This is a genomic window from Nocardia sp. NPDC050712, from assembly GCF_040654295.1.
In the GTDB taxonomy this organism is placed as follows: Bacteria; Actinomycetota; Actinomycetes; order Mycobacteriales; family Mycobacteriaceae; genus Nocardia.
The window spans coordinates 507,314-622,656 of record NZ_JBFAHT010000003.1; the positions used below are offsets into that span (position 1 = coordinate 507,314).

The following is a 115,343-nucleotide window of genomic DNA, read 5'->3' on the forward strand; positions in this document are numbered from 1 at the left end:
AGCACCACGATGAGCGGGCACATGAAGGTCCCGACCAGGGCGGTGATGCCCAATGCCATGGCGGTGGTCGCCTGTGGATGCTGCGGAGGCGGCGGGGCATAAGGTGGGTAACCGTAATACGGCCCCGGATACGGGTTCACCTCTTCGATCGTACGAGGTGTAGCTGGCACCACCATGGTTTCGGCGGACAGCTCCCTCGATACCCGGGCCCGCACCGACCAGCATGGAAAGCATGATCGAGACACAGGCCGAAGCACTCCTCGCGCCGGCGCCGCAGCCCGCGCAGCCGCTGTGGCACACCCTGCTCAGCGCACCGTTCCAGGCCCGGACCTGGAAGGAATTCGCCTATCTGCTGGCGGTTTTCGTGCTCGGCCTGGTGGCCGTCACCTATCTGTTCTTCGGCGTCGGCGGCGGCCTGTTCGTTTCGCTGACCATCATCGGCATTCCGCTGCTGGCGTTGGTCCTGCTGGGCGGGCGCCCCTGGGCCTGGGTCTACCGGCAGCTGTGCCGGACCCTGCTCGACACCCCCGTGGAATCGCCGCCGCCGTTCGTCCGGCAACCCGGGGCCTTCGGCTTCCTGAAGAGCGCGTTCACCGATCGGCCGAGCTGGCGGGCGATGGCGTTCCTGGTGGTCCAGGTGCCGCTCGGCATCGCGGTCGGTTACCTCGCGCTGGTGGTCGTGGCGATGACCGTGTTCGTCGCGATCTCCCCGATCATCTGGGGCGTGTTCCAGCCCGTGAACGCCGACGAGAACGGCGTCGAGCGCCACTCGATGATGCAGTTCGGCTCGTACTACATCGATACCTGGCCGCGGGTGCTCGGTGTCGGCGCGATCGGCGTGCTGCTGTGCTTCGCGCTGCCGTGGCTGCTGCGCGGGCTCTGCCTGGTGCACCGGGCGCTGACGGTCACCCTGCTCTCGGCCACCATGCGGGACAAGCAGCTGGCGGGGTTGCGGGAGAGCCGCCGGGCCGCGGTCGACGACGCGACCGCCACCCTCGGCCGGGTCGAGCGTGACCTGCACGACGGCACCCAGGCCCGGCTGGTCACCATCGCCATGGCCCTTGGCCGCGCCGAGGAGCGCCTGGCCAACGGCGGCAACCCGGGTGACCTGATCGCCGACGCGCACGCCAGCTCCAAGGAGGCGCTGGTCGAGCTGCGCGAGCTGGTACGCGGAATCCACCCGCCCGCACTGGAATTGGGCTTGGAAGCGGCACTGGAAACGCTGACCTCGCGCTGCGCGGTGCCGGTCGACCTGCGCGTGACGCTGCCGCAGCGCCCCAGCCCGGCCATCGAGGCCATCGCCTACTTCTCGGTCGCCGAACTGCTCACCAATGTCGTCAAGCACGCGGGCGCCAACCGGGCCTGGGTGACGGTGGTCCCGCACGACCGCCGCACCCTCGCGGTCACGGTGCGCGACAACGGTATCGGCGGCGTGCTGCCGCCCGGCACCGCCGGGGGCAGCGGACTCGCCGGACTGGCGGCGCGGGCACGGACGGTCGAGGGCACCCTCACCGTCGACAGCCCGATCGGCGGCCCGACCGTGGTGACCATGCTGCTGCCCAAGGTCGGCCTGTGATGGGCGCGCCGCTGCGCATCGTCATCGCCGAGGACAGCGCCATCCTGCGCGACGGCCTGGCCGGACTGCTCACCGAGCACGGGCACCAGGTGGTCGCGATGGTCGGGGACGCGAGCACGCTCAGTGCCGTTGTCGAGCAGCACAATCCGGACGTCGCCGTGGTCGATGTGCGGATGCCGCCGTCCTTCACCGACGAGGGTCTGCTCGCCGCCATCGAACTGCGCCGCAAGTATCCGATGACCGGCGTGCTGGTGTTCTCGCAATGGATCGAAACCCGCTATGCCACCGAGCTGCTCGCGGGCGGCGCGAGCGGGGTCGGCTACCTGCTCAAGGACCGGGTGGCCGACGTGCGCGAGTTCGTCGACGCGTTGCAGCGGGTCGCCACCGGCGGTACCGCGCTGGATCCGGAAGTGGTGAGTCAGCTGATGGGTGCTTCCCGGCAACAGGATTCGCTGACCCGGCTCACCCCGCGCGAACGCGAAGTCCTCGAACTCATGGCACAGGGCCTGTCCAACAACGCGATCGCCGAGGCGCTCACCGTCACCGAGCGCGCGGTGGAGAAGCACATCGGCAATATCTTCGTGAAACTCGATCTGCCCGTGTCGGATACGCACCACCGGCGGGTGCTGGCGGTGCTGCGGCTCAAGGGCTGAATTCGGTCAAGGCCGGTTCACGGGCCGCCCCGTCGACCTATCCTGGAGGTGCAGGGTTTCCGGGGTGAAGGCTTGGCATGGATCATGCGCGCATTCTCCGTACGGTGCTCGGCGTCGTCGCCGGGTACCTGATCCTGCTCGGCCTCTGGCTGGGCTGGCTGGTCCATCACATGCCGCCCGGCACCGTGCCCTATCAGATCGTCGGCATGGTCGGCCTGTTCGGTTCGGCCGTCGGCCTGGCCATGCTGCTGGCCACCCGCCCGTCCCGCGCCGACCGCCGGCTCTGGCAGCACGGCCTGGAAGGGTGGGCCACCATCCGCGGCCGGCACGCGCTGCACCGGACCGACCGGCACACCGAATTGACCCAGCTGGACCTGGAACTCACCATCCCGGGCGCCGAAACCTACAGCGGCTCGATCACCTTCGACGTGCAACCCGCCGACAGCGCGAAACTCGAGGTCGGGGCGACGGTGTCGATCCGGGTGGACCCGGCCAACCGGGACCGCATCATCCTGGTGCTGTGAATCCGCCTACCGCGGCGGCTTTTTCGCGTGCGCCCGCGGATCGGCGAGCAGGTATTGCGCGGCGGCGTAGGTGCTCAGGATGACGCCCTCGGTCAGGTGCCGGGACCGGGTGCTGCGCGCGAAGAGCCGGCGCAGCACGATCAGCCCGTCGGAGACCGTGAACAGCAGCGCGCCCAGGCCCAGGCGGCTGCGCGGATCGGCATCGGGCAGGTTCAGGCCCGCCACGTTCTTCGCGCCGGGAGCCAGGCCCGGATCCGAGGCCAGCACGGCCGCGGTGCCCAGCGTCAGCCCGTAGACGCTCAAAGGTGTTGCGACCGTGCGGGCTCGGGCCCGCAGCAGCGTGCTCGCGCCGAGCCAGGCCGCCACCCGCGGCACCGCGATCGCGGGCAGCGGCCGGGCGCCCTTGCGCAGCCACAGCGCCGCGTACCCGGTCTGCATCAGCGCGAACGAGGACGCGCCCGCGATCAGCCGGCGATCGTTGTCCGGGTCGATCAGCAGGATGTCACCGACCGTGGCCGCGCCGAGCGCGGCGAGCAGCACCTTGCGATCGGCGGGATCGAGCTCCGCCGGGCTGGTCGCGACGTCCGCCGCCAGCAGCGGCATCAGCAATGGCTTGGCGACCCACTGCAGGGTGTCGCGGCCGGTGACCGCCCCGACGACGGTGACCGCGGCGGCCGCGAGATAGCCGGCCCGAAAAGCACGCATCGAAACCTCAGAAACTCGGGTCCGCCGGGGCGGGCGGCAGGGTGACGACCTGGCCCGCGTAGCTCAGGCCCGCGCCGAAGCCGAGCAGCAGCGCCGTCTGCCCGCCCTTGGCCTTCCCGCTGACCAGCATCTCCTCCATCGCCAGCGGAATGGAGGCGGCGGAGGTGTTGCCGGTGTTCTCGATGTCGTTGGCCATCGGGATGTCCTCGGCCAGGCCCAGGTTCTTGCGCATCAGCTCGTTGATCCGGGCATTGGCCTGGTGCGGGATGAAGACCTCGATGTCCTCCTTGGCGACGCCGGACATCTCCAGCGCCGAGGCCAGCGCGCGCGGCAGGGTGACCGCGGCCCAGCGGAAGACGCTCGGCCCCTGCATGCGCAGCGACATCCGGCCGATCGCCTCGACCTCGGGGTCGATGCCCTGCATGGCCTGGGCCTTGTTCATGTACGCCAGGAAGTCGACGTCCTGGGCGATGGCTTCGGCGTGCTCGCCGTCGCTGCCCCAGACCGTCGGGGAAATGCCGTTCTCCTCGGCCGGGCCGACCACGACCGCGCCCGCGCCGTCACCGAAGATCATCGCGGTGCCGCGGTCGGTCGGATCGAGCCCGACGGTCATCGTTTCCGCGCCGATCACCAGCACGTATTCGGCGGAACCCGCGCGGATCAGGTCGGCCGCAACGCCGAGGCCGTACCCGAAACCGCCACAACCGGAGGTCAGGTCGAACGCGGGAACACCGTTGATGCCCAGGTCGTGGGCGATGGTGGGGGCGCCGTGCGGAGTGAGCTTGAGCCAGCTCGAGGTACACAGGATCACCGCGCTGATCTTCCACCGGTCCAGACCGGTGTTGCTCAGCGCGCGCTCACCGGCCGCGGCGGCCATCGAACGCAGCGTCTCGTCGCCGCTGATCCAGCGGCGATTGCGGATACCGGTGCGCTCGAAGATCCACTCGGGAGTGGAATCCAGGACCGCACACACCTCGTCGTTGCTGACGATGCGCTGCGGACGGTAGGCCCCGATTCCGAGCATCGCAACATTCTCGCGATTTTTGTTGACAGCAATGCTCACCATGGGTGACTCACACGACCCTTCACCGGACAACCCTACAAAACGAGGCCCAGGCTAACCCAGGGCAAGGTCTTTGAGACCGAGGATGGATCGATATTCCAGACCCTCGGCCGCGATCACCTGATCGGCTCCGGTCTCCCGGTCCACGACGGTGGCCACACCGACGACGGTAGCGCCCGCGTCCCGCAGCGCACGCACCGCGGTCAGTGGGGAGTTGCCGGTGGTGGTGGTGTCCTCGACCACGAGCACGCGCTTGCCGACGATGTCGGGGCCCTCGATCTGGCGCTGCATGCCGTGGGTCTTGGCGGCCTTGCGCACCACGAAGGCGTCGATCGGGCGGCCCGGCGCGTGCATGACCGCCAGCGCCACCGGGTCGGCGCCCATGGTCAGGCCGCCGACGGAGTCGAAGTCCCAGTCCGCGACCAGCTCGCGCAGCAATCTTCCGATCAGGGGGCCGGCCGCGTGGTGCAGCGTGGCGCGGCGCAGGTCGACGTAGTAATCGGCCTCGTTGCCCGAGGACAACGTGACCTTGCCGTGCACTACCGCCAGCTCGCGCACCAGCGCCGCCAGTTTGTCGCGATCGAGCAGCGAATGGTGCTGCCCGAGCTCATCGTCGAGGGGTGACGCCTCGCTCATGTCTTGTTATGTCCTTCCGCGTGAATTGAACAGGCCGCGACTCATGCGCACCTGCAGGGCTCGCGGAATCATGCCAGCCGCCGTGGTGAGCACCTTGTACTGCACTCCGGGCACGCACACCACCCGGTTCTTCTCCAGATCACTCAGCGAACCGCCGACCACCTGATCGACCGTCAGCCACATCGCGCGCGGCGTCGAGGACATCTCGATACCGGCGCGCGCATGGAACTCGGTACGCACGAATCCGGGGCACAGCGCCTGGATCCGGACGCCGGTGCCGGCGAGACCGCCCGCCAAGCCCTCGGTGAAGGATACGACGTAGGCCTTGGACGCCGAATAGGTCGAGCCCCGTCCGGGTACCAGGCCCGCCACGCTGGCCACATTCACGATGGATCCCTTGGCCGCGGCGATCATCGCCGGCAGGGCGGCGTGGGTCAGCTGCAGCACCGCGGTGACGTTCACGTCGAGCTGAGCTTGCAGCTGCGGGTAGGGCAGCGTCCAGAATTCGCCGCTGTGCGCGAATCCGGCGTTGTTGACCAGGAATTCGATGCCTTCGGCGACGCGGGCCGCGACCCGCTCGCGGTCTTCGGCCACGGCCAGGTCGGCGGTGAGCACCTCCGAGCGGGTACCGAATTCACGTTCCAGTTCGCCCGATAGCGCGGTCAGCTTTTCGGTGTCGCGGGCCACCAGGACCAGGTCGTAGCCGAGTGCCGCGAGCCGGATGGCGTAGCCGTGGCCGATGCCGGAGGTCGGCCCGGTGACCAGCGCGACCGGACGGGTGGCGCCGGGCAGGCGCGCGGAAGCAGCACTTTCGGTCATGGCGACCACATTCCAATCAGCGAATTATTTCGGGACCGGGCCCTGGTAGGGACGGAAACCGGGGTGGAACGGTCCGCCGGGCTGGGGCGCCTCGTCGCGCCCGTGCGGTTCATCGTCTTCCTCGGCGCGCTCCGGGCGCGGCCGGGAGCGCGCGTCCGGGACCACGGCCAGCGACGGCCGGCGCGGCGGTTCCGGGGAACGTGTTTCGGGTTCGTCGTCGTCGAGGTCGCCGAATTCCTCGTCGCCCCGGCGATCCCGCTCGTCGTAGTCCCAATCGTCCTCGCGCGCACGCGCGTCCGCCGGGCGTGACCGCGCGGGACCCTCGAACTCCGGATCCTCGTCCTCGTTCGGGCGGGGCCGCGGGCGCGGCTGCTCATGGCCGGTCGCGCCGGCGCGCGGATCGGCGACCGGGGGCAGCACGTGCAGCAGACCCGAGAGCCGCAGCACGGCATCGATCGCGGTCTCCCAGTCCTTGGCGGAGGTGCCGACCGACAGCATGCCGAGCGTCCAATTGCCTTCGGACCACAGCATTTGCACCGTATCCGGCAGACTCTCGATGAACGCGACCATGCGCTGATCGACTGCGTGCCGGGCGATTTCGGGGTTGGTCGCGAACACCACGCGGTCACCGATGGCGCCGAGCAGCTCCAGATCGGCGTCCTTCGGCGGCGAGGCCGTCTTCAGGCGCATGTCGACATCGATGTCGGAACCGATCTGGCGGCGCACCGCGACCAGGGTGGCCGCGTCCTCCAGATCGAACAGAACGAACTTCTCGCCCTTGCGAATTCCGGACACCACGTCCACGGCGGAGAGGTAGCCGAGCTTGGCCAGCGCCCCGCGCCGCCAGGTGGAGGGCAGCGCCGGTTCCACCGATACATACGTGTAGCCCTGGGCTTTCGCCCAGACCTGACGTGCGTGACCGGTCCGCTGCCGCTGGACCCGATCGAAATACAGCAGCACGACCGCACCTATCAGTGCGATCGCCGCCAACCCGAACCACAATGCCGTCATCGCCGTCTACCTTAATGGGCGCAGCCCGGCAGAGTTCGTCATTGTGGGCGCGCCGAGCCGAACTGACCCTTATCGAGGCCCGCCTGGCAGCGCGGTACTGATGATGAACTTGGCCAAGATGGACCCGTCCGGATTCTTGTCACCCTGCACCATCACTATGTCACCGACGGGCAGGTCCGACACCTTCGCGCCGGACAGTGAAATGACCTGTGTCATGTCATTGGTGAGCACGGTGACGCTACCGCCGGAGGCGGAATCGAGGGTGAGCGTGCCCGCGTTGTTGGCGTTGATGGTGCCCATGGTCGCCCCGAGGTTCTCGAAACCGGGCACGCCGGGGAACTCGGGCGGGCTGCTCTGACCCGATTGCGGCGGCAGCACCGGCGCGGTGCGCACCGACGACGTGGTCGAGCGCGCGGCGCTGTCCGAGCCGGAATCCCGGCCGCCGAGCAGCGCGCCCGCGATCACACCGACCAGGGCGATCAGCGCGACAACACCCAATGACAGCGCGATCCAGAGCCCGGTGTTGCGCTTCGGCTTCTGCGGCGGGCCCGGCGGGGGCATTCCCCCCGGCGGTACGCCGCCCGGCGGCATCGCACCGGGCGGGACCGGCTGCTGCGCGGTCGGCGGCGGGTACTGATTGCCGTAGCCGCTTTCGTACGCGCCCCACTGATTTTCGGCCCGGGGCAGCTGCTGGGTCGGATTCGGCGGCGGGGGCGTCCACGCGTCGTACTGCTCGGTCGACGGATAGACCGACGGACCCTGGCCGTACTCGGGCGGTGTGCCTGACGGACCGAGGTGTTCGGTCGGTGCATCCTCCGGACGTTGCCCCCAGGGATCCTTCGGGTTCGTCATGTCTCCAGGGTAGGCGCGTGTGGTCGGTCCGGCCGTGAGGACGGACCGACCAGTTGCTTACTTGCCCACGATCAGGGTGTCGCGGTTCTGGTCCAGGTCGACCTTGACCGTGTCACCGTCCTGCACCTCACCGCCCAGCAGCTCCTTGGCGAGGGTGTCGCCGATGGCCTGCTGGATCAGCCGGCGCAGCGGCCGCGCACCGTAGACCGGGTCGTAACCGCGCATCGCCAGCCAGAGCTGGGCCGCCTCGCTGACCTCGAGCGTCAACCGGCGCTGGGCCAGCCGCTTCTGCAGCTGTTGCAGCTGGATGTCGACGATCGACCGCAGCTGATCCTCGTCCAGGTGGTGGAACATCACCACGTCGTCGAGGCGGTTCAGGAACTCCGGCTTGAAGGCGGCGCGCACCGCGTTCATGACCAGCTCCGGATCCGCGCCCGCACCGAGGTTCGAGGTGAGGATCAGGATGGTGTTCCGGAAATCGACCGTGCGGCCCTGTCCGTCGGTGAGCCGGCCCTCGTCGAGCACCTGCAACAGGATGTCGAAGACATCCGGATGCGCCTTCTCGATCTCGTCGAACAGGATCACCGAGTAGGGGCGGCGGCGCACCGACTCGGTCAGCTGACCGCCCTGGTCGTAGCCGACATAGCCGGGCGGCGCGCCGACCAGGCGAGCCACCGCGTGCTTCTCGCTGTACTCGCTCATGTCGATCCGGATCATGGCGCGCTCGTCATCGAACAGGAAGTCCGCCAGGGCCTTGGCCAGCTCGGTCTTGCCGACGCCGGTGGGGCCGACGAACAGGAACGAGCCGGTGGGCCGGTTCGGGTCGGCGACGCCGGCCCGGGCGCGGCGCACCGCGTCCGAGACCGCCTGCACGGCCTCGGCCTGGCCGACCACGCGGCGGCCCAGCTCGTCCTCCATGCGCAGCAGCTTCTGCGTCTCGCCCTCGAGCAGACGGCCGGTGGGCACGCCCGTCCACGCCGACACCACATCGGCGATGTCGTCGGGGCCGACCTCTTCCTTGAGCATGATCTCGCCGTCCGCGGCGGTGGCGGAGGCCTTTTCGGCCGCGGCGAACTTCTTCTCCAACTCCGGGATCTTGCCGTAGCGCAGCTCGGCGGCCTTGCCCAGATCGCCGTCGCGCTCGGCCCGCTCGGACTCGCCGCGCAGCGTCTCCAGCTCCTCCTTGAGCGTGCGCACCTGATCCAGCGCGCCCTTCTCGTTCTGCCAGCGGGTCATCAGCTGGTTCAGCTTCTCCTTGCCGTCGGCCAGCTCGGCGCGCAGCTTCTCCAGGCGGATCTTGGAGGCCTCGTCGGTCTCCTTGCTCAGCGCCATCTCCTCGATCTCCAACCGGCGCACCGAGCGCTCGATCTCGTCGATTTCGACCGGGCGCGAATCCATTTCCATGCGCAGCCGGGAGGCGGCCTCGTCGACCAGGTCGATCGCCTTGTCCGGCAGGAAGCGGGCGGTGATGTAGCGATCGGACAGGGTGGCCGCCGCGACCAGCGCCGAGTCGGTGATGCGCACGCCGTGGTGCACCTCGTAGCGCTCCTTGATGCCGCGCAGGATGCCGACGGTGTCCTCCACCGAGGGCTCACCCACCAGCACCTGCTGGAAGCGGCGCTCCAGGGCGGCGTCCTTCTCGATGTGCTGGCGGTACTCCTCCAGCGTGGTGGCGCCGACCAGGCGTAGCTCACCGCGGGCGAGCATCGGCTTGATCATGTTGCCGGCGTCCATCGCGGATTCGCCGGTGGCGCCCGCGCCGACGATGGTGTGCAGCTCGTCGATGAACGTGATGACCTGTCCGGCACTGTTCTTGATGTCCTCGAGCACGGCCTTGAGCCGCTCCTCGAATTCACCGCGGTACTTCGCGCCGGCCACCATCGCGCCCAGGTCGAGCGAGACGACGTTCTTGCCGCGCAACGACTCCGGGACGTCACCGGCCACGATGCGCTGCGCCAGGCCCTCGACGATGGCGGTCTTGCCGACGCCGGGCTCGCCGATCAGCACCGGGTTGTTCTTGGTGCGGCGGCTCAAAACCTGGATGACCCGGCGGATCTCGGAGTCGCGCCCGATGACCGGATCGAGTTTGCCCTCGCGGGCCAGGTCGGTCAGGTCGGTGGAGTACTTCTCCAGCGCCTGGTAACTGCCCTCGGGATCGGCGGTGGTGACTTTCGCGCTGCCGCGCACGGCGGTGAACGCCTCGCGCAGCGCCTCGGCGGTGGCGCCGTACTTCTTCAGCAGCATGGTGACATCGGAGTCGCCCGCGGCCAGGCCGACCATGACGTGCTCGGTGGAGACGTATTCGTCGCCCATCTCGGTGGCCAGGTGCTGGGCCGCGGTGATGGCGGCCAGGCTTTCCCGGCCGAGCTGCGGTTGGGTGGTCGCGCCGGACGCGCGCGGCAACCGGTCCACAATGTCCTGGGCCTCACGCCGGACCGTGCCCGGATCCACTCCGATTGCCTTGAGCAAGGGCGCGGCGATGCCGTCGGTTTGATCCAGCAACGCCACCAGCAAGTGCGCCGGACGAATCTCCGGGTTGCCCGCGGCGGAGGCCGCCTGCAGGGCTGCGGTCAGGGCCGCCTGGGTCTTGGTGGTGGGATTGAACGAGTCCACGGTCACCTTCCTACGAGTCGAATTGGTTACACCGTTCAACGCCGGCAAGGTTGAGTCTGTTCCGCTCAAGTTTGCAAATTTCCGGCTAACCAGCGAAGAGCCGACTGACCAGCACCAATCGTCCACGCTACGCCGCACCAGGGTCGAATGCGATGAATCGCCCCGCCGGTGGTGTAGGGATTCATAGGACGGATATCGATGTTGGTTGATAGGTCATATTCAGCTCGGAATCGAGGAGCGGAACGATGCGCGCGATCGTGGTACGAGAGTTCGGAGCAAATCCCGAAGCAGCCGATATGCCGATACCCGAACCAGGCCCGCGCGCGGTCCGCGTGCAGCTCGAGGCGGCCGGGGTCAACCCGTTCGACAGAAAGGTCGCCGAGGGCATCCTCGACGGCAAACTGCCGCACGACTTCCCGCTGATCCTCGGCGTGGACGGCGCGGGCACCATCGTCGAGACCGGCACCGAGGTCACCCGCTTCGCGGTCGGCGACCGGGTGGTCGGAAAATTCCTGGCCGGGCGCGCGGGCCACGGCTCGTTCGCCGAATACGGCGTGCTCCCCGAAGACGCCACCCTGGTCCGGATCCCCGAGGGCGTCCCGACCATGGCCACCGCCGCCGTGCCGACCGCGGGCGTCACCGCGCAGGATCTGGTGGACGCCGCCAAGATCGAACCCGATCAGACCGTGCTCATCGTCGGGGCCACCGGCGGCGTCGGCGTCTTCCTGGTGCAGCTGGCCAATCTGGCCGGCGCGCACGTCATCGCCACCGCCCGGGGCGCGGCGGCGGACCAGATGCAGCGGCTCGGCGCCGCCGAGACCATCGACTACACCCGGGGTTCGGTGGCCGAGCAGGTCGCCGCGCGGCATCCCGGCGGGGTGGACGTGCTGTTCGATCTGGTCAGCGCGCCCGAGGAGCTATCCGAGCTGACCGCGGTCGTCCGCGACGGCGGCAGCGCCTACTCCACCATCTTCGCCGCGAACACCGAGGCGCTGCGGGACCGCGGCATCGAGGGCGGTAACTTCGAATCGCACGGTGCCGCACCGGAACTGGCCCGCCTGCTGCGGCGGGTGGCCGAGGGTGACGTGGTGATACCGATCGAGGAAACGGTCGCGCTGGCCCAGGCCGCCACGGTGTTGGACAAGCCGGGCGCTCGAGGTAAAACGGTGCTGACCATCTGATCAGTAACTCGAGCGTTCACTTTCCTTGCGGACCCGCGTACGGCCCGGTTTGCCGACACATTACGGTTGGCCGCGGTCCTACTCGGTCATACTCTGACGACCTCCGGTTTTTACTGGATACTGATACCGACCAGCCGTAGTGACTGCTTGCAGGTCACTCGAAACGGTCGGCCGACGGGTATGTCCCTGGGCAAGACGAGGGAAAGGAAGCTCCACGTCGTGGATGCGCGTTCAGCAGCGCTGGTCCGCGCCAACTTCCGTTCGGTGACCGACGCACCGAACGGACCCGAGCGGTTGACCAGCACGTTCTACGGCTTTTTGTTCGCCGAGAACCCACAGCTCCGTGAGCTGTTCCCACCCGCGATGGAAATGCAGGCCAAGCGGGTGGTCACCGCGATCCAGTTCGTGATCGACCATCTCGAAGACTGGGAGCGAGCCCAGAAGTTCCTCGAGCAGCTCGCCCGCGACCATCGCAAATACGGCGTCTCGGCCACCCATTACGACATGGCCGGGCACGCGTTGCTGCAGGCGTTCCGGTCCTACAACGGGCCGGGCTGGAATCGGGAGTTGCACGAGGGCTGGCGCGACGTCACCATTCTGATCTCGGCCTCCATGGCCATCGGCGCGAACGCGGACAAGTCGCAACCGGTGTGGGAGGCGACCGTGGTCGGGCACCGGCGCGTGCTGGAGGATCTGGCGATCGTCCGGCTGCAATCCGACACCCCGGTCCCCTACCAGGCGGGCCAGTACGTGCCGATCACGGTGCCGCAGCGCCCGAAGATGTGGCGCTACCTCTCCCCCGCGATTCCGGCGAATCCGTACGGGGAGATCGAGTTCCACGTCCGCAAGATCCGCGGCGGGTGGGTCAGCCCGGCCATCGTCAACGAGACCCGGGTCGGGGACCGCTGGCAGATCGCGGCGCCGCTGGGCGGCCTGCACGTGGATCGTGACAGCGGCCGCGACGTGTTGCTGATCGGCGCCGGAACCGGCATCGCCCCGCTGCGCGCCCAGCTGATCGAGATGGGCCAGCGCGGGGTGAATCCGCGCGTGCACTTCTTCATCGGCGGCCGCTACCCCTGCGACCTGTACGACGTGGAGAACATGTGGCAGCTCTCGCAGAGCAACCCGTGGCTCACTATCGTCCCGGTCTGCGAGGAGAAGACCAATCCGTGGTGGTTCCCGGATCCGCCCGCCGAGGAGCCCTACGGCATGCACCGCCGGCTCACCGGCAATCTCGGCGCGGTGGTCGCGAGCTTCGGCGCCTGGGCGGATCGGCAGATCCAGATCGCCGGCTCGGCGCGCATGATCGCCGACACCCGGCGCGCCCTGATTTCCGTCGGCACCCCCGAGCACATCATCACCTCCGATCCTGTGTAAGCGAGACGACCTTGGCGATCGATCCCAGCCTCAGCGCGCCGCCGGAGTGGACGGCCACCGTTGTGGGGCATCACCGTCTGCGCCACGACTTGGCGGTCATCCGGCTGATCGGCGAGTTCGTGCCGTTCGCCGCGGGCCAGTCGGTGGAGGTGCGGGTGCCGCAGCAGCCCCAGGTGCGGCGGCGGCTCTCCCCCGCGCTGCCGCCCTCGCTGGACGGCAAGCTGGAATTCCACGTGCGCACGGTGCCGGGCGGCTGGCTCAGCGGCGCCCTCGTCGCGGAGACCAAGCTCGGCGACGAGTGGCGAATCACCGCGCCCGCGGGGCTGTTTCAGGTCGACCCGGACGGTGACGAGGTCGTGATGATCGCCGGCGGGACCGGGCTGGCCCCGATGCGCGCGCAGATCCTGGAGCTGTCCCGGCATGCCGAGCCGCCGCCCACCTACCTGTTCTTCGGCGGCCACAGCCCGCGCGATCTCTACGCCGCCGACATGCTCGCCCTGCTCGCGCAGGAACTGCCCTGGCTGACCGTGGTACCCGTGGTCGAGAGCCTGGCGGATCCGGGCTGGACCGACGACTGGTACGAGCACACCCGGGTCGATATCGGCTTCGGTCCCGAGGACCTGCTGCAGGGCACGCTGGCCGAGGTGATCGGGACGCACGGCGCGTTCGCCGCCCATCAGGTGCTGGTGTGCGGCTCGCCGGCGATGGTGCACGCGACCGTGAACACGCTGCTGGAAACGGGCACCCCGCCGGAGCGGATCCAGTTCGAGGGCCTGCAGTAAACAGGACCATTTGGTCTTTTCTATTACGAACCGGCCACATCGTGGCCGCGCCTCGCCGCGCTGACGACAATGGCGGAGGGCGTCTGACGCGATCCGGGAATAGTTCGCGCAGGCCGCCGGTTGAGCAGATCTAGATGTTGAGCGTGTGCGACTCAAGTCTCAGTTGACTCCCGGCCGAGCCGAGGGCAGTATTGAGCCGACCACGCTCAGCATTGCTGGGACCGTGCTCCGCGATAGGTGTCTGGAGCCGCCACACAGGCGCCCGGCACCCCCAAGAAATACGTCAACTAGGAGGAACCACCATGGCTCGTGCGGTCGGAATCGACCTCGGGACCACGAACTCGGTCGTCGCCGTTCTCGAAGGCGGCGAACCGGTTGTCGTCGCGAACTCCGAAGGATCGCGCACCACCCCGTCGGTCGTCGCATTCGCGAAGAACGGTGAGGTTCTGGTCGGTCAGCCCGCCAAGAACCAGGCGGTCACCAACGTCGACCGCACCATCCGCTCGGTCAAGCGCCACATCGGCACCGACTGGACCACCGAGATCGACGGCAAGAAGTACACGCCGCAGGAAATCTCCGCGCGCACGCTGATGAAGCTGAAGCGCGACGCCGAGGCCTACCTCGGTGAGGAGATCACCGACGCGGTCATCACCGTCCCCGCCTACTTCGAGGACGCGCAGCGCCAGGCCACCAAGGAAGCCGGCCAGATCGCCGGCCTGAACGTGCTCCGCATCGTCAACGAGCCGACCGCGGCCGCGCTGGCCTACGGCCTGGACAAGGGCGACAAGGAACAGACCATCCTGGTCTTCGACCTCGGTGGCGGCACCTTCGACGTCTCGCTGCTGGAAATCGGCGAGGGCGTCGTCGAGGTCCGCGCCACCTCCGGTGACAACCACCTCGGTGGCGACGACTGGGACGAGCGCGTCGTGACCTGGCTGGTCGACAAGTTCAAGGCCTCGGCCGGTATCGACCTGACCAAGGACAAGATGGCCCTGCAGCGCCTGCGTGAGGCTGCGGAGAAGGCCAAGATCGAACTGTCGTCCTCGCAGTCGACCTCGATCAACCTGCCCTACATCACCGTCGACGCGGACAAGAACCCGCTCTTCCTCGACGAGCAGCTGACTCGCGCCGAGTTCCAGAAGATCACCTCCGATCTGCTGGATCGCACCCGCGCGCCGTTCCAGTCCGTCATCAAGGACGCGGGCGTCAGCGTCGCCGACATCGACCATGTCGTGCTCGTCGGTGGCTCCACCCGTATGCCCGCCGTCTCCGAGCTGGTCAAGGAACTGACCGGCGGCCGCGAGCCGAACAAGGGCGTGAACCCGGACGAGGTCGTCGCCGTCGGCGCCGCGCTGCAGGCCGGTGTGCTCAAGGGTGAGGTCAAGGACGTCCTGCTGCTCGATGTCACCCCGCTGTCGCTGGGCATCGAGACCAAGGGCGGCGTGATGACCAAGCTCATCGAGCGCAACACCACCATCCCGACCAAGCGCTCGGAGACCTTCACCACGGCCGATGACAATCAGCCCTCGGTGCAGATCCAGGTGTTCCAGGGTGAGCGCGAGATCGCCTCGCACAACAAGCTGCTCGGCTCGTTCGAGCTGACCGGCCTGCCGCCGGCCCCGCGTGGCGTGCCGCAGATCGAGGTCACCTTCGACATCGACGCCAACGGCATCGTGCACGTGACCGCCAAGGACAAGGGCACCGGCAAGGAAAACAAGATCAAGATCCAGGACGGCTCCGGCCTGTCCAAGGAGGAGATCGACCGGATGGTCAAGGACGCCGAGGCGCATGCCGCCGAGGACAAGTCCCGCCGCGAAGAGGCCGAGACCCGCAATCAGGCCGAGGGCCTGGTGCACCAGACCGAGAAGTTCATCAAGGACAACGAGGACAAGGTCCCGGCCGACGTCAAGTCCAAGGTGGAGGCGGCCATCGCCGAGGCGAACGAGGCGCTCAAGGGCACCGACATCGCCGCGGTGAAGACCGCGGTGGAGAAGCTGGCGACCGAGTCGCAGGCGCTGGGTCAGGCGATCTACGAATCGCAGGCCGCCGACGCCGCCGCCTCGGGCAACGGTTCCTCGGCCCAGGCCGATGACGACCAGGTCGTCGACGCCGAGGTCGTGGACGATCCGATCGACACGGAGAAGAAGTGAGCCAGGGTAACTCGGAGCAGGAGCCGGTCACCTTCGTGGACAAGCGCAAGATCGATCCGGAGACGGGTGACGTACGGGAACCGACCGCGGTGGAGGACATCGTGGTCGGGAACGGTGCCGAAGCCCCCGCCGCCGATCCGCTGGCCGACACGATCAGCGTGGAGCTCGCCGAGCGCACCGCCGATCTGCAGCGCCTGACCGCGGAGTACGCCAACTACCGGCGCCGCGTCGACCGCGACCGCAAGACCGCGATCGACGGCGCCAAGGCGTCCGTGGTCACCGAGTTGCTCGGTGTGCTCGACGATCTGGACCGGGCCCGCGCGCACGGCGATCTGGAGGGGCCGCTCAAGGCGGTCGCCGACAAGCTCGCCGGCGCCTTGCACAAGCAGGGCCTCGAGGAGTTCGGCGCGGAGGGTGAGCCCTTCGACCCGACCTTGCACGAGGCCGTGCAGCACGAGGGTTCCGGCCACGATCCGGTGATCGGGCTCGTCATGCGCAAGGGCTACCGCTTCGGCGACCGGGTGCTTCGGCACGCGCTGGTCGGGGTAACCGATCCGGTGACCGAGGCGGCCGAACCGGCAGCAGAGACAGAGGCATCGGATGCTGATGCCGAAACCAGTAACGACTAGTGCGAAAGGAGGAGATGCGCGGTGAGCCAACGGGAGTGGATCGAGAAGGACTTCTACAAGGAGCTGGGCGTCTCCTCCAACGCCACGCAGGACGAGATCAAGAAGGCTTATCGCAAGCTGGCTCGTGACCTGCACCCGGATGCCAACCCCGGCGACACCAAGGCCGAGGAGCGGTTCAAGACCGTCAGCGAGGCGCACGCCGTGCTGTCGGATCCGGCCAAGCGCAAGGAATACGACGAGACCCGCCGGCTGTTCGCGGGCGGCGGTTACGGTCGGGGCGGCGGGTTCAACCCCAATGCGGCGGGCGGCTTTTCGCAGGATTTCAACATCGGGGACATCTTCGGCGGCGCCGGTGGCGCCACGGCCGACAGCGGCCTCGGTGACCTGTTCGGCGGCCTGTTCAATCGGGGCGGCCAGCGCACCACCAGCCGGCCGCGCCGCGGGTCCGACGTGGAGACCGAGACGACCCTGGGTTTCCGCGAGGCGGCCCAGGGCGTCACCGTCCCGCTGCGGATGACCAGTCCGTCGCCGTGCACCACCTGCCACGGCAGTGGCGCGAAGCCGGGGACCAGTCCCCGGGTCTGCCCGAACTGCAACGGGACCGGCATCATCAGCCGCAACCAGGGCGCGTTCGGGTTCAGCGAGCCGTGCGACGACTGCCGGGGTTCCGGTTCGATCATCGACGACCCGTGCGTCGACTGCCACGGCAGCGGCATCCAGAATCGCACCCGCACCATCACCGTCCGGATTCCGCCGGGCGTCAGTGACGGGCAGAAGATTCGGCTGGCGGGCCAGGGCGAGGCGGGCCTGCGTGGCGCGCCCTCGGGTGATCTGTATGTGACGGTGCACGTCAGCCAGGACAAGGTCTTCGGCCGCAACGGCGACGACCTGACCCTGGTCCTGCCGGTCAGTTACAGTGAATTGGTGCTGGGCACAACGGTTTCCGTGCCCACGCTGGAGGGTCGCGTCGGCGTGAAGGTGCCGCCGGGCACCGTCGACGGGCGCATCCTGCGGGTGCGTGGCCGCGGTGTGCCCAAGCGCGGCGGCGCCGGGGCCGGCGCGGGTGATCTGCTGGTCACCGTCAAGGTCGCGGTGCCGCAGAAGCTGGACGACGAGGCCACCGAGGCGCTCAAGCGCTACCAGGAGGCCGAGAAGACCAGCGGTTTCGATCCCCGGGCAGGATGGGCAGGTTCGTAGCGATGTCCCACGATCCGAAGAACGCGCCGGGCTCGGGTTCCGGGGCGACGTCACGGACCGAGTTCTTCATGATCTCGGTGGCGGCCCAGCTGGCGGGCATGCACGCGCAGACACTGCGCACGTATGACCGCCTCGGGCTGGTGACGCCGCAACGCACTTCGGGCGGCGGCCGGCGCTATTCCTCCCGCGATGTCGAGCTGCTGCGCGAAGTGCAGCGGCTGTCTCAGGACGAGGGCGTCAACCTGGCCGGGATCAAGCGGATCATCGAATTGACCAACCAGGTCGAGGAGCTGCAGCAGCGGCTGGCCGAGCTGGCGGCCGAGCTGGAGCGGGTGCGCGCGGGGTATCGCCCCGATTTCGCGCCGCCGCAACGCAGTACGGCGCTGGTGGTCTGGAAACCACGGCATCAGCGCTAGCACCTGATCAGCAACCTTGCGGGCCTCGGGCCCGGTTCGCCCTGCGGCGGTCCGGAACCGGGGCCCGTTTTGGTTTGCCCGCAACCATTAGCCGACCGGACGCCAGGTTTGCTGGCGACCATGGAAGTTTGCTGGCGAATTCGGCTCGTCGGATCGTCCGGTGAATTCTCCCGCCGCCCAGGTCACTGGATGCGGATCGGTTGCCAGACAAGGTAACTGACCATCCGGTCACTGTTGCTACATGATCGCTCTCGGGCAGCGGTCCAGTCGAAACTCGCAAATCGAGTCACGCGAAATCGAGGAAAAACCGGCCGATTTGGGCCTGAAACGCTGAATACCAGTTGGTTTCCAAGGGTTTTCACAATGTGTACATTCGTTTTAGCGGAATTACACGCATGATGTTTAAACGAACGATTCCGTTGCTGGCAAACCTCCCCTACACTCCAATCATCGGCTGCTGTCGAGTGACCCGGAGGACTTTCACTCGCTGGCGCGAGCTGTGTTCGAGCGCGGAATGGGGTTGTGACGCATATGGATTCGCGGACTGTCGCTTTGATAAGAACCACGTTCAAGGCGGTTGCTGCCGAGGATTCCGGGCCGGAAAAACTAGCCCGGTCGTTCTATTCGATCTTGTTCACCGAGTATCCCCAAACTCGGGATTTCTTTCCCGCCGCAATGGATTCCCAGCGCGATCGCCTGGTCCGGGCAATCTCCTACACCCTGGACCGGCTCGAGGAACCGAACAAACTCCTGCCCTTCCTGGCCCAACTCGGGCGCGACCACCGCAAATACGGCGTGCAGGCCGAGCACTACCAGGCCGTGGCGCACTCGCTGAAAACGGCGATCAGCCGTTTCGCCGGCAACGAGATGTGGACCGACGAGGTGGACCGGGCCTGGGAAGAGGGCCTGACCCTGATCTGCGACACCATGATCGGCGCCGCCGAGAAGGAGACCAGCCCGCCGGTCTGGACCGGCACCGTGCTCGAACGCCGCATGGTGCTGCACAATCTGGCTGTGGTCCGGCTGCGCCTGGACCAGCCGATCCGATACGCCGCCGGGCAGTACATCAGTGTGCAGATCCCGGCGCGGCCGCGGATGTGGCGCTACCTCTCACCCGCGGTCCCCGCGAATGCCGCCGGTGAGATCGAGTTCCACATCCGCGGCGTCCTCGGCGGGTGGGTGAGCCCGGCCATGGTCAACCAGACGAACGTCGGTGATCAGTGGCTCCTCGGCTCGCCTCTCGGCGGGCTCGGCGTACCGCGAAACACCAAGCGCAAGATGCTGATGATCGGCTGCGGTACCGGCATCGCACCGCTGCGCGCCCAGCTGTTACAGATGGCGCAGCGCCGCACCAACCCGAAGGTGCACCTGTTCGTCGGCGGGCATCACCCCTGCGATCTCTACGACCTGGAGATGCTGAGCAAGCTCGCCACCGCGCACAAGTGGCTCACCGTCACCCCGGTCGCGGAGTACGAGGACAACCCGTGGTGGCACATCGATTCCGGCGAGCCGGCGCCCCAGCTACCCGGCCTCGAACCGCGCATGACCGGGCAGATCGGCAAGGTGGTCGCCAGCTTCGGTCCGTGGGCGGACCGCGATGTGCAGATCGTCGGCTCTCCGTCGATGGTGCAGACCACCAAGTTCCGCCTGATGGCGGCGGGTACGCAGACCAAGAACATCCGGCACGACCCACTGTTCTGAACAGCATCTTCTTCGCCCCGGACGGTGTCTCGCCGTCCCGGCGAAGGTCGGGATCCACGCGGGTGACGACTATCCGCAGGTTGGCGACTGGATCCCGGCCTTCGCCGGGTCTACGAAACACGGGCGGCTCGAATCGAGTTCACATTCCCGACCCCCGGTGTAATCATGTGGGCCTGAGACTGCACAGAAAAAAGGCCGGGCGGTCGGAATGTTTACTGATTTCACCCAGCGCCGCGTCGAAACATCGGGGACAATTGAATCGGCGTTTCGCGGTAACGGCGGTTTGCCAGCAACCGACACAGTGGGTGGGTCTTTCCGGCCCCGAATTCCGCGGCAGCGGATTGTCAAGACCAGCATTGCCGGGGCATCCGGTTTCGAACGAGGTTCACCAATGACACAGCGTCTGACGTCCGGCGGCACTGCCGCAGCGTCGAATTCGGTCGCTTCGGCGACGTGGGGGATTATCGGCGATACCGGGGCACGGTACTGCCCGGCGGCTCCGCCGCCGGGCGCCCCGGATCTGTTGCGCCACTGGGCAACCGGTGACAGAGTCGATTACGGGCCAGCAAGCAACGTGCTGGCAAACATGATCGGAGCTGCCCGTGCCTGACATCGCCTTCGACACGATGCCCTGCGCGCGAGATATCTTCCGGGAGCTGGATTCGGCTGCGGCACGCCGCAACACGCACGCTCCCGGCGTCTTTCTCATCCGCGGACGCTCCGGCACCGGAAAATCCACCCTGCTCGCGGCGGTCCGCACGCGACTGCGGGAACAGGGAATTCCGCTGTGCGACACCGTCGGCCATCCCTGCCCCGAGCCCGATCCGGCCGGCCCGAGCACCGCGCTGCTCATCGACAACGCGCACACGCTGAGCCCCGACGATCTCCAAACCCTGTGCGGAATAATCGAATCCGGGCGCGGCACCATCGTCGTGGCGGCGCAGCCGCGCCCGCACGACCCGCACCTGCGCGCCCTGACCGACGCGGTCGCGCGCCGCGGCCGGGTCCTGGACCTGCGCCCGCTCGGCGTCGCCGACATCGGCCCGTTCGCCCGCGAACTGGGTATGACGGTGCCGCGCCACGTCGCCCAGCACATCCATCAGCAGACCGGCGGTATCCGCGGCGGTGTGGTCACCGCGCTGGCCGCGGCCTGCTCGGCCCGGCTGGACGCCGCGATCCCGGTGGTCGATGTGGCGGTCACCGATTGGGCCCGCACCCTGCTCGACGATCTGGCGCCCGACCTGCTGGAAACCCTGTCCGTCGCCACCACCGGCACCGGCCTGGATTCCAGCGAGCTCACCGCGGTGCTCGGCGTCGGCACCGCCGCCGCACAGGGACTCATCGATCGGGCCCGGGCCACCGCCCTGGTCACCGACGCCGACCTGCTGCTGGCCCCGGCGATCGCGCCGCTACGCACGCTGCTCGGCGACCATCGCTATCTCGCCGTGCAGCGCCGGTTGTTCGGCGCGCGCCTGGCGGCCGGGCTACTACGCGACCACACCGCGCTGCTGTTAGCCGAGTCCGGTGTCCGAGATCCCCAGCTCGCCGAATTCCTCTGCACCGCAGCCGAACACGCGGGCCGCGAGGCGGTGCGCTACTACGCGGCGGCCGCGGCGGCGGGCGCCGATCCCGATCACATGGCGCTGCGCTGGGCCGAGGCGGCCGCGCAGACCGGCGACGGCGAGACCGCGATGCGCCTGGCCGAGCCGATGCTGGCGCGCTCCGGCATCACCGGCACCGACCTGGCCGACGCCGTGCGGATCTGCGCCGCCGTCCTGACTCGCCGCGGCCTGACCGGTCGCGCCGCCCAGCTCTACAGCTGGCTCGGCCCGGCCCGCACCGGCGCCGACTGGGCGGTCGGCGCGACCGTGCACTACCTGGCCGGCAATACCGCGACCGCGACCCGGCTGGCGGAATCGGCGCCGCAGTGGCCGCCGACCGAGGCCAGCACCCAGGCCCGGCTGATCGCCGTCGCCCTGGCCGGCACCCTCGCCGAGACCGACACCGAAACCCGGACCGCCGCGGCGATTTCCGCGCTCGCCCAGGCCGCCGACAGCGGGCCGGGCGCCGATGTCTTCCTGCCGTGCACCGCCGTCTCCATCGCGGCCCTGCTCTGCCTGAGCACCGGCGCGCCGCAGCGCGCGGCCGATGCCCTGCAACGCGCCACCGCGGGCGGCCTGCGCTGCCATCAACTCCAGGTGCTCTCGGCCTGGGCCGCTCTGCTGGACGGCGACGAGCAGGGCGCGGCCGCCATCGCCGGTGCCCTGAACTGGGAGCAGCTCGACATCCGGGACCGGCTGCTCGCGCACGGCGTCGTGGTCGGCCTGGCTCGCCGCGCCGGTGACCATCACGCCCTCACCCGGGCCTGGCACGCGGCCTATCCGCTGTTCGACGCGGTCGACGCCGACCTGCTCACGCTGCTGCCGATCGGTGAGCTCTGGACCGCGGGCGTGCTGCTGCACGAGGAGCGCCGCATCGCGCCGCTGGTGGAGGCCGCGCACGTGCTGCTGCGCCGGCTGCACCAGCCGCCCGGGTGGGCCAATATCTTCCACTGGTACGCGGTGCAGGCCGCGATCGCCGCGCACAACCCGGAGCGGCTGCTCGCGGCGACCCGCCCGCTGGATACCGCCGCCACCGCGGGTGACGCGCACGCGGGCGCGCTGGCACTGGCGGCGCGCGCCTGGATCTCGGTGCTGCGCAAGCAGATCGTGGCCACCCGGGTGGAGGCCGCGGTCGCCGGCCTGCGCGGGCTCGGCCTGGCCCGGGAGGCCGCGCAACTGGCCGCCGCCTCCGCCACGGCGGCCGCGGCGGATGCCGTCACCGCGGCCGCGCTCGGCGAACTCGCCCGCGCCGCCCGCTCGGCGCTGCGTCCACAACAGCTGCCGGTGCCCGCGCCGGTGGCCACCACCGGCACCGAGCTCGTGCCCGCCGCCGAGGCGGAGGCCGTGCTCAGCGAACGCGAACGGGAGGTCGCCGAGCTGGTCCTGCTGGGTCTGACCTACCGGGAGATCGGGGCACGGCTATACATTTCCGCGAAAACCGTGGAGCATCATGTCGCCCGGATCCGACGCCGGATCGGTGCTACGTCACGCTCGGAGTTATTGTCGATGCTTCGCGCCATGGGGTGTGCGGCTCACCAGCAGGGCTCGCTACCCGCGTAGTTCCGGCGCGGGTCGTCTAGATCGAAGCGAGGACATTGGAATGGCCACTGGGGTGGGCCTGCGGATCGCCGAGGACGAGAGTACGGCCGCGATAGTCACCGATACCGGTGAGCTGCGGTACATCGTCCGCGAGTCGATCCTGCATATGGCCGAGGACGGTGACACCGTGCTGGGTGGTCCGCCGCCCGCCGGGAACTCGCACTCCATCGCCGGTTTCATCGCCTCGGTCGGTGACCCGGCCGGGCTCCCGGTCGACGACGGCGAGGCCTACCGCGCCGAGGATCTGGTCGCCACCGCGCTGTTCTGCCTGATCAACCTGACCGCCGAACACCTGGCCGGCTCGGCCGAGTTCTACGCCACCCATCCCGCGCACTGGCTCACCCAGGACGTGCAGGCGCTGCGTGAAGCGCTGGATTACCTGGGCCTACGTTCGGTGGTGCTGGTCAGCGAGGCGGACCTGCCCGCGGTCGACACCGCCGAGCCGAACAAGTCCTTCGCCTACGACGCGGCCCGGGCCGCCCTGGCCGCGGTGCTCGCGACACCGGCGGGCGCGACGCCCCCGGATCCGCACAACGCCGAGAACTCGACCGTGGTCACCGATGTGATCCCGCAGGTGCCCGCGCCCGGCGCGACGGCACAGGCCTATTCGGCGGCGCTGCCCGTCGCCACCGTGCTGCCCGCTCCGACCCCGACCGAGGCGCTGCCCAATCCCGCGCCGGTCGCGCCCGCGCCACCCGAGCGGCGCGAGCGCCGCATCCCGCTGCTGATCGCGGGCGCCGCGCTGATCGGGTTGATCCTGGGCGGCATCGGGGTCGCGGTGCTGTTCCGCGGCGACGACACTCCCGAGGTGCCGCAGGTGCGCGACGCCAAATCCGATCAGGCCACGGTGACGCCGACGACCGCGCCGCCGCCCCAGCTCATCGCGCCGCCGACCACCGAGCCGCCGATCACGGTCACCACGACCGAGGAGCCGGCGCCTACCACCACGCCGCCGCCGACCACCACGGCCGAGCCGACCACCACCGAACCGCCGACCACCACGCCCACGACACCCCGGCGGACCACGACCACGCGACCCGGCTTCGGCAGCCCCCCGGCCTGGGAGCCACCCGAAAATGATTGGACGCCACCGACGATCATCATCCCGGTCCCGAACTGATCATTCGATTCACTAGAGACCAACCCGGGTTTGTGCCTTAAAGTGATCCGCTGACCGGTGTTGCCGGAAAAATAGCGGAACCTCGGTCCGTTGCTCGACAGCCTGCGCGCCAACGGATCTGGCGCACGGACGTAGCTGGCACAGCTGTGCCTACGAAGGGACTTCATGCGCAAGTTGGTGGCGCGTCGCGCCGCGGTCAAGGCAGCCTCGATCGGCGTCGCCGCGACCGTTCTCCTCGCTCCCGTCCTCGCCACCAACCCCGCTTCGGCGGAACCGGCGGAACCCGCGCAGTTGACCGCCGAGAACCTGCCGGCCGAACTCGTGCAGGCCATCGAGCGCGATCTGAAGATCTCCCCGGCGCAGTACCTGGAGCGCGCGGCCAAGGCACAGCAGCTCAGTGCCTACGCCCGCGATTTCCGGGCCGCCCAGCCCGACACCTACGCCGGCGCGTGGATCGGGCCCGACGGGAAACCCGTTGTCGCCGTGACCTCCCCCGACGCCGCGAAGATCGCCGCGAACGCCGGCTATCAGACGCACCTGGCGCCGGTCTCGGCCGCCAAGCTGGAAACCTCGCTGACCCAGGTCAACCAGTGGATCGGCACCCTGCCGGTGAGCCTGTCCGACGCGATCAACTCCGTCGCCATCGACTTCCTGAACAGCCAGCTGGTGCTCAGCGTCGCCAACACCACCGTCGGGCACGCGCTGAACCTGCCGACGCTGATCGCCAACGTGAAGGTCATCCTCTCCCCCGGCGGCGGCGGCCCGGTCGAGCGCCGGCCGATGGGCGGCGACACCTACATCAGCGCGCCGAAGGCGCTCTCCGACACCTCCCTCGAGGGCGTCGACGTCTGCTCGTTCGGCTTCAACAGCATCGACGCCGCCGGCAACGCGCTGAACATCAGTGCGGGCCACTGCGATCCGAACCTGGGCAAGCCCGACCAGACGGCCACCGTGTACTACCCGAACATCAAGGACATCACCAACAGCCCCGAACTGGGCACCTTCGTCGCGGCCAAGGTCGGCGGCGACAGCGGCCTGGACTACTCGGTGATCAAGCTGACCGAGCGCGCCGTGCGCTCGGGCATGGATCAGCCCTCGGTGCGCGGCGCCAACGGCACCACGCTGAGCATCACCGGCACCGCCGAGCCGATCACCGGCGCGCCGATCTGCAAGTCCGGCCAGTCCTCCACGTTCACCTGTGGCTTCGTCGTGGCCGACCGGGTGGAGACCCAGCTCTACACCGCCGACGGCGTGAGCCGGATCGTGCGCGGCTTCGCCGCCTCGGCCTGCACCCTGGGCGGTGACAGCGGCGGCGCGATCGTCTCCGGCACGCTGGCGCTGGGCATCACCAGCGGCTCCAACGCCGCCGACGCCCCGAACTGCACCGAGGCCAATACCGCCCTCGCGCCCTACGGCGGCACCGCCACGCTGGGCATTCCGATCCGCCCGATCCTGTCCGATATCGACGCCTCCGCGGGTGGCGGGCTCGGCAGCGGTATCACGGTGCGGACCCGACCGAACGCCGGATAACGGGCCGGGATCGGTAGTTCGGCGAAACAGCGTCTTTGGAGTAGTGATACCGGACGGGAGCCCATATAGTTTCGGCATGCGTCTGCCAAGCCTGGGATTGTTCCGTTCGAAATCCGCGATCGCCGCCTCGGCGGCGATTCTGCTGTTCGCGCCGACCGCAGCGACAGTGGCGAACGCCGAACCCGCACCGGCCCCGGCGCCCGCCCTGCCCGCGGACCTGGTCGCCGCGGTCACCCGTGATCTGAAGATCTCCCCCGAGGAGTACCTGCGCCGCGCCGATCTGTCGCAGCAGGTCGCCTCCTTCGCGACTGCCGCGCAGCGGCAGTACCCCTCCGCCTTCGGCGGCGCCTGGCTGAACGATGTCGGCCAGGCCGTCGTCGCCCTGGCCCAGGGCCCCGGCATCGACGAGGCCCGCAAGGCCGCGCAGGACGCCGGTTTCGAGGTCCGCAACGTCGCCAAGAGCGAGGTCGCGCTACGCGGCGAGAAGTCGGCGTTCGAGCGCTGGCTGGACGAGCAGCCCGAGCCGGTCGCCAAGCTGATCCGCGGCGTCGCGATCGACACCATGAACAACAGCATCGCGGTCCGCGTCGATCAGGCCGGCCTGCCGATGCCGAGCTTCGTCGACCCGTCCCGGGTGCTGGTGACGGCCCCGCCGATCGCCGCCGAGCAGCTGCCCGAGGCCGCCCCCATCGCGGGCGAGATCAACCGCGGCTCGCTGACCGGTGGCGACGGCTTCGCCTCGGTCGCCGGCCGCTCCTCGCTGCGCTGCTCCTTCGGGTTCAACGGCACCGATCGCTCGGGCAACACCGTCAACATCACCGCCGGCCACTGCAACCCGGCCCTGGATCAGCCCACCGCCGTGCACGAGCTGATCGGCGGCGACAAGCTGGGCAACCAGCTCGGCAGCTTCCAGAAGTCGGTGCTGGGCAGCCAGGATTACTCCATCGTGCGGATCGACAACCAGCACAAGGGCCGCTTCGACAACAGCGGCGTCCGCTCGCCCGGTGCGCCGATCGTGCTCACCGGTGTCGCGGTTCCCGTGGTCGGCGCCCCGGTCTGCAAGTCCGGTTCGCGGACCGGCTTCAGCTGCGGCGTGGTCAACGCCGTCGACCAGACCGTGCAGGTCGGCGAGCGGGAGCTCACCCAGAGCTTCTCGGCCAACATCTGCGCGCTGCCCGGCGACAGCGGCGGCCCGATCGTGACCGGCACCCAGGCCCTCGGCATCTCCAGCGCCTCGTCGGTCGCCGACTACCCGGTGTGTGAGATCCCGAACCTGATCGGCCTGCTCACCGGCAGCACCCCGCAGCTGTTCGCGCAGCCGCTGAACGTGGTGCTCTCCGACAACCCGGGTCTGCGGGTCAACACCAACTAATTGATCTGTGAAAAGGCCGACAGCCCTGGGCTGTCGGCCTTTTCTCTTTTGTGGGGCACGCTGAAGGTATGTGTTTGGTATTGCTCGGCTGGCGCGCGCATCCGGAGTACCGGCTGATCGTCGCGGCGAACCGGGACGAGTTCTATACCCGGCCCACCGAACCGATGCGCTGGTGGCCGGAGGCGCCCGGCGTGCTGGCCGGACGCGATCTCGGCGCGCGCGGCGCCGTCGGCACCTGGCTCGGGCTGGCCGCGGACGCGGGGCGCTTCGCGGCGGTGACGAATGTCCGCAATCCGCGCGACGAACGCCCGGACGCGCGCTCCCGGGGCGCCCTGCTGCTGGACTACCTCCGCGACCAAGATCGTGGCGCCCCCGGAAAGTACCTCCAGGACGTCGCTGCCGCACCGGACGACTACAACGGGTACCACGTGGTGGCCTCGGATCTGCGATCGCTCTGGTGGCATTCCAACCGCAGTGCCGCGCCGCCGCGCGAATTGGCGCCCGGCTTCCACGGCCTGTCCAATGGGCGCTACCTGGCCTCGGCCGAATCGAGCGCCCCGGAACCGATCTGGCCGAAGGTGCGCGACGGCGTCGACGGCTTGCGCAAAGTCGTCGAAACCGAGCCCGGCGCGGTGGACCGCTATTTCGAGGTGCTCGCCGACCGCACCGAGGCCCCGGACGACGAACTGCCCGACACCGGGATCGAGCCGGCCTTCGAGCGGGCGGTCTCGGCGCGGTTCGTCGCGCACCTGGTGCACGGGACCCGGGCGAGCACGGTGCTGCTGGTCCGCGAGGACGGCACGTTCGAGATGGCCGAGCGCTCGTTCGGCCGGTGCGGGCGGCGCACGGGCGCGGTGGCGTTCCGCGGCACCATCGACCTGCCGCACTGAATTTGCCTGCCGCGCACAGTCGCCCGCGACGCAAACTTGCCCGCAACGCACAAGTGGCCCGCCCCCATCGAGGGGCGGGCCACTTGTGTTCGGTGCGTGCTTACTTCGGCTTGTTGCCGTTCATGTTCTGATCGCTCCACTTGCTGGTGCCGGGCTCGGCCTGCATCGTGTTGAGCAGATCCATGCCGGCCAGGCCGAGCGCCGGGGCGCCGAAGGCGATGGTGCCCAGGACGCCGCCGATGCCGGCGAGCGCCGCGAAGGTCGGGATCGCCGCGATGCACAGCACGACGGTGGCGCACTGGATCGCACCGATCGCGATGCCGATGCCGCCGCCGATGATCGCGCCGACCGCGGTGCCGACGAAGCCGCCGACCGCCGTGGCCAGACCGAACTGGGTGGTGAATTCGTTCATCGCGCGCTGGTTCTCGATGGGCGAGGCCACCGGCTTGAGCGCGACCGAGTTGATCGGCTGGGCCTCGGGCAGGTTCGCCGGACGCTCCGGGACCAGCTCGAGGGTGGTGCCGTCTTCCTTCACGACCGGCTTGACCGGGATGTCGATACCCGCGACCGAGAACTTCATCGGCATCGTCATGACGACATTGCCGGCGCGGTCCTTGATGGTGGCGACCTCGGTGGTCGTGGGTTCTACAGCGCCGTCAGCGATTTCCTCCACCTTCGACAGGTCGAAGGTGCCGTTGAGGAGCTTGGTGACGACGGTGGTCTTGTCGACCATCTTCACCGAGTACTTGATGTCCTCGGCAGGGGCCGCCGCGGCCGGTTCGGCGTTAGTGGTTCCAGCCGCAATGGTCATCGCGCCGATGACCAACGCGGCTGCCGCGGTGGTTCTGCGGAAGTTCATTCAGTTTCCAATCCTTCATCAGGGTCGTTCGCGAGCCATGCCTTCATCACGCGAGATCGCTCTTCAATCCGAAAGGTGGTTGGGCCCTACCGGATTCTCCCCGAGCAGTGTGAAGACAGGCGCATGCAACAAGAACGGTCCGAGCGTAATCCAATCGAAGCAAAGATGCGAGATCCATTACGCGATCAGCACGTTTCAGCTACGAGTCGATACAACACCGAGTACTAAGCCTGGCCTTACCGCCAGGAGCGCGAGTGTCGACGTTTACGGTGGTGTTTCGCCCGGACTCACGAGGGATGGGTATCGGTCGAGTGAATTTGCTCACAAGCAATTTGCAGGTCAAGCCCCAGGAAGAGGGGGCTCTCCGCAACGGCCGATCCTACAATGAGTCGAGTAAGTTACCGGTGGGTAACTTACTGGCGGTTACGATACGAGCCAACCGGTGGTCGGTAGGTCACCACAACAGCTCGTGTTGCCTCTAGAGAAAGGTCGCGACATGAATGCCCTGACAGTGACGCTGGGCGTGATTGGGGCGGCGCTCACCCTCGTGTGCTGGGCGTCGTTCATCGGCGGCGTCCGCAAGATCGCTCGCACAGTCATGCTCGGGCAGAGTGCACCGGATCGGTGGCGGCCGTTCATTCCGCGCTTCAAGCAGATGATGGTGGAGTTCCTCGCGCATACGCGCATGAACAAATTCCGCACCGTCGGCTGGGCGCACTGGCTGGTCATGATCGGCTTTCTCGCCGGCTTCATCCTCTGGTTCGAGGCATACGGGCAGGTCGTCGACCCGCACTTCCACTGGCCGATCATCGGCAGCTGGGGCATCTACCACCTGGTGGACGAGATCCTCGGCATCGGAACGGTCGTCGGCATCGTCACGCTGATCATCATTCGCCAGCTGAACCATCCGCGCGTGCCCGAACGGCTGTCCCGCTTCAGCGGCTCCAAGTTCGGCCCCGCGTACGTGATCGAGTCCATCGTCCTCGTCGAGGGCCTGGGCATGATCTTCGTGAAGGCCGGCAAGATCGCGACCTACGGCGAATCCCACACCTGGTCCGACTTCTTCACCGAGCAGGTCGCCAAGCTGCTGCCCGCCAGCCCGGTCATGGTGTCGATCTTCGCGCTGATCAAGCTGCTCTCCGGCGCGCTGTTCCTGTTCCTGGTGGGCCGCAACATCACCTGGGGCGTGGCCTGGCACCGCTTCTCGGCCTTCCCCAACATCTACTTCAAGCGCGAGGACGACGGCGGCGTCGCGCTGGGCGCCGTCAAGCCGCTGACGATCGAGGGCAAGCCGGTCGACCTGGAAGCCGTCGAGGATCTCGGCGAGGACGCGGTCTTCGGCGCCGGCAAGTTCGAGGATTTCACCTGGAAGGGCATTCTCGACTTCACCACTTGTACCGAGTGTGGTCGCTGCCAGTCCCAGTGCCCCGCCTGGAACACCGGTAAGCCGCTCTCCCCCAAGCTGCTGATCATGTCGCTGCGCGACCACGGCTACGCCAAGGCCCCGTACCTGCTGGCCGGTGGCCGCAAGGACGCGGGCGGCGACGAGGTCGGCCTGGTCGACGCCGAGGGCAAGCCGGACGAGGCGAAGCTGGCCAAGATCTCGGCGGCCGCCAAGGCCGAGGCCGAGCGTCCGCTGGTCGGCGGCGAGGATGTGCACGGCATCATCGATCCCGAGGTGCTGTGGTCCTGCACCACCTGTGGCGCGTGCGTGGAGCAGTGCCCGGTCGATATCGAGCACGTCGATCACATCATCGATATGCGCCGCTACCAGGTGCTGATCGAGTCGGAGTTCCCCTCCGAGCTGGCGGGTCTGTTCAAGAACCTGGAGAACAAGGGCAACCCGTGGGGCCAGAACGCCAAGGACCGGCTCAACTGGATCAACGAGATGGACTTCCAGATCCCGGTCTACGGGCGTGACGCCGATTCCTTCGACGGGTACGAGTACCTGTTCTGGGTCGGTTGCGCCGGCGCGTATGAGGATCGGGCGAAGAAGACCACCAAGGCGGTCGCCGAGCTGCTGGCCACCTCGGGCACCAAGTTCATGGTGCTCGGCCAGGGTGAGACCTGCACCGGTGACTCGGCGCGGCGTGCGGGCAACGAGTTCTTGTTCCAGCAGTTGGCCCAGCAGAACATCGAGACCATCAACGAGGTCTTCGACGGTGTGGAGCAGGCCAAGAAGAAGATCGTGGTCACCTGCGCGCACTGCTTCAACGCGTTGAACAACGAGTACCCGCAGATCGGTGGCACCTACGAGGTGGTGCACCACACCCAGCTGCTCAATCGCCTGGTGCGGCAGAAGAAGCTGGTGCCGGTGGCCTCGGTGACCCAGAACGTCACCTATCACGATCCGTGCTACCTGGGCCGGCACAACAAGGTCTACAACGCGCCGCGTGAGCTGATGGAGGCCTCGGGCTCGACGTTGATCGAGATGCCGCGCCACGGGGAACGTTCCATGTGCTGTGGCGCCGGTGGCGCGCGGATGTGGATGGAAGAGCAGCTCGGTAAGCGGATCAACGTCGACCGGGTCGACGAGGCGCTGGCGACGATCGATTCCTCGCCGGGTGCGGGGACGAAGATCGCGACGGGTTGCCCGTTCTGCCGGGTCATGCTCTCCGATGGCGTGACCGCGCGTCAGGACGATATCGACGCGGCCGATCGGGTCGAGGTCGTCGATGTTTCGCAGTTGATGCTGGATGCGATCACCCGCGTGGATGCCAAGCAGCTGGGTGAGAACCTGGTGGTCATTCAGGAGCCCAAGCAGGTCGAGGCCGAACCCGAGCCGGAGCCGGAACCGGTTGTGGCCGAGGCGGAGGCTCCGGCCCCGGCGGCGGCCAAGCCGGCCGGTGGTGGCTTGGCGATGAAGGGCGGCAAGGCGCCCGGTGGCGGATTGGCCATGAAGGGTGCGAAAGCTCCCGGTGGCGGTCTGGGTATGAAGGGTGCCGCCAAGGCGCCCGGCGCCAAGGCCGAGGAACCCGCTGCCGACGAGAAGCCCGCGGCTCCGGTCAAGGGTCTCGCGATGAAGGGTCCGGCGAAAGCGCCGGGCGGTGGGCTCGGGATGAAGGGTGCCGCCAAGGCGCCCGGTGCGAAGGCTGCCGAACCGGCCGCCGACGAGAAGCCCGCGGCTCCGGTCAAGGGTCTGGCCATGAAGGGCCCGGCCAAGGCGCCCGGCAAGGGTCTGGCGATGAAGGGTGCGGCGAAAGCGCCCGGCGCCAAGGAGGAATCGGCGCCTGCCGAGGCTCCGGCCACGGAGGCTCCGGCCGCCGAGGCTCCGGCCGCTCCCCCGGTCAAGGGGCTCGGTATGAAGGGCAAGGCGAAGGCGCCCGGCGCGAAGGCTCCGGGGGCGAAGGCTCCGGCCGCCGCGCCGGCTGCTCCGGCGGAAACGCCCGCGGAAGCCCCTGTCGCCGAGGCGGTGCCGGCCCAGGCCGAAGAGATCAAGCCGACGGTCGCGGCCAAGGGCCTCGCCATGAAGTCCGGGTTCAAGCGACCCGGGCCGAAGGCTCCAGGCGCTGCGGCTCCCGCCGAAGCGGCTCCGGCAGCAACGGAGTCGGCAGAAGCGGAGTCGGCAGAGGCGGCTCCGGTCGGAACGGCCCCGGCGGACTCGGCTCCGGTCGAAGCGACTCCGGTCGAGGCAGCTTCAGCCGAAACGGCCCCGGCTGACTCGGCTCCCGCCGAAACGGCTCCGGCGGAGCCCACCCCGGCCGAGGAAGCACCGGCTACCGCTCCCGAGGAGCCGGCCGCCGAGGCGGATCAGCCGGCCAACGGCAACGGCAGCACCTCCGTGGCGCCGCCGACCGCCAAGCCCGGCGGCCTCGGATTCAAGTCCGGCGCCAAGGCGCCGGGCAGCCGCAAGAACTAGCGCAGAACAGTTCGGCCCCGGATCCCTTCCAGGATCCGGGGCCGAACTGTTTGCTGAGCCGGCAGTACTAAGAGGCCTTCGTCAACGCCGCGTACCGCGCGAGGTGCGCGTCACTGCTACCGAATTCGGATTCGATCGCCGTCAGCCGCTTGAAGTAGTGGCCGATCGCCAATTCCTCGGTCATGCCCATCGCACCGTGCAACTGCACCGCGTTCTGGCCGATGAACCGCGCGGCGCGGGCGATGGTGACCTTGGCCGCCGAGGTGGCCCGTCCGCGGGCCGCCGCGCTCCCACCGAGTGAGTAGATCGCCAGATAGGTGGCGGCGATGGCCTGTTCGAGCTCCATATACATATCGACCATGCGGTGCTGCAGCGCCTGGAAGCTGCTGATCGGCACGCCGAACTGCTGCCGCTGCTTGGCGTATTCGACGGTGTCGGCGAGCACCTTGCTCATCGCGCCGACGGCTTCGGCGCAGATCGCGGCGATGGCCTCGTCCACGGTCGCCTCGATCGCCGGCCACGCCGCACCCTCGGCGCCGAGCAGGGCCGTGGCGGGCAGCCGGAGCTCGGTGAACTCCAGGTCCGCGGCCAAGCGGTCGTCGATGGTCCGGTACGCGTGCACCGTGACACCCGCGGGCGGGGCGGCGGCGTCGAATTCGGCGAGGAACAGCGAGATTCCGTCCTTGTCCCGCCGTGCGCCGGCGGTGCGGGCCGCGACGATCAGGTGGGTGGACAGCGGCGCGCTGGTCACCACGACCTTGGTGCCGTCGAGCACCCACTCGTCACCGTCCCAGCGGGCGGTGGCCGAGACGTCGTGCAGGGTACTGCCGGAGGTCGGCTCCAACGCGCCGAACGCGATCCGGGCCTCCCCTGCGACGATCTGCCGCAGGACGTCTTCCGCCGCTTTGCCGCCGCCGCGGCGCAGCAGTCCCGCACCGATCACCACGGTGTCGACGAACGGTTCGACGACCAGCGCGCGTCCGAGTTCCTCGGCGATGACCATCAATTCGACCGGCCCGCCGCCCATCCCGTCCACGTCCTCGGGCAGTGTGGCGCCGAGAATGCCGAGCTCGTCGGCGAATCCGCGCCATACCTCGGGCTGCCAGCCCGCGCCGGTCTTCACCGCGGCGCGGCTGCGTTCCAAGTCGTAACGGGCGCTGAGGAATCCGGCGAGTGCCTGGCGCAGGAGTTCCTGCTCCTTACTGAGTGAGAAGTCCATCAGAGCCCCAATGCTGCTTTGGCGAGGATGTTTCGCTGAATTTCGTTGCTGCCCGCGTAGATCGAGCCCGCGCGGTCGTTGAAGTAGTGCAGCGGCGCGACCGCCTGCCAGTCCGCGCCGCTGACGTAACCGTCTGCGGGCGGGGTGTATTCGGCTACGGGCCCGCCCGGCTTGGTGGCGTGCGGCTGGTAGACCCGCCCGCGCGGACCCGCGGCTTCCAGCTTCAATTCGGTGAGCTGCTGGCTCAATTCGGTGCCGAGCACCTTGAGCATGGAGGACGCCGGGCCGGGATTCTTGCCCTGCGCCATCGCCGACAGCGTGCGGTACTCCAGGATCTCCAGCACTTCGGTGCGGATCCGGGCTTCGGCCAGCTTGCGCGCGAACGCCGGATCATCGATCAGCGCATTGCCGTCCGGGCCGGTCTGTTCCGCGGCGGCGGTCGCCACATCCTCGGCCAGGACCTGCAGCAGTGGCGAGAGCGCGCCGCCCCGCTCGTGGATGAGCAGGTATTTGGCGACGGTCCAGCCCTCGTCGATCCGGCCGAGCACGTTGGCCTTCGGGACCCGCACGTTGTCGAAGAAGACCTGGTTCTGCACCTCTTCGCCGGAAGACATGACCAGCGGGCGGATTTCGATGCCGGGTGTGGTCATGTCGATGAGCAGGAAGGTGATGCCCTGCTGCTTCTTGCCCGCGCGCGAGGTGCGCACCAGGCAGAAGATCCAGTTCGCCTCGGTCGCGTGCGTGGTCCAGATCTTGCTGCCGGTGCAGATCAGATCCTCGCCGTCTTCGACCGCGGCCATGCTCAGCGAGGCGAGGTCGGAGCCGGACTCCGGTTCCGAATAGCCTTGGCAGAAGAACACTTCCCCGGTCAGGATGCGCGGCAGGTAGTAGGCCTTCTGCTCCGCGGTCCCGAACGCGATGATCGCGTGCGCCACCATCCGGATGCCCATGGGCGAGAGCAGCGGGGCGCCGGCCAGTGTCAGTTCCCGCCCGAAGATGTAGTGCTGGGTCAGGCTCCAGGGCTGGCCGCCGAATTCGACCGGCCACGCGGGGGCGGCCCAGCCGCGCTCGTGCAGGATCTGCTGCCACCGCATGCTGTCCTCGTGGTCCGGGTACACGCTCGTCGCCAGCCGCCCGGCGCGGCGCAATTCCGGCGTCAGCCGCGCCTCGAGGAACGCCCGCACCTCATCCCGGAAGGCCAGATCATCCGCTGACCAGTCGTATTCCATCTGCTCTCCCAGAGGGGTTGCCACACTGCATTACCGCAGGCCAGAACCGGCCCACCTGTCGCCAATGTAAGCCCGCTCACCTCGGAAATCAAACTGATGCCACCCGCCCGCAGTTGACCAGGCGTTCTGGGTCCGCGCAGTTCAGCAGTCCTCGAGGGCGGCCTTCAGGTAGCCCGCGGATTGGTAGAGGTAGTCGTAGGCCCAGCGGACTACCGACAGGTGCGGGCGGGGGTCGACGAACAGCATGTCGCCGGCCCAGCATTTTCCGAGGATGTAGCGGGCGCGCGAGATGTGCGGAGTGAAGGTGACCACGATGACGCGCTGCCAGTCGTTGGCGCGGGCCAGACGGGCCAATTCCCGGCCTTCCCCGCGCGTGGTGCGGGGCGACGGATCGAAGCAGGAGACCCGGAAGCTGTAGCCGCCGTGGCAGATCCGATTGATCATCGCACTGTTGGTGTACGGATCGGAGAACACGACCCAGGGCGCGTAGCCTTCCCGCGCCAGGCGCAACCCGAGCTGTTCGCGACCGTCGTGCGCCCCACCCAGCACCAGGATCGCGTCGGCGGTCGCGGGCGGATCGGTGCGCGGACGCACATAGACCGGCCACAGCGCGGTCACCCCGATCGCCAGCGTGACGACGAAGCCGAGCAGGAGCACAGTCGTTCGTTTCCGGCGCACCGCCACGATGCTAGAGCCCATCCCGCCCCGCGGCGATCAAGCATCAGCGCAGGTCACCGCCCGCGCGGCACCTTGCACTCAGCTACACGAGTTCGGCTCGCCGATTTTGACCACCGACAGCACCGCGTCACCTTCGCCGATGAGCACCCCGGGTGCCGGCGCCTGCGAGACCACGATCCAGTTGCGGTCGGAAATCTGCATCCGGCCCTTGCCGGTGGCGTCGGTCGACCGGGAGTACCACACACCCGCGGCCTGAATAGCGTTCTGAGCGGCCTGCAAGTTCATGCAGACAACGCTCGGCATTGCCACCTGCGCCGCGGCCGGCGCGGCCGGCGCCACCGAAGTCGTCGAACGCGGGGCGACCGTGGGTACAACCGGTGGCGTGGCCGAGGTGATGGGCGCGACCAGGGCCGCACTCGGAGCCGCGGAGGCAGCCGCGGTAATCGGCGTCGCGTCTTTCTTACCGCCACCGACAGCGTTGCCGATGGTGCCGAGGACGAACAGCACACCGAACACAGCGACCACCCACACCCAGACAGGGGTGCGCTTTTTGGGCGGTTGTTGCGGAAAATTCATATCCCATACTCCTGGAACAATTGGCGATCGGGCCGCACCGTGAGCTCCCCCGACAGGAGTTGACGCGGTGCCAAGATGCTCCTCCGAAACGCTCAATAGTGTTGCGTTTCAACAATTCTCGAGAGCACTTCCCTAATCGCCCATAGGGGACAATCCGACTTCCGGTTTGCTCTGCGGGCCGCGGGAGCGCGCGTCATAGCCGTCGCGCACCGCCTGTACATCTGATGTTGCCGCGAGCCTTGCCTCGAGGTCGGGGGGTGGCCACTGTGGCGGATTACCAATCGATCATGCGCTGCACAGTCTTCGGAACCGGATACCTCGGGGCTACGCACGCGGCGTGCCTGGCCGAGCTCGGGCACGACGTGATCGGGGTGGATGTCGACCCGGGCAAGGTGGCGAAGCTGTCCGATGGGGTGGTGCCGTTCTACGAGCCGGGCTTGGAGGAGGTGTTGCGGCGCAACCTCGATGCGGGGCGGTTGCGGTTCACCACCTCCTATCCGGAGGCGGCCGCGCACGCGGAGGTGCATTTCCTGGGGGTCGGCACGCCGCAGAAGAAGGGTGAGTACGCGGCGGATCTGAAATATGTGCATGCCGTGGTGGATACGCTCGCGCCGCTGTTGGAGCGTCCGTCGGTGATCGTCGGGAAATCGACGGTGCCGGTGGGAACCGCTGCCGCGCTGGGCAATCGGGCTCGGGCGCTGACCACGACCGATGTCGAGGTGGCCTGGAATCCGGAGTTTCTGCGCGAGGGTTTCGCGGTCCAGGACACCTTGCGCCCGGACCGACTGGTGCTCGGCGTGGACCGCGAGCGCGAGAACTCCTCCTGGGTCGAGAAGCTCGTGCGCGAGGCCTACGCCGACCTGATCGAGCACGAGGTGCCCTTTCTGCTCACCGACCTGGCCACCGCCGAACTGGTCAAGGCCTCGGCCAATGCCTTTCTGGCGACGAAGATCTCGTTCATCAACGCGGTCTCGGAGGTGTGCGAGGCGACCGGGGCCGACGTCACCATGCTGGCCGACGCGCTCGGCTACGACGCCCGCATCGGCCGCCGATTCCTCAACGCGGGCCTGGGTTTCGGCGGCGGCTGCCTGCCCAAGGACATCCGCTCCTTCATGGCCCGCTCCGGTGAACTCGGCGCCGATCACGCCGTCGCGTTCCTGCGCGAGGTCGACAACATCAATATGCGCCGCCGCACCAAGGTGGTCGACATGGCGGCGCGCGCCTGTGGCGGCTCGCTGCTGGGCGCGAACGTGGCCGTGCTCGGCGCCGCGTTCAAACCCGAATCCGATGACGTGCGCGACTCCCCCGCGCTGAACGTGGCGGGCATGATCCAGTTGCACGGCGCGGTCGTCACCGTGTACGACCCGAAGGCCGTGGAGAATTCGCGCCGCGTCTTCCCGACCCTGAACTACGCCACCTCGGTGGCCGAGGCCTGCGATCGCGCCGACGTGGTGCTGGTGCTCACCGAGTGGGACGAATTCACCGCGCTGCGCCCCGCGGAACTGGACCGGGTGGTGCGGGCGCGGTCCATCATCGACGGTCGGAACTGTCTCAATCGTGCCACCTGGAGAGCAGCCGGATGGGTGTACGCGGGTCTCGGCACACCGTAAAGTTGCACCGATCGCTACGTGAATGAGGGCACGGGGCGCTTGAGCGGGATTGATCATCGCCGGTAAGGTCCCGTGCAGTCGCTGTTGGCTCACGCCGCGGTGACGCAGGCTCGCATGTCGGGAAGCGTGAAACAAGATGGGCAACTGATGAGTTCGGTACTGGGAGTCTCGGTGGGGGCCGGCGCTGTTCGGTTGGCGCGCCCACACGCCGCGAATCCCCACCAGCCCATCCATCCCCAGGGCTTCGACCTGCACACCATTGCGGTGCGCGATCATCGCGGCGAGGAGTTGGCCGCCGAGGCGGTCGGCGTCACCCTGGAGACCACCCCCGATATCCGTGCCACCGCCATCGCCTACCGCGGTGAGCAGCAGGCCCGCGCGGTCCGCGCCGCGATGGCCCGCCAGCAGCTCACCGACTACGAGCTGGTCCCGGAGCTGTTCGCGACCCTCGAATACGCCATGGCGGCAGGCGAAATCCGCGGCATCAACTGCCTGGTCGTCTACGATCTCGGCAGTTCCGGCCTGACGGTCAGCGTGGTCGACACCCACACCCGTGAGGTTCGTTACACCGAGCGCACCAGCGAGATCAGCGGCGATTACCTGGATTCGCTGATCCGGGAGCAGCAGATCGCCTCGGGCCGCATCGCGCATCCGCAGCATCCGGTCGGCCTGGCCGCGCTGGACGCGCTGTGCCGCGAAGCCAAGGAACAGCTTTCGTCCAACACCGCGGTCGCGCTGCCGAGCGAACAGGGCTTGGTCCTGCTCGCCCAGGAGAATTTCGAAGCGCTGATCGTGACGGCGGTCGAGTCGTCGGCCCGGATGACCCGTGATGTCGTCGCCCGCGCCCAACGCCCGGTGCAGGGCGTGCTCGCGATCGGCGGCTGCGCCCGGATCCCCTTGGTCGCCAAGGTGCTCGAGCATTGGATCGGCGTGCCGGTCATCGTCCCGGAGAATCCCGAGACGGTCACGGTCCGCGGCGCCGCACTTCTGGCCCGCCCGATCGCCCGCCCCGCCGTCGCGCCGGCGGCCGCACCGGCCCCCACACAGCAGCAGCCCTTCGACGACGAAGAACTCTCGCCCGCGTGGCTGTCCGCGCCACCGAAGAAGAGCAGGCGCAAGCGCAAGAACGATCTCGCCGACGACGATTGGCTGGGGAGCGACGAGCAGGGCGAGGATTGGGGTGCGGCCCCTGCGCCCCAGGCGCGCAGGCAGAACTACGACGATCTCCCGGACGCCCTGGCCGGCCGGCCGCGCCGCAAGCGCGAACTCAACGGCGCCGTACTCACGGTGACCGCCCTGGTGGTGATCGCCGCGATCGGCATCGGCCTCGGCTACGGCCAGCAGGTGCTGACCCGCGATTCGAACAGCAGCGAGGGCACCACGCCCGCGTCCACCTCCAGCGTGCCGCGCACCACCACCCTGGAACCGCAGATCGCGGTCGCGCCCGCGACCACCACCACCGAGACGGAGTCGGCGGTCGCGCCGCCCCCGCGTCGCACCACCACGACACCGCCGCCGCCCACGCCGGGCCCCAATACCTTTACGGTGCCGTTCCTTCCGCCCATCGTGGTGCCGACTATCCCGCCGGAGTTGTTCCCCGGTCCCCCGCCGGCGGGCTGAGACCGGACGGATCGATGACAAGCGCCCCTCCTGCCGAAGCAAGAGGGGCGCTGTGCTGTTCGCTCAGGTCCGGGCGTGCCGTGCGCGCCGCGGCGGTGCGGGCGCCGCGGGCCCGCGCCCGAACGGCCGCGCCAGCATCACGGCGATGGCCGTGGTCAAGGGCACCGACAGGGCGAGCGCGATACCGCCGACCGAGGAGCGCGCGATCTCGATGGCCACCGCGTCGCCGGTGAGCACGTCCCGGATGGAGCGACCCGCCACGCTGAACAGCAGCAGCAACGGCAGCGCGCCACCGGCGTAGGCGAGCACCAGGGTGTAGACGGTGCTGGCGATGTGGTCGCGCCCGACCCGCATGGCGGCGGCGAAGATCTCCCGGCGGCTGGCGCCCTGGTCCAGCGACGCCAGCTCGAACGCGGCCGAGGCCTGGGTGATGGTGACGTCGTTGAGCACTCCGAGCGAGCCGATGATGAATCCGGCCAGCAGCAGCCCGGTGATGCTGACGTGCCCGATGTAGGTGGCCACGTTGGTGTTCTGCTCTTCGGACAGGCCGGTCAGGTGCGTCATCTCGATCGCCACCCAGGACAGCACCGCCGCCAGCAGCATCGAGGCCAGCGTCCCGAGCAGCGCGGAGCTGGTGCGCAGCGAAACCCCGTGCGCCAGATAGAGGACCGCATACAAGATCGCCGCCCCCGCGACCAGCGCGACCGGAATCGCGGGCTTCCCGTCCAGGATCGCGGGCAGCATGAATCCGACCAGTACCGCGAAGGCGATCACCAGGCCGAGCAGCGCCCGGAAGCCGCGCCAGCGCGCCACCACGATGACCACCACCACGAAGATCAGGAAGATCAGCAGCAGCGGCAGCCCGCGCGAATAGTCCTCGAAGGAGTAGAGCGGGGTCCCGTTCGGATCGGCCTGCCGCACCAGCCGGATCTCGTCGCCGGCTTTCAGCTCGGGTTGGCCTGGCCCGGGCGCGATTTCGAGCAGTGTCTTGCTGCCCTCGTGCGGCCCGGAATCGATGCTGATGAGGCTGCGGCGGCAGTCGTAACCGGCACTGCGCGGCGCGTCGGGCTTGTCGGCGAACACCTTGCCGATCGAGGGACTGCCGCAGGCGCCGATGTCCTGGGCCAGCACGGTGCCCGCTTCGGTCTGCACCGCGCCGCCGCCCGCGTTCTGCATGGGCAGCGGAATGTCGATGTGCTGCTTGCTCGGCCAGAGCAGGAACGCGCCGGCTACGACAGCGATGCCGATGACGGTGAGTAGCCCGATGACCACCCGCGCCGCGGTGTCGCCGATCGCGATGGGTCCGGAATGGTCGTGGTGGTGATGATGGTGCTCCGTCACCAGCCGAGCTTAAAGGATTTCATTTTCAAACTCGCACCGGACGCTGCGCTGAACTGCGCGAAGAGGTTTCGGGAGGGGGCGGCGGAGAGCAGGGGGATGTCTCCGCCGCCCGCAGGCCGGCGCCCAGGGGGGTAGGCGGCCGAACCCGAGGGCCAGGTTGTCCAGGGGGGGTAGACAACCCGACCGGGCACTTGACGTGCCGAGAGCCACTGTACACAAAACTCGGACTTTTGCGCTAGTGAGTATTCAAAAGTGGCAGTTATCCATACTGGCGGTCTGTTTCGACCCGGATGTACGGGGCTACTGCCGGTAGCTGGCGAGGAAGTTGCCGAATCGTTCGATGGCCACCGCGAGGTCGCGGGCCCAGGGCAGCGTGACGATCCGCAGATGATCGTGATCGGGCCAATTGAAGCCCGTGCCCTGCACCATCAGGATTTTCTCCTGCAGGAGCAGATCCAGGATCAGCTTCGAATCGTCCCGGATCTCATGCACATTCGGGTCCAGCCGGGGGAAGGCGTAGAGCGCGCCCTTCGGCTTCACGCACGAGACGCCCGGGATCATATTGAGCTTCTCCCAGGCCACATCGCGCTGCTCCAATAGTCGGCCGCCGGGCAGGATCAGATCCTCGATGCTCTGGTGCCCGCCGAGCGCCACCTGAATGGCGTGCTGCGCGGGCACATTCGGGCACAGGCGGGTGGAGGCGAGCAGCGAGAGGCCCTCCAGGAAACCGGCGGCGTGATCCTTCGGGCCGGTGATGACCACCCAGCCGGAGCGGTAGCCCGCCACCCGGTAGGCCTTGGACAGGCCGTTGAAGGTCAGGCACAGCAGGTCGGGCGCGAGCGAGGCCAGCGAGATGTGCTTGGCGTCGTCGTAGAGGATCTTGTCGTAGATCTCATCGGCCAGCAGCAGCAGCTGATGCTTGCGCGCGATATCCACCAGCTGCTGCAGCACCTCGGCGGAGTACACCGCGCCGGTCGGATTGTTCGGGTTGATCACCAGCAGCGCTTTGGTCTTGTCGGTGATCTTGGACTCGATATCGGCGATATCGGGCTGCCAGCCGTTGGCCTCGTCACTGAGGTAGTGCACGGGGGTGCCGCCGGCCAGGCTGGTCATGGCCGTCCACAGCGGGTAGTCGGGCGCCGGGATCAGCACCTCGTCGCCGTTGTCCAGCAGCGCCTGCATGGTCATGGTGATCAGCTCGGAGACGCCGTTGCCCAGGTAGACGTCGTCGACGTCGAACTCCGGGAAGCCCGGGACCAGCTCGTAGCGGGTGACGATGGCGCGGCGGGCGGACAGGATGCCCTTGGACTCGGAGTAGCCCTGCGCGTAGGGCAGCGCGGCGATGATGTCGCGCATGATCACGTCGGGCGCCTCGAAACCGAACGGCGCCGGGTTGCCGATATTGAGCTTGAGGATCCGATGACCCTCGGCCTCCAACCGTGCCGCATGCGCGTGTACCGGCCCACGAATCTCGTAGAGAACGTTCTGCAGCTTCGTGGACTGCTCCAAAGCACGCGGCGGCTGATGCGGTAGATGACTCGGGCTCACCCGATCCATGGTGCCATCCTCGGCAAGGGATTAATCGATGGCCCGCATGCCTAATTACCTGGCGGTATGCCTTTCGCCGCCGTGACGCCGCAGAATTCCTCGATTCGCTCGTCCAGGAACCGCGCCTCGGACGCGTTGCGGAAGGTCGGCGCCGCCATCCGGCGCCGCACCCCGGTGAGCCGGGCCTCCAACTGCACGATCCGCTTGTCCTCGGCGAGCCCCAGCACCGGGTGCAGGGCCTCGGCCGCGCCGTCCAGGCTGCCGTTGATCAGGTGCGCGGCCGCGTTGTCCACCCGGGCCAGTGACTCGGCGCCGTAGGAGCGCTTCTCCGAGGGACCGGTCGCGTAGATCTCGATCGCGCGCCGGGTGGCGGCCAGGGCCGGCTCGGCCTCGCCGAGATGGATGTAGGTGGCGCCGGCGTAGTACTGCGCTTTCGCGTCCGGGAAGCCGAAGACCCCGCCGACCTCGTCGTGCAGATCGTCGGTGGCCGCCAGTTCGCGGGCGTCGTCGGCGGCGCGGATACAGCGGTCGGTATCGGACGGGCTGCCGATCTTCGACCAGATCCGGGCCTCGATGTTGAGCAGCCGCACCTTCGCCGTCGCCGAGTCGGCGAACTCGTGCCCGCTCTGCGCCAGCAGCACGCCGCGGCGCGGCCGCTCCGACCAGTACTCGATGAGCGCGTGCATGCCGCGCGTCCAGGCCCGCAAGCCGTTGTGCCCGCACAGTTCCGCGTACGCCCAGGACGCGCGGATCTGCTCGCCCGCGGCGTCGTAGTACCCCAAATCCGTACTGGCATTTGCCAGCAACCCCGACAGGGTGCCGGCCAGCAGGTAGAGATGCGAGGTGTCGGCAGGGCGCTGATGCCCTTCCAGCAACCGGTACACCCGGCGCCGCACCCGCAACATCTCGACCATCATCGGCACCGGTGGAATGTGCACATAGTCGTTCGCGATGCGCGTGACATCGGCGTCGAGCTGTTCCAAGGTGCTCGTACCCACGTTGGTGCTCTCGGCCTGGCCGGCGTGTTCGCTGGCCTCATGGGCAGCAGCCATGATCAGATCCCTCTCCGAAATCGCTGCTAACGCATCGCCTCTCATCGCACCGGCATCTATGAGAGCCAAAAGGTCCGCGTCGCTCGAATACGTCACGCCGGCCGGACCGGCCGCCGTCTGGAAACCGGGCGCGGCAGATCGATCGGCATCGGGCCCGGGAGTACCCGGATGCTCCATCAATTCCGCGAACCGGGCCCGCACCACATCATCGGACCGTGCCAGGGATGTATCGAGTGCGGCTTGATTGATAGGACGTGGGTGTACCCGGGCCGCGCCCGCTTCCCACTTGGACACCAGACGTTCGTGCACACCCAGGTGGGCGGCGAACTCCCGGATACTCATCCGCTTGGCATCGCGAAGGGCACGGGTCTCTCTTCCTGACCACTGCCTGACCACGATGTCATCCCTTCGACCGAACTCTTTCCCAGGGTACGAGTGCTTTGTGTCTACGGCCACAAACAATTCGATGTCGCTATGAATAGTCGGCGTGGCAACACCCGAGCCGACGAGCAGGGGCAGCGGAAGGGCAGCGGAATGCGGGCAGCAGGGCGTTACCGCAGCCACGTTCCGCAGGCGACCCTTGATGCAGGAGGCAAGGAGTTGGCCGTGAATGTGGACAAACTCAGGACAGTCGACGATTGGGTGGCCTTCTACCGGGACGAGTACGGGTTACCCGTGATCGAACGCGGTGGATTCGCGATGCTGCCCATCAGCGGCCGGGTCTGTGTCGTGCACTTACCCACGGCCCGCGCCGAAAAGGTCAGGGCGGCACTGGAACAGCAAGGGACGAGGGGTCCGATGCTGGCCCGTCAGATCCGCTGGAGCTTCCTCGCCGCGCCGGACAGCCGGCCGGGAACGCAGGTATTGGAGGTACTGAACCGACTCGATATCGGGATACCCGCGATCGGCAGTGCCGTGATGTTGCCGACCGGCCTCGGCCGGTGGACCCGGGAAGGGTGCTTCTGGGTCGGACCGCCGAGGCGCGGCGACACGCTTCCACCGCTGTCCGTCGTCATCACGACGGCCCTGGCGGTGGGAGCGGGCGGCGGGGATTGAAAATTGCGTCGTCGATCCCCGCCGCCGCCCCCGGGCTCCCCGCCTGCCCCGGGGGCGTTGCTATCCGGGCCGGGTCCGCCTCATTTCCACAGTCGACGAGGCGGACTCGGCCGCGGTAGCGCGATGTCCAGGTGTCAGCGGGTCGCTTCGACCGAACTGACCACGTCGGCCGACAGCGGGAAATTCAGGTAGGAGCGCGAAGGGGTGGGCCCGCGCTGGCCCTGGTACTTGGATCCGGCCTGGGCACTGCCGTAAGGGTGCTCGGCCGGGCTGCTCAGCCGGATCAGGCACAGCTGCCCGATTTTCATGCCCGGCCACAGCGTGATCGGCAGGTTCGCCACGTTCGACAGTTCCAGGGTGATGTGCCCGCTGAAACCCGGGTCGATGAAGCCTGCGGTCGAATGGGTCAGCAGACCCAGCCGGCCCAGGCTCGACTTGCCCTCCAGCCGCCCGGCCAGATCGTCGGGCAGCGTACAGATCTCGAGCGTGGACCCGAGCACGAACTCACCCGGGTGCAGCACGAACGGCTCCCCCTCGGCGGGTTCCACCAGGCTGGTCAGCTCATCTTGGCGCTGCGCCGGATCGATATGGGTGTAGCGGGAATTGTCGAAGACGCGGAACAGCCGGTCCAGCCGGACATCGATGCTCGACGGCTGGATCAGGTTCTCCAGCAACGGTTCGACGCCGAGCCGTCCAGCGGCGATCTCCGCCCGGATGTCACGATCGGAAAGCAGCACGCCCAGCAGCGTAGTGCCTGCTAGTTGGCGTGCGTGCCGGACCCCGGGTTCGGGAACCCGCCGTCGCCCGACGCGCCCGAATCGTCGGCACTGAACACCGGACGGTGATGCGGGCCGTTGTCCTCGGCGGCGGGGAACGCCGTCAACGGCGCGGTTTCATGACTGAACAATCCGGGCACATGCCCATCTTCCTGACTCATCAGTCGAGCCTCCTCCGATAGTGACCGAATAGCCAATCGACGGGCCCATCCACCCGAATCAGTTCGATGTTAGCCCTGTCACCGATCAGCCGGGCAGCGCCCGGGGTTTGACCTGCATAAGAGTGAAATCCATTGGCAAGGGGTGGGTTTCGAGCAGGTCGAGACCGGCGCCGGCGCACAGTTCGGCGTAGTGCGCGCGGGTGCGCTCCCGGCCGCCGACGTTGCAGAGCATGTGCACGTCCCAGGCCGGGGCCAGCGAGGGCGTGTTGTCGTCGGGCAGCAGCCGCTCGACGATGTAGAGGCGGCCGTGCGGGGGCAGCGCGGCGGCGCAGGTGGCCAGGATCTGCCGGCACCGGTCGTCGTCCCAGTCGTGCAGGACCCGGGAGAGCAGGTAGACGTCGCCGCCGCCGGGCACCGCGCGGGTGAAATCGCCGGGCACCAGCTCACAGCGGGACAGGCAACCCGCGCGCTCGAGCGCGATCCGCGCGGTCACCAGCGTGGGCGCGCGTTCGAACAGCACGCCGCGCAGGTGCGGCGCGGCGGTGAGCAGGCGGGCGAGCAGGGCGCCGTTGCCACCGGCCACGTCGACGACGGTGTGTGCCGCGTCCAGGTCGATCAGATCGGTCACGTGCCCGAAGATGCCGGCGCTGGCGGCCATCGCGGAGTCGAACAGCTCCGCGCCCTCCGGTGCGGCGGTGAAGTACTCGAAGTGGTGACTGCCGAAGTGGTGGTCGAAGCCGGGGCGGCCGGTGCGGACGGAGTGCTCGAGGTGCGCGAAGGACTGATAGAACGCGCCGCCGTAGAGCAGGGCCAGGGGATGCAGGGACTGCTCGGCCGTAGCGGCGAGCAGCGTTCCGGCCGCGGTGAGCGCGTACCCCGCGCCGCTGGGGCGCACGATGTCCAGATCGGCGAGGTATCGCAGCAATCGGCGCAGGCTGTCCGCGTCGGCGCCGGTGGCCGCCGCGAGTTCGGGCACCGGGCAGCCCGGTGCCGTGGCCAGCCGATCCGCGATCCCGAGGGTCGCGGTGACCGCGAGCGCCTGGGTGGCCCACGCGCCGGTGAGCAGGCGCAGCAGGCCGGTCTTCGGGTCGTCGAGGGCGGCCAGATGCGCCGCGAGCACCCCGGGATGATCGCCGGCGATGTGCAGTTCCAGCCGGTGGTAGGGCAGGCCGTCGGCGTCGGCGCGGAAATACAGCACCGTCAGGTTCTCGTGACCGTTGTAACCGCCACCGTCGCCGCGCATTCCGGCCCGCTGCGTCAGCAGCGCGCACAGCCCGGCGATCTCCACCTCGTCGCCGGTGCTGACGGCCAGGCCGAGGTGCTGTTCGTGCTCGGCGGCCCGCTCGGCGGCGGCGATCGCCCCGGCTTCGGTCTCGCCGGTGGGCAGGACCGCGAAAAGCTCGATGTCGCAGTGCTTCCCGTCGCGGCTGGGCAGCGCCGCGCGCACGATCCGCACGTCCAGCCGGCTCGCCGGTTGCCGGTGCCGCGCGGCGAGCCGGCGGCGGACGACCACGCTCGGCGTCGGCTCGCCCGCGGTCAGACCGCGCTCGCCCAGCGCCGCGGCCAGTTCGGCGAGGTCGCGCGGGAACACCAGTGCCGCCGTGTGGGAGAACTGACATCGCCCGGCGACCGCGGCCCGCTCCCCCGCGGTGAGCGTGGGTAACACAGCGGCCAGGACGGTGGCGGTATCGTGCGCGCGCACGAATTCCGCCGCCGCGTCGATCCGGGCCAGATCGGTCGCATCCATCCCGACCGGTGCTGCCAGAGCGCGAGTCACGCTTTCTCCCTTGTTGTTTCAGATACCGACGTAGTTGTCCGCGAAATAGTGCCGATGACTGGCGGAGGTGCTCAGGCTGTCCAACCGCGCCCGGCGCAGCACGCGCTGGTAGGCGGCTTCGGGGTCGTCCCCGGCCGGGGGATGCAGCAGATCGATCATCCAGTGCGAGAACTCCTGTGCCTGCCGGATCAACGGCAGGCAGCGCTCCGAATAGCTCCGCAGCCCGGCCTCGTCCCCGGTGCGCACGGCCGCGCCGAGCGCGTCCGCCAGGATCGCGGCCTCGGCGATGGCCAGGTTCGCGCCCTTGGCGGCCGAGGGGCTGATCGAGGTGGCGGCGTCGCCGGCCAGGAACAGCCGGCCGTGCTGGATCGGGTCCAGGATCTCCGAGCGCAGCCGCACCAGGCTGCGTTCGATGATCGGACCGCGGGCGGGCGCGCCGAATTGCCCGGCCAGCAGCCGTTCGTCGAGCGCGTTCCAGATCCGGTCCTCGTCCCACTCCTCCACGTCGGTCCCGGGATCGCACTGCAGGTAGTAGCGGGTGATGTCCGGGCTGCGCGGCATCTGCCCGGCGAACCCGGCACCGTGTACGCCGTAGACGACGCTGTCGGAGCAGGCGGGCGCCCGGGCCAGCAGGGCGAGCCAGGTGATGCCGTGATCGCGCACCGCGGGGACCACCGGCACGGCTGTGCGCGCGACGCCGCGCGCGCCGTCGCAGCCGGCGATATAGCGTGCCGCATAACGCTGTTCGCGCAGCACCGCGTCCTCGGCACGCACCCACGGGCGCGCGCTGTCCAGACCGCCGAGCGAGCGCACCGCGGTGTCGAACCGAATCTCCCCACCGCGGCGGCCCAGTTCGGCGATCAGATCGGTCACCAGCAGCTGCTGCGGATACACCGTGTGCGTCTTCCGGCTGCCGAGCTCGCTGTAGCGCAGTTCCAATCGACCTGCCGCGCTGCGGAACTCACACCGGTCGTGCCGCTTGCCCAGGCGGCTGAGCCCCTGGTCGAGACCGTGCTCACGCAGCAGGGCGACACTGCGCGGGCTCAGGAATCCGGCCCGGGCCCGCTGCTCGACATGGGCCCGGCTCCGGCGTTCCAGGACCACGCATTCGACGCCGGCGGCGCACAGCAGGTTGGCCAGCACCAGGCCGGCCGGACCCGCTCCGAGCACGAGAACCGCGGTGTCGGAAATAGTTGCTGGCTCAGGCACCGGCTCAACCTAGAGCACCCGACACCTACTCGGCCGCAACGAAATACCGCGTGTTTCCCGCGCCCTGAGCGCTATACGGTGCAGCGCCCGGACATTTGCCAGAAGATTGCCATCCGTCAGCCCGGGTGCATGGCGCGGATCAGACTATTCGGGCGCATATCGGTCCAGTTGCGTTCCACGTAGGTGAGACAGTCCTGACGCTCGCCCGCGTAGACGCCCTGCCAGCCATCGGGCACCTCCACGAAATCCGGCCACAGCGAATGCTGGCCCTCGGCGTTGACCAGAACCATGAACCGGCCGGCCTCGTTGTCGAACGGATTGGTCTCACTCATTGCCTATTCCTTTCTGCTCGGATACCAGCCGGGAGGACCTGCCCGCGGAAACGGCGGACTCGTCCAGGTGTTCGCGCAGGATCGGGCCGATGGCGTCCAGACCCTTGGGCGCACCCATGTCGACGTGGGTGCAGGCGATGGCGAAATCGCGCACCTTGCCCTGCACGAACAGCCGCCACGGATCCGCGCCGCTGATCGACAGCTCCGGATCGTTGTCCGCCGGATAGTCGTCCGCCGCCGTGAAATACAGCATGTCGCCCTGGTAGGCGGCGGGCCGGAAGCGATAGCCCATGGTGGTGCCGGCCAGGTAGCCCGCGTACAGCCGTTCCACGTGCGCGGCCTCCAGGGCGCCGAACGGCCCCTGCCGCTCGTGCAGCAGCTCCGCCGCGCGCTCGGCCGAGATGTCCTGCCCGGCCAGGCTGGCGTCACCGAGCAGCGCCGCCAGCAGTTCCCCGGCGCTGACGTCGGGTGACTCCGGTTCGTCGGCGAGGATCCGGCTGTCCAGCAGCGCCAGCAGATTCACCTGCTCACCGGCCGCCTCAAGCCGGGTCGCGATCTCGTAGGCGATCAAACCGCCCAGCGACCAGCCCAGCACGTGGTACGGGCCCTCGGGCTGGACCGCGCGCATCTCACCGATATAGCGCTGCGCGAGGTCCTCGATGGAATCGAGCCCGCACTCGTCCTCGGTCAGGTGCGGCAATTGCAGGCCGTAGACCGGCCGGTCCGGGCCGAGATGCGGCAGCAGCCCGGTGTAGCTCCAGGCCACGCCACTCACCGAGTGCACGCAGAACAGCGGCGCCAGCGTGCCGGCCGGCCGGATCGGCAGCAGCGGATCCAGCGCGGCGGCAATGGTATTCGCCGCCGTCTCGCCCGGAGCCGCGGCCCGGAAGGCGATACCGGCCGGGGTCGGATCCAGGAACAGCGCCTGCATCGGCACCTCCACGCCGTGCTGATCCCGCAGCGCCGCGACCAATTGGGTGGCCAGCAGGGAGTTTCCGCCGAGCTCGAAGAAATTGTCGTCCGCGCCCACCGATTCCAGGCCGAGCACCTCGGCGAAGGCCTGGCAGACCAGCGTCTCCAGGGCCGTGGCCGGGGCACGGTAGGCCGCGGCCGCCATCAGCACCGGTTCGGGCAGGGCGGACCGGTCCAGCTTGCCGGCCGGCGTCAGCGGCAACACGTCCAGGATCGTGATGGCCTGCGGCACCATGTAGACCGGTACCCGCGCCGCGACGTGCGCCCGCAGATCGGCCGCACTCGGCGCGGCGCCCGGTGCACAGCGCACGTAGGACGCCAGAATCGTGGCGCCGCTGGAGGTCTCGTGCCCGATGGTCGTCGACGCGACGACCTCCGGGTGCGCGACCAGCGCGGCGTCGATCTCACCGAACTCGATGCGGAAGCCGCGGACCTTCACCTGATCGTCGGAACGACCGAGGTATTCCAGTTCCAGCGGCTCCCCGCGCGCGGCCCAGCGGACCAGGTCACCGGTGCGGTACATGCGCTCGCCGGGTCCCCCGAACGGGTTGGCCACGAAGCGTTCCGCCGTGAGCCCGGGCTTGCGGTGGTACCCGCGCGCCAGCGCGGGCCCGGCCAGATACAGCTCACCGGGCACGCCCGCCGGTACCGGCCGCAGGCGGGAGTCGAGCACCGTGAGCTCGAACCCGCGCAGCGGGCCGCCGATCGTCACCGGCACGCCGACGCGCAGCGGCGAGCTGATCGAGGCCGCCACCGTGGCCTCGGAGGGGCCGTAGGCATTGAGCATCGTGCGCCGGGGCGCGCCCGCGGTCCAGCGCTGCACCAGCTCCGGCCCGGTGCGATCGCCGCCGACCATGATCATTTCCAGGTCCTCGAGCCCGTCCGGCTCGACGGTGGCCAGCGCCGCCGGGGTGATGAACGCGTGCGTGATCCGCTCCGCGCGCAACAACTCCCGCAGTTCGGCCCCGCCGTAGATCAGCGGGTCGGCCAGCACCAGCGTCACCGCCGAGCCGAGGGCCAGCAGCAACTCGAGAATGGCGGCGTCGAAACTCGGCGACGCGAAGTGCAGCACCCGCGACTGCGGCGCCACCCCACCGCGGCCGGCCAGTTCCGCGGCGAAGTCCGCGAGACCCGCGTGCGTGACGACCACGCCCTTGGGCAGACCGGTGGAGCCCGAGGTGTAGATCAGGTAGGCCGGATTGGCCAGCAGCGGGCCACCGCGTTCGAGAGCGGACAGCGGCGCGGCGGACTGCGCCCGCACCTCCGCGGCGAACTGCGGATCGTCCAGGACCAGCCAGGGCTGGCCGTCGGGCAGATCGCGGCGGCAGCGCGCGACCGTCAGGCCGAGCCGCGCACCCGAATCGGTGAGCATGTGCTGCTTGCGCGGCCCGGGATAGGCCGGGTCGACCGGCACGAACGCGGCGCCCGTCTTGATCACCGCGAGCATCGCCCGCACCGAGGCCACCGAACGCGGAATACCCAGCGCCACATAGGACTCCGGGCCGATACCGCGCGCGATAAGGGCCCGGGCCAGCCGGTTGGTGGCGCCGTCCAGCTGCGCGTAGCTCATCTGGACCTCGGTGTCGCACACCGCGACCGTGCCCGGCGCGGCCGCGACGGCCCGCGCGAACAGTTCCGGGAAGGTGCACGCGCCCACCGACTCCGCGCCGCGCGCCGGTGCGAGGCTGCGCGCCTCGGCCGGTTCGAGCAGCTCGAAATCGCCGACCGCCGTATCGGGTTCGCTGATCACCGCGGTCAGCACCCGGACGAACCGGCGCGCCAGCAGCTCGGCGCTCGCGGCGTCGAGCAGATCGGTCGCATAGGTCAGATCCAGCCGCATGCCGGCCGGAACTCCGTGTGCCGTATGGGATTCGGCCAGGGTGAACTGCAGGTCGAACTTGGCCACCTCGAAGCCCGGATCCTCGGCGAGCACCGTCACACCCGGCAGCGGCGGCAGCTCCGGGATCGAATTGTGCACCGACAGCATCACCTGGAACAGCGGGTGATGCGCGGCCGAGCGCACCGGCGCCAGCGCCTCCACCAGCCGCTCGAACGGAATGTCGGCGTGCGCGAAGGCATCCAGATCGGTCTCGCGCACGGTGTCGAGGAACTCGGTGAAGGTCCGGTCCCCGCGCACCGGCGTGCGCAGCACCAGCGTGCCGACGAACATACCGATCAGCGCGTCCAGCTGCGGGTCGACCCGGCCGCCGATCGGCGTGCCCACCACGACATCCCCGGTACCGCCCAGGCGGCCGAGCAGCACCGCGAGCGCGGCGTGCAGCACCATGAACAGGCTGACCCCGCGCCGGCGCGCCAGCTCGGTGAGCTCGTCGTGCAGCTCCGCGCTGATCGGCGCGCCGACCGTCGCCCCGAGCCGGGACGGCACCGCCGGGCGCGGCCGGTCATAGGGCAGGGTCAGGCAGTCCGGCGCGCCGGTCAGCTTGCCGGTCCAGTAGGCCAGCTGCCGGGCGGCCGGGCTGTCCGGATCCTGGTCCGCGCCCAGCGTCTCGTGCTGCCACAGGCTGAAATCGGCGTACTGCACCGGCAGCGCCGCCCACCGCGGCGCCGTGCCCGCGCACCGGGCCGCGTAGGCCGCGGCCAGGTCGCCGCCCAGCGGCGCGGCGGACCCGCCGTCGGCGGCGATGTGGTGCATCACCAGCACCAGCACATGCTCGGACGGATCCAGGCGCAACAGCCGCGCCCGCACCGGAATCTGCTGCGTCACATCGAAGCCCGCGCCGGTGAAGGACCGGATGAACGCCGGAACGCCGGCGGCCTCGATATCGAGCAGCGGCACCGGCAGCGCCGGATCGGCGAGCGGGACCACCACCTGGTGCGGCCCGTCCGCGTCCGCCGGGAACACGCTGTGCAGCACCTCGTGCCGGGTCACCACGTCGGCGACCGCCAGGCGCAGCGCGGCCGCGTCCAGCGCGCCGCGCAGGCGCAGCACGACCGGGATGTTGTAGCCGCCGGAGTCCGTATCGAACCGGTTGAGCAGCCACAACCGCTGCTGCGCGGGCGAGAGCGGCACCCGGTCCGGGCGCGGGCGGGCGGCCAGCGCGGTGCGATCGGCGTGTCCCGCGCGTACGGCGCGGTCGAGCACCGCGCCCAGCGCCTGCGGCGTCGGATGCTCGAACACGGCGCGCACCTCGAGCCGGCAGCCGGACGCCGCGGCGATCCGCGCGACCAGCTGGGTCGCCGACAGCGAGGTGCCGCCCAGCTCGAAGAAGCTGTGGTCGGCGCGAATTCCTTCCCGGCCCACCACCTCGGCCATCGCCGTGGCGACCAGGATCTCGCTGGGCGTGGCCGGTTCCCGGCCGCCGTCGGACAGCTCCCAGCTCGGTTCCGGCAGCGCGCGCCGATCCAGTTTGCCGTTGGGCGACAACGGAATCGAGTCCAGCACCAGGAACGCCGCGGGCACCATGTGCCCGGGGAGCAGCTGCGCGGCAGCCTTCGCGAGCTCCTGCGGTTGCAGCGTCCGCCCCTCGGCGGCCACGACGTAGCAGACGATCTGCGCCCGGCCGCTGTCGTCGTCGCGAACCTCGGTGTGCGCGAAGCGGACTCCGTCGTCGGCCGCCACCACCGCCGAGATCTCGCCCAGCTCGACGCGGAAGCCGCGCACCTTCACCTGGTCGTCGGCCCGGCCGACGAAGACCAGCTCGCCCTCGGCGTTCCAGCGCACCAGGTCACCGGTGCGGTAGACGCGCGACGCGCCGCCGTCGAACGGATTGGCCACGAAACGCAGCGCGGTCAGGGCCGGGCGGCGGTGATAGCCGCGCGCGACACCGATACCGCCGACGTACAACTCACCGACGACACCGGGCGGGACCGGTCGCAGCCGCGCGTCCAGCACCACCGTGGTCACACCGCGCATCGGGCGGCCGAGCGCGATGGCCCGATCCGGGTGCAGGGCCTCGGAGAAGGTGGTGGTGATGCTCGCCTCGGAGGGCCCGTAACCGTTGATCATGGCGCGGCTACGGCCCCACTGCTCGACCAGTTCCCGATCGAACGCCTCGCCGCCGACGATCAGCGCCCGCACCAGCGGCAGCGGGTGCCGATCGGCGTCGATGCTGGCCAGCGCGGCCGGGGTGATCACCATGTGGGTGACGCCCCGCGACTCGACCAGCTCGGCCAGCGGATCGCCGCCGTAGACATCGGTCGGGACGATCACCATCGTCGCGCCCGTGCCCCAGGCCAGCAGCAGTTCGAGCACCGCCACGTCGAAGCTCGGCGAGGCCAGATGCAGCGTGCGCGCCGCCCGGTCCACGCCGAAGCGAATCCGTTGCACCTCGGAGCAATTGAACAGGCCCCGGTGCGGGACGGCCACGCCCTTGGGCAGGCCGGTGGACCCGGAGGTGTAGATCACGTACGCGACGTCCTCGGCCCGGATCGGGCGCAGCGGCTCCACCCGCCCGGCGGGCCAATCCGCGGCGGCATCGATCGGCATCCACTCGACGCCGATATCGCCGGGCAGCGCGTCCGGACCGGCCACGCCGGTGAGTCCGAACCGCACCGCGGAATCGGTCAGCATGTGCCGGATGCGGTCCACGGGATGCCGCAGGTCGACCGCCAGGAAGGCCGCACCGGTCTTGGTGATCGCCAGCGAACCGGCGACCGACTCGACCGAGCGTGCCGAGCCGAGCGCGACCACGTCGCCGGGGCCGACACCGCGCGCGATGAGCTTGCGCGCCAACCGGTTCGTCCACTCGTCGAGCTCGTCGTAGGTGACCGTGCGGTCGCCGGCGACGATCGCCGGATGCCCGGCCTGCACCGCCCGGCCGAACATCGCCGGCAGCGTGATCGGCGCGGCGGCCCGCGCGCCGCGCGCGGGCACGAACACCGAGCGCTCCCACGCGCTGAGCAGGTCGACATCGCCGACCGCGGCCCCCGGTTCGGCCAGCACCGCCGCCAGCAGCCGGACGAACCGGCGGCTCATCCGGTCCGCGGTGGCGCTGTCGAACAGGTCCGTGGCGTAGGCCAGGGACAGCTCGACCCCGTCCGGATCGCCCGCGGCGGTGTGGGTTTCGTTGAAGGTGAACTGCAGATCGCACTTGGCGAAGCCCGGATCGACCGGCAGGCCCTCCACCGCCAGGTCGCGCAGCCGCACCGTGGGCACACCCATGTTGGTGAGCGACAGGCTGACCTGGAACAGCGGGTGGTGCGCGGTCGAGCGGACCGGGTTGAGCACCTCGACGAGCCGCTCGAACGGCAGCTCGGCGTGGGCGAAGGCGTCCAGATCGGTGTCGCGCACCGCCTCGAGCACCGTCGCGAACGAGGCGGTCGGCTCGACCCGGGTCCGCAGCACCAGGGTGCCGACGAACATGCCGATCAGGTGGTCGAGCGCGGCCTCACCGCGACCGGCGACCGCGGTGCCGATCGCGATGTCCTCGGTGCCGCTGGTGCGCGCGATCAGGACGGCCAGCGCGGCGTGCAGCACCATGAAGACGCTGACGTCGCTGGCCCGCGCCGCGTCCAGCAGGCGGGTGTGGGTCTGGGCATCGATGCGGGCCGCGACCGACGCGCCGCGGTGCGAGGCCACCGGCGGCCGGGGCCGGTCGGTGGGCAGCTCCAGGCACTCGGGCAGCCCGGCCAGGCGCTCGGTCCAGTACGCCAGCTGGCGCGCGGCCTCGCTGCCGGACTCGGTTTCCTCACCGAGCAGATCTCGTTGCCACACACTGAAATCCGCGTACTGCACCGGCAACGGCGCCCAGGCGGGCGTGGCGCCACCGCAGCGCGCCTCGTAGGCGGTGACCAGGTCGGTCGCCAGCGGAGTCAACGACCAGCCGTCCGCGGCGATGTGGTGGATCACCACGATCAGCACGTGCTCGTCCAGGCCGACCCGCAGCAGCGCCGCGCGGATCGGGAGCTCGACGGCGAGGTCGAACCCGGTGCGCGACAGGTCCATCGCGTCGGTGAGCAGGGCGTGCGCACTGGAGACGATGCGGCTGAACGGCACCGCCGCCTCAGCCGCCGGCACGACGACCTGATGCGGGCCCTGCGCGTCCTCGGGGAACATCGTCCGCAGGACCTCGTGCCGATCGACCACGTCCAGCAGCGCCTGCCGCAACGCCTCCACGTCCAGCGGGCCGGTCAGGCGCAGCGCGAGCGGGATGTTGTAGAGCGCCGAGCCCGGGTCGAAACGGTTCAGGAACCACAGGCGCTGCTGCGCCGCGGACAGCGGGACCCGCGCGGGCCGCTGTCCGGCCCGCAGCAGCGGCCGGGCCGGATGCTGCGCGCCCGCCGCATCGAGCAGCGCCGCGAGACCCTCGGGTGTCGGATGGTCGAAGATCGCGCGCACCGCGAGCTGCTGCCCGGACACCGCCGCGATCCGCGCGACCAGCTGCGTCGCCGAGAGCGAATTACCGCCCAGCTCGAAGAAGCCCTGATCGGCGCCGACCTCCTCGATGCCGAGCACCTCGGCCAGCACCCCGGCGACCAATCGCTCGTTCGGAGTACTCGGCGCCCGCCCGGTGGCGGCGGCGGCCCAGGTGGGCTGTGGCAGCGCCCGGCGATCGATCTTCCCGTTGGGCGACAACGGCATCGCGTCCAGCACCACGAAGGCCGAGGGCACCATGTGCACCGGCAGGCGTTCGGCGGTCGCGGTGTTCAGGACAGCGGGATCGACCGTCGCCCCCGCGTGCGGCACCACGTAGCAGACCACCGCCGGCCGGCCCGCGCCGTCCGCGCGGACCTCGGTGTGCGCGAGCCGGACGCCGTCGAGATCCGCGACGACCGCGGTGATCTCACCGAGTTCGATGCGGAAGCCGCGCAGCTTGACCTGATCGTCGCTGCGGCCGACGAACACCAATTCGTCGGCGGCGTTCCAGCGCACCACGTCGCCGGTCCGGTACATCCGCTCGCCCGGGTTCGTGGCGAACGGATTGGCCACGAACCGGTGTGCGGTCAGCCCGGGACGCAGATGGTAGCCGCGCGCCAAACCCGCACCCGCGATGTACAAGTCGCCGGACACCCCGGTCGGGACCGGTTGCAGCCGCTCGTCGAGCACCGAGACCGCGGTGCCGCGAATCGGGCGGCCGAGGATCACCGGCGTGGTCGCCGTGATCGGGTCCGAGATCGCGCTCATGATGGTCGTCTCGGTCGGGCCGTAACCGATGTAGAGGGCGCGGTCCGGCGCCCAGCGCGCCACCAGCTCCGTGCCCACCGCCTCGCCGCCGACCGCGAGGTGGCGCAGTGCCGGCAGCGGCCAGCGCTCCACATCGATGGTGGCCAGCGCGGCGGGGGTGATGAAGGCATGGCTCACCCGTTCCCGGGTCATCAGCTCGCCCAGTTCGTCGCCGCCGTACACCTCGGGCGCGGCGACGACGAGAGTGCCACCGCCACACCACGCCAGCAGCAATTCGAGCACCGCGGCGTCGAAGCTCGGCGACGCGAAATGCAGGGCCCGGCAACTGGAATCGATCTGATAGCGCACCCGCTGCTCGACCGCGAAGGGGGTCAGGCCGCGATGGGTGACGGCGACGCCCTTGGGGGTTCCGGTCGAGCCGGAGGTGTAGATGACATAGGCGATGTCGTCGATGACCGGTGTGCGCGGCCGCCCCGAGTCCGTGGCGGGCAGCGCGGCGCCGTTGCGCTCCAGGTCGGCCAGCGTCAGCCGGCCCATTTCCGGCGGCAGCGCGTCGGTCAGCCCGAGCGTGATCGCCACGCTGGCACCGGAATCGGTAACCATGTGCCGGATACGGTCGGCCGGATAGCGCAGATCGATCGGCACGAAGGCGGCGCCGGTCTTCACGACGGCCACGGTGGCCAGCACCGATTCCAGCGAGCGCGGCAAAGCCAGCGCGACGAAATCGCCGGGGCCAAGGCCCCGGGCGATCAGGGCGCGCGCCACCCGGTTCGAGCGCTCGTCGAGTTCGCCGTAGGTCAGGGTGCCGGTCGGCGCGACCACCGCGCGGCGGTCCCGCTCGGCCGCGGCGGCGGTGAACAATTCCGGCAGCGTCGCCGGAACCGGGCCGTCCACGCCGCGGGCCGGGGCCAGCGCGGCGCGTTCGCGCACCGAAAGCAGGTCGATATCGCCGATCGGCGCGTGCGGCCGGCTGCTCGCCGCGGCGAGCAACCGCACGAACCGGGCGCAGAGCCGCTCGGCGGTGCCGTGGTCGAACAGATCGGTCGCGTAGGTCAGGCAGATCTCGACGCCATCCGGATCACCCTGCGCGGTCTGGGATTCGGTGAAGGTGAACTGGAGATCGAACTTCGCCACGATCGTGGCGATCTCCTCGATGGTGACCTGGACGTCGTCCAGGCGCGGCGGCGCCGGCACGGTGTCGTGCACCGACAGCATCACCTGGAACAGCGGGTGGTGCGCGGTCGAGCGCGCCGGATCCAGCGCATCCACCAGGCGCTCGAATGGCAGGTCCGCGTGCGCGAAGGCGTCCAGGTCGTGCTCGCGCACCGCGGCAAGCAGATCGGTGAAGGAGTGGCCCCGGTCCAGCTGTGTGCGCAGCACCAGGGTGCCCGCGAACATGCCGATCAGCGGATGCAGCCGGGCGTCGGCCCGGCCCGAGATCGGCGTGCCGACCGCGATGTCGCCGGTACCGGTCACCCGGCCCAGCAGGGCGGCGAGCACGGCGTGCAACACCATGAACAGGCTCGCGTTGTGCTCGCGGGCGAGCCGGGTGAGCGCCACGTGCGAGCTGGCGTCCAGCCGGGCCGTCACCGCCGCGCCGCGCTGCGACGGCACCGCCGGGCGCGGGCGATCGGCGGGCAACTCCAAGCACTGCGGCAGATTCGCCAGGCGCGCGGTCCAGTACTGCAACTGCCGCGCGGCCAGGCTGCCCGGATCGGCCTCCTCGCCCAGCAGCTCCCGCTGCCAGACGCTGAAATCGGCGTACTGCACCGGCAATTCGGACCAGCGCGGCTCGTCGCCGTGCCGGCGCGCGGCGTAGGCCGCGGCCAGATCCGCGGCCAGCGGCGCGATGGACGCGCCGTCGGCGGCGATGTGGTGCAGCACCACGACCAGCACGTGCTGGTCCTCGGCGGTCCGCAGCAACTCCGCGCGCAGCGGCAGCGCCGTCGTCAGGTCGAACCCCGACGAGGCGAGCGTCCCTAGCCGAACGCTCGCCTCGTCCTCGGTCAGGTCGGTGACGGGCAGGGTGAACCGGGCCGACTCGCTCGGCAGCACGACCTGATGCGGTCCGGTGGCATCCTGCGGGAACAGCGTGCGCAGCACCTCGTGCCGCGCGACCACGTCGTGCAGCGCGGCGGTGAGCGCCGCGACGTCGAGGCCACCGGTCAGGCGCAGCGCGATCGGGATGTTGTACGCGCCGGAATCGGTGTCGAAGCGGTTGAGGAACCACAGCCGCTGCTGGGCCGGCGCGAGGGCGACCCGCTCCGGGCGGCGGCCCGCGGTCAACTCCGGACGGCCCGAATCCGCCTCCGCCAGCGCGGCATCCACGACCCGGGCCAGTTCTTCCGGCGTCGGGTGCTCGAAGACCGCGCGCACGGCGAGATAGCGGCCGGTCTGCGCGGCGAGTTCGGCCACCAGCCGGGTCGCCGAGAGCGAGGTGCCGCCGAGCTCGAAGAAGTCGTGATCGGCCGCGACCTGCTCGCGCCCCACGATGCCGGCCATGACGGTGGCGACCAGGATCTCGCTGGGCGTCTGCGGGGCGCGACCGGTGCGGGCGATGTCCCAGTCCGGCTCCGGCAGTGCCCGCCGGTCCAGCTTGCCGCTGGGCGTGAGCGGGATCTCGGCCACGACCACGACCGCCGAGGGCACCATGTAGCCCGGCAGCCGCGTGGCCAGCCGGGTCCGCACTTCATGCCGGTCCAGTTCCGCGGCGGGGCCGGTGGGAACCACGTAGCCGACGATGCGCGGTGTTCCGGCCTCGTCGCACCGGATCTCGGTGTGCGCGAATCGGATTCCATCCAGGTCCGCCGTGGCCGCGCTGATCTCGCCCAGCTCGATCCGGAAACCGCGAATCTTCACCTGGTCATCGCTGCGGCCGACGAACACCAGTTCGCCCGCGGCGTTCCACCGCACCACGTCACCGGTCCGGTACATCCGCTCCCCCGGCGTCGCGGCGAACGGATTCGCCACGAAACGCTCGGCGGTGAGCGCCATCCGATCGACGTAGCCGCGGGCCAGACCCGCGCCGGCCACATACAGCTCGCCCGCGACACCCACCGGAACCGGCCGCAGCCGGGCATCCAGCACGGTCACGGCGACCCCGCGGATCGGACCGCCGAGCACCACCGGGTGGTCCACCACCAGTGGATCCGAAAGCACCGGCGCCACAGTCGCTTCCGACGGACCGTAGGCGTTGTACATGGTGCGGCTCACGGCCCAGCGCGCCACCAGATCCGCACCGACCGCGTCACCGCCCACCACCAGGCGGCGCAGCGCCGGCAGCGGCCAGCGGTCGGCATCGATGCTGGCCAGCGCCGCCGGGGTGATGAAGGCGTGCGTCACCTCGGCGCGTTCCAGCAGCGCGGCCAGGTCGTCCCCGCCGTAGATATCCGGCGCGGCCACGACCATGGTCGCGCCCGCGGACCAGGCCAGCAGCAGTTCCAGCACCGACGCGTCGAAGCTGGGCGAAGCGAAATGCAGTGTGCGCGAACTGGAATCGATCTGATACTGGTCGCGCATCGCGAAGCCGAAGCCGGCCAGGCCGCGATGCGGCACCGCGACGCCCTTGGGCCGGCCGGTGGAGCCGGAGGTGTAGATCACGTAGGCGATGTCGTCGACGCGCAGCGGCCGCAGCCGCACGGCGTCGGTGATCGGCGCGGCGGACTCGGTCGCGGCGATCTCCTCGGTCAGGCACCACCGCACCTCGGTATCGGCCGGCAGCCCGGTCCGGTCCGCGGCGCTGGTCACACCCAGCGCCGCACCGGAATCGGTGAGCGTGTACCGGATCCGGTCGATCGGGTGCCGCACGTCGATCGGCAGGTAGGCGGCGCCGGTCTTGGCGACGGCCAGCGTGGCCACCACCGACTCCAGCGACCGCGCCAGCCCGAGCGCGACCACCACGCCGGGTCCGGCGCCGCGCGCGATCAGGGTGCGCGCCAGGCGATTCGACCATTCGTCCAGCTCGCGATAGCTGATGGCACGCGAATCCGCCACCACCGCGGTGCGATCCGGGTCCGACAGCGCGGCGGCGAAGATCTCCGGCAGCGTCAGCACGAGCTGGGAGCTCGGTCCGCGCACCGGCGTCAGGGCCCGGGCTTCCTCCGGGGCGAGCAGGTCGAGATCGCCCACCGCGCGCTCCGGCTGGGCGACCGCGGCGGAGAGCACCCGCAGGAATCGCCGCCCGAGATCGGCCGCGGTGCCGATATCGAACAGATCGGTGGCGTAGGTCAGGCACAGATCCAGACCGCCGCTGCCGGCCTCGGCCGGCGCGGTGAAGGCGAACTGCAGATCGAACTTCGCCGCCGCCGGATCGATCCGGTCGACGGTCACGTCCAGACCGGGCAGCCGCACCGAGGTCGCGGCGAAGTTGTCCAGCGACAGGCTCACCTGGAACAGCGGGTGATGGGCGGTGGAGCGCGCCGGATTCAGCGCCTCCACCAGCCGCTCGAAGGACAGGTCGGCGTGGCCGAAGGCGTCCAGATCGGTGTCCCGCACGACGGCGAGCAGCTCGGCGAAGGATCGCCCGCCCGCGACCGCGGTGCGCAGCACGACCGTCTCGACGAACGCGCCGATCGAGGCGTCCAGCTCGGTTTCGGAGCGGCCCGCCACCGCGGTGCCGATCACGACGTCGGCGGTATCGCCGAGCCGGGACAGCAGCACCGCGAGCACCGCGTGCAGCACCATGAACTCGCTGACATCGTGGCGGCGCGCCAAAGCCGTGATTCCCGCGTGCAATTCGGCGTTCACCCGGGTGCGCACCGAGGCGCCGCGCTGGGAGGCCACCGCCGGGCGCGGGCGATCGGCGGGCAGTTCCAGGCAGTCCGGCACGCCCGCCAGCTGGGTGCGCCAGTACCGCAGCTGACGCGCGGCCAGGCTGTCCGGATCGGCGGCGCTGCCGAGCAACTCCTCGTGCCACACCGCGAAGTCCGCGTACTGCACCGCGGGCGCGGGCCAGTCCGGGGCCTGCCCGGCCAGCCGGGCCGCGTAGGCCGTGGTGAGGTCCGAGGCCAGCGGGGCCAGGGAGCCGCCGTCCATGGCGATGTGGTGCACGACGAGTATCAGCGTGTACTCGTCGTTCCCGCCGCACAGCAGTTCGGCGCGCAGCGGCAGCTCGGTGGTCAGGTCGAAACCCGCCGCCGCGGCGCGGTGCTGGTCGGACGCGCGCGGCGCGGCCTCGATCCTGGTCAGCGGCGGCGCCGTGACCGGCGCGACCACCTGGTGTGGCCCCTGCGCGTCCTGCGGGTAGCGGGTGCGCAGGATCTCGTGGCGCTCGACGAGGTCGGTGAGCGCGGCTTGCAGGGCGGCCTCGTCCAGGGCGCCACGCAACCGCACCGACACCGGGATGTTGTAGGCGCCGGAGCTGGTGTCGAGCTGATTCAGGAACCACAGCCGACGCTGCGCGGAGGACAGCGGCACGCGCTCCGGGCGCGGGCGCGCGGTCAGGCGCGGACGGCTCGAATCCCGCTCGCCCGCTGCCTGATCCACCAGGCGGGCCAGCTCCGCGGCCGTCGGGTGCTCGAACACCTCGCGCACCGCGAGCCGATGTCCGCACGCCGCCGCGATCCGCGACACCAGCTGGGTCGCGGACAGCGAGTTGCCGCCCAGCTCGAAGAAGCTCTGGTCGGCGTAGACGCTGGGCTGCCCGAGGATGCGGGCCATCTGCGCGGCCACCATCGTCTCGGACGGCGTCGCCGGCGCCCGGCCCTCGGTCGCCACGTCCCACTCCGGCTCCGGCAGCGCCCGGCGATCCAGTTTTCCGCTCGGCGACAACGGGATCGACGCCAAGGCGACCACCGCCGACGGCACCATGTAGCCGGGCAGCCGCGCGGCGACGTGGTCGCGAATCGTGCTCGCGTCCACGGCATCCGGCGTGCCGGCGCGGATGTAGCTCACGATCCGCGCGCGTCCGGCACTGTCCGGCCGCACCTCGGTGTGCGCGAAATCCACACCCGCGCAGGTCGAGACCACTGCGGTGATCTCGCCGAGTTCGATGCGGAAACCCCGCACCTTCACCTGGTCGTCACCGCGCCCGACGAAGACCAGCTCGCCGCCGCGGGTCCAGCGCACCAGGTCGCCCGTGCGGTACATGCGCTCGCCCGCCGCGCCGTGCGGATCGGCGACGAAGCGCCCCGCGGTCAGGCCGGAGCGGCCCAGATAGCCACGCGCGACACCGGTTCCGCTGAGGTACAGCTCGCCCACCACCCCGACCGGGACGGCGCGCAGGCGGCGGTCGAGCACCGCCAGACCCGCGCCCCGCACGGGCCCGCCGAGCACTACCGGCTGCTGCGGCGCGAGCGTGTGGGAGACCGCCGCGGCGATGGTCGCCTCGGACGGCCCGTAGGCGTTGAAGAAGGTGCGGCCCGGCGCCCAGCGCGCGAGCAACTCCGAACCGACCGCGTCACCGCCGACGATCAGGGCACGCAACCGCCGCAGCGGCCAGCGGTCCGCGTCCAGGCTGGCCAGGGCGGCCGGGGTCAGGAACGCGTGGCTGACGGCCTCCTGATCGATCAGCTCGGCGAGTTCCTCGCCGCCGTAGATCTGCGGCCCGGCGATCACCATGGTCGCGCCGGCGCACCAGGTCAGCAACAGTTCCAGCACCGAGGCATCGAAGCTCGGCGAAGCGAAATGCAGGGTGCGCGAAGTGTTTTCGACGCCGAAGCGCTCGCCCATGGTGCGGGCGAAGTTGACGATGCCCGCGTGCGTGACCGCCACGCCCTTCGGCGTGCCGGTCGAGCCGGAGGTGTAGATCAGGTAGGCGGTCTGCGAGATCCGCTGCGGGGACAGCCGCTCCGCGTCGATGACCGGTCCGTCGGGCAGGCTCGCCAGCTGGGTGGCGAGGTCCGGGTCGTCGAGCACCAGCCACCGCACGCCGTCGGCGGGCAGGTCGGGGTGGACGGCGGCGACGGTGAGCCCCAGGCGCGTGCCGGAGTCGGCGAGCATGTGCTGCTTGCGCTGCGCCGGGTAGGCGGGGTCGACGGGCAGGAAGGCCGCGCCCGTCTTCGCCACCGCGGCGACGCCGCACACCGACTCGATAGAACGCGGGATACCCAGGGCCACGACGGTTTCCGGCCCGGCGCCGTGTGCGATGAGCAGGCGCGCCAGCCGGTTGGACATGGCGTCCAGCTCGCGGTAGCTCAGCTCGCGGTGACCGGAGCGCACCGCGCCGTTGCCCGGATCGATCGCGGCGGCGCCGGTGAACAGATCCGCCAGGGTCAGGGCCGGCACGGAATCCGCGCCGCGGGCCGGCGTCAGCGCGTTCATCTCACCGGCGCGCAGCAGGGGCAGATCCCCCACCGGCACGGCCGGGTCGGCGGCCGCCGCGGCGAGCACGCGGGCGAAGCGCTCGGCGAAGGACTGCGCGGTATCGGGTTCGAACAGATCGGTGGCATAGGTCAGGGCCAGCTCGATGCCCGCCGGATCGCCCTGCGCCGTGTGCCTTTCGATCAGCGTGAACTGCAGGTCCCAGCGCGCGGCGCCGGTATCCACGGCGCGGGCCTCGGACCGCAGTCCCGGCAGTTGCACCGCGTCCGGCACCGAGCTGTGCACCGACAGCATCACCTGGAACAGCGGGTGATGCGCCGCGGAGCGCACCGGTTCGAGCACCTCGACCAGCCGCTCGAACGGCAGCTCGGCATGGGCGAAGGCATCCAGATCGGCGTCGCGCACCGAACGGAGCAGCTCAGCGAAGGGCACGGCCGGATCGATGCCCGTGCGCAGCACCAGGGTGCCCACGAACATGCCGATGAGGTCGTCCAGGCGCGGGTCGGCGCGACCGGCGACCGGGGTGCCGATGGTCACGTCGTCGGTGGCGGCGAGCCGGGCCAGCACGGTCGCCAGGGCGGCGTGCAGCACCATGAACACGCTGACCCCGTGCTGCTGTGCCAGCTCGGTCAGGGCGGCGTGCAGGGTCGCGTCGAGATCGGAGCGCAGCGTCGCGCCCTGCTGGGACGCCACCGCCGGGCGCGGCCGATCGGTGGGCAGCGCCAGGCACTCCGGCAGATCCGCGAGGCGGTCCCGCCAGTACGCCAGCTGCCGGGCGGCGGCGCTGCCGGGATCCGCCACGCTGCCGAGCAACTCCTGCTGCCACACCGTGAAATCCGCGTACTGCACCGGCAGCGCGGTCCACCGCGGCGGGTGCCCGCCGGTGCGCGCCGCGTAGGCGGCGATCAGATCGGCGGCCAGCGGCGTCATCGACCAGCCGTCCGCGGCGATGTGATGGATGACCACGACCAGCACCCACTCGTCGGCGCCGTTGGCCACGAGCGCGGCGCGGATCGGCGGCTGCGCCGTGAGATCGAAACCGGCGGCGGCGAAGTCGAGGACATCGGCGTCCACGCTGCCGGGCCGGGCGACGATGCGCGCGAACGGCACCGCGGGCTCGGGCCGCACCACCTGGTGCGGGCCCTGCTCGTCCTCGGGGAACAGGGTGCGCAGAATCTCGTGCCGCGCGGCGACATCCGAGAGCGCCCGCTCCAGCGCCGCCTCGTCCAGCCGCCCGGTCAGGCGCAGGGCGACCGCGATGTTGTAGGCCCCGGAATCCACGTCGAAGCGGTTGAGGAACCACAGCCGACCCTGCGCCGCGGACAGCGGCACGCGCGCGGGTCGCGCACCCGCCGCCAGCGCGGGACGGCCACCCGTACCCGCCGCCTGCTCGAGCCGGGCGGCCAGCGCCGCCACCGTGGGCGCGTCGAACAGCGCGCGCACCTCCACCGCGGTGTCCAGCACCACGCCGAGCCGGCCCGCGACCCGGGTCGCGAGCAGCGAATTGCCGCCGCGCGCGAAGAAGTCGTCGTCGAGCCCGATCCGGCCGCCGCCGAGAATCTCCGAGAAGACCTCCGCCACCGCGCATTCCACGCGGGTGACCGGCGCCCGGTAGCGCGCCGCCTGGAAGACCGGTTCGGGCAGCGCCCGGCGATCCACCTTGCCGGTCGCGGTCATCGGCAGGGCCGCCAGCACCATGAACGCGGCGGGCACCATGTAGACGGGCAGCATGGCCGTCAGCCGGGCGCGCACGGCGTCCGGCTCGAGGGCCCGCCCGGCCATGGGCACCACGTAGGCCACCAGCTGATCGCCGCCCTGGGCGTCGGCGTGCGCCACGACCACCGCCGTGTCGACATCGTCGTGCGCGAGCAGCGCCGCCTCGATATCGCCGAGCTCGATCCGGAAGCCCCGGATCTTGACCTGGAAGTCGGTGCGACCGTGGTACTCCAGCTCGCCGTGTGCGGACCAGGCCGCGAGGTCGCCGGTGCGGTACATCCGCTCGCCCGCGCCCGCCCCGAAGGGCTCGGGCACGAAGCGCTCGGCCGTCAGCACGCTACGGCCGAAGTAGCCGTGCGCCAGCTGATCTCCGGCCAGGTACAGCTCGCCGACCACCCCGGGGGCGACCGGGCGCAGCCGCGCGTCCAGGACGTAGACCCGGGTGTTCCAGGCCGGGCGCCCGATCGGCACGGCGACGGTGTCGGCGTCGCCGACCTCGTGCGCGGTCACCGAGACCGCGGCCTCGGTGGGGCCGTACAGGTTCCACAGCTGCGTGTGCGGATTGGCCCGGCGGAAGCGCTGGGCCACGGCGGCGGGCAGCGCCTCGCCGATGGCCAGCACCAGCCGCACCGAGGCGGGCAGCTCCGGCTGCGCGCCCGCGGTCAGCGCGGTGAGCATGGACGGAACCAGATGCAGCACCGACACGCGGCTGTTCTCGATGAGCGTGCGCAGGTAGGCCGGGTCGCGATGCCCGTCGGGCGCGGCGACCACGGTGCGCCCGCCGGCCAAGACGGCGGAGTAGAACTCCCATACCGACAGGTCGAAGGTGGCGGCCGTCTTCAGCAGTACGCTGTCGTCGCCGTCGATCCCGAAATGCTGCTGTTTCCACAGCAATTGGTTCACCACCGCCTGATGCGGCACGGCCACGCCCTTGGGCTGTCCGGTCGAGCCCGAGGTGAAGATGATGTAGGCGGTGTTGCGCGGGTCCAGCGGGGACAGGCGCTCGCCGTCGAGCACCGGATAGGACGGCAGTGCGGACAGATCCAGCGCGTCGAGCTCGAGCACCGGGGCGTCGGTGGCCGGCAGACCGGTGGCGTCGGCGCGGGTGGTCAGGACACAGCGCGGCGTGGCGGTCTCGAGAATGTATTCCAGGCGACCGGCCGGCTGGCCGGGGTCGAGCGGCACGTAGGCGCCGCCCGCCACCGTCACCGCGTACATGCCGACCAGCAACTCCGCCGAGCGGCGCAGGGCCAGCACGACGCGGGTTTCCGGCCCGACGCCGAGCCCGATCAACCGGCGGGCCAGGCGGTTGACCTGGTCGGAGAACTCGCGATAGGTCAGCGTCACCGGCTCCCCGGCTTCGGCGTCGACGATCAGGGCCGCGGCCTCGGGCGTGCGCGCGGCCTGCGCGGCGAAGAGCGAGGCCAGCGTCCGGCGCGACTCGATCGGTCGCCGAGTGTCGTTCCAGCCGTGCAGAATCCGGGTGCGCTCGGCGGGATCGAGCACATCGAGATCACCGATCGGCAGCTGCGGGCGCGCGGCGGCGTCGGCGAGCAGCCACAGCAGACGATCGGCGAAGCCGGACACCGTGGCCGCGTCGAAAAGATCCGTGGCATAGACGAAGTGGCCGGTGATGCCGTTGGGGATGCCGCTCTCGTCGTAATGGTCGGTGAGCACGAGTTGCAGATCGAACTGCGCCACGCCGGTCTCGATCTCGCTGCCCGACACCGTGAGCCCGGGCAGTTCGACGCCGACCCGGCCCAGATTCTGGAACGAGAACCCGACCTGGACCAGCGGATGCCGGGCCGTCGAGCGCACGGGGTTGAGCTCGTCCACCAGCCGTTCGAACGGCACCTGCGCGTGCGCGAACGCCGCCAGATCGGTGACCCGCTGCCGGGACAGCAGCACCTGGAAGGGCTCGGCGAGGTCCAGCCGGGCGCGGAACACGACGGTGTTGACGAACATGCCGATGAGCGCGTCCAATTCGCGCTCACCGCGGCCCGCCACCGGCGTGCCGACCGCGATGTCGGCGCCGCCGGACAGGCGCGCCAGCAGCACGGCGAACGCGGAATGCACCGCCATGAACAGGGTGGCGTCGGAGTCGCGCGCGAGCCGCAGCAGGCCGGCGTGCACGGTGGCGCCGATGGCCACGTCCACCTTGGCGCCGCGGAAGGACTGCACCGCCGGGCGCGGCCGGTCGTAGGGCAGGGAGAGCTCGTCGGGCAGCTCGGCCAGCTGGGTGCGCCAGTAGTCCACCTGCACGGCGGCCTGGCTGCCGGGATCCGCTGCGTCACCGAGCAATTCGTCCAGCCACAGGCTGTAGTCGGCGTACTGCACCGGCAGTGGGGCCCACTGCGGGGCCCGGTGCGCCACGCGCGCGCTGTAGGCCTGGGACAGGTCGGCGAACAGCGGCGCCAGCGACCAGCCGTCGGCCGCGATGTGGTGGATCACCACCGCCAGCACGTGTTCGCGCGCACCGGTGCGCAGCAGTTCCATGCGCAGCGCGGTCTCGCCGGTCAGCTCGAAGCCGCGCGCGGCGATGGCCCGCAGCCGATTGTCGAGCTCGGACGGTGACACCTCGTGCAACGGCAGCGGCACGGTCGGCGTCGCGGGCCGGATGACCTGATGCGGCCCCTCCGGGCCGTCGGGGTACACGGTGCGCAGCGGCTCGTGCCGCGCGATCAGGTCGGCGACGGCGGCCCGCAGCGCGTCGACGTCGAGATCGCCGCGCATGTGAACCGCGAACGGGATGTTGTAGGTGTAGGCCTCGCGGTCGAACCGGTTGATGAACCACAGCCGCTGCTGGGCGGGCGAGAGCGGGATGTGCGCCGGCCGCTGCCGGGCCCGCAGCGCGTTGTGCCCGGTATCGGGCAGCAGCGCGGATACGCGCGCGGCCAGTCCGACGACGGTCGTCTCCTCCAGCACCAGCCGGACCGGCACGGTGACACCGAGTTCCGCGCCCACCCGGGCCGCCACCCGGGTCGCGCTGAGCGAATTGCCGCCGAGCGCGAAGAAGCCGTCGTCCAGGCCGACCTGGTCCACGTCGAGCAGCTCGGCCAGCACCGCGGCCACCGCGCGCTCGGCGGCGGTGACCGGTGCCCGGTAGACCACCGTCGCCACGACCGGCTCCGGCAGCGCCCGACGATCCAGTTTTCCGTTGGCGGTCAACGGAATCGCGTCGATCGCCATCAGTGCCGCGGGCACCATGTAGTCCGGCAGTTGCTGGGCCAAGGCCGCACGCAGGGCCGGAATATCCACCACCGCACCGTGTTCGGGTACGACGTAGGCGGCCAGGCTGGATTCGCCGGACTCGTCCTGGCGTACCACGACCGCGGCCTGGCGCACCTGCTCGTGGGCCAGCACCCGGGCTTCGATCTCGCCCAGCTCGATGCGGAAACCACGCACCTTCACCTGATCGTCGGCCCGGCCCAGGTATTCGAGCTCACCCGCCGCGGTCCAGCGCGCGAGATCGCCGGAGCGGTAGAGCCGGGTACCGGGCGCACCGAACGGGTCGGCCACGAAACGGGCCGAGCTCAGGGCGGGCTGCCCGAGGTAGCCGCGCGCGAGCTGCTCGCCGCAGACGTACAGCTCCGCGGCGACGCCGACCGGCGCGGGCCGCAAACGGCTGTCCAGCAGGAAGATTCCCAGACCCGGCAGCGCCCGGCCGATACCGCCGCCGCCGGTCGCCGCCGCGGTGCGCTCGAGCGCGCGGTAGGTGACGTGCACCGTGGTCTCGGTGATGCCGTACATGTTGATCAGGCGCGGCGCGGTATCCGCGTGCCGCCGGTACCACGGCGCCAGCCGGCGCGGATCCAGCGCTTCGCCGCCGAAGACGATGTAGCGCAACGCGAGTGGCGTCGTCTCGGCGCTCTGCTCGGACGCCGAGCGTTCGGCGTCGACGAGCTGGTAGAAGGCCGAGGGGGTCTGGTTAAGCACCGTCACCCGCTCTCGGCGCAGCAGTGCCAGCAGCAGCTCCGGCGAGCGTGAGGTCTCGTAGTCGACCACGACCAGGGTGCCGCCGTAGAGCAGCGGGCCCCACAGCTCCCAGACCGAGAAGTCGAAGGCGTAGGAGTGGAACAGCGTCCACACGTCGTGGTGGTCGAAGCCGAAGGCGGCGTGGGTATTCGCGAACAGCGTGGCGACATTCGCGTGCGGGATCTGCACGCCCTTGGGGCGGCCGGTGGATCCCGAGGTGTAGATGACGTAGGCGATGGTGTCGGGCGTCAGCGTGCCCAGACGCTCGGCCGCGGCGAGGGGTGCGCCGTTTCCGGAGTCGAGATCGTGCGCGTCCAGATCGATGACGGGCAGCTCGGCCGGCAGCGCGAGCCCGAGCGCCGTCGCGGTGATCGCGCAGGCCGGGGCGGCGTCGGCGAGCATGTAGGCGATGCGATCGGCGGGATAGTCCGGGTCGACGGGCAGGTAACCACCGCCCGCCTTGATCACCGCGAGCAGCGCGACCACGAGGTCCAGCGAACGCGGCAGGGCGATCGCGACCAGCGTCTCCGGGCCGACGCCGCGCAGGATCAGCTCGCGGGCCAGGCGATTCGCGCGGGCGTCGAGGTCGCTGTAGGTGAGCGTCGCGCCGTTGCAGGAGACGGCGGTCGCCGCGCCGTGTGCCGCTACCGCCCGGTCGAACAGCTCGGCCAGGGTGGTGGCGGGCGCGGAACTGACGGCCGGGGTCAGGGCCCACTGCCGCAGCACCAGGTCGCGTTCGGCCGCATCCAGCACACTCAGCGCGTCGATCTCGGAATCGGCTGCGGCGCGCAGGAACTCGGAAAGGTAGTCGAGGAAGCGGCGGTGGTGGGCGTGCAGCTCGTCGGCGGTGTAGCGGGCCGGATTGCCGATGAAGTCGACATGCAGCTCGCCGCTGCCGGAGCCGTTGTAGATGTTGATCGACAGGTCTTCGACCGGCCCCGTGGAGAGCAGGTGCATCGTCGCCTCGGCCCGGCCGAAGCGAATACCGTTGTGGAACAGCATGATATTGACCACCGGGCCGAAGAAGTCCCGGTGCTCGCCGGCCGCGCCGCGATCGCGCCCCATGTCCTCGTGCCGGTAGCGCTGGTGCCGCAGCGCACCCCGGATGCTCGGATCGACCCGCTCGACCAGCTCGGCGACCTTCGTCCCGCGACCGATATCGATATGCAGCGGAACGACATTCGAGACGTAGCCGGCCGACAGCTGCAGCTCCGGCGTGGTACGCGCGGTGACCGGCAGGCTCAGCGTGACCTCGTCGCGCCCGGTGACCGCGCCGAGATAGGCCGCGATACCGGCGGTCAGCAGCGCCGGGCGCGAGGCGGTGAAGCGTTCGCGCACCGAGGCGAGCCGGTCGGCGATGTCCGGGGCCAGCACGCCGCTCTCGATCCAGCGCTGCACTCCGGCCGGACCGGAGCGGTCGCTGAGGGTGAACGTCGAGTCGATGGTGTCGAGCTGGCGGCGCCAGTACTCCCGGTCCTCGCCGAACGCGGCCGAATTCCGGTAGGCGGACTCGGATTCGTAGATCGAGCGCAGATCCCGCGCCGCCGACGGGCTCGGCTCGCGCCCCTCGACGATGGCGGTGTAGTGCTCGGCGATGCGCGCGACGAGCAGCATCGCGCCGTAGCCGTCGATGGCGACGTGATGCATCTTGGCGTACCAGAGGTATTGCTCGTCGCCGATGCGCAGGACCGCCGCGGTGAACAGGCGGTCCCCCGTAATGGGTATGGGCACTTCGACATCGCGGCGCATCCACGTGATCGCGGCGTCCCGTGGTGAGTCGCAGGCTCGGAAATCATGCCGGTCGATGTCAACTGGCCTATCCGAATCAACCAATTGGTATGGGACACCGCCCACTTCCACGATCCGGAGCCCCAGACTCTGCAAATCTCCAGCGCACAGGCGCATTGCGTGACTCAGAATGGATGCGTCGAACTCGCCATGGATTTCGACGTACTGCGCGACGGTCAACGGCACGTCGGGAGCAATGTGCTGCGCGTTCCAGATGCCAACCTGGGCTTCTGACAGGGGAAAAGGGGAAGCCGTGTTCGATGCGTCAGGACCTGCGGGCTCCGAGGCCAAGGCCGTCATCAAAACACTCCAATCGCCGGGGGAAGACTCTGGACATCATTCGGACATGCAGCAACTGTCCTGCAATCGTCTAGATGGGCTTCGTTCAGACCGGTCGGGCGGATTGGTGTATCGGCGAAATACTTTTACCAACGCGACATTTCGGGCGCGAAGAACGCGCACACCGAATTACTTTCGAAGAATGCTCAGCGCCCGTCCGCGCCCAGCGCGAGGCCGGCGATCGGAGTCGTGGTGGGCGCCGGCGAACCCCCGGCCGGTTCGACGGTCACGGCGAGGGTGTCCAGGGTGGCGAAAGCGATAACCACCGGCGTCGACGGCAGCGCGTCGAGCACCGCGGCCGAGCGGGGCGCACCGCCCGGCTGCGACAACCAGATCTGATAGGCATGGCCGGGCGGCGGCGGGGCGGCCGCGAGGAAATCCACCGCGGCGGCGCGCAGCGATTCCGAGCTGCGAATACTCAGCTCGCCCCCGGCGGTGACCGGCACCGTTCGGGCGCGCGCATCGGAACGGATCTCGATTTCCGCCACCGAGACGATCCCCGGCAGCGGTTCCCCATTCGCTCGGTACACCAGGAATCCGACACCGGCGGCGAAGGCGAGCACGAGCACGGCGGCCGCGACCAGCCGATCGAGGCGAAAGACCGAGCGGCAGCGGCCACTGTCGGTGCGAACGAGCTCGTCGAGCGCCGCTTTTAGTCGCACTTCCAATTCCGCGGGGGGCGGGCAGGAATCGAAGACGGTGAGTTCGGCCAGCGTTTCCCCGACCGCGGCGACCGCGGCGTCGAAACGCACCGCCGTGCGGTGGTCGGCGCGTTCCCGGCGGCGATCGATCGCGCGCCGCTCCGATTCGGAGACCGCGTCCAGCGCATAGGGATACGCGAGTTCGAGCAGGTCAGAGCGCTCGCAGCCGCCGATCATAGGTCGCCTCCGGTCAGACAGGTGGCCAGACGCTTCAGGCCGTCTCGAATTCGGGTCTTCACGGTGGACACGGGCGTACCGAGCCGCGCCGCGACCTCGCTGTAGGTGTGCCCCCCGTAGTAGGCCAGGGCGATGGTGTCGCGTTGCAGCACCGTCAGGGTGTCCAGGCAGCGCAGGACCGCCGCCTCCTCGATACTCTGCTCGACTCCCTCGACGACAACGTCGTAGTCGCGGCCCAGATGCAAGCGGCTGTAAGTGTTCTCCCGGCTCGCAGCGGACCGCTCCCCTCTGATTCTGTCCACGGTTCTGCGGTGCGTCAGCATCAGCAGCCACCCCATCGGGCTCGATTGCGTCTTGTCGTAGCGGTCGGCCAGCATCCACACCTGCAGATACACCTCCTGGGTGATCTCCTCGGCGGTCGCGCGGTTGCCCAGCATCCGCAGGGCCAGCCCGTAGACGCGGTGGCTGGTGAGCCGGTAGAGGTCGGTGAAGGCGGCGCGATCGCCCTCGCCCACCGCGACCAGCACGGTGACCAGGCGACGGGTCAGCTCGTCGTCCGGTTCCGGGCGCGGCGGACAGGTCGGGCCGGCGGCGACCTGCACCAGGCCGGGCAGCGCCGGGAAGCCCTCGGGGTCGGTCACGCGGCCACCCGAGGTGCCCCTCCAAACGTGGTAGCCGAGAACGGAACTCGTGGCGTCGGCATTATCCCCTCGCCTCCTGACGGCGTCCGGTGCGTAAATGACCATGGTGTTATATGTCCGTTTTTTCGATGCCGCGGGCGATACGTATAGAAGGATTTCGCCCCCCTGCCCCGTTTGGATGGGTCCGGCGCGATGAATTCTCGGCACGCAGGTACCGGATGAGCACCGAGAGCGTCTCGCTCAGACCCGGCATCCGGCCGGTTCGCGCGCTGTGTGTACCGCCCCAGATCACGGCCTTCGCGTCGAACCCGCCCGTCAGGCCCGCCGCCGCCGTGAGCACGACCACGACGACCGCGGCCACGACGGCCAGCGCCGCCACGAAGGCGTGCCGCGTCGACTTCATCGTCGGTTCGTCTCCTGTCGCCTTTCCCATCCGGTCACCGGCCGAGGTCGGGTGCTAGCCGGCCGGTGACCTTCAGGCGGGCATGACGCCCGAAAAGAGGTTCGGTCAGAATCGACCGGAGGTTTGGTCCGAGGGAAACGAAGTTGACCGGCGTAGTGCCTGGTCTGATAGAGTCGCGAGCGCACAAGACGCACTGCCGATGTAGTTCAATGGTAGAACTTCTGCTTCCCAAGCAGACAGCGCGGGTTCGATTCCCGTCATCGGCTCCACCGAGAATCATTCTCCACCAATCTCGGACGACATATTTGTTTCGAGTTCGAGGAGTCCGGCAGTTCGTGATCGTCGCCTCGAAACAACCCTTTCCACTATCGCGCCCCAGCTCTACCAGCGACGCCGAAGTGATCCGGTCCAACGATTGGTCGGCCTTTCAGGCCCTGACCACTATCGAAGATCATTGGGCGCCCGGGTCGCCGGAGCCGGACGGCTACTACTGGCAGCTGAAGATGTCCGATCCCCCGCTGGTCGACCTGGCGTCGCGCTGTCAGCGCGATCTCGCCAATGACGTGCTGGACCCGGCCCCGCTGGCGGGGCTGCATCTGCCCGTACTGCATGTCGGCCGGGCCGACGAGGTGAGCGACGAGCAGGTCACGGCCATCGCCGAGGCCGGCCGCCGAGCCGCGGCCGCGGTGCGGCCGTTCCGGCTCAGCGTCGGCCCGTTGACCGGTTCGCGCAGCGCGCTGCGGCTCTCGGTCACACCCTGGGATCCGCTGCTCGACCTGCATCAGCGGTTGCGGGCCGCCACCGCGCCGCACCAGCCGGCCGAGCCGGCCGAAACCGCCGACTTCCGGCCGCATCTCGGGGTCGGCTACTTCAACCGGCAGCTGGACCCGCAGGGGTTGCTCGCCGCGGTGGGCCCGCTGCGCGCGCTGCCTCCCGTGACGGTCCGGGTGCAGCAGATCCAGCTCGTCGAACTGCGCCGGGTCGGGCGCGAATACCAGTGGCGTGATCGCGCGGTCGTCCCGCTCGGCTGATCGCCGCCTACTTCTGCACCCGCGCCACATCACTGAAACCGTCGATGCCCAGTTCCGCGCCGATCGCGGCGACGGCGTCGACGAGGGTGCGGTCGCCCAGCTGCGGCCAGCCCTTCAACGGGATCGGGCCGCCGACCTGCTCGCGCAGTTCGCAGACGTATTCGTCGATGTAGCGGATGGCGGTGCCGAGGGTGACGGTGTCGCCGCGAAAGTTGACGAAGGTTTCCTCGAGCGCCATGGTTGTGCCTCCTGGGTTGCGGTTGATGAGCGCTTGCACATCGAGACGGAAGGCGGGCATATCGATGCCGGCCGGGTCGATCTTGCCCTCGCTGCTGTACTCGCGATGGGCGACGCAGTCACCGGCATCGCGGCCGAGATGCCGCAGGATCGCGGCGCAGCCGCGCTTGTAGGCGTCGAGTTGCACTGGGGTCCAGTCGGATCCGTCGCCGCGCGAGACCGCCTCGATGCCGATCACGTGATAGTTGGCGTTGTCGGTGGGCCAGCCGGGCCACGAGCCGCGGCCCGCGTGCCAGCACACACCCGCGGCGATCACCCGATAGGTCCCGTCCCGCTCGAGCACCAGTTGCGCCAGCGGGCCCGGCAGGTCGGGGCGCCCGTATTGGACGATGCGCCAGTCATTTTCGCCACCGCCCGCGGTGTGATGGCACAGCACGCCGCGGATGTCGGCGAAGTCGCCGTGGCCGCGGTCGCGCCAGCCGTCGTGTTCGAGCACGCGCAGGCCTTCGGCGCGTAGGACATCGGCCAACCAGAGCGGGTCACTCATGCGCTTGCCTCCTCGATCGGTTCGTCGTACCGAGATCGGCCAGCACGCTACCCCGCGGAGCTATGAATCCCGCTGCATTGCAGTGGCTTCCGTGTTTCTATTCGCTCTGCGCCCAGGCGGCCACCGGCAGCACCAGGTAGATGCCGAATTCGCCGAGGCCGGTGGCCGATTCGAGCGCCTCGTGCAGGGCGTCGACACGGTCCTGGCGATCGGCCGCGCGGCTCTCGAAGAACTTGGAGCGGATCTCGATGACGGCGTCCAGGCCGCTGCGGTCGAACGGGCCGAGCGGGCGGAAGCGGATTTCCACGTCACCGGGCTGGAGATCACCGTCGTAGGGTTCCTCGGGGCAGGCGACGGCGAGCGAGACCAGGTGCGGCAGTTGGTCGGCCAGCTTGCGCAGGGTGGCTTCGGGGACATGGGGCGCGTAGGTCACCTCGACTAGGGGCACCATCCCCAGCGTAGTGAGCGGGGCCGGTTGTCGGTGCCCGCGGTTACAGTCCTGATGTGGCATCGCATTATTCGTTCGCAGCCGAGGTGTGGGAACACCCGAGCATGGGAGCCTGGCATTTCGTCTCCCTGCCCGAGGCCATCGCCGACGAGATCGAGGATCTGCACGCGCACCGGGCCAACGGGTTCGGCGCGGTGCGCGTCGATGTGACGATCGGCGCTACCCGCTGGTCGACCTCCGTGTTCCCGGACAAGACCCGCGGCACGTATGTCCTGCCCGTGAAGAAGCCGGTGCGCACCGCGGAGAAGCTGGCGGCCGGGTCGCTGGCGCAGGTCGAATTCGTCGTCGCGGTCTAGCGGTTCACAGATCCATCGCCGCGCGCAGCGCGGTGTCGACGCGGTCGAGCACGTCGGCGGGCAGCTCATCGACGCGCTCGGCGAGCCAGTCGCGGTAGATGCGGCCGATATTGCCCGCGTGCACCCAGCCGTGGCCGGGGAGCGTCACCGCGAGGATGTCGCGCGGATCCTCCTCGAGCACCTCGGCGGCGATCAGCCAGCGCCGCGGCGAATCATGAATGCCGTCGCTGCTGATCAGGACGATGGTGCGGCGCCGGGTGGAGCCGTGCGGGTGATAGGTCCACAGTTCACCCCTGCGCACGCATCGCCTTTTCAGCGGCGGCCAGTTCCGCTTCGTCGGCCGCGGCTTCGGCGCGCACGTCCGGCAGCGGGCCGACGCCGGTGCGCACCGCTTCGCGCCGGGCGGCCTTCGAGATCCAGGCCGAGGGGGACATGCCGGCGCGGGCCGCGGCCTGTTCGGCGTAGGACCAGGCCGCCTCGTCGAGGGAGAGCGTGACCTTACGTGTTGCCATACCTTTTATCGTACCGACGAACAGCGTTCCTGCCATACGATATTGTTGGCCTACTGCCAGTAAGGGAAGTGCGGGGTCGTGAGCATGACGTTGAATCATCACCGGGTCGGCGCGGGCGAACCACTGGTGCTGGTGCACGGGGTCGGCAGCCGCTGGCAGGTGTGGGAGCCGATCATCGGCACGCTCGCCGAGTCCTTCGAGGTGATCGCGGTCGACCTGCCCGGCTTCGGCGGCTCCGCACCGCTCCCCCGCACCACGGTCGACACCCTGACCGACGCGCTCGCGGATTTTCTTGCCGCCCAGGGCATCCAGCGCCCGCACCTGGCCGGTAACTCGATGGGCGGCCTGATCACACTGAACCTCGCGGCCCGCGGGCCGGCCCGGTCGGTGACCGCGTTTTCGCCGATCGGGTTCTGGGACAAGGCCGGTCGGATCTGGTGCCAGCAGTCGCTCGGCCGATCACGCGGCCTACTCGGGCCGCTGGGGCCCGTGATGCCGAAAATCCTCGGCACGGCCGCCGGGCGCACGGTGTTCCTGACCCTGGTCTTCGGCAAGGCCTGGGCGGTCGACCCGCAGATCGCGATCGACACCGCCAACGGCGCGCAAGTGCCCGGCTTCCAGCCCGCCCTGGACTCTTTCGCCGACGCACGGTTGCCCGATCTCGCCGCACTGGCGGACCTGCCCGTCACCATCGCCTGGGGCAACCGCGACATCCTGCTCACCTACCTCACCCAGAGCCGGCGCGCGAAAGCCGCGCTGCCCGGCGCGACTCACGTCACCCTGCGCGGTAGTGGCCACACCCCGTTCTACGACGATCCGGCCGCCTGCGCACAGGCCATTCTCGACACCGCCGGGTAGCTCACAGGTCGCGCGCGATGGTGAGGGTCGCGGGGTCGGCGGTGCCGAGCAGGATGCGGACCGCGGTCGTCCAGCGCTGCCGCAGGATTCGGTTCTCCGCCACCGCGCCGGTGAGCAGGGCGCGCATCGCCAGGCCGGTCATGATCTCGATGGTGAACTGAGTGATCGTCGGCACGCGCGGGTCATCCGGGAATTCGGCGCGGAAGATGTCGCGAATGCTGGTGTGCATCAACTCGAACAGGCGGTACTCCAGCGGCAGGAAGGCGGCCAGCAACTCCGGATCGGTGCGCGCGCCCACCCAGATCTCCAGGGCGGCAAGGAAGGACGGACCGCTGAGCATGCCCATGGTCAGCTCCACGGCGACATCCAGCCGGTCGGCGGCGGCCGGGATCGCCTCGAATTCCCGGGTCAGCTGGTCCAGGCGACGGGCCGCCAGGTGCTCGACGGCGCCCGCGAGCAGGTCGGCCTTGGTCGGGAAGTGATGCTGCAGGGTGCCGCGGGGCACGCCCGCGCGCTTCTGCACCGCCAAAGTGGTTGTGCCCGAATAGCCGTCGTCGACCAGACTCTGCACGGCCGCGTCCAGGAGCCGGGTGCGCATGCGCGCCGTGCGCTGCGCCTGCGTCTCCCGGACGCGCGTCGTCATCGGATCAGCGCCCCTGCCACTGCGGTTCGCGCTTCTGCGCGAAGGCCAGCGCGCCCTCGGCCGCGTCCTTGGAAAACAGTGCGGGCAGCGCGATTTCACCCTGCTTGGCGAACGCCTCCGCCGAATCCCAGTCCGGCGACTCGTCGATGATGCGCTTGCTCGCGGCCACCGCCAGCGGTGCGGCGGCGGCGATCTCGGCGGCCATCGCCAGCGCGCCCGCGAGCGCACCGCCCGGCTCGGTGAGCCGGTTGATCAGCCCCAGCCGGTAGAGCCGTCCGGCGCCGATTCGCCCGCCGGTCAGGGCCAACTCGGCGGCCATGCTGCGCGGCAGCCGCTGGGTCAGGCGCAGCACGCCGCCGCCGACCGCGACCAGGCCGCGCTTCACCTCGGGAATGCCGAACTGCGCGTTCTCGGCGGCGACGATCAGGTCACCGGCGAGCGCCAGCTCGAATCCGCCGGCCAGCGCGAAGCCTTCGATCGCCGAGATCATCGGCTTGGCCGGTGGCTTCGCGGTGATGCCGAGCGGGCCGCGCTTCTGGGTCATCGGCATCTCGCCCTTGGACGCGGCGACGAGATCCATTCCGGCGCTGAACGTCTCACCGGCGCCGGTCAGCACCAGCACCCGGGCGGCGTCGTCGGCCTCGAACTCGTCGATCGCGGTCTCGATGGCCTGCGCGGTGGCCAGGTTGATGGCGTTGCGGGCCTCGGGGCGGTTGATGGTCAGCACGGTGATCGCGTCGCGCCGTTCGACCAATACCAAGTCGGACATGGGTTTCCTCTCAGATCAGGGTGAGCTTGTCGGCGGCGGCGATCTCGGCGCGCGCACCGATCGGATCGCCGTCGGTGAACGCGGTGACGGTGCCCGCATCCGAGGCCCGCACCAGTATGCGGGCGCCCGCGGGGTTCAGGGCGCTGATCACGACAGCTTCCGGTTCGTCCCCGCCGTCCCAGCTCTTGCGGTAGGCGACGGTGTAGGCCTCGACCGTGGCGGGGCCGGTGTATCCGGGCGCAACTTCGCGCCGCGCCGTAGGCACCTCGGCCTCGATCGAACGGAACAGGCGCGCAGGCGGTTTCGCCGAGTAGACGCCGACCCCGTGCTTGGTGATGTACCAGCCGAGCGCGGTGGTGAGCCCGTGATCGGTGGGATGCTCGCGAAGCCGCCCGACCATGGTCGCGATGGAGTGCGTCGTGTAGTTGTTGCCCGCGCCGCCCGCGAAGGTGAGCCCGCCGGTGACCGAGAGCGGCCGGGCCGGATCGTCGATCGGCAGACCCAGCGCCTCGGCCGCGACCTGCACCGCGATCGGGAAGCAGGAGTACAGGTCGATATGGGCCACGTCGTCGATCCCGAGGCCCGCGTGGCCCAGCGCCGCCTGCCCGGCCGCGGCGATCGCCGGCGACGCGCTCAGGTCCGCGCGCTCGGTGACGAACCATTCGTCGGTCGCGGTCGCGCCGCCGTGCGGGAAGATCCAGCGGTCCCGCGGCACGCCGGCCGCGTCGGCGGCGGCGGCGCTGCACACGATCAGTCCCGCGCCCAGGTCGACGGTGAGGTTCGCGATCAGCAGCTTCGGATAGGGCGTGGACACCATCCGGTTCGCCGCCGAGGGCGTGGTCAGATCCGCGGCCGTACGCGCGGCGGGCTGCCACGCGTACGGATTGCCGACCGCGACCTCCGAGAGCCGCGACCACAGCCCGCCGATCCGGGCGCGATGCTCGGCCACGCCGAGCCCGAGCCGGGCCCGCAGCGCGGACTCCATCAGCGCGTAGAAGTAGACCGGCCCCCACAACCCGGCCGCGGTCTCCATCTCGGTGTTGGGCCCGCGCTCGGAACCGATGATCTCGCAGCCGGTTTCGTCCTGCTCGGGCCAATCCACCGGCGTGCCCGCCCGTTTCGCGGCGTTCCAGGAGGCGACGGCCTCGGCGCCGGTGATCAGGGCGACCTCGGACCGACCGTCGGCGATGGCCTGGGCGACGGTGTTGAGCAGGCGCTGCGGTGCGTCACCGCCGAAACGGGCGGACTGCACGGTGCGCTTGGGCGCGGCCCCGAGTTCCGCGGCGACCAGCGCGCCGAGATCGGGGTAGGGCTTGCTGACCGAGGCGGTGGCGGCGATCAGATCGGCCGAGCGGAGCAGCCGGTCACCGGCGCCGCTGTCGGCTCCGGCCCGGCGCAACGCCTCGGCGGCGAGTTCGACCGGACCCGGTAATCCCGGCTCCCCGGATCGGTGCACGACCTGGCCCGCACCGACGAGAACCGGTGTGCGCGGGTCCATTCCGGCTGGCAGCATTGTTCCTCCGCTCCATTTCCCGTCAGCACTGACGGGAACTGACCTCGATTAGAACAGAGTCCGGTCCGGCCTGGCAATGGTCCGGACGCCGGAACTGACCGCTGGGTAAGATCCGGGCATGAGCTCCAATATCGCGCTGCGGTTCGACGGCGACCGGGCCTATGTCGCCCTCGACCGGCCCGGCAAGCACAACGGCCTGACCCTCGAGATGCTCAGCGGATTGATCGACGCCGCACATGACATCGCCGCGAACAAGGACGTCCGCGCGGTCATCCTGACCGGAAACGGACCCAGTTTCAGCAGCGGACTGGACGTCGCCAAGGCCACCAGCGATCTGCTGGCGATCGTGCGCGCCTTCGTGCCGCTGCCCTGGCGCGGCACCAACACCTTCCAGGAGGCCTGCTGGGCCTGGCGGCGCCTGCGGGTGCCGGTGATCGCGGCCGTGCACGGCCGCTGCTTCGGCGGCGGCTTGCAGATCGCGCTGGCCGCCGATGTCCGCTTCGCCGCCCCGGACGCGGAGTTCTCGATCATGGAGGCCAAGCACGGCCTAGTGCCCGACATGACCGGCGCCGCCTCACTGTCCCAGCTCATCGGCATCGACAAGGCCCTGCTGCTGACCATGACCGCCGACGTGGTGGACGCCGACTACGCCGCGCGCATCGGATTGGTCACCGAGGTCACCGCCGACCCGCTCGCGGCCGCGGAGCAACTGGCCGACCGCATCGCGGCCCGCTCCCCGCACGCGGTGGCCGGGGCCAAGCGCCTGTTCGACCGCTCCTGGGCGGCCTCGGCGCGACGAACCTTCGCCGTGGAGCGCGCCACCCAGCTGCCGCTCATCCTGCGCCTGGCCCGGGGTGCGAGCAAACAATAGGCACACATATTCATACCAATTTCGCATGATGGTGATGCCCGCCACAATTCACTGAAGCGCGACTGTTAGCATTCCGGTCGATTTGCCAGCCAGTCGAAATGTGCGCGAGACACATAGCGAGGTCTGTGTCGGCGTGCCCGCTTCGGCGTGATCCGGAGGGCTTCACCGACTTGCACAGGACCGCTTCGATACTGCTGTCGACAGTCGCGGGTGCCACGGCCTTGCTCCTAACGGTCACTGCCCCGGCCGCGGCAAACCCCAACGCCATCAATCCGATTCCGGTGCTGAACGGCACCAACGGCCTGCCGCAACTGCCCGGGCGGACCAAGGCCGTCTTCCAGGTGACGGGCATGGCCAGCCCCAACAGCACCCACAACTACAACGTGCTCGGCACCGACCTGGGCATCATGTGGGACAACGGCCGCGGCGAAATGCTGACCGCCTTCGGCGATACCGCGGGCATCGGTTTCCCCAATCTGCTGGCCGGCAGCACCTGGGCGTGGCGCAGCAATATTCTGGTGCGCAGCCATACCCAGAACCCGGTCAACGGGATCTATTTCGACAGCGTGGTCCGGGACGTGTTCGGGCAGGCGCGCGATCTGGTCGCCAGCCCGAAGATCCCGTTCCTGGAGATCAGCCGCATTCCGACCGCGGGTATCGCGGCGGGCGGCGCCCAGTACATGAGCCTGATGTCGGTGGCCAGCTGGGACGACGTCGGCCAGTGGACCACCAATTACTCCGGGCTCGCCGTCTCCGGCGACAACGGGGAGACCTGGCTCGAGTTGCCCGGCACCCGCCGGCCCAACGAGGGCGGCCACGCCAACTTCCAGATGAACGCCTTCCTGAAGAGCGGCGGCTTCGTCTACGAATACGGCACCCCGGACGGGCGCGACAACCCGGCCTTCGTCGCCCGGGTGACCGAGGACGCGATCGGCGACCTCGGCGCCTACGAGTACTGGGACGGCGAGCACTGGAAGCGCGGTGACGTCAACGCGGCGGCGCCGATCATGGGCAACGTCGGCGAACTGTCGGTGATGTGGAACGACTATCTCGGGCAGTTCATTTCGCTGACCACCGACCCGTTCAACTCGGTCGTCATGCGCCGTGCGCCCGCGCCGGAAGGTCCGTGGAGTGGACCCGAGGTGCTCATCGACACCCGCGAACTGCCCACCGCCTACGCGCCGTCGATCTTCCCGTACCAGACCGGGCGGGACCTGTACTTCATGACGACGGTGCACACCCAGTACAACGTGCTGCTGATGCGCACCACGCTCTGAGACACACGCACAACGGCGGCCGCCTCCACTTGGAGGCGGCCGCCGTTGTATTTCCACCGAGGTCAGGCCGGGCAGGAGCCGGACTCGGGCAGCCGGAGATCGAGGAAGTACTGATCGGCGGCGTTTCTCGTGCAGGCGGTGCGGTCGTAGATGCCGTGGCCCCAGCCGTCATAGCTGAGCAGGGTGGCGCGCGGGGTCTGGGCCGCGACCTGGACCGCCCATTCGTGCGGCGTGGCGGGGTCGTGGCGGGAGTTGAGAATCAGTGTCGGCGAGCCGTTTTCGATGCGCGGCAGATGCGGCGGGTTCTTCGGGGCCACCGGCCAGCCGGAGCACAGGCTCGCCGCGCCCCAGGCGAAGTGGGCGCGCAGCGTGGGCGCATTGCTCTGCTGTCCGCGCCAAAGCTGCTGCCACTGGTCCTGATTCGCGATATCGAACTGCCAGTCGGAGCAGAAGATGATCGGCGGCAGGGCCGCGGGTTCCCCGGTACGCCGCGGAATCGCCGGCAAGGTGGCGGGTCCGCGGGTGGTGGCGGCCAGCGCCTGGAGGTCCTTGGCCAGGTCGTCCCACTGCGGGCCGTACAGCCGCTGGGTCACCTTCGCGCTCAGGTCCAGCGGCGCGAGGGGCGCGCCGGTGACATCACGGAGTTCACCGCGAGCGGCGGCGGTGAACAGCTCGCCGTAGGTCGCGGCCACATCGGTCCCGTGCAGGACACAGCGTTCTTCGCGCGCGCACCAGGAGCGGAATTCGGCGAACGTGTCTTCGCCCGCACGGGCTTCGCTAGCCAGGAAGTCCGCGCCACCGAGGCTGTGATCGTCCACGCTGTCGAGCACCGAACCGCGCAGGTGCTGGGGGAACAGTTCGGCGTATCGCTGCGCGGGCATGGTTCCGTACGACCGGCTGTAGAGATTGATCTGCTGCTCCCCCAGCGCGACTCGCAGCGCCTCGATATCGCGCGCCACACTCTCGGCGTCGAGATGGTCCAGCAGCGGCCCGGTGTACTCCCGGCAGCTGGCCGCGAGATCCCGTGCGTAGGCGTGCACCTCTTCGAGGCGGCCGCCGCCGTCGGGCACCAGGTTCGGCCGCCCCAGGGCCAGTCCCTTGTCGCAGCGCACCGGATGACTGCGCTTCACCCCGCGCGGATCGATGCTGACGATGTCGAACCGCTGCCGCAGCTCCGCGCTGAATCCCGGTGTGTTCTGCAGGATTTGGTCGACTCCGGACCCGCCCGGCCCACCGGGCAGCGAGATCAGGGTCCCGGCCCGGTCCGCGCCGTCGGCCCGGTCCCGGATCACCGCCACCTCGATGGCGCCGGCATCCGGCGCCGACCAGTCGATCGGCACCGGCAGCTTCGCGCACTCGAAATCGGCGTTCTCGGCACAGGGTTGCCAGGCCACGGACGGTTCCGGGACCGCGGCGGCGCTGCACGCGGTGAGCACCCCGGCACTCAGGGCGAGCGCGGCGGCTAGGAGCTTGCGGGATAACGACATTCACCAATGATCGAGTCGCTGGACGCCGAGCGGCATCACGCCTGCGAGGGAGCCGGGGTCACTCCGCAGTACTGGACCTCGCGCGCCGAGAGCTGGACGAATCGGCTGTCTCCGGACTTCGCCGCTCGAGCTGTCTGCGCGCGACCCATAGACTTCCTGGCATGGAAGCGGCCGATTGGGACGCGCGGTACGCGCAGAGTGAGCTGGTCTGGGGTGCGCCGCCGAACAGCACCGTCGTCGAGCACGTGTACGGGATGGAGCGCGGCATCACCCTGCGGCCCGACACACCCGGCGGCGAACTGCCCGAACATCCCCGTGCGCTGGACCTGGCCTGTGGCGAGGGCCGCAACACGCTGTGGCTGGCGACACACGGCTGGCAGGTGGACGCGGTCGACTACTCCCAGGTGGGCATAGACAAGGGGCGCACGGTCGCGACGCGGCTGTCGCGCTCGGTGCGGAGCCGGATCGGCTGGCACTGCGCCGACGTCACCGACCTCGCGGCCGCGGGCATCACCGGCCCCTACGAGCTGGTGCTGATGGTGTTTCTGCACCTGCCCGCGGAGCAGCGGCGCACGGTCCTGCGCTATGTCGCCGACCTGCTCGCACCCGAGGGCACGCTGCTCATCCTCGGGCACGACAGCATAAATCTCACCGAGGGCTACGGCGGCCCGCAGGATCCGTCCATCCTCTTCACCCCGGGCGACATCGCCGCGGATCTGGGGCCGGCGGCCGACCGCATCCGGATCCGCCACGCCGACCGCGTCCACCGGCCGACCGAGGGGCGCGACGCCATCGACGCCCTGGTCCTGGCCACCCGGCCCGCTCCCGAATCGGCCGTCGAACCGGCGTAGGCGGCTACTTCGACCAGCGGCGCAGCCACGGTTCGACAGTGGCCTGGATGGTCTCGAACCCGGTGCGGAACGAGTGCGGCTGACCGGGGATCACCCGGACTTCGGCGGCGTCGGCCGGGTCCGGTATCCCGAACGGGTCGCTGCCGCCGCTGACGACCACCACCGGAATCTTTCCCGCCGCCAGCAGCTCGTCCCGCCGCGATTTCTCCGGCTTACCGGGCGGATGCAGCGGAAATGAGAGCGCGATCACCCCGCTGGCGCGCACCTCGAGCGCCGTCCGGCAGGCCACCCGGGCCCCGTTGCTGCGGCCACCCTGGATCAGCGGCGGGGTTTTGACCTTCTTACGCAGTGCGGCGACGATCTCCAGCCAAGCCTCGTCCTGCTTGATCGCCGAGCCGGGTGCCCGGCGTCCGGCGAGCCGGTAGGGCTGGGTCACCAGCGCCACCGCCCCGCCCAGGCCGAGAGCCGTATCCCGCACGGCCACAATGTCTTTCGCGTCGACTCCGCCGCCGGAGCCGTGCGTCAGCAGCAGCAGGAAGGCCGGGGAACGCGGCTTGTCGAGCTCGATCTCGGCCGGTCCCGCGCTCGTCTCGATATGCACAGCTCACCGTAACCGTTCAGCACTACTCGTTCCTTCAACCAGGGGCAATGCGCCGCAGTGTCTTTCACGTCACATTGCCCGCTCGAGCCTTTGCCGTGCTGATTACTCACCGGTAATATGGTCCGTAAGTTACCCGCGAGTAGCAAGCCGCACAACGGGCGGGAACGGCTGACACCGACCGCACCCCGACTCAATGGAGAGTGAGACAGACATGGGTCACTACAAGAGCAACGTCCGCGACCTCGAATTCAACCTCTTCGAGCTGCTCGAGCTGGGTTCGCTCCTGGACAGCGGCGCCTACGGCGACCTGGACAGCGACACCGTCAAGGAGATGCTGAACGAGGTGCGTCGCCTGGCCGAGGGCCCGCTCGCCGATTCCTTCGTCGACGGTGACCGCAACCCGCCGGTCTTCGACCCGAACACCCACACCGTCACCCTCCCCGAGTCCTTCAAGAAGTCCTACAAGGCGCTCGAGGATGCCGGCTGGGCCAAGGTTCCGGTCCGCGAGGAGCTCGGCGGCCTGGGCGCCCCGAGCGTCGTCGGCTGGGCCCTGGGCGAGATGATCCTGGGCGCCAACCCGCCCGCGCAGATGTACGCCGCCGGCTCCGGGTTCACCGAGGTCTTCTACAACAACGGCACCGAAGAGCAGAAGAAGTGGTCGCAGATCATCGCCGACCGCAACTGGGGCGCCACCATGGTGCTGACCGAGCCGGATGCCGGCTCCGACGTCGGCGCCGGCCGCACCAAGGCGATCAAGCAGGAAGACGGCTCCTGGCACATCGAGGGCGTCAAACGCTTCATCACCTCGGGTGACTCCGACGATCTGTTCGAGAACATCATGCACCTGGTGCTGGCCCGCCCCGAGGGCGCCGGCCCCGGCACCAAGGGCCTGTCGCTGTTCTACGTGCCGAAGTGGCACTTCGACTTCGACACCCAGACCAAGGGCGACCGCAACGGCGTCTTCGTCACCAATGTCGAGCACAAGATGGGCATCAAGGTCTCGGCCACCTGTGAGGTCACCTTCGGCGGCCACGGTGTGCCCGCCAAGGGCTGGCTGGTCGGCGAGGTGCACAACGGCATCGCGCAGATGTTCGACGTCATCGAGAACGCGCGCATGATGGTCGGCACCAAGGCCATCGCGACCCTGTCCACCGGTTACCTGAACGCGCTGGATTACGCCAAGCAGCGCGTCCAGGGTGCGGATCTGACCCAGATGACCGACAAGGCCGCCCCGCGCGTCACCATCACCCACCACCCGGACGTGCGTCGTTCGCTGGCCCTGCAGAAGGCCTACGCCGAGGGCCTGCGCTCGATCTACCTCTACACCGCCGCGCACCAGAACGACGACATCGCCCAGCTGGTGTCCGGTGCCGACAAGGACCTGGCCTTCCGGGTCAACGATCTGCTGCTGCCGATCGTCAAGGGTGTCGGCTCCGAGCGCGCCTACCAGTACCTGACCGAATCGCTGCAGACCTTCGGTGGCTCCGGCTTCCTGCAGGACTACCCGATCGAGCAGTACATCCGCGACGCCAAGATCGACTCGCTGTACGAGGGCACCACCGCCATCCAGGCGCAGGACTTCTTCTTCCGCAAGATCGCCCGTGACCGCGGCGTCGCGCTGGCCCACGTGGCCGGCCAGGTGCAGAAGTTCATCGAGTCGGAGGCCGGCAACGGTCGCCTGAAGGCCGAGCGCAAGCTGCTGGCCACCGCGCTCGAGGATGTCCAGGCCATGGCCGCCACCCTGACCGGGCACCTGATGGGCGCCCAGCAGGATTCGGCCGAGCTCTACAAGGTCGGCCTGGGTTCGGTGCGCTTCCTGATGTCGGTCGGTGACCTGCTCATCGGCTGGCAGCTGCTGCGCGGCGCCGAGGTCGCCATCAAGGCCCTGGACAACGGCTCGGACGAGGCGTTCTACCACGGCAAGGTCGCCACCGCGCAGTTCTTCGCGCGCAACGTCCTGCCGGAGCTCACCTCCACCCGCGCCATCCTGGCGAACCTGGACAACGACATCATGGAGCTGGACGAAGCCGCTTTCTGAGGCTTGTGAACACAACCGAATAGTCGACAGCGCGGCCTGGGATTCGTCCCGGGCCGCTCTGCGTTCCCCGGATTCGAGGGTCGCAGCAGGCAGAATGATCCTGCTGACCGTGCGCGCCATCAGAAGGGGAGTCGTCCGGATGAACCGATCGCTGTCTGCACTGGCCAAAACCGGTGCCTGTGTTGCCGCTCTAGCCCTCGTGATCACCAGCCCCGCGACCGCCGATCCCAACAACATCAACCCGATCCCGGTGCTCAACGGCTGGCAGGGGCTCCCGAAGCTGCCCGGCCCGACCCAGGCCGTCTTCCAGATGACCGGCATGGACAGCCCGAACCGGACGCAGAACGTCAACATGATCGGCACCGACCTCGGCATCATGTGGGACGACGGCGGCGGCCGCATGATCACCGCGTTCGGCGACAGCGCGGGTCTGGGTATGCCCAATCTGCTGGCGGGCAGCTGGTGGGCGTGGAGCTCGAACACGCTGTTCCGCAGCAGCACTCAGGATCCGTCCAACGGCATCTACTTCGACAGCGTGGTGCCCAATCCGTTGCCGAGCCCCAAGATTCCCGGCATCGAGATCAGCCTCATTCCGACCGCGGGCATCTCGGTGGGCGGGGTGCAATACATGAGCATGATGTCGGTGCGGGAATGGCTCGACCATGGCAAGTGGGCCACCAATTTCTCCACCCTCGCCGTCTCCGGTGACGGCGGGCAGAGCTGGGCGCAATTGCCGACCACTCGGCGCGGGAATGTCGACGGCTTCGAGAATTTCCAGCAGAACGCCTTCCTCAAGCACGGCGGCTACGTCTACCGGTACGGCACGCCCGGCGGCCGCGACAATCCCGGATTCGTCTCGCGCGCACACGAACCCGATATCGCCAATCTCGACGCCTACGAGTATTGGGACGGCGGGGCGTGGAAGCCCGATGTGAAAGCCTCGGCTCCTATCGTGGGCGGCGTGGCCGAACAGTCGGTGATGTGGAACCAGCATCTCGGCCAGTTCGTCATGACGACCACGGACCCGGCCAATTCTGTGGTGCTGCGCACCGCACCCGCGCCGGAAGGCCCGTGGAGCGAACCGCGGGTGCTCATCGCGGCCGGTGAACTGCCCACCGCCTACGCCCCGATGATCTTCCCGTATCAGACCGGCAGTGATTTGTACTTCATGCTCACCGTGCACAGCCAGTACAACGTGATACTCATGCGCACCCCCCTGTGAACACCTGGGGATGAACAGAAGCGGCCCGGATTACTCCGGGCCGCTTCTGTTTACGCGCGCTGAATTACTTCGGCAGCGGGGTCGGGTTGCCCGAGCCGGTCGAGAGCAGCTTGCCCAGCAGGGTGCCGAAGTTGGCGGAACCGGTGGCCGAGCCCGAGGTGGTCTCGATCGGGCTGGTGGTGCTGCTCTTGGGCAGCGGGGTCGGGTTGCCCGAGCCGGTCGAGAGGAGCTTGCCCAGCAGGGTGCTGAAGTTCGCGAGGCCGGCCGCCGAACCCGTGGGGGCGGGGGCGGGGGTGGTATCGGCCGAGGCCATACCGGCACCGGCGAAAAGGAAACCGGCGGTCGCGACGGCGACACCCAGTGCACGGAACTTGCTCATGGATTAACTCTTCTTCCCTCATCGAACAATCCAGCCGCGGCTTGCGGCGGAGACTCGCTCTTTGTATCACCCGAATTGGTCGGCACCCCACGCCTCGGTGAACTCCATGCAAACGATCGGTGCCGGTTTGTTCACCGGCAAACCGGTATGACCTGGGCGAAAGCCGCGCGATGAAAAATATGAATCCAAGAGAACAAAATGCCCCACTCCTAAATCGGAGTGGGGCATCGGACCGTGCGGCGAATTACGCGCCGGTACCGGTTCCGTCGCCGGCGCCGCCGTCACCGGTGCCGCCGCCGGTGCCCGGATCGGCCTTGCCCGAGGAGCCGCTGATCAGCTTCTGCAGGAGGTTGATGACCTGCGTCGCGGAGCCGGTGTCGGTCGGGGTGGGAGTCGGGGTGGTTTCCTCGGCTCCGGCCACACCGGCGCCGCCGAGCAGGATGGCGGCAGCAGCGGCACCGGTGATCACGAACGCACTGATCTTCTTCATGAAAAGCGTTTCCCCTCAGAGAGTTTCACATGTTGCCGACAATGCGGCCGACGACTCCGTCAGTCCTATCACGACTCCTGTCGCGCAATGGAATACGAACTCGATGAGTGAGAAACAGGCCAATAGCTCAGCATTAACGAGTCCTTCAATTCGAAACCTCGAGGCTTTTGCCTCGCGCCCGAGGACGGGGCTCCGCCGGGACACCACTTTCCGCCAGCCCCCAACTCCGGTGTCAGCGTCACCATCGGCAGCAATCGACAAGTTACGGTGAGACATCTTTCACAGCAATGAACCTGTAACATTCATCAGCAGTTCACGATTGGGCCTTACCGTGGCTTTCTGCGCTTCATGTAGCGGGCCAGCTCGTCGTACGTACCGTCGCCATTGGCGAATTCCACGACATTGCGCGCGGATTCGAACCAGGCCCCCGCACTGGGCCGAATCCGGGATAACGCCTGCTCCATATCGGCCATCCGGACCGGGCGAACAGTTCCACTGCGAATCGCGTCGGCCATCGCCAGCTGCGTGGCCGACGTGCAGACATGCGCCAAATCCGCGCCGGAGAAGCCCTCCGTGCGCTTCGCGATCGCGCCCAGATCGATTCCCTCGACCGGACGCTCTTTCAAGTGGTGGCGCAGAATACGCACGCGTGCTTCCGGATCCGGCAGTGTCACCAGGATCATCCGGTCGAAACGACCGGGGCGGCGCAGCGCCACATCGATATCCCACGGGTGATTGGTCGCACCCAGAACGTAGACGCCCTCGTTGCCGCCGGTGACCGAATCCATCTCGGTCAGCAGCTGATTCACTACGGTTCGCATGGTCGACGAGCCCGACAGCTGACTGCGTTTATGCCCGAGCGCGTCGACCTCGTCGAGAAAGAGCACGCACGGTGCGTTGCGCCGCGCCACCTCGAAGATCTCGTGCAGATTCCGTTCGCTGGCACCGGTGTAGATATCGAGAATGTCGGTGATCTCGATCGGATAGAAATTCGCGCCGAGCTCACCGGCGACGGCGGAGGCGAGGAACGTCTTACCGACGCCGGGCGGCCCGTACAGCAGCAGGCCGCCCCGAGCACTGGTCCCGAAGGCTTTGGCCAGCTCGGGATTCCGGAGCGGGCCCAGCAGCGACAGCTCCAACTGCCGCTTCACCTCCTCCATCCCGCCGACGTCGGCGAGAGTGATCTTCGGCTGCCCGAACCGTCCGACATCCCCCACCGCGACCGCCACCGGCTCCCCGTCGTCGACGAAGGCCGGGGCGATGATGTCCGCGACCTCGCGCTCCGCGGCCGTCCAATCGAACCCGCCGGTCGTCGCCGGCGGCGCGGCGGCCAGACCCGCGGTGCACAGCCGCAACAGCTCCAGCACCTGCTCGTTGCCCGGCTCCTGCCCGAGCGCGGTGGCACAGTGTGACAACGCCTCCGTGTATCGCCCACCCGCGGCCAGCAATTCGATGACCCGCACCCGCAGCGGCAGCACCTCGGGGCTGCGCTCGAGCACCGCCAGCAGTTCGGTGAGTACCGGATCCTCGTGCACAACGCCCCCAGAAATTCGCTCGGCAAACAGAAAAAGAGCCCGGACCCCGCGGGGTCCGGGCTCTGAAACGCAGACTACTGCTGCGGATCGATCCGATCGGCGATCTTGTTCAGCTCCAGCTGGTAGTACAGGATGCCGAGGCCGAAGACGAGGTTCAGCAAGAACCCGAACACCGGCTTGCAGGTACCCTCCAGACCTGCGGACTCCTGCGCCTCACTGATCCGGGAACCGGTGCGCCAGAAACTGATCAGCGCGCCGATCCCCGTCCACCCGAGGAAAATCATCACCAGCAGCGGCCCCGAAACCGGAGCATTCGCATCCCGCTTGAGGTCCGCCATCTCGCGATGAATCTTGTAGTACCAGACAAAGAAGTAGATCCCCAGCGTGATCAGCGGGAACACCAGCCACGTCAACAGCGGACTACGGCGCTGAATCGGCGAGATGGTTTGCGTGGTGGTCATTTCGATCCTGTCATCGTTCAGACAAAGCACGGTTCAGCCCGCATGAACGGCACCTCCCCGGGAGGGAAGGTACCGCACTGCGCAGCGATATGCGTTGCCTGACAATAAGTCTCGATGGTCCATGCAAAACGAATCTTGCAAATTCGAACCACCGAATTCGATCGATTACCCGGTAATTCAGCGGGCGCGTAGACCCGCGACGAACGCGGCCACCTTGCCGAGGTCGTCATCGGACAGGCCGGACAGATCGACGGCCGTGCCCAGGCGACGACCTGGCGCCGCACTGGCGGTCGGCGTCTCGAATCCGGTCTTACGCAGCAGCGGGCTCGGATCGATACCCACTGCCATCGCCATGGCCTGCAATGTTCTCGCGGTGGTACGGACGACGACCTTCCTCTCCCCCTTGTACTGCGTGCCAAGCTCAACCTGGGTCCACAAGCTGACGCTGATGCCGGCCTCCCTCGCCGCGGCGTCACGAGACAGGCCTTTGACCTGCCGAGCTTCCCGGATCGCCGCGCTGATCTCCCTTGGCACCGGGGCGCTTTGACGACTGCTCATGCAGACATAGTAGGTCATTACCTGCATTTACACATATTTCTGTATGTACTGCCACTTGGGGTTTAGCTGCCCTGCCGCATGGGTATCTACCTGCGCTTCAGCGTTTTACCGCCGTTTCCGATCGAATCCGACACACCGAGGACTCCAGTCTTCACTTGCAGATTGCATGCACTGTATCTAGCATCGTTGCAAGGGGGCGCCGCCTCTGCGGCTGTCACGCCGCACTGTTTGTGCTGGTCGCGGTCATTTCTGGACCGCTTGTTCGTTTCGAAGGGTTGCCATGTCCGTCTTCTACACCGAGTTGCCTGCGCCGCAGACTCGGGCGCGCGAACGCGCCAACCGAGAGTTCGCGGCCGAGCTACGCCGCAATCCCGGACAGTGGGCCGTGTACCCCTGGCACACCAGGTCACCGCACTCCACCAAGCATCGGCTGCGGAACGGGATGTCTGCGGCATTCGGCGCCGGTTTCGAGTCCGAGGTGCGGGGTGGCACCGTGTACGTCCGGTACAACCCGGCGGTTCCGCTGGATCTGATCGCCTAGGTCGATCTCAGCGGTAGGCGATGATGTCGGGTATCGCGGTCCGAAGCGCTTCGGCGAACTTCCGGTGCACCGGAACAGGTTCCGCATTGGTCCAGATACAACTGAGCGGCATCGGATCCGCACCCGCATCCGCCCAATTGAGCCGATTGACATTATCGGCGGGAATCTCGCGGCGCTCGATCCGCGAAAGTGAACGCAAACGATAGCGGACAGTATCGGGGTTGACCTGCAGCCATTCCGCGGCTTCCTCTATGCCACGGTATCGCGACAACGCCACCTTGAGTTCTTCGACCGGTATCAGATTGCGGCACGCGGCTTCGTAAACACGCAGTTCAGTACTGAGGCGAGATTCCCGCCCCATTCGGGCTTTTCGAACTGTTTCGGTATGCTCCAATTGCGCGTGTGCCATAGCATGCGCCAAACCTTCGCGGCGATCCAACGCGGACAACTCCGCGGTAATCATGATCGCGCGATGCTCCGGATCCCAAATAACAATCTCTGAATCAAATGCGAGATCAGCGATTGTGATGTCGAGTTTTGCGGCGTGTGTGCGGGCATCGTACCTGGCCTTGGCCCTGCGACCGGGCATGATGCTGACACCTCTTCAACACTCGATTTCTGTGGAACCTCGTATGCCGCTATCCAGTTCGGCCCGCTACTCGGAGCTGTTACCGAAGTGTGGCAAGGAACTCATCGATGAGACATTTGTCGTGCTGGTTCAGGTCCGAAAGGTCGCCCGCCCGCGCCTGCACAGGCTTTTCCTCGAGGCTCGCCTGCTCGGCATCCCACGGCGCGGTAAGACCGCCATCGGAGTCCTCAGGCGAGTGCGGACCGAGCTCGAACGTCATAGGAACAAGCATACTGCCCATTCTCGAACGGCTCTTATCGCAGGGGGGACCGGCATTCCCGGTGCTGCGGCCACTCTTTGTGACATGCACGTACTTCAGAACTTCTACCCTGAAATATCCGGCGTTACAAGGTCTTTCGCCCTCGACCGGGCGAGATACTACCGTGACCGGGGCCCGGGGAATGCGCATGTCATTCCCCGGGAATCATCCGTTCCGGCGGCTACTCACACTTCACGACCGGGATGGGGTCGTACTTGACGGTGCGGGTGTGGCGGGAGACTTCCTTGCCGGATTTGCGGTCCTTGATGACGCGGGTGTCGGAGATGGTGAAGCCGGGGGCGCCTTCGGAGGCGATGCAGTCCTTGCCCTTGGGCAGGGTGACGGTGTTCGGCTCGGTGGGCTTGGATTTCTCGCCGGTGATGGATTCGACCTCGACGGTCTTGGTGCCCCAGATGCGGACCGTGATGTCGGAGCCGGTGGCGGTGGTTTCGATGTAGAGGCCGTTGGGGGTGTTGTTGCGGAATTGGAGGTCGATGGCGCCGTCGAAGACGGTGGCCTCGCGGGCCGCGGGGTACCGGGAGATGTAGTAGCTGTGCTCGGTGTGCCCGGCGTCTTCCAGGCCGGCGAAATAGGCGGCGTTGTACAGCGTGGTGGCGAACTGGCTGATGCCGCCGCCGACGGCGGTGCTGGGGCGGCCGTGGTCGATGATGCCGGACTCGACATAACCCTCGGCGACGCCGCGCGGGCCGGTGAATTCGTTGAGGGAGAAGACATCTCCGGGCTTGACGACCGCGCCGTTGACCTTCGCCGCGACGGTGCGGATATTGACGCCGGAGGGGCCGCTGAAGCCGCCGGTGGTGAACGAGCCCATCGGCTCGACGATCTTCAGGGCCGCCGCGGCGTCGGTGGTGAGCTTGGGCTCGACCTTCTCGTAGACCGCGGGCGTGCTGCGCTGAGTCGTCGAAACCAGCAGGGCCGGAAGCTTTTCCAGCGTTTTCTCCCAGTTCACCTTGTTGCCGACGACGGCGGGCACGACGCGGGCCGCGCCGCCGGTGAAGGCGAAGGTGGCGTCCTTCGGCTCGATCTCCGAGGGGGCGAGCTGCGGCGCCAGCAGGCCGGTGGCGGCCGCCTGGTCGTACTTCGGCGCGAGGCCGCCCTGGCCGTCGGGAATGAAAGTCAGCACGGTCGCGATCTGGGCCGGGTCGAGTTTGGCGCTCGCCTCCTTGCCGGTGGCGTCCTTGCCGGTGAAGACCACATCGGCGGAGACGGCGGGGATGGCGATCTCGTTCAGCGCGCGAGTGAGGGCTTCCGGCTGGACGGTGACGGGAGCCGGGTGGACCGGGAGTTCGAGCGCCGCGCCGAGCACCCAGTTGTCGATCAGGATGGTGCGCGCGGCGGGAGCGTCGAGTTCGCGGCCGGGCACCGGCGGCACGGCCACCGGTTTGGTGCCCTGGAATTCGATGGTGCCCTCGACGGTGGGGCGGTCGTGCACGCGCAACGCGGTGAACTGCTGATCCAGGGCGCCCTCGTCGACGCGGCTGGCCACCGGGACGGTGCGCATGGTGAACATCGACGCGAACCGGGTGAACGGATTGAGGGGCTGGCCACCGATGTTGTCCCAGGTGGCGTCCCAGTCGAAGTCCAGGCCCGCGGCGCTGGGGACGATCTTGGTCTGCACGTCGCCGATTCGGATCGGGAGTTCCTGGCCGGATCGACCGGCCAGGGCGGCCCGCAGTTTGGCGTCCGCGGCGGCGGTATCCATGCCGCCGATGTCGACTCCGGCGACGACGGTGCCGCGCGGCACCTCACCGGAGGAGCGCACCAGATCGGTGGCGTAGCCGATGACGCCGACGGCGAGCAGGGCGCCGGCGGCGATGCCGACGCGGCGGGCGGCCGGGGATTTCCACCAGCTCTGCCCGGCCGGCTCGGGCGTGCGACGCACGGGACGCAGGACCTCGGTCGGCGGATCCTCGATCCGGCGCTGATCGGAAAACGCGCGCTGCTCCGAAGACTGCCACTGCTCTGAGGTCGGGCGCTGCTCTGAGGTCGGGCGCTGCTCTGAAGTAGGCCACTGCTCCGAAGCCGGGCGCTGTTCCGAAGTGGGCCACTGCTCTGAAGCCGGGCGCTGCTCCGTGGACGGCCACGGCTCCGAATGTGGACGCTGCTCGGCAGACGAACGCTCCTCGGAGTAGGCGCGCTGATCGCTGGACGGACGCTGCTCCGGAGCCGGGCGCTGGCCGGTGCGCGACACCTGCTGCAACGGCACCGTCTGGGAATCGCCCTGTGATGCAGCCGACTGTGCGGCCGCGGCTGTGCGATTCGCCTCGAGCAGCCGGCGCAGTGAGACTTCGCCGCCGCCCTGCCCTCGACCGCGGTCGTGGCGTCCGGAACTCGACTCGTTCGTCACGAACCGTCCTCCCCGTGAGTCAGGTGAAAGGCACTCGCCCGGTGCGAGTCTCCGCCCACGATAGTGGTCCATGCCGACACCGTCCGCACTGCACGGACGAGCAGCTATCGGCCCGCAAAACATACGGAAAGGCTCCGCGCAGTTGCCGGGTCGGGGGTCTGGCAACTACGCGGAGCCGATCTGTTTATCGGCGACCCGCTACGCGTGTTACATCCCGCCTCACCGGGTTTCCGGCCCACCGCGCGGGACAATCGGAAATGGACCGGATCACACCACCGCCGTGTAAGAGGAGAGGGATGGCATGCAGCTGGGAATGATCGGCCTAGGCCGGATGGGCGCCAACATCGTGCGCCGCATCGCCAGGGACGGGCACACCGCCGTTGGCCTCGATCGACACCCCGAGAACATCGAGACGCTGCGGGGCGAACTGGGCGAGAAGTTCGACGGAACCACCGAGTTGGCGGAGTTCGTGGCGAAGCTGGAGACGCCGCGGGTGGTGTGGGTGATGATTCCGGCGGGGGCGACCGGTGCGATGGTCGAGCAGCTGGCCGGGCTCCTGGAACCCGGCGACATCGTCATCGACGGCGGCAACAGCCGCTACCACGAGGACATCGCCCGCGCGAAGGAGCTGAAGCCCAAGGGCATTCACTACCTCGACATCGGAACCTCCGGCGGCGTCTTCGGTTTGGAACGCGGGTTCTGCCTGATGATCGGCGGCGAGTCCGAGCAGGTGAAATACCTCGACCCGCTGCTGAAGTCGATCGCGCCGGGCGTCGAGGCGGCGGAGCGGACGCCGGGCCGCACGGGCGAGCCGTCGGCCGCCGAGCAGGGCTATCTGCACTGCGGGCCCGCCGGGGCGGGACATTTCGTGAAGATGGTGCACAACGGCATCGAGTACGGCGCCATGGCCGCCTACGCCGAGGGCCTGAACATCCTGCACAAGGCCAATATCGGCGCCGAGCACACCGGTCAGTACTCCGCCGAGGAGACACCGCTGGACCACCCCGAGCACTACATGTACGACATCGACATTCCCGAGGTCACCGAGGTGTGGCGCCGGGGTTCCGTGGTCGCCTCCTGGTTGCTGGATCTCACCGCGGGCGCGCTGTACGCGGATCCGACGCTGGAAACCTTCAGCGGCCGCGTCTCGGATTCCGGTGAGGGCCGCTGGACGCTGGACGCCGCGATCGATACCGGGGTGCCGGCGCCGGTGCTCTCGGCGGCGCTGTTCCAGCGGTTCACCTCGCGGGGGGAGGCCCTCTACGCCGACAAGGCGCTCTCGGCGATGCGCAAGGCCTTCGGCGGCCACAACGAGCTGCCCGGCAAGTAGCGCCGCCAATCCCGCAGCAGGGCTCGGTATTTCGGCGGACCGGGCCCTGCTCGACGATGCGGTGGCGCGAGGACGCCGAGGCTGTGGGCTTTCGGGCCGGTCGCGTCTGGGACAGAATGGTGCGGGAGGACCAACGGCGGTCCGGATATGGGGTGAGTCCATGGTCGTCAAACACCTGGTGCGCAACGGTGACGTCGACATCGCGGTGTACGAGCAGGGCACGCCGGACGGGCCGACACTGCTGCTGCTGCACGGCTGGCCCGATACCCATCACCTCTGGGACAACGTGGCGCCGGAGTTCCTCGATCGCTTCCGGGTGCTGAGCGTGGACAATCGCGGCCACGGCGCATCCACCAATCCGCCCGGCTCCCTGGATATCTCGGTGGATCTGCTGGCCCAGGACTACGTCGCGGTGATCGAGGAGCTGAGCCCGGACGAACCCGTGCACGTCCTCGCGCACGACTGGGGCAGCATCGCGATGTGGGAGGTGGTGTGCCGCCCCGACGCGCGCCGGCTGGTCGCGTCCTTCACCTCGGTGTCGGGCCCCAGCCTGGCGCACACCGCGCAGTGGGCACGCAGCCGGCTCGCGCGCCCGACCCCGCGCAATATCGCGCTGCCGCTGGCGCAGCTCGGCTCCTTCGCCTACTCGACCTTCCTCGCCCTGCCGGCGCTGCCGCACGCGGCGATTCGGTTCGGCATGAGCGAAGAACGCTGGCGCGCCATGCTTTCCAACAGCGAAGGCGCGCGGCCCGACAAGATCCACCTCGCGCCGACCTTCAAGCAGGACATGGCGAGTGGGTTGCGCATCTACCGCACAACGTGGTTCGCGAATCCGCTGCGCGCCCGCGACGCGCGCACCGAGGTGCCGGTGCAGATCATCATCGGCACCCGCGATCCCGCGGTGCGCCAATCCGCGTACTCCGACGAGGACCAGTGGGCCGAGGAGGTGTGGCTGCGCGTGGTGCGGGGCGGGCACTGGCTGCCCTTCTCGCATCCGGAACTGCTCGCCTCGGCCACCATGGAGCTGATCGACGCGACCGCGGGCGCGCCACCGGCCCGGAGCTTGCGCCGGGCGCGCATGGGCGCGCACCGTCGGCCGTTCGAGGATCAGCTGATCGTGATCACGGGCGGCGGCAGTGGGATCGGTCGCGAAACCGCGCTGGCCTTCGCGCGCGACGGCGCGGAAATCGTTGTCTCCGATATCGATATCGCGGCCGCCGGGGAAACGGTGGCGTTGCTCGCCAAGGAAGGCGGCGTGGGGCACGCCTATCAACTGGACGTCTCCGACGAGCAGGCGGTGCACGCGCACGCCGAGGCGGTGCTGCTGGAGCACGGCGTCCCCGACGTCCTGGTCAACAACGCGGGCATCGGTCAGGCGGGGCGCTTCCTCGAGACCTCCGCCGCGGACTTCCAGCGCGTCCTGGATGTGAACCTCAGCGGCGTCGTGAACGGCTGTCGCGCCTTCGCCGGCGCCATGGCCGATCGCGGCCTCGGCGGTCACATCGTCAACCTGTCCAGCATGGCCGCCTACGCGCCGCAGCAGGGCTTCACCGCCTACTCCACCAGCAAGGCAGCGGTTTTCATGTTCTCGGACTGCCTGCGCACCGAATTGACCAGCAGCGGCATCGGCGTCAGCACCATCTGCCCCGGCATCGTCCACACCAATATCGTGCGCACCACCCGCATGTCCGGCGTCACCCCCGAGACCGAGGCCCGCATGCAGGAACGCTACGACCGCCTCTACCGCCTGCGCGGCTACACCCCGGACCGGGTCGCCAAACAGATCGTCCGGGCCGTCCAGAAGAACAAGAAGATCGTCCCCGTCACCCCCGAATCCCGCGCCCAGTACTACCTTTGGCGCTTCGCCCCCGCCCTGGTCCGTTTCACCACCGAACGCACCACGCTGATCCGCTGAAACGACACCGCGCCCCGGAACCTGAGTTCCGGGGCGCGGCAGTCCTATTCAGCGGGTCAGCGCTCCAGGATGGCTACGACACCCTGGCCACCGGCGGCGCAGATGGAGATCAGCGCGCGGCCGGAGCCCTTCTCCGCCAGCATCTTCGCGGTCTGGGCCACGATCCGGCCGCCGGTCGCGGCGAACGGGTGACCGGCCGCGAGCGAGGAGCCGTTGACGTTGAGCTTGGAGCGGTCGATGGAGCCGAGGGCGGCGTCCAGGCCGAGGCGCTCCTTGCAGTACTGGTCGGATTCCCAGGCCTGCAGGGTGGCCAGCACGACCGAGGCGAAGGCCTCGTGGATCTCGTAGTAGTCGAAATCCTGCAGGGTCAGACCGTTGCGGGCCAGCATCCGCGGCACCGCGTAGGTGGGCGCCATCAGCAGGCCGTCGGGGCCGTGGATGTAATCGACGGCGGCGACCTCGGAGTCGACCAGGTAGGCCAGGGTCGGCAGGTTGCGCTCGGCGGCCCACTCGTCGGTGGACAGCAGCACCGCGGAGGCGCCGTCGGTGAGCGGGGTCGAGTTGCCGGCGGTCATGGTGGCTTCGCCGGCCTTGACGCCGAAGACCGGCTTCAGGGTGGACAGCTTCTCGATGGTGGAGCCCGGACGCAGGTTGTCGTCCCGGGTCAGCCCGAGGAACGGGGTGATCAGGTCGTCGAAGAAGCCACGGTCGTAGGCGGCGGCCATGTTCTTGTGCGACAGGTAGGCCAGCTCGTCCTGGGCCTCGCGGGCGACGCCGAACTCCTTGGCGGTGATGGCGGCGTGCTCACCCATCGACAGGCCGGTGCGCGGCTCGGCGTTGCGCGGGATCTCGATGCCGACCATGGACGGGCGCAGCTGGCCGACCAGCTTGAGCCGGTCCTTGTTGGACTTGGCGCGGTTCGCGTCCAGCATCCACTCGCGCATGGTGTCGCTGACGCCGATCGGGGCATCCGAGGTGGTGTCGGTGCCGCCGCCGACGCCCGCGTCGATGCGGCCCGCGGCGATCGCGTCACCGACGGTGACGATCGCCTGCAGGCCGGTGCCGCAGGCCAGCTGCAGATCGTGGGCCGGGGTGTAGGGGCTGAGCTTGGAGCCGAGCACGCTCTCGCGGATCATCCCGTGCTCGCCGACGCGCTTGAGCACGGCGCCACCGGCGACCATGCCCAGCCGCTCGCCCTGCAGGTTGAACCGGCTCACCAGACCATCGAGCGCGGCAGTGAACATGTCCTGGTTGGACGCGTGCGCGTAGGCCTTGTCGCTGCGCGCGAACGGAATCCGGTTACCGCCAACGATGGCAACGGGCTTCGGCTGCTTCGCGGGCTTCTTCGCCGAACGGGCTTTGCTAGTCACTCGAGTCTCCACGGTCTCGTCGGATGTCGGGGGTAAAGCGCCCCGCCGGTGTTGGTTTACTTTAAACTTACTCTGGAGTAAGTTCATTGTCGACACCGTACCCCGTGACGTGCGCAATCGCCCCTGGGGCCACGGCAGTGAACGAGACAAAAACACGACAGAAAAGGTAGGAACAGTGGCCAAGAGTAAGGGTGCTCCCAACCTCTACGGATCGTTCGTACACTCCGCGCCCGGGCAGTTCCTGGCCAGCAAGTTCGGGCTGCCGCAGCCGGAGAACCTGCGCCGCTACAAAGCGGGCGAGGCGCCGCTGAGCGGGCCGGTGCTGATCGGCGGCAAGGGCCGCGTCGCGGAGCCGGTGCGGAACCTGTTGTCCGACTACACCTTCGCCGACGCGCTGAGCCAGGGCACCAAGTACGGCGCGCTGGTCTTCGACGCGACCGGCATCGGGTCCATCGAGGACCTCTCCCAGCTCTACGAATTCTTCCAGCCGGCCATGCGCAGCCTCGGCGCGTCCGGCCGCATCGTGGTCGTCGGCACCACCCCCGAGCTCACCGGCAGCGTCGACGAGCAGATCGCGCAGCGCGCGCTCGAGGGCTTCACCCGCTCGGTCGCCAAGGAACTGCTGCGCGGCTCCACCGCCCAGCTGGTGTACCTCTCCCCCGAGGCCTCGGCCGCGGCCTCCGGCCTGGAATCGACACTGCGCTTCCTGCTCTCGGCCAAGTCGGCGTTCGTCGACGGCCAGGTCTTCCGGGTCGGCGCCGCCGATTCCGTGGCACCGGCCAGCTGGGACAAGCCGCTGGCCGGCAAGGTCGCCGTGGTCACCGGCGCCGCCCGCGGCATCGGCGCGACCATCGCCGAGGTGTTCGCACGTGACGGCGCGACCGTGATCGTGGCCGACATCCCGGCCGCCGGCGAGGCGCTCTCCGCGACCGCCAACAAGGTCGGCGGCACCGCGCTCGCGCTCGACGTCACCGCGGCCGACGCCGCGGAGAAGCTGGCCGAATTCGCCACCGAGCGTTTCGGCGGCATCGACATCGTCGTGCACAACGCCGGCATCACCCGCGACAAGCTGCTCGCCAACATGGACGAGGGCCGCTGGAACTCGGTCCTGAACGTGAACCTGGCGGCGCCGCACCGGATCACCGAGGGCCTGGTGGCGCGCGGCGCGCTCAAGGAAGGCGGCCGCGTCATCGACGTGTCCTCCATCGCGGGCATCGCGGGCAACCGCGGCCAGACCAACTACGGCGCCTCCAAGGCCGGCGTCATCGGCATGGTCAACGCCGAAGCGCCGAAGCTGGCCGAGAAGGGCATCACCATCAACGCGGTGGCGCCGGGCTTCATCGAGACCGCGATGACCGCCGCCATCCCGCTCGGCACCCGCGAGGCCGGCCGGCTGATGAGCTCGCTGCTGCAGGGCGGCCAGACCGTCGACGTGGCCGAGACCATCGCCTACTTCGCCAGCCCGGCGTCGAACGCGGTGAGCGGCAACGTGGTTCGGGTCTGCGGTCAGTCCCTGATCGGAGCATGATGACGCAGATGATCACGCTCACCGAACCACCCAAGAACAGCGGCCTTTTCGTCAAGGCCGCACTGGGCGCCGTTCCGGTGCCGCTGCTTTCGGCCCGCCCGAACAAGCTGCCCGACCGCGTGGTGCGGCTGGAAGGCTTCCGGGTCGATCCCGATCACCTGGCCGCCTACTGCCGGGCCACCGGCCTGCGCTTCGGTGACGCCCTGCCCCTGACCTACCCGTTCGTGCTCAGCTTCCCGCTGGCCATGCAACTGGTGGTGGCCCGCGACTTCCCGTTCGTCGCGGTCGGCGCGGTGCACGCGGAGAACCGGATCGAGCGCACCCGCGAGATCTCGGTGGCCGAGCCGCTGGATTTCGAAACCCACATCGAGAACCTGCGCGAGCACCCCAAGGGGCTGCTGGTCGACGCCATCACCGAGATCAAGGTCGGCCGCGAACTGGTGTGGCGGCAGGTCACCACGTTCCTGCACCAGCAGCGCACCTCGCTGTCGGGTGGACCCAAGCCCGAGCCCAAGCCGGACGAGGTGCCCCCGCCGCCGATGCGGACCTTCCGGGTCGACCAGAAGACCATCAGCCGGTACGCGGCCGCCTCCGGCGACCACAACCCGATCCACACCTCCGGGTTGGGCGCCAAGGCTTTCGGCTTCCCGAAGCCGATCGCGCACGGCATGTGGTCGGCGGCCAACATCCTGGCCAACATCGAAGGCCGGGTGCCCGACCAGGCGACCTACGCGGTGAAGTTCGGTAAGCCGATCTTCCTGCCGTCCACGGTCAACGTGTACGCCGATCAGGTCGACGGCGGCTGGGATCTGGCGCTGCGGAACCCGAAGAAGGGGTTCCCGCATCTGACGGCCACCCTGCGCTGAGCTGGTTTCACGGACCGCGCCCCGAGTCGAGGACTCGGGGCGCGGTGTCGTTTGCTCAGCAGTCGCAGCCGCAACAGCAGCCGTCGCAACCGCAACCGTCGCAGCAGCCGCCTTCCCCACCGCAGCTACAGCATTCGAAACAAGAGGAGCAGCCGTCCGCGCAGCCACAGGGGTCGTTTTTCCACCATGCCGGCTTCTGCTCGCCGGTGCAGGGACTGCGGTGGTCGGCGCAGCAGGCGTAGCCGGTGCAGTAGACGCCAAGCCCCAGCGCGAGCGATTCGCCGATGCCGGGACGGCGGGGGCCACCGCGGCGCGACGGCCGGTTGGGCGGCAGATGGATCGGGCCGCCTGGGTGGTTGTTCTGTACGGAATGCTCGTGCGAGGTCTTGCAGACGTGGGCGACCGACTCACCGACGCCGGTGCCGAGGCGGCGCAGCAGCGAGGTCAACGGGTCGAGCAGGATCCAGCGGACGGTGGGCACGTCGGCCAGATCCGTCGTGGCGATAGCCCGGCGCAGCTCGGTGTCCGATCGGCGGAGCAGGTCGTAGGCCTCGGGCAGCGCGGTACCGGTCGCGGTGAGCGGGTTGAACCGGCCGTTGGCCAGATCGTCGTCGAGATCTTCGACGGCATCGGCGAGATGGGCGATGCGGCCGAAGTGCCTACCCGCCTCGCGCATCGAATCGACGTTGCCCGGCCGGCCGGCGAGCACCGCGGAGTGCGCGAAGAATTCGGCGGCGCAGATCTGCGTGGGGCCGGTCAGCTCGTCCAGTGAGGCGGTGCCGCGCTGTTCCACCTCGGTTTGCGAGTTGATCGCGGCGACAAGCGGTTCGACATCGAGCCCGATCCGCCCGGCCTGGATTCGGGCCCCGTTGGCCCAGCGCGTGGACATCATCGCCATCGGACGGCGGGCGAGCGCCGCACCGTCCCGGTCCTCGACATGATCGCGAATCTTGGCCGAGCCCAGCAGCAACGACGCCGTCGAAGCCAGCAGCACACCGGGTGAATCCGCGGCCGCGACCTCGGCCCGCTGCATACCGCGCAGGGCGCACCGACCGGCGGTGGTGCGGCGCATCGGCGCGTCCAACTGCGCCTCGGTGAGCACGCTCAGCACGATCGCGTCGGTATTGGTCGCGGTGCGGGCCAATTGCCCCTGCCCCTCGCGCAAGCCCAGGCACAGCCCGCACATGTGAGCCCGCCACTGCGCCGGATCGATCCCATACTTCGCGGCGCCGTGCGAACACGGCTTCAACATCCCGAACAATTCCGCCCCGTTATCCCCCGGCCTCCGCGACCGGTCCGTGCCAGTTGATCTCACGCACCATCGCAGGGCGGCAACGACATTGCAATCGGAAACCGGCGGACCCGCCCTATTCGGCCTTCTTGCGACCCTTCAGACCGCTCCAGGCGAGATCATCGAGCAGATTCACGGCCTCTTCGACTTCGATGCGGCCGCTGGCTACCCGGTCGGCGATGGCCTCGCCGGCGCCGATCACCGCCACCGCGACCACGTCGAAATTGGTGCCCGGCTCGGCGTGCTTGGCGCTGGACTCCAGGAGTTTGGCGGTGAGCTCGATGACGCGCTCGCGGGCGTTCTCGATCTCCGAGGCGAACGCTTGCTGGCCGATCGCCTGCCGGTAGAGCACCTGCCAGGAGCGGCGGTTGGCGTCGACGAAACCGAGGAAACCCTCCAGCGCCGTGCGCACCTGCTCGTGCGGGGACAGCAGCGGGTTGCCCGCGGGGACGACCGATTCGATGAAGCGCAGGCCCTCGCGCTGGATGCAGGCGCGGAACAGTTCGTCCTTGGAGCCGTAGTACAGGTACAGCATCGGCTTGGAGATCTTCGCCTCGGCGGCGATCGCGTCCATCGAGGTGTCGTGGAAGCCTTTGCGCGAGAACACCTCGACGGCGGCGTCGAGCATCTGCTGCTCACGAACCGCCCGGGGAAGTCGCTTCGTTCCGCCCGCCATCCACTGTCTCCTACCGCAAGGTGAAACCCCTATATTACTCCAAGGTAAGTTCGCCGGGCGCGATTTGCTCACCGATCGCCTGACTTAACACTGCGTTGAGATGCCCTTGTACTTCGCCATCCGCAGCACCGACGCGTCGACCTGCGCGCTGGACAGCTTCCCACTGGCCACGGCCTGCTCCAACTGATCGAGCACCTCGGTCACCGCACTGGTATTGATCCAGAGTGCGTTGTCCGCGCCGGCCGTCAACGAGGCTTGCACCGCGTCCGCGATATCCATCCGGGCGGTGATGGCCTTCATGCCGCTCAGGTCGTCGGTGAAGATCACGCCGCCGAACGGTGCCGCACCGTAGCCGGAGCCGTTGCGCAGCAACGCCATCACCTCCGGGCTGATGCTGGCCGGGACGTCCGGGGTGGTCAGTCCGGGCACATCCAGGTGGCCCACCATGACCGCCGCACCGGAACCGATGAGATCGCGGTAGGGCAGCAGATCGGAGTTGATCAGCTCGGCCAGCGGCGGGGTGCGGACCGCACCCTGGTGCGAGTCGCCGGACGCGCTGCCGTGGCCCGGGAAATGCTTCATCACGGTGCCGAGACCGACCTCGGTCATCGCGCGGATGTAGGCGTCGGCGTACTTGGTGACGACCGCGGGATCGTCGGAGAAGGAGCGGTCGCCGATGACGTCGTCGTCCGGCTCGCTGCTCACATCGACATCGGGGGCGAAATCGACGGTGATGCCCAGGTCCTTGAGCTTGCGGCCGCGGACCAGGGTGGCCTCGTAGAACTGCTCCGGAGTCATGGTGGCGGCGGTGACGCGGGCCGACGGTGCGGTGCCGATCAGGTCCTTGACCCGGGAGACGCGCCCGCCCTCCTCGTCGATGGTCACCATCAGCGGGACCTTGGCGGCGGCCTTGACCCCGGCGAGCTGACCACCCGCCAGCATCGCCTTGTCGGTGAAGCTGCCGACGAAGATGCCACCGATCTGCTCGGTACCGACCACCTCGGTCGCGTCGGCGGCGCTGCTGACGCCGACGGTCAGCAGCTGCGCCAGCTTCTGCCGGGGCGTGAACTGGGCCAGGAACTCGGCGTTGCAGTCGCGTTGCACGGGGGTCGCGGACGGGGCCGGACGAGTCGTCGCGGACTCCGCCGACCGGGGGGTGGCGGTGTTGTCACCGGAGCAACCGGTGACCACCGAGGCCAGGACCGCGAGCAGGACGAGAGGCGTCTTCCGCATGGGGATTCACGCTAGTGCGCACCGCGCGACCGGGCTTCCCCGGGTCGGGCGCGGGCCGCGCGCCGGTGCCGCGGGCGGGGGTGCCGGGAGTAATCTGAGTGGATAGCCGAACCCCGCACCGGGAGGTCGCCGTGCCCTGCGATCTGATGCTCATCGCGTACGACGGATCCGAGAACGCCAAGCGCGCCATCGAATACGCCGGCCGGTTTCTCTCGGCGAATCGCGCCGTAGTCCTCACCGCCTGGGAGCCGATGGTGCGCCAGGCCGCGAAGCTCTCGGGCCTGTCCGGGGTGATGCAGCCGGAGTGGATGCCCGACGAGGAAATCGAGGACATCGCCTACGTCGACGCCCGCACCATCAATACCGAGGGCGTGCGGCTGGCCAAGCTCGCCGGGCTCAACGCCGAGGCGCGGACGGCGGAATGCAGCACCACCATCTGGAACACCATCGTCGAGTGCGCCGACGAGCTCGATGTCGACATCATCGTGGCCGGCACCCGCGGCGCCACCGGGGTGCGCGCCCTACTGCACAGCAGCGTCGCGGACGCGGTCCTCAAGCACTGCCACCGGCCGGTGCTGATGGTGCCGCCCGGCAAAGAACCCGCCAGGTAGGGCTCAGCCGAACAGCGCGTGCAGGCCGCTGATCGCCTCGGGGCCGTAGGAGACCGTGCCGACGGGAACCGCCGAGTCGATCGCCGCGAGCACCGCGGCCGTGTCCGCCGCCCCGAAACCGCCGCACAACTCGAGCAGTTGCGCACCGTCGGCCACCAGCCGCCTGGCCACCGCGGGCGCCTGCTCGTGCGCGCCGACGCCGACCAGCACGGTGCGGGACTTGCCGGTGTCGACGATCGAGATGTCGCGGTCCGGATCGCAGCCGTCGGCCACGTAGATGAATGCCCAGTGTTCGAGTGCCATGGTGGCCTCCTTCGAGTCGCGTAGCTCCGAGGAAACGCGACACCGCGTTACGCGTCCACGAGGCAGATCCGCACGGGTCTGCGGTTATGCCTCAGCGGCCAGGTGAGCGGCCAGTTCTGCCAGCCGGGCCGCATTCGGGTGGGCGGCATCCCACACCAGGGCGTGGCGCAGGCGGGGCGGGTCCGGGAGTGCACGCCAGACCACACCGTCGAGCGACTCGTCCCAACGCGGACGGATCGCGATCACCTGCGGCTGTGCCAGTTCGGCGCGGAACAGCGCGCGCCGCGGCGGGCCGACCCGGATCCGGCGCGGGCGCCAGCCCGCTCGGGCAAGCGCGTCGAGGGTGGCGTCGTAGTAGCCGGGGGCCAGGTCGCGGTCGAACCACAGGAGGTCTTGGCCCGCCAGGTCGGCCCATTCGATCGCCCTGTCGGCCAGCGGATGCGCGGTCGACACGAGAACGCCCAACGGCCGGTCGCTGACGACGTGGACCTCGAGTTCGTCGGTGGCGGCAGGCAGGACGATCAATGCCGCGTCGAGGTCCGCGCGACGCAGGGCCGACAGTTGGGCGCTTACCGGCAGATCATGTGCGTCGAGTTCGCCGACCGCGGTGTGGGGGTCAGCGGCGGCGGCGTGCAGGGCGGCGAGGGTCTCCGGGGGTGCGCCGGGGGTGACGCCGATCCGCCACGGCTGGTTCGTGCCGGCGCTCGCGGCCGCCCGCGCGCCCGCGGCGGCGGCGTTCAGAGCTCGGTGCGCGTATGGCAGCAGTGCGTGCGCGGCAGCAGTCGGTGCCATGCCGCGCGGAGTGCGGTCGAATAGTGCTGTCCCGAGCTCTTTTTCGAGTGCGAGGAGCTGCTGGCTCAGGGACGTCGCGCGGATGCCGAGTTCCTCCGCCGCGCGGGTGAGGTGCCGGGTCTCGGCCACCACGCTGAAGTACCGCAGTTGACGCAGTTCCACCGGTCCACACTCCTCGATCCGGCGCGCACGCTACCGGCACTGAGACGTGCGTCGCTGGAGCGGGATCGATACCGGGTCCGGAGTTAGGGTCGAAGGACCATGGACGGATTCCTGCTTGCCCAGCCCGGCGGTGTGATGCGCTGCTCGGGAAGCCGCAGCACCTTCGACGAGGTGGGAGCGGCGGTGGCGGCGTTGCGCGGCGGCGCGACGGAGTTGATCGTCGGTGCGCTGCCGTTCGATCCGGGTCGTCCGGCGGCGCTCACCGCGCCCGCGCGGGCCCGGCATACGGCGGGGCCGTGGCGGCCCGCGGCGCTGCCGGAACTGCCCGCGGTGCGGGTGGTCACCGAGCTGCCGAGCCCGGCCGAGCACATCGCGCGGGTCGCGAAGCTGGTCGAGCAGTTGAACGATCCCGGGCAGCCGCTGCGCAAGGTGGTCGCGGCGAGATCGGTGCTGGCCGAGGCGGATCAGCCGCTGGCGCCGGAGACGGTGGCCGCGCACCTGCTGACCAGGCACCCGATCGCCAACGTGTTCGCCGTCGATCTCTCCCCCGCCGGCCGGCCCGGCGCGACGCTGATCGGCGCCACCCCCGAAGTGCTGGTCGCCCGGCACGGCAGCACCGTCACACTGCGCCCGCTGGCCGGCACCATCCCGCGCTCGGCCGACCCCGACGAGGACGCCGCGCGCGCCCAGGAACTGTTGTCCAGTACGAAGAACCGGGCCGAGCACGCCTTCGTCATCGACTGGATCCGCGAACTCCTCGCCCCCGTCTGCACCGAACTCGACATCCCCGACGGCCCGGAACTGCTGCGCACGCACGAGGTCTGGCACCTGGCCACCCCGATCACCGCGACCGTGCGCGACCCGGCCTTGACCGCACTCGACCTGGCGGTCCTGCTGCACCCGACCCCGGCCGTGTGCGGCACGCCGACCGACCTCGCCCTGGAAACGATCACCGGCACCGAGGAAGACCGCGGCTTCTACGGCGGCGCTGTGGGCTGGTGCGACGCCACCGGCGACGGCGAGTGGGTCGTCGCGATTCGCAGCGCCGAACTGTCCGCCGACGGCCGTTCGGTCCGCGCCTTCGCCGGCGGCGGCATCGTCGCGGCCTCGGACCCGCGCGCCGAACTCGATGAGACGACGGCCAAGTTGCGCACGTTCCTCGGCGGGCTGCGCTGCGAACTGCCGCCGCAGCGGTAGACCCGACCGGAAGTTGCGCCCGATTCCGGGCGTTGTCCCCGGTCGAACCGCGAATCGACGGGCTGAGGGTACGAAGTGATCTGGACTACTGCTAAGTTCCTCGGGAATGTGCCTGCATCAATGTATTGGAGTGCCGCGATGAAGTTTGCTGTTCCTGGGGTTGCGAGTGCGGTCGCCGGCGCCGTGTTGGGCGTCCTGGCTGTGTTCGCGATCACCGCGGCCGTGCAGCAGAACACCCGGCCCGAGCTGGACAAGGGTGACCCGGACTCCTCGCTGCTCAACAACGTTGAGTACGGCGCGCGCTGACCCCGTCCCCGTTCCGGCATGCTCGCGGGCACTGCCCTGCCCGCGCATGTCAGTAGCTGACCCGGCAGGCCCGGGGCTCCGCGTGCGCATCGCGCACCGCCGCCCCGGGCCTGACCTCGTATGCCAGTGACTTCCGCCGCACCCGTCGATGCCCCGCGCACCGAACGCGCGCCGACGGCCGTGCCCGACGTCGCGCCGCTGGGCAAGCGCTGGCTGGCCGGCACTGTGCTCGCGGCGTTCCTGCTCACCTTCTTGCAGGCGCCCGGCAACACGGTCGCCGACACCAAGTACGACCTCGCGCAGAACCCGTTCGGTTTCCTGGAGCGCGCCGCCCATCTGTGGAGCAGTCAGGCTCCGATGGGCCAGGTGCAGAACCAGGCCTACGGCTACTTCTTCCCGCACGGCGCGTTCTTCTCCGCCGGGCACGCGCTCGGCCTGCCCGCCTGGGCGACGCAGCGGATCTGGTGGGCGCTGCTGCTGCTCGCCGGGTTCTGGGGCATCGTCCGGCTCTGCGAGACACTCGGCATCGGCAGCCGCGGCTCCCGGGTCATCGCGGCGATCGCGTTCGCGCTCTCGCCGCGCGTGCTGACCACGCTCGGCTCGATCTCCTCCGAGACGCTGCCGATGGTGCTCGCGCCCTGGGTGCTGCTCGCACCCGCCGCGCTCGGCACCGCCTATCGCAAGCGGGCGCTCGGCGGCACCCGCGGCCCGGCGGGCAGCGCGCTGGCGCTGGCGCTGATGGGTTCGGTGAACGCCGTCGCCACGGTGGCCGCGTTCCTGCCCGCCCTGCTGTGGTGGGGTTCCTACCGACCGAACCGGCGCTGGTGGCGGTTCACGCTGGCCTGGGTGCCGCTGCTGGTGCTCGCGGTGTTCTGGTGGGCGGTGCCGTTGCTGCTGCTCGGCAAGGTCTCGCCGCCGTTCCTGGACTACATCGAGTCCTCCGGGGTGACGACGCAATGGGCGTCGCTGGGTGAGGTACTGCGCGGCACCGACAGCTGGACGCCGTTCGTCTCGCCCGAGCGCATCGCGGGCGCGGTGCTGGTCACCCAGCCCGCCGCCGTGCTGGCCACCGGGCTGCTCGCCGCCGCGGGCATGGCCGGGCTGGCGCTGCGGACCATGCCGTACCGCGGCCGGTTGACGCTGATCCTGCTGGTCGGGCTGGCGGGGATCTGCGCCGGTTATGTCGGGGAGCTGAGCGGTCCGTTCGCGGAATCGGTGCGCGTCTTCCTGGACTCCGGCGGCGCGCCGCTGCGCAACGTGCACAAGCTGGAGCCGCTGATCCGCTTGCCGCTGGTGCTGGGCCTGGCGCATCTGCTGGCCCGGATCCCGCTGCCCGCCTCGGTGCCGCTGCCGGTGTGGCGGCACGCGTTCGCCCATCCCGAGCGGGACCGCCGAGTGGCTGTCGCCGCGCTCATCCTGACCGCGCTGGCGTTGTCGACCTCGCTGGCCTGGACCGGCAAGCTGGCCCCGCGCGGCGCCTACGACGAGGTCCCGGCCTACTGGCAGCAGACCTCGGACTGGCTCGCGCGCAACGCCTCCGACACCCGCGCGCTGGTGGTGCCGGGCGCGCCGTTCGGCAGCCAGGTGTGGGGCCTGACCCGTGACGAACCGATGCAGGCGCTGGCGAGTACGCCGTGGGCGATCCGGGATTCGGTGCCGTTGAATCCGCCGGGCACGATCCGCGCGATGGATTCGGTGCAGCGGCTGATCGCCGACGGCCGCCCCTCGACCGGACTCGCGGCGACGCTGGCCGATCAGGGCATCGGCGTGCTGGTGCTGCGTAACGACCTCGACCCGGAGACCTCGCGCTCGACCCGGCCGATGCTGGCACACCGGGCGATCGAGGGTTCGCCGGGATTGACCAGGGTGGCCGAGTTCGGCTCACCCATCGAGGCTTCCGTGATCGCCGAGGGGCTGGTGGCGGATGGAGATCTGCGGCCCGCCTATCCGGCGGTCGAGATCTACCGGGTCGAGGTGCCGCCGCCGGGCACGCCGATCCAGGTGCGCAGCGGCACGGGCGCGCCGTCCTCGTTCCCCGGGGCCTACACCGTCGGCCTGGCTGACGTGCCGACCGTCCAGGGCGGGCCCGAAGTGCTCGAACGCCTGCGCCGCTCGGGAAACACCGGGTCGCCCAGCCTGCTCGCCGCCGACGCGGCCCGCGCCGGCCTGCCGCCCGGACCCGTGACCATCACCGACACCCCGATGGACCGCGAGACCGACTTCGGCAAGGTCGACAACCACAACTCGGCATTGCGCGCCCCCGACGACCCGCGCCGCACCCACAACCTGGTGCCCGACTATCCGGTCCCGGGCGCGGGCCTGGTGCGCGGCGAATGGTCCGGCGCCACCCTGACCGCGTCCAGCTCGGCCGCCGACGCCACCCAGCTCGGCGGTGCGGCGCCCGGCAGCTCGACCGCCGCCGTGGTCGACGGTGACCTCGCCACCTCCTGGATCAGCAGCGGCATCGACAGCGCGGTCGGGCAGTGGCTGCGCCTGGATCTGGACAAGCCGATCAAGTCCGCCGGTCTGCTCACCCTCACCACCAGCCCGGCCGCTATCGGCGCCCCGGTGAAGTGGATCGAGGTGCGCACCGACAACGGCAGCGTGTCCACCCGGATCAGCGAACCCGGCGAGCCGGTCTCGGTCTCGCTGCCCGTCGGCCGCACCACCTGGCTCACCATCACCGCGATCCGCACCGAGAACAACACCGGCGGCGGCCAATTCGGCCTCAGCGAACTCGCGCTCGAGGATTACAGCGTGCGCGAGGCGCCGCTGCCGGTCGACATCCGGCATCGCACCGTGCTGCCGCCCGTCGCGGCCGGCACCCCGGTGCGCGGCTGGGACCTGGGCCAGGAATTCCCCGGCCGCGCCGCGTGCTTCGACTCCCCCGATCGGGTGCGGTGCAGCAAGAGCCTGGCGCTGGCCGCCGAGGAGCCGGGCACTTTCGAACGCACGCTGCAGGTTCCGGGGCCGATGACCGTCACGCCGGAGCTGACCGTGCGCACCCGGCAGGGTCCGGCGCTGGAGGCGCTGCTCACCGATCGCGCGCGGCCGATCGCGCGCGGCCAGGCCGATGTCGGCGACCTGCGCGGCGCGGCCTTCGCCGCCACCGACGGTGACGTGCGCACCAGCTGGACCGCGCCGGAGGATTCGATCCGCGACTTCACCGGCCCCAAGCCGACACTCACCATCGAACTGCCCGAACCCGCGCTGGTCACCGGGCTGGATCTGACGACGTCGCTGGGCGGGCTGCCCGCCACACCGCTCGCGGTGGCGGTCAACCTGGGCGACGGACCGCAGGTGCGCGAGCTGGATCCGAACGCCGCATCCGGCACCGCCTCCCGGATCGACCTGCACCCGGCGGTCACGGACCGGATCGAGATCACCATCCAGGACTGGCAGCCGGTGCTGGACAAGACCGCACTCGGTTTCGCCATCACGCAGCCGCCCGGCCTGGCCGAGGTCGACGTGCTCGGCCCCGACTATCCGGCGGCCGCGCCCGCGGACCGGCAGCTCACCGTGCCGTGCGCGCTCGGACCGACGATCAATATCGACGGCCGCCTCGTGCGCACCACGGTCACCGCGACGGCGGCCGAGCTGCTGTCGGGCGCGCCGGTGCCCGCGCAGGTCTGCGGCGATGCCGAATCATCCGGGGAACTTCCCCTGTCGACCGGGCGCGCCGATGTGAGTGTCGGGCCCACCGAACTGTTCTCGGTGGACCGGCTGCGCTTGAACCGCACCGGTTTCGACCCCGCGCCGCCCGCGACCCGGGACCGGTTGCTCGTTCTGCCGCTGAGCACGAACGTCGGCTGGCAGGCGACCACCGCCACCGGTCAGCGGCTCACCCCGATCGTGGTCGACGGCTGGCAGCAAGGCTGGATCCTGCCGCCGGACGCGGGCGAGATCACCGTCTCCTTCCCGGACGACCGGTGGTATCGCCTCGGCATCTTCGGCGGGCTACTCCTGCTGATTCCGCTTGCCCTGCTCGCGATTCCGCGTCGTCGGCGCCTGGCCGAGCTCTTCGGCCGCCGACCGCAGTCCGCGGAGCCGGTGGCCCCGGCTGCGTCCAGCGCCTCGGAAGCCCCTGATACCTGGGGCAATCGGGTCGTCGGCGCGCTCGGTCTCGGCGCGGTGGCGACCGTGATCGCCGGACCGGTCGGCGCGGTTCTCACCGCCGCGGGCGTGGCGGCGGCCCGGTTCGCACCGGTCACCGCGAAGTATCTGCCGGTGGTCGCTGGACTCGGGACCGCGCTGTCGGCCGCCGCGCTGTCCACCGGACCGTGGCGCGCACAGGGCGGCTACCTGGGCGGTTCGCTCTGGGTGCAGGTTCCCGCGGTGGTCGCGGTCGTCGCGGTCGGCATCGCCGCACTGCTGCCGCGCCGGAAGTAACCCGGCCGGTACTACCTCGACTCGGCGTGCGCGCGATCGCGACTTTGGGCGAAGCGGCGGGCGGGATCCTCGATCAGCGCGTAACTCGCGGCGGCGACCGGCAGGGTGATGGCGATGGTCAAGAACAGCACCCAGGCGAAATTGCCGCGGAACGGCAGGATGCCGAAGACCGGGAACACGATCGAGAGCACCGCGAGGTGCCACAGGAAGATGCCGTAGGACCAGCGGCCGAAGGTGGCGGCCACCCGGGATTCCAGCCAGCGGTGCCGCGCGTCGCCGAGCACCAGCGGGGCGATCAGGCCGAATCCGATGATCATGCCGAGCGTCATCTTCACTACGTACTGCCAGGGCTCGGCGTGCGTAAGTCCGGCCGGGCCACCGAGATCGGTGGTCGAGAACAAGAAGGCCACGAGCGCGACGGCCCACATCAGCGGCTGACTGCCGAGCACCCGCACCCAGCGCGTGGGAACGGCCGGTCGGATGTCGACGAGTTCGGCGAGCACCATCCCCGCGGCGAACCACGGCAGATAGGCGGGCAACCAGTTGTCGGCGTGGATCGCGTCCGGGGTCGGCACCGGAATGAAGTTCCAGCCCAGGCAGATCAGCGCGCTGCCGGCCAGCACCGGCACCCGCCACCGGGCCGCGTCGCCGCGCAACCGCACCAGCGCGAACGCGAGCAGCGGCAGTACTGCATAGAAGGCCACCTCTACCGACAGACTCCACATCTGAGTGAGGCCGTCGGTCAGGGTCAGCGGGATGAACACTTGCAGCAGAGCCAGATTGGAGAACCACACCCGCCACCCCGCGGAGTCGGCCGCGCTCGGCAGGAGAAGCAGCACCGCGAACACCACGGCCCAATAGGCGGGCAGGATGCGGGTGGCGCGGTGCCGGAAGTAGTAGCCCGTCGAGGGCGCGGCACCCAGGCCGCGGGCCGCCGCC

Annotated in this window: 86 protein-coding genes and 1 tRNA gene (2 of these 87 running past the window's edge); 38 read left to right on the plus strand and 49 right to left on the minus strand. The window is 69.4% G+C overall.

The window, feature by feature from the left end; genetic code table 11:
- On the minus strand, positions 1–140 hold the 5' end (the start) of the coding sequence (locus AB0H76_RS22885) for a DUF4190 domain-containing protein (protein WP_357327382.1). It extends 184 nt beyond the left edge of the window; only the first 140 of its 324 coding nucleotides appear in the window; it begins with the start codon at positions 138–140; its stop codon lies off the left edge, out of view.
- A 92-nt stretch (positions 141–232) separates the two neighbouring features.
- Here AB0H76_RS22885 and AB0H76_RS22890 point away from each other — a divergent pair, with 92 nt between their 5' ends.
- From AB0H76_RS22890 to AB0H76_RS22900, 3 genes are all read left to right on the plus strand, one after another.
- Positions 233–1,576, plus strand: a complete 1,344-nt coding sequence (locus AB0H76_RS22890) for a sensor domain-containing protein (protein ID WP_357327385.1) — start codon at positions 233–235, stop codon at positions 1,574–1,576.
- Positions 1,576–2,229: a response regulator transcription factor gene (locus AB0H76_RS22895; RefSeq protein WP_357327388.1), complete on the plus strand. Its 654-nt coding sequence runs from the start codon at positions 1,576–1,578 to the stop codon at positions 2,227–2,229. The genes AB0H76_RS22890 and AB0H76_RS22895 overlap by 1 nt, the downstream gene beginning before the upstream one ends.
- Positions 2,230–2,306: 77 nt before the next feature.
- Positions 2,307–2,753, plus strand: coding sequence for a hypothetical protein (locus tag AB0H76_RS22900; protein WP_357327391.1), 447 nt, complete (start codon positions 2,307–2,309; stop codon positions 2,751–2,753).
- Positions 2,754–2,759: 6 nt separating this feature from the next.
- Here AB0H76_RS22900 and AB0H76_RS22905 read toward each other — a convergent pair whose 3' ends face one another.
- The 7 genes from AB0H76_RS22905 to clpB form a co-directional block, all read right to left on the minus strand.
- Positions 2,760–3,458 carry a lysoplasmalogenase gene (locus AB0H76_RS22905; protein ID WP_357327394.1) on the minus strand — a complete coding sequence of 233 codons (699 nt, stop codon included), beginning with the start codon at positions 3,456–3,458 and terminating at the stop codon, positions 2,760–2,762.
- Positions 3,459–3,465: 7 nt separating this feature from the next.
- Entirely contained in the window at positions 3,466–4,524 is a 1,059-nt protein-coding gene (locus tag AB0H76_RS22910) for a beta-ketoacyl-ACP synthase 3 (protein WP_357327397.1), read from the minus strand.
- A 51-nt stretch (positions 4,525–4,575) separates the two neighbouring features.
- Complete coding sequence (pyrE, locus tag AB0H76_RS22915) at positions 4,576–5,109, minus strand: orotate phosphoribosyltransferase (protein WP_357329822.1); 534 nt, start codon at positions 5,107–5,109, stop codon at positions 4,576–4,578.
- A gap of 54 nt (positions 5,110–5,163) precedes the next feature.
- Complete coding sequence (locus AB0H76_RS22920; RefSeq protein WP_357327400.1) at positions 5,164–5,976, minus strand: SDR family NAD(P)-dependent oxidoreductase; 813 nt, start codon at positions 5,974–5,976, stop codon at positions 5,164–5,166.
- Between the two features lie 24 nt (positions 5,977–6,000).
- Positions 6,001–6,987 carry a hypothetical protein gene (locus AB0H76_RS22925; RefSeq protein ID WP_357327403.1) on the minus strand — a complete coding sequence of 329 codons (987 nt, stop codon included), beginning with the start codon at positions 6,985–6,987 and terminating at the stop codon, positions 6,001–6,003.
- A 69-nt stretch (positions 6,988–7,056) separates the two neighbouring features.
- Positions 7,057–7,839 (minus strand): DUF5666 domain-containing protein, encoded by a 783-nt coding sequence (locus AB0H76_RS22930; protein WP_357327405.1) that lies wholly within the window; start codon positions 7,837–7,839, stop codon positions 7,057–7,059.
- Positions 7,840–7,896: 57 nt separating this feature from the next.
- Entirely contained in the window at positions 7,897–10,452 is a 2,556-nt protein-coding gene (clpB, locus tag AB0H76_RS22935; RefSeq protein ID WP_357327408.1) for an ATP-dependent chaperone ClpB, read from the minus strand.
- A gap of 296 nt (positions 10,453–10,748) precedes the next feature.
- Between clpB and AB0H76_RS22940 the strand changes: the two genes are divergently transcribed.
- The 13 genes from AB0H76_RS22940 (at position 10,749) to AB0H76_RS23000 (ending at position 27,997) form a co-directional block, all read left to right on the plus strand.
- Positions 10,749–11,633, plus strand: a complete 885-nt coding sequence (locus tag AB0H76_RS22940; RefSeq protein ID WP_357327411.1) for an NADP-dependent oxidoreductase — start codon at positions 10,749–10,751, stop codon at positions 11,631–11,633.
- A gap of 219 nt (positions 11,634–11,852) precedes the next feature.
- Positions 11,853–13,010 carry a globin domain-containing protein gene (locus AB0H76_RS22945; protein ID WP_357327414.1) on the plus strand — a complete coding sequence of 386 codons (1,158 nt, stop codon included), beginning with the start codon at positions 11,853–11,855 and terminating at the stop codon, positions 13,008–13,010.
- A gap of 11 nt (positions 13,011–13,021) precedes the next feature.
- Positions 13,022–13,792: an FAD-binding oxidoreductase gene (locus tag AB0H76_RS22950; RefSeq protein ID WP_357327417.1), complete on the plus strand. Its 771-nt coding sequence runs from the start codon at positions 13,022–13,024 to the stop codon at positions 13,790–13,792.
- Positions 13,793–14,094: 302 nt separating this feature from the next.
- Positions 14,095–15,942, plus strand: a complete 1,848-nt coding sequence (dnaK, locus tag AB0H76_RS22955) for a molecular chaperone DnaK (protein ID WP_357327420.1) — start codon at positions 14,095–14,097, stop codon at positions 15,940–15,942.
- Positions 15,939–16,571 carry a nucleotide exchange factor GrpE gene (grpE, locus tag AB0H76_RS22960; RefSeq protein WP_357327423.1) on the plus strand — a complete coding sequence of 211 codons (633 nt, stop codon included), beginning with the start codon at positions 15,939–15,941 and terminating at the stop codon, positions 16,569–16,571. The genes dnaK and grpE overlap by 4 nt, the downstream gene beginning before the upstream one ends.
- Before the next feature lie 21 nt (positions 16,572–16,592).
- Positions 16,593–17,768, plus strand: a complete 1,176-nt coding sequence (gene dnaJ, locus AB0H76_RS22965) for a molecular chaperone DnaJ (RefSeq protein ID WP_357327426.1) — start codon at positions 16,593–16,595, stop codon at positions 17,766–17,768.
- A 68-nt stretch (positions 17,769–17,836) separates the two neighbouring features.
- Positions 17,837–18,184: a helix-turn-helix transcriptional regulator gene (locus AB0H76_RS22970; protein ID WP_357329823.1), complete on the plus strand. Its 348-nt coding sequence runs from the start codon at positions 17,837–17,839 to the stop codon at positions 18,182–18,184.
- Positions 18,185–18,715: 531 nt separating this feature from the next.
- The gene (locus AB0H76_RS22975) at positions 18,716–19,885 is read left to right on the plus strand and encodes a globin domain-containing protein (protein WP_357327429.1); all 1,170 of its coding nucleotides are present in this window, start codon (positions 18,716–18,718) and stop codon (positions 19,883–19,885) included.
- A 602-nt stretch (positions 19,886–20,487) separates the two neighbouring features.
- The gene (locus AB0H76_RS22980) at positions 20,488–23,046 is read left to right on the plus strand and encodes a LuxR C-terminal-related transcriptional regulator (RefSeq protein ID WP_357327432.1); all 2,559 of its coding nucleotides are present in this window, start codon (positions 20,488–20,490) and stop codon (positions 23,044–23,046) included.
- Positions 23,047–23,086: 40 nt separating this feature from the next.
- Positions 23,087–24,205 (plus strand): hypothetical protein, encoded by a 1,119-nt coding sequence (locus AB0H76_RS22985; protein WP_357327434.1) that lies wholly within the window; start codon positions 23,087–23,089, stop codon positions 24,203–24,205.
- 165 nt (positions 24,206–24,370) lie between these two features.
- On the plus strand, positions 24,371–25,735 hold the full coding sequence (locus tag AB0H76_RS22990) for a protease (protein ID WP_357327437.1): 1,365 nt from the start codon (positions 24,371–24,373) through the stop codon (positions 25,733–25,735).
- A 76-nt stretch (positions 25,736–25,811) separates the two neighbouring features.
- The gene (locus AB0H76_RS22995; protein ID WP_357327440.1) at positions 25,812–27,107 is read left to right on the plus strand and encodes a S1 family peptidase; all 1,296 of its coding nucleotides are present in this window, start codon (positions 25,812–25,814) and stop codon (positions 27,105–27,107) included.
- Positions 27,108–27,175: 68 nt separating this feature from the next.
- On the plus strand, positions 27,176–27,997 hold the full coding sequence (locus AB0H76_RS23000; RefSeq protein ID WP_357327443.1) for an NRDE family protein: 822 nt from the start codon (positions 27,176–27,178) through the stop codon (positions 27,995–27,997).
- A gap of 100 nt (positions 27,998–28,097) precedes the next feature.
- Here the strand turns inward: AB0H76_RS23000 and AB0H76_RS23005 are convergent, their stop codons facing one another.
- Entirely contained in the window at positions 28,098–28,856 is a 759-nt protein-coding gene (locus AB0H76_RS23005; RefSeq protein WP_357327446.1) for a hypothetical protein, read from the minus strand.
- Between the two features lie 496 nt (positions 28,857–29,352).
- Here AB0H76_RS23005 and AB0H76_RS23010 point away from each other — a divergent pair, with 496 nt between their 5' ends.
- A complete protein-coding gene (locus tag AB0H76_RS23010; protein ID WP_357327449.1) occupies positions 29,353–32,715 on the plus strand; it encodes a heterodisulfide reductase-related iron-sulfur binding cluster in 3,363 nt (1,120 codons plus the stop codon).
- 67 nt (positions 32,716–32,782) lie between these two features.
- Here the strand turns inward: AB0H76_RS23010 and AB0H76_RS23015 are convergent, their stop codons facing one another.
- The 4 genes from AB0H76_RS23015 to AB0H76_RS23030 form a co-directional block, all read right to left on the minus strand.
- Positions 32,783–33,934 carry an acyl-CoA dehydrogenase family protein gene (locus AB0H76_RS23015; protein WP_357327452.1) on the minus strand — a complete coding sequence of 384 codons (1,152 nt, stop codon included), beginning with the start codon at positions 33,932–33,934 and terminating at the stop codon, positions 32,783–32,785.
- A complete protein-coding gene (locus AB0H76_RS23020) occupies positions 33,934–35,163 on the minus strand; it encodes an acyl-CoA dehydrogenase family protein (protein WP_357327454.1) in 1,230 nt (409 codons plus the stop codon). Before AB0H76_RS23020 ends, AB0H76_RS23015 begins: the two co-directional genes overlap by 1 nt.
- A 141-nt stretch (positions 35,164–35,304) precedes the next feature.
- Positions 35,305–35,841, minus strand: a complete 537-nt coding sequence (locus AB0H76_RS23025; protein WP_357327457.1) for a YdcF family protein — start codon at positions 35,839–35,841, stop codon at positions 35,305–35,307.
- 78 nt (positions 35,842–35,919) lie between these two features.
- Positions 35,920–36,417, minus strand: a complete 498-nt coding sequence (locus AB0H76_RS23030; protein WP_357327459.1) for a hypothetical protein — start codon at positions 36,415–36,417, stop codon at positions 35,920–35,922.
- Positions 36,418–36,704: 287 nt separating this feature from the next.
- On the opposite strand from AB0H76_RS23030, the gene AB0H76_RS23035 reads away from it, so the two are divergent.
- Positions 36,705–38,027: a UDP-glucose/GDP-mannose dehydrogenase family protein gene (locus AB0H76_RS23035; protein WP_357327462.1), complete on the plus strand. Its 1,323-nt coding sequence runs from the start codon at positions 36,705–36,707 to the stop codon at positions 38,025–38,027.
- A gap of 147 nt (positions 38,028–38,174) precedes the next feature.
- On the plus strand, positions 38,175–39,647 hold the full coding sequence (locus AB0H76_RS23040; RefSeq protein WP_357327465.1) for an Hsp70 family protein: 1,473 nt from the start codon (positions 38,175–38,177) through the stop codon (positions 39,645–39,647).
- Between the two features lie 63 nt (positions 39,648–39,710).
- On the opposite strand, the gene AB0H76_RS23045 is transcribed toward AB0H76_RS23040, so the two are convergent.
- The 3 genes from AB0H76_RS23045 to AB0H76_RS23055 all read right to left on the minus strand — a co-directional run bounded on the left by AB0H76_RS23045 (position 39,711) and on the right by AB0H76_RS23055 (position 43,588).
- Positions 39,711–40,991, minus strand: a complete 1,281-nt coding sequence (locus tag AB0H76_RS23045) for a YibE/F family protein (RefSeq protein ID WP_357329825.1) — start codon at positions 40,989–40,991, stop codon at positions 39,711–39,713.
- 297 nt (positions 40,992–41,288) lie between these two features.
- Positions 41,289–42,545: a pyridoxal phosphate-dependent aminotransferase gene (locus tag AB0H76_RS23050; RefSeq protein WP_357327467.1), complete on the minus strand. Its 1,257-nt coding sequence runs from the start codon at positions 42,543–42,545 to the stop codon at positions 41,289–41,291.
- A gap of 41 nt (positions 42,546–42,586) precedes the next feature.
- Positions 42,587–43,588, minus strand: a complete 1,002-nt coding sequence (locus AB0H76_RS23055) for an XRE family transcriptional regulator (protein ID WP_357327470.1) — start codon at positions 43,586–43,588, stop codon at positions 42,587–42,589.
- 474 nt (positions 43,589–44,062) lie between these two features.
- Between AB0H76_RS23055 and AB0H76_RS23060 the strand changes: the two genes are divergently transcribed.
- Positions 44,063–44,644, plus strand: coding sequence for a hypothetical protein (locus AB0H76_RS23060; RefSeq protein ID WP_357327473.1), 582 nt, complete (start codon positions 44,063–44,065; stop codon positions 44,642–44,644).
- 134 nt (positions 44,645–44,778) lie between these two features.
- Here AB0H76_RS23060 and dcd read toward each other — a convergent pair whose 3' ends face one another.
- The 9 genes from dcd to AB0H76_RS23105 all read right to left on the minus strand — a co-directional run bounded on the left by dcd (position 44,779) and on the right by AB0H76_RS23105 (position 73,955).
- Positions 44,779–45,381 (minus strand): dCTP deaminase, encoded by a 603-nt coding sequence (gene dcd, locus AB0H76_RS23065; RefSeq protein ID WP_357327476.1) that lies wholly within the window; start codon positions 45,379–45,381, stop codon positions 44,779–44,781.
- Between the two features lie 20 nt (positions 45,382–45,401).
- The gene (locus AB0H76_RS23070) at positions 45,402–45,581 is read right to left on the minus strand and encodes a hypothetical protein (RefSeq protein WP_357327478.1); all 180 of its coding nucleotides are present in this window, start codon (positions 45,579–45,581) and stop codon (positions 45,402–45,404) included.
- An 85-nt stretch (positions 45,582–45,666) separates the two neighbouring features.
- The gene (locus AB0H76_RS23075) at positions 45,667–47,358 is read right to left on the minus strand and encodes a methyltransferase (protein ID WP_357327481.1); all 1,692 of its coding nucleotides are present in this window, start codon (positions 47,356–47,358) and stop codon (positions 45,667–45,669) included.
- A gap of 18 nt (positions 47,359–47,376) precedes the next feature.
- Positions 47,377–48,567 (minus strand): 4-hydroxybenzoate 3-monooxygenase, encoded by a 1,191-nt coding sequence (locus AB0H76_RS23080; protein ID WP_357327484.1) that lies wholly within the window; start codon positions 48,565–48,567, stop codon positions 47,377–47,379.
- Between the two features lie 116 nt (positions 48,568–48,683).
- Complete coding sequence (locus AB0H76_RS23085; RefSeq protein ID WP_357327487.1) at positions 48,684–48,899, minus strand: MbtH family protein; 216 nt, start codon at positions 48,897–48,899, stop codon at positions 48,684–48,686.
- Positions 48,892–71,994 carry a non-ribosomal peptide synthase/polyketide synthase gene (locus AB0H76_RS23090; RefSeq protein WP_357327490.1) on the minus strand — a complete coding sequence of 7,701 codons (23,103 nt, stop codon included), beginning with the start codon at positions 71,992–71,994 and terminating at the stop codon, positions 48,892–48,894. Before AB0H76_RS23090 ends, AB0H76_RS23085 begins: the two co-directional genes overlap by 8 nt.
- A 185-nt stretch (positions 71,995–72,179) precedes the next feature.
- Positions 72,180–72,911 (minus strand): anti-sigma factor, encoded by a 732-nt coding sequence (locus tag AB0H76_RS23095; protein ID WP_357327493.1) that lies wholly within the window; start codon positions 72,909–72,911, stop codon positions 72,180–72,182.
- The gene (locus tag AB0H76_RS23100; RefSeq protein WP_357327496.1) at positions 72,908–73,552 is read right to left on the minus strand and encodes a sigma-70 family RNA polymerase sigma factor; all 645 of its coding nucleotides are present in this window, start codon (positions 73,550–73,552) and stop codon (positions 72,908–72,910) included. The genes AB0H76_RS23095 and AB0H76_RS23100 overlap by 4 nt, the downstream gene beginning before the upstream one ends.
- 109 nt (positions 73,553–73,661) lie before the next feature.
- Complete coding sequence (locus AB0H76_RS23105; protein ID WP_357327498.1) at positions 73,662–73,955, minus strand: hypothetical protein; 294 nt, start codon at positions 73,953–73,955, stop codon at positions 73,662–73,664.
- Between the two features lie 195 nt (positions 73,956–74,150).
- Here AB0H76_RS23105 and AB0H76_RS23110 point away from each other — a divergent pair.
- Both AB0H76_RS23110 and AB0H76_RS23115 read left to right on the plus strand, forming a co-directional pair.
- Positions 74,151–74,224 (plus strand) — tRNA-Gly (locus AB0H76_RS23110).
- A 129-nt stretch (positions 74,225–74,353) separates the two neighbouring features.
- The gene (locus tag AB0H76_RS23115; RefSeq protein ID WP_357327501.1) at positions 74,354–74,986 is read left to right on the plus strand and encodes a 2'-5' RNA ligase family protein; all 633 of its coding nucleotides are present in this window, start codon (positions 74,354–74,356) and stop codon (positions 74,984–74,986) included.
- Positions 74,987–74,993: 7 nt separating this feature from the next.
- Here the strand turns inward: AB0H76_RS23115 and AB0H76_RS23120 are convergent, their stop codons facing one another.
- The gene (locus AB0H76_RS23120; RefSeq protein WP_357327504.1) at positions 74,994–75,770 is read right to left on the minus strand and encodes an N-acetylmuramoyl-L-alanine amidase; all 777 of its coding nucleotides are present in this window, start codon (positions 75,768–75,770) and stop codon (positions 74,994–74,996) included.
- A gap of 97 nt (positions 75,771–75,867) precedes the next feature.
- Positions 75,868–76,218 carry a hypothetical protein gene (locus tag AB0H76_RS23125; RefSeq protein ID WP_357327507.1) on the minus strand — a complete coding sequence of 117 codons (351 nt, stop codon included), beginning with the start codon at positions 76,216–76,218 and terminating at the stop codon, positions 75,868–75,870.
- A 56-nt stretch (positions 76,219–76,274) separates the two neighbouring features.
- Here AB0H76_RS23125 and AB0H76_RS23130 point away from each other — a divergent pair, with 56 nt between their 5' ends.
- Positions 76,275–76,574, plus strand: a complete 300-nt coding sequence (locus tag AB0H76_RS23130; protein WP_357327510.1) for a DUF1905 domain-containing protein — start codon at positions 76,275–76,277, stop codon at positions 76,572–76,574.
- A 4-nt stretch (positions 76,575–76,578) separates the two neighbouring features.
- On the opposite strand, the gene AB0H76_RS23135 is transcribed toward AB0H76_RS23130, so the two are convergent.
- Complete coding sequence (locus AB0H76_RS23135; protein ID WP_357327512.1) at positions 76,579–76,875, minus strand: hypothetical protein; 297 nt, start codon at positions 76,873–76,875, stop codon at positions 76,579–76,581.
- Positions 76,862–77,086: a hypothetical protein gene (locus tag AB0H76_RS23140; RefSeq protein ID WP_357327515.1), complete on the minus strand. Its 225-nt coding sequence runs from the start codon at positions 77,084–77,086 to the stop codon at positions 76,862–76,864. Before AB0H76_RS23140 ends, AB0H76_RS23135 begins: the two co-directional genes overlap by 14 nt.
- Positions 77,087–77,170: 84 nt before the next feature.
- Between AB0H76_RS23140 and AB0H76_RS23145 the strand changes: the two genes are divergently transcribed.
- Positions 77,171–77,944 (plus strand): alpha/beta fold hydrolase, encoded by a 774-nt coding sequence (locus AB0H76_RS23145; protein ID WP_357327518.1) that lies wholly within the window; start codon positions 77,171–77,173, stop codon positions 77,942–77,944.
- 1 nt (position 77,945) lies between these two features.
- Here AB0H76_RS23145 and AB0H76_RS23150 read toward each other — a convergent pair whose 3' ends face one another.
- The 3 genes from AB0H76_RS23150 to AB0H76_RS23160 are packed head-to-tail and all read right to left on the minus strand — an operon-like array spanning position 77,946 to position 80,869.
- The gene (locus AB0H76_RS23150) at positions 77,946–78,587 is read right to left on the minus strand and encodes a TetR/AcrR family transcriptional regulator (protein WP_357327521.1); all 642 of its coding nucleotides are present in this window, start codon (positions 78,585–78,587) and stop codon (positions 77,946–77,948) included.
- A 4-nt stretch (positions 78,588–78,591) separates the two neighbouring features.
- The gene (locus AB0H76_RS23155) at positions 78,592–79,356 is read right to left on the minus strand and encodes a crotonase/enoyl-CoA hydratase family protein (protein WP_357327524.1); all 765 of its coding nucleotides are present in this window, start codon (positions 79,354–79,356) and stop codon (positions 78,592–78,594) included.
- A gap of 10 nt (positions 79,357–79,366) precedes the next feature.
- On the minus strand, positions 79,367–80,869 hold the full coding sequence (locus tag AB0H76_RS23160) for an acetyl-CoA acetyltransferase (RefSeq protein WP_357327526.1): 1,503 nt from the start codon (positions 80,867–80,869) through the stop codon (positions 79,367–79,369).
- A 130-nt stretch (positions 80,870–80,999) separates the two neighbouring features.
- Here AB0H76_RS23160 and AB0H76_RS23165 point away from each other — a divergent pair, with 130 nt between their 5' ends.
- Both AB0H76_RS23165 and AB0H76_RS23170 read left to right on the plus strand, forming a co-directional pair.
- On the plus strand, positions 81,000–81,740 hold the full coding sequence (locus tag AB0H76_RS23165; protein ID WP_357329827.1) for a crotonase/enoyl-CoA hydratase family protein: 741 nt from the start codon (positions 81,000–81,002) through the stop codon (positions 81,738–81,740).
- A 170-nt stretch (positions 81,741–81,910) separates the two neighbouring features.
- A complete protein-coding gene (locus AB0H76_RS23170; protein ID WP_357327529.1) occupies positions 81,911–83,017 on the plus strand; it encodes a DUF4185 domain-containing protein in 1,107 nt (368 codons plus the stop codon).
- A gap of 62 nt (positions 83,018–83,079) precedes the next feature.
- Here AB0H76_RS23170 and AB0H76_RS23175 read toward each other — a convergent pair whose 3' ends face one another.
- On the minus strand, positions 83,080–84,504 hold the full coding sequence (locus AB0H76_RS23175; protein WP_357327531.1) for an alpha/beta hydrolase: 1,425 nt from the start codon (positions 84,502–84,504) through the stop codon (positions 83,080–83,082).
- A gap of 161 nt (positions 84,505–84,665) precedes the next feature.
- On the opposite strand from AB0H76_RS23175, the gene AB0H76_RS23180 reads away from it, so the two are divergent.
- Entirely contained in the window at positions 84,666–85,355 is a 690-nt protein-coding gene (locus AB0H76_RS23180) for a class I SAM-dependent methyltransferase (protein WP_357327534.1), read from the plus strand.
- Positions 85,356–85,359: 4 nt separating this feature from the next.
- On the opposite strand, the gene AB0H76_RS23185 is transcribed toward AB0H76_RS23180, so the two are convergent.
- Positions 85,360–85,956, minus strand: a complete 597-nt coding sequence (locus AB0H76_RS23185; RefSeq protein WP_357327537.1) for an alpha/beta family hydrolase — start codon at positions 85,954–85,956, stop codon at positions 85,360–85,362.
- A 211-nt stretch (positions 85,957–86,167) separates the two neighbouring features.
- Here AB0H76_RS23185 and AB0H76_RS23190 point away from each other — a divergent pair, with 211 nt between their 5' ends.
- Entirely contained in the window at positions 86,168–87,994 is a 1,827-nt protein-coding gene (locus tag AB0H76_RS23190) for an acyl-CoA dehydrogenase (RefSeq protein WP_357327540.1), read from the plus strand.
- 139 nt (positions 87,995–88,133) lie between these two features.
- On the plus strand, positions 88,134–89,216 hold the full coding sequence (locus AB0H76_RS23195) for a DUF4185 domain-containing protein (RefSeq protein WP_357327543.1): 1,083 nt from the start codon (positions 88,134–88,136) through the stop codon (positions 89,214–89,216).
- A 64-nt stretch (positions 89,217–89,280) separates the two neighbouring features.
- On the opposite strand, the gene AB0H76_RS23200 is transcribed toward AB0H76_RS23195, so the two are convergent.
- From AB0H76_RS23200 to AB0H76_RS23220, 5 genes are all read right to left on the minus strand, one after another.
- Positions 89,281–89,595, minus strand: coding sequence for a hypothetical protein (locus AB0H76_RS23200; protein WP_357327545.1), 315 nt, complete (start codon positions 89,593–89,595; stop codon positions 89,281–89,283).
- 244 nt (positions 89,596–89,839) lie between these two features.
- Entirely contained in the window at positions 89,840–90,085 is a 246-nt protein-coding gene (locus tag AB0H76_RS23205) for a hypothetical protein (protein ID WP_357327548.1), read from the minus strand.
- Positions 90,086–90,411: 326 nt separating this feature from the next.
- A complete protein-coding gene (locus AB0H76_RS23210) occupies positions 90,412–91,620 on the minus strand; it encodes an ATP-binding protein (RefSeq protein ID WP_357327551.1) in 1,209 nt (402 codons plus the stop codon).
- A gap of 74 nt (positions 91,621–91,694) precedes the next feature.
- The gene (locus tag AB0H76_RS23215) at positions 91,695–92,081 is read right to left on the minus strand and encodes a DUF4234 domain-containing protein (RefSeq protein ID WP_357327554.1); all 387 of its coding nucleotides are present in this window, start codon (positions 92,079–92,081) and stop codon (positions 91,695–91,697) included.
- A gap of 177 nt (positions 92,082–92,258) precedes the next feature.
- Positions 92,259–92,639, minus strand: a complete 381-nt coding sequence (locus AB0H76_RS23220) for a helix-turn-helix transcriptional regulator (RefSeq protein ID WP_357327556.1) — start codon at positions 92,637–92,639, stop codon at positions 92,259–92,261.
- A gap of 280 nt (positions 92,640–92,919) precedes the next feature.
- On the opposite strand from AB0H76_RS23220, the gene AB0H76_RS23225 reads away from it, so the two are divergent.
- Positions 92,920–93,180, plus strand: a complete 261-nt coding sequence (locus tag AB0H76_RS23225; protein WP_357327559.1) for a hypothetical protein — start codon at positions 92,920–92,922, stop codon at positions 93,178–93,180.
- Between the two features lie 7 nt (positions 93,181–93,187).
- Here AB0H76_RS23225 and AB0H76_RS23230 read toward each other — a convergent pair whose 3' ends face one another.
- The 3 genes from AB0H76_RS23230 to AB0H76_RS23240 all read right to left on the minus strand — a co-directional run bounded on the left by AB0H76_RS23230 (position 93,188) and on the right by AB0H76_RS23240 (position 96,435).
- Complete coding sequence (locus AB0H76_RS23230) at positions 93,188–93,769, minus strand: ImmA/IrrE family metallo-endopeptidase (RefSeq protein ID WP_357327562.1); 582 nt, start codon at positions 93,767–93,769, stop codon at positions 93,188–93,190.
- 79 nt (positions 93,770–93,848) lie between these two features.
- On the minus strand, positions 93,849–94,028 hold the full coding sequence (locus tag AB0H76_RS23235) for a hypothetical protein (protein WP_357327565.1): 180 nt from the start codon (positions 94,026–94,028) through the stop codon (positions 93,849–93,851).
- A 220-nt stretch (positions 94,029–94,248) separates the two neighbouring features.
- Positions 94,249–96,435, minus strand: coding sequence for a VanW family protein (locus AB0H76_RS23240; RefSeq protein WP_357327568.1), 2,187 nt, complete (start codon positions 96,433–96,435; stop codon positions 94,249–94,251).
- 301 nt (positions 96,436–96,736) lie between these two features.
- Here AB0H76_RS23240 and gnd point away from each other — a divergent pair, with 301 nt between their 5' ends.
- Together gnd and AB0H76_RS23250 are read left to right on the plus strand one after the other, a co-directional pair.
- Positions 96,737–97,765 (plus strand): phosphogluconate dehydrogenase (NAD(+)-dependent, decarboxylating), encoded by a 1,029-nt coding sequence (gene gnd / locus AB0H76_RS23245; RefSeq protein WP_357327571.1) that lies wholly within the window; start codon positions 96,737–96,739, stop codon positions 97,763–97,765.
- 160 nt (positions 97,766–97,925) lie between these two features.
- Positions 97,926–99,680, plus strand: a complete 1,755-nt coding sequence (locus tag AB0H76_RS23250; RefSeq protein WP_357327574.1) for an SDR family oxidoreductase — start codon at positions 97,926–97,928, stop codon at positions 99,678–99,680.
- A gap of 56 nt (positions 99,681–99,736) precedes the next feature.
- Here AB0H76_RS23250 and AB0H76_RS23255 read toward each other — a convergent pair whose 3' ends face one another.
- Positions 99,737–101,050 carry an acetyl-CoA C-acetyltransferase gene (locus AB0H76_RS23255; protein WP_357327577.1) on the minus strand — a complete coding sequence of 438 codons (1,314 nt, stop codon included), beginning with the start codon at positions 101,048–101,050 and terminating at the stop codon, positions 99,737–99,739.
- Between the two features lie 175 nt (positions 101,051–101,225).
- Between AB0H76_RS23255 and AB0H76_RS23260 the strand changes: the two genes are divergently transcribed.
- Entirely contained in the window at positions 101,226–102,578 is a 1,353-nt protein-coding gene (locus AB0H76_RS23260) for a 3-oxoacyl-ACP reductase (RefSeq protein WP_357327580.1), read from the plus strand.
- The gene (locus AB0H76_RS23265; RefSeq protein ID WP_357327583.1) at positions 102,575–103,444 is read left to right on the plus strand and encodes a MaoC/PaaZ C-terminal domain-containing protein; all 870 of its coding nucleotides are present in this window, start codon (positions 102,575–102,577) and stop codon (positions 103,442–103,444) included. The genes AB0H76_RS23260 and AB0H76_RS23265 overlap by 4 nt, the downstream gene beginning before the upstream one ends.
- A 55-nt stretch (positions 103,445–103,499) precedes the next feature.
- Here AB0H76_RS23265 and AB0H76_RS23270 read toward each other — a convergent pair whose 3' ends face one another.
- The 3 genes from AB0H76_RS23270 to AB0H76_RS23280 all read right to left on the minus strand — a co-directional run bounded on the left by AB0H76_RS23270 (position 103,500) and on the right by AB0H76_RS23280 (position 106,644).
- Positions 103,500–104,696, minus strand: coding sequence for a DUF5685 family protein (locus AB0H76_RS23270; RefSeq protein ID WP_357327586.1), 1,197 nt, complete (start codon positions 104,694–104,696; stop codon positions 103,500–103,502).
- A gap of 115 nt (positions 104,697–104,811) precedes the next feature.
- Positions 104,812–105,411, minus strand: coding sequence for a TetR/AcrR family transcriptional regulator (locus AB0H76_RS23275; protein ID WP_357327589.1), 600 nt, complete (start codon positions 105,409–105,411; stop codon positions 104,812–104,814).
- A gap of 84 nt (positions 105,412–105,495) precedes the next feature.
- Positions 105,496–106,644: a glycoside hydrolase family 3 N-terminal domain-containing protein gene (locus AB0H76_RS23280; protein WP_357327592.1), complete on the minus strand. Its 1,149-nt coding sequence runs from the start codon at positions 106,642–106,644 to the stop codon at positions 105,496–105,498.
- A gap of 131 nt (positions 106,645–106,775) precedes the next feature.
- On the opposite strand from AB0H76_RS23280, the gene AB0H76_RS23285 reads away from it, so the two are divergent.
- Positions 106,776–107,255: a universal stress protein gene (locus AB0H76_RS23285; protein WP_357329828.1), complete on the plus strand. Its 480-nt coding sequence runs from the start codon at positions 106,776–106,778 to the stop codon at positions 107,253–107,255.
- A 3-nt stretch (positions 107,256–107,258) separates the two neighbouring features.
- On the opposite strand, the gene AB0H76_RS23290 is transcribed toward AB0H76_RS23285, so the two are convergent.
- Positions 107,259–107,558 carry a DUF6506 family protein gene (locus AB0H76_RS23290; RefSeq protein ID WP_357327595.1) on the minus strand — a complete coding sequence of 100 codons (300 nt, stop codon included), beginning with the start codon at positions 107,556–107,558 and terminating at the stop codon, positions 107,259–107,261.
- A gap of 84 nt (positions 107,559–107,642) precedes the next feature.
- On the minus strand, positions 107,643–108,512 hold the full coding sequence (locus AB0H76_RS23295; RefSeq protein WP_357327598.1) for a LysR family transcriptional regulator: 870 nt from the start codon (positions 108,510–108,512) through the stop codon (positions 107,643–107,645).
- 99 nt (positions 108,513–108,611) lie between these two features.
- On the opposite strand from AB0H76_RS23295, the gene AB0H76_RS23300 reads away from it, so the two are divergent.
- The 3 genes from AB0H76_RS23300 (at position 108,612) to AB0H76_RS23310 (ending at position 114,404) form a co-directional block, all read left to right on the plus strand.
- Entirely contained in the window at positions 108,612–109,709 is a 1,098-nt protein-coding gene (locus tag AB0H76_RS23300) for an isochorismate synthase (protein ID WP_357327601.1), read from the plus strand.
- Between the two features lie 138 nt (positions 109,710–109,847).
- On the plus strand, positions 109,848–110,015 hold the full coding sequence (locus AB0H76_RS23305; RefSeq protein WP_357327604.1) for a DUF2613 domain-containing protein: 168 nt from the start codon (positions 109,848–109,850) through the stop codon (positions 110,013–110,015).
- 120 nt (positions 110,016–110,135) lie between these two features.
- A complete protein-coding gene (locus AB0H76_RS23310) occupies positions 110,136–114,404 on the plus strand; it encodes an alpha-(1->3)-arabinofuranosyltransferase (RefSeq protein ID WP_357327607.1) in 4,269 nt (1,422 codons plus the stop codon).
- Positions 114,405–114,415: 11 nt separating this feature from the next.
- Here the strand turns inward: AB0H76_RS23310 and AB0H76_RS23315 are convergent, their stop codons facing one another.
- Positions 114,416–115,343: the 3' portion of an acyltransferase gene (locus tag AB0H76_RS23315; protein ID WP_357327610.1), read on the minus strand. The gene runs 239 nt beyond the window's last position; 928 of the gene's 1,167 nt are visible here — the last part of the coding sequence; its start codon lies off the right edge, out of view; its stop codon occupies positions 114,416–114,418.

Excerpts from the sequence above, each read along its gene's own strand:
- AB0H76_RS22890 (WP_357327385.1), top strand. The coding sequence starts at position 233 with ATGATCGAGACACAGGCCGAAGCACTCCTCGCGCCGGCGCCGCAGCCC.
- AB0H76_RS22895 (WP_357327388.1), top strand. The coding sequence starts at position 1,576 with ATGGGCGCGCCGCTGCGCATCGTCATCGCCGAGGACAGCGCCATCCTG.
- AB0H76_RS22900 (WP_357327391.1), top strand. The coding sequence starts at position 2,307 with ATGGATCATGCGCGCATTCTCCGTACGGTGCTCGGCGTCGTCGCCGGG.
- AB0H76_RS22905 (WP_357327394.1), bottom strand. The coding sequence starts at position 3,458 with ATGCGTGCTTTTCGGGCCGGCTATCTCGCGGCCGCCGCGGTCACCGTC.
- AB0H76_RS22910 (WP_357327397.1), bottom strand. The coding sequence starts at position 4,524 with ATGGTGAGCATTGCTGTCAACAAAAATCGCGAGAATGTTGCGATGCTC.
- AB0H76_RS22920 (WP_357327400.1), bottom strand. The coding sequence starts at position 5,976 with ATGACCGAAAGTGCTGCTTCCGCGCGCCTGCCCGGCGCCACCCGTCCG.
- AB0H76_RS22925 (WP_357327403.1), bottom strand. The coding sequence starts at position 6,987 with ATGACGGCATTGTGGTTCGGGTTGGCGGCGATCGCACTGATAGGTGCG.
- AB0H76_RS22930 (WP_357327405.1), bottom strand. The coding sequence starts at position 7,839 with ATGACGAACCCGAAGGATCCCTGGGGGCAACGTCCGGAGGATGCACCG.
- AB0H76_RS22940 (WP_357327411.1), top strand. The coding sequence starts at position 10,749 with ATGCCGATACCCGAACCAGGCCCGCGCGCGGTCCGCGTGCAGCTCGAG.
- dnaK (WP_357327420.1), top strand. The coding sequence starts at position 14,095 with ATGGCTCGTGCGGTCGGAATCGACCTCGGGACCACGAACTCGGTCGTC.
- AB0H76_RS22970 (WP_357329823.1), top strand. The coding sequence starts at position 17,837 with ATGATCTCGGTGGCGGCCCAGCTGGCGGGCATGCACGCGCAGACACTG.
- AB0H76_RS22975 (WP_357327429.1), top strand. The coding sequence starts at position 18,716 with ATGGATTCGCGGACTGTCGCTTTGATAAGAACCACGTTCAAGGCGGTT.
- AB0H76_RS22985 (WP_357327434.1), top strand. The coding sequence starts at position 23,087 with ATGGCCACTGGGGTGGGCCTGCGGATCGCCGAGGACGAGAGTACGGCC.
- AB0H76_RS22990 (WP_357327437.1), top strand. The coding sequence starts at position 24,371 with ATGCGCAAGTTGGTGGCGCGTCGCGCCGCGGTCAAGGCAGCCTCGATC.
- AB0H76_RS22995 (WP_357327440.1), top strand. The coding sequence starts at position 25,812 with ATGCGTCTGCCAAGCCTGGGATTGTTCCGTTCGAAATCCGCGATCGCC.
- AB0H76_RS23000 (WP_357327443.1), top strand. The coding sequence starts at position 27,176 with ATGTGTTTGGTATTGCTCGGCTGGCGCGCGCATCCGGAGTACCGGCTG.
- AB0H76_RS23005 (WP_357327446.1), bottom strand. The coding sequence starts at position 28,856 with ATGAACTTCCGCAGAACCACCGCGGCAGCCGCGTTGGTCATCGGCGCG.
- AB0H76_RS23010 (WP_357327449.1), top strand. The coding sequence starts at position 29,353 with ATGAATGCCCTGACAGTGACGCTGGGCGTGATTGGGGCGGCGCTCACC.
- AB0H76_RS23015 (WP_357327452.1), bottom strand. The coding sequence starts at position 33,934 with ATGGACTTCTCACTCAGTAAGGAGCAGGAACTCCTGCGCCAGGCACTC.
- AB0H76_RS23020 (WP_357327454.1), bottom strand. The coding sequence starts at position 35,163 with ATGGAATACGACTGGTCAGCGGATGATCTGGCCTTCCGGGATGAGGTG.
- AB0H76_RS23030 (WP_357327459.1), bottom strand. The coding sequence starts at position 36,417 with ATGAATTTTCCGCAACAACCGCCCAAAAAGCGCACCCCTGTCTGGGTG.
- AB0H76_RS23035 (WP_357327462.1), top strand. The coding sequence starts at position 36,705 with ATGCGCTGCACAGTCTTCGGAACCGGATACCTCGGGGCTACGCACGCG.
- AB0H76_RS23040 (WP_357327465.1), top strand. The coding sequence starts at position 38,175 with ATGAGTTCGGTACTGGGAGTCTCGGTGGGGGCCGGCGCTGTTCGGTTG.
- AB0H76_RS23050 (WP_357327467.1), bottom strand. The coding sequence starts at position 42,545 with ATGGATCGGGTGAGCCCGAGTCATCTACCGCATCAGCCGCCGCGTGCT.
- AB0H76_RS23055 (WP_357327470.1), bottom strand. The coding sequence starts at position 43,588 with ATGGCTGCTGCCCATGAGGCCAGCGAACACGCCGGCCAGGCCGAGAGC.
- AB0H76_RS23060 (WP_357327473.1), top strand. The coding sequence starts at position 44,063 with ATGAATAGTCGGCGTGGCAACACCCGAGCCGACGAGCAGGGGCAGCGG.
- AB0H76_RS23070 (WP_357327478.1), bottom strand. The coding sequence starts at position 45,581 with ATGAGTCAGGAAGATGGGCATGTGCCCGGATTGTTCAGTCATGAAACC.
- AB0H76_RS23085 (WP_357327487.1), bottom strand. The coding sequence starts at position 48,899 with ATGAGTGAGACCAATCCGTTCGACAACGAGGCCGGCCGGTTCATGGTT.
- AB0H76_RS23090 (WP_357327490.1), bottom strand. The coding sequence starts at position 71,994 with ATGACGGCCTTGGCCTCGGAGCCCGCAGGTCCTGACGCATCGAACACG.
- AB0H76_RS23095 (WP_357327493.1), bottom strand. The coding sequence starts at position 72,911 with ATGATCGGCGGCTGCGAGCGCTCTGACCTGCTCGAACTCGCGTATCCC.
- AB0H76_RS23105 (WP_357327498.1), bottom strand. The coding sequence starts at position 73,955 with ATGAAGTCGACGCGGCACGCCTTCGTGGCGGCGCTGGCCGTCGTGGCC.
- AB0H76_RS23120 (WP_357327504.1), bottom strand. The coding sequence starts at position 75,770 with ATGAGTGACCCGCTCTGGTTGGCCGATGTCCTACGCGCCGAAGGCCTG.
- AB0H76_RS23140 (WP_357327515.1), bottom strand. The coding sequence starts at position 77,086 with ATGGCAACACGTAAGGTCACGCTCTCCCTCGACGAGGCGGCCTGGTCC.
- AB0H76_RS23145 (WP_357327518.1), top strand. The coding sequence starts at position 77,171 with ATGACGTTGAATCATCACCGGGTCGGCGCGGGCGAACCACTGGTGCTG.
- AB0H76_RS23150 (WP_357327521.1), bottom strand. The coding sequence starts at position 78,587 with ATGACGACGCGCGTCCGGGAGACGCAGGCGCAGCGCACGGCGCGCATG.
- AB0H76_RS23155 (WP_357327524.1), bottom strand. The coding sequence starts at position 79,356 with ATGTCCGACTTGGTATTGGTCGAACGGCGCGACGCGATCACCGTGCTG.
- AB0H76_RS23160 (WP_357327526.1), bottom strand. The coding sequence starts at position 80,869 with ATGCTGCCAGCCGGAATGGACCCGCGCACACCGGTTCTCGTCGGTGCG.
- AB0H76_RS23175 (WP_357327531.1), bottom strand. The coding sequence starts at position 84,504 with ATGTCGTTATCCCGCAAGCTCCTAGCCGCCGCGCTCGCCCTGAGTGCC.
- AB0H76_RS23180 (WP_357327534.1), top strand. The coding sequence starts at position 84,666 with ATGGAAGCGGCCGATTGGGACGCGCGGTACGCGCAGAGTGAGCTGGTC.
- AB0H76_RS23190 (WP_357327540.1), top strand. The coding sequence starts at position 86,168 with ATGGGTCACTACAAGAGCAACGTCCGCGACCTCGAATTCAACCTCTTC.
- AB0H76_RS23195 (WP_357327543.1), top strand. The coding sequence starts at position 88,134 with ATGAACCGATCGCTGTCTGCACTGGCCAAAACCGGTGCCTGTGTTGCC.
- AB0H76_RS23200 (WP_357327545.1), bottom strand. The coding sequence starts at position 89,595 with ATGAGCAAGTTCCGTGCACTGGGTGTCGCCGTCGCGACCGCCGGTTTC.
- AB0H76_RS23205 (WP_357327548.1), bottom strand. The coding sequence starts at position 90,085 with ATGAAGAAGATCAGTGCGTTCGTGATCACCGGTGCCGCTGCTGCCGCC.
- AB0H76_RS23215 (WP_357327554.1), bottom strand. The coding sequence starts at position 92,081 with ATGACCACCACGCAAACCATCTCGCCGATTCAGCGCCGTAGTCCGCTG.
- AB0H76_RS23220 (WP_357327556.1), bottom strand. The coding sequence starts at position 92,639 with ATGAGCAGTCGTCAAAGCGCCCCGGTGCCAAGGGAGATCAGCGCGGCG.
- AB0H76_RS23225 (WP_357327559.1), top strand. The coding sequence starts at position 92,920 with ATGTCCGTCTTCTACACCGAGTTGCCTGCGCCGCAGACTCGGGCGCGC.
- AB0H76_RS23230 (WP_357327562.1), bottom strand. The coding sequence starts at position 93,769 with ATGCCCGGTCGCAGGGCCAAGGCCAGGTACGATGCCCGCACACACGCC.
- AB0H76_RS23235 (WP_357327565.1), bottom strand. The coding sequence starts at position 94,028 with ATGACGTTCGAGCTCGGTCCGCACTCGCCTGAGGACTCCGATGGCGGT.
- gnd (WP_357327571.1), top strand. The coding sequence starts at position 96,737 with ATGCAGCTGGGAATGATCGGCCTAGGCCGGATGGGCGCCAACATCGTG.
- AB0H76_RS23250 (WP_357327574.1), top strand. The coding sequence starts at position 97,926 with ATGGTCGTCAAACACCTGGTGCGCAACGGTGACGTCGACATCGCGGTG.
- AB0H76_RS23265 (WP_357327583.1), top strand. The coding sequence starts at position 102,575 with ATGATGACGCAGATGATCACGCTCACCGAACCACCCAAGAACAGCGGC.
- AB0H76_RS23270 (WP_357327586.1), bottom strand. The coding sequence starts at position 104,696 with ATGTTGAAGCCGTGTTCGCACGGCGCCGCGAAGTATGGGATCGATCCG.
- AB0H76_RS23275 (WP_357327589.1), bottom strand. The coding sequence starts at position 105,411 with ATGGCGGGCGGAACGAAGCGACTTCCCCGGGCGGTTCGTGAGCAGCAG.
- AB0H76_RS23280 (WP_357327592.1), bottom strand. The coding sequence starts at position 106,644 with ATGCGGAAGACGCCTCTCGTCCTGCTCGCGGTCCTGGCCTCGGTGGTC.
- AB0H76_RS23290 (WP_357327595.1), bottom strand. The coding sequence starts at position 107,558 with ATGGCACTCGAACACTGGGCATTCATCTACGTGGCCGACGGCTGCGAT.
- AB0H76_RS23300 (WP_357327601.1), top strand. The coding sequence starts at position 108,612 with ATGGACGGATTCCTGCTTGCCCAGCCCGGCGGTGTGATGCGCTGCTCG.
- AB0H76_RS23305 (WP_357327604.1), top strand. The coding sequence starts at position 109,848 with ATGAAGTTTGCTGTTCCTGGGGTTGCGAGTGCGGTCGCCGGCGCCGTG.
- AB0H76_RS23310 (WP_357327607.1), top strand. The coding sequence starts at position 110,136 with ATGCCAGTGACTTCCGCCGCACCCGTCGATGCCCCGCGCACCGAACGC.